General features: G+C 48.1%; 125 protein-coding genes (2 of these 125 cut by a window edge). 107 read left to right on the plus strand and 18 right to left on the minus strand.

From position 1 onward, the window contains the following. A protein-coding gene (locus ASG81_RS01125; RefSeq protein WP_056627848.1) for a rhodanese-like domain-containing protein crosses the window boundary here: on the plus strand, positions 1-280 show its 3' portion. It extends 47 nt beyond the left edge of the window; 280 of the gene's 327 nt are visible here — the last part of the coding sequence; its start codon lies beyond the left edge, outside the window; it ends in the stop codon at positions 278-280. A 21-nt stretch (positions 281-301) separates the two neighbouring features. Here the strand turns inward: ASG81_RS01125 and ASG81_RS01130 are convergent, their stop codons facing one another. Beyond that, positions 302-1,222 (minus strand): hypothetical protein, encoded by a 921-nt coding sequence (locus ASG81_RS01130; RefSeq protein ID WP_056627851.1) that lies wholly within the window; start codon positions 1,220-1,222, stop codon positions 302-304. 112 nt (positions 1,223-1,334) lie between these two features. On the opposite strand from ASG81_RS01130, the gene ASG81_RS01135 reads away from it, so the two are divergent. Further along, positions 1,335-1,928 carry a CPBP family intramembrane glutamic endopeptidase gene (locus ASG81_RS01135; protein WP_056627854.1) on the plus strand — a complete coding sequence of 198 codons (594 nt, stop codon included), beginning with the start codon at positions 1,335-1,337 and terminating at the stop codon, positions 1,926-1,928. Then, a complete protein-coding gene (locus tag ASG81_RS01140) occupies positions 1,925-2,158 on the plus strand; it encodes a hypothetical protein (protein WP_056627860.1) in 234 nt (77 codons plus the stop codon). The genes ASG81_RS01135 and ASG81_RS01140 overlap by 4 nt, the downstream gene beginning before the upstream one ends. On the opposite strand, the gene ASG81_RS01145 is transcribed toward ASG81_RS01140, so the two are convergent. Next, complete coding sequence (locus ASG81_RS01145; RefSeq protein WP_056627863.1) at positions 2,148-3,014, minus strand: polysaccharide deacetylase family protein; 867 nt, start codon at positions 3,012-3,014, stop codon at positions 2,148-2,150. The genes ASG81_RS01140 and ASG81_RS01145 overlap by 11 nt on opposite strands. A 177-nt stretch (positions 3,015-3,191) precedes the next feature. Here ASG81_RS01145 and ASG81_RS01150 point away from each other — a divergent pair, with 177 nt between their 5' ends. The 47 genes from ASG81_RS01150 to ASG81_RS01370 all read left to right on the plus strand — a co-directional run bounded on the left by ASG81_RS01150 (position 3,192) and on the right by ASG81_RS01370 (position 41,442). Beyond that, on the plus strand, positions 3,192-3,515 hold the full coding sequence (locus ASG81_RS01150; protein ID WP_056627865.1) for a hypothetical protein: 324 nt from the start codon (positions 3,192-3,194) through the stop codon (positions 3,513-3,515). Positions 3,516-3,719: 204 nt separating this feature from the next. Further along, the gene (locus ASG81_RS01155; protein WP_056627868.1) at positions 3,720-4,334 is read left to right on the plus strand and encodes a genetic competence negative regulator; all 615 of its coding nucleotides are present in this window, start codon (positions 3,720-3,722) and stop codon (positions 4,332-4,334) included. Between the two features lie 139 nt (positions 4,335-4,473). Further along, on the plus strand, positions 4,474-5,724 hold the full coding sequence (locus ASG81_RS01160; RefSeq protein WP_056627871.1) for a Glu/Leu/Phe/Val family dehydrogenase: 1,251 nt from the start codon (positions 4,474-4,476) through the stop codon (positions 5,722-5,724). 15 nt (positions 5,725-5,739) lie between these two features. Beyond that, a complete protein-coding gene (prsW, locus tag ASG81_RS01165) occupies positions 5,740-6,435 on the plus strand; it encodes a glutamic-type intramembrane protease PrsW (RefSeq protein WP_056627881.1) in 696 nt (231 codons plus the stop codon). 74 nt (positions 6,436-6,509) lie between these two features. Next, positions 6,510-6,671, plus strand: a complete 162-nt coding sequence (locus tag ASG81_RS31780) for a hypothetical protein (RefSeq protein WP_200961397.1) — start codon at positions 6,510-6,512, stop codon at positions 6,669-6,671. Positions 6,672-6,775: 104 nt separating this feature from the next. After that, a complete protein-coding gene (gene ypeB / locus ASG81_RS01170; RefSeq protein WP_056627886.1) occupies positions 6,776-8,131 on the plus strand; it encodes a germination protein YpeB in 1,356 nt (451 codons plus the stop codon). 58 nt (positions 8,132-8,189) lie between these two features. After that, positions 8,190-8,843 (plus strand): flagellar brake protein, encoded by a 654-nt coding sequence (locus ASG81_RS01175; protein WP_056627888.1) that lies wholly within the window; start codon positions 8,190-8,192, stop codon positions 8,841-8,843. A gap of 55 nt (positions 8,844-8,898) precedes the next feature. Next, complete coding sequence (locus ASG81_RS01180; RefSeq protein WP_056627890.1) at positions 8,899-9,096, plus strand: hypothetical protein; 198 nt, start codon at positions 8,899-8,901, stop codon at positions 9,094-9,096. Between the two features lie 141 nt (positions 9,097-9,237). Continuing rightward, entirely contained in the window at positions 9,238-9,936 is a 699-nt protein-coding gene (gene cmk, locus ASG81_RS01185) for a (d)CMP kinase (RefSeq protein WP_081417050.1), read from the plus strand. Between the two features lie 3 nt (positions 9,937-9,939). Next, the gene (locus ASG81_RS01190) at positions 9,940-10,518 is read left to right on the plus strand and encodes a lysophospholipid acyltransferase family protein (RefSeq protein ID WP_056627893.1); all 579 of its coding nucleotides are present in this window, start codon (positions 9,940-9,942) and stop codon (positions 10,516-10,518) included. Positions 10,519-10,599: 81 nt separating this feature from the next. Next, positions 10,600-11,835 carry a 30S ribosomal protein S1 gene (gene rpsA, locus ASG81_RS01195; protein WP_056627896.1) on the plus strand — a complete coding sequence of 412 codons (1,236 nt, stop codon included), beginning with the start codon at positions 10,600-10,602 and terminating at the stop codon, positions 11,833-11,835. A gap of 94 nt (positions 11,836-11,929) precedes the next feature. Continuing rightward, positions 11,930-12,574 carry a YphA family membrane protein gene (locus ASG81_RS01200; protein ID WP_056627900.1) on the plus strand — a complete coding sequence of 215 codons (645 nt, stop codon included), beginning with the start codon at positions 11,930-11,932 and terminating at the stop codon, positions 12,572-12,574. Beyond that, positions 12,574-13,491 (plus strand): YIEGIA family protein, encoded by a 918-nt coding sequence (locus ASG81_RS01205; RefSeq protein WP_056627903.1) that lies wholly within the window; start codon positions 12,574-12,576, stop codon positions 13,489-13,491. The genes ASG81_RS01200 and ASG81_RS01205 overlap by 1 nt, the downstream gene beginning before the upstream one ends. After that, the gene (locus ASG81_RS01210; RefSeq protein WP_056627907.1) at positions 13,484-13,669 is read left to right on the plus strand and encodes a capping complex subunit for YIEGIA; all 186 of its coding nucleotides are present in this window, start codon (positions 13,484-13,486) and stop codon (positions 13,667-13,669) included. The genes ASG81_RS01205 and ASG81_RS01210 overlap by 8 nt, the downstream gene beginning before the upstream one ends. A 73-nt stretch (positions 13,670-13,742) precedes the next feature. After that, positions 13,743-15,065: a ribosome biogenesis GTPase Der gene (gene der / locus ASG81_RS01215; RefSeq protein WP_056627912.1), complete on the plus strand. Its 1,323-nt coding sequence runs from the start codon at positions 13,743-13,745 to the stop codon at positions 15,063-15,065. Between the two features lie 12 nt (positions 15,066-15,077). Further along, positions 15,078-15,674 (plus strand): glycerol-3-phosphate 1-O-acyltransferase PlsY, encoded by a 597-nt coding sequence (gene plsY, locus ASG81_RS01220; RefSeq protein ID WP_056627915.1) that lies wholly within the window; start codon positions 15,078-15,080, stop codon positions 15,672-15,674. Positions 15,675-15,684: 10 nt separating this feature from the next. Continuing rightward, positions 15,685-16,719, plus strand: coding sequence for an NAD(P)H-dependent glycerol-3-phosphate dehydrogenase (locus ASG81_RS01225; RefSeq protein WP_155971057.1), 1,035 nt, complete (start codon positions 15,685-15,687; stop codon positions 16,717-16,719). Between the two features lie 81 nt (positions 16,720-16,800). Then, positions 16,801-17,076, plus strand: coding sequence for a stage VI sporulation protein F (locus ASG81_RS01230; RefSeq protein ID WP_056627917.1), 276 nt, complete (start codon positions 16,801-16,803; stop codon positions 17,074-17,076). A gap of 234 nt (positions 17,077-17,310) precedes the next feature. Beyond that, complete coding sequence (locus ASG81_RS01235) at positions 17,311-17,490, plus strand: DUF2768 family protein (RefSeq protein WP_056627920.1); 180 nt, start codon at positions 17,311-17,313, stop codon at positions 17,488-17,490. A 55-nt stretch (positions 17,491-17,545) separates the two neighbouring features. After that, complete coding sequence (locus tag ASG81_RS01240; RefSeq protein ID WP_056627923.1) at positions 17,546-17,842, plus strand: 2Fe-2S iron-sulfur cluster-binding protein; 297 nt, start codon at positions 17,546-17,548, stop codon at positions 17,840-17,842. Between the two features lie 109 nt (positions 17,843-17,951). After that, positions 17,952-18,554 carry a nucleotidyltransferase domain-containing protein gene (locus ASG81_RS01245; protein WP_162254982.1) on the plus strand — a complete coding sequence of 201 codons (603 nt, stop codon included), beginning with the start codon at positions 17,952-17,954 and terminating at the stop codon, positions 18,552-18,554. Beyond that, positions 18,554-18,901, plus strand: coding sequence for a 2Fe-2S iron-sulfur cluster-binding protein (locus ASG81_RS01250; RefSeq protein ID WP_056627929.1), 348 nt, complete (start codon positions 18,554-18,556; stop codon positions 18,899-18,901). Before ASG81_RS01245 ends, ASG81_RS01250 begins: the two co-directional genes overlap by 1 nt. An 88-nt stretch (positions 18,902-18,989) precedes the next feature. Then, complete coding sequence (locus tag ASG81_RS01255) at positions 18,990-19,742, plus strand: hypothetical protein (RefSeq protein WP_056627934.1); 753 nt, start codon at positions 18,990-18,992, stop codon at positions 19,740-19,742. A gap of 298 nt (positions 19,743-20,040) precedes the next feature. Beyond that, positions 20,041-21,519 (plus strand): stage IV sporulation protein A, encoded by a 1,479-nt coding sequence (gene spoIVA, locus ASG81_RS01260; protein ID WP_056627937.1) that lies wholly within the window; start codon positions 20,041-20,043, stop codon positions 21,517-21,519. Between the two features lie 229 nt (positions 21,520-21,748). Further along, positions 21,749-22,024 (plus strand): HU family DNA-binding protein, encoded by a 276-nt coding sequence (locus ASG81_RS01265; protein ID WP_056627940.1) that lies wholly within the window; start codon positions 21,749-21,751, stop codon positions 22,022-22,024. Positions 22,025-22,217: 193 nt separating this feature from the next. Then, complete coding sequence (mtrB, locus tag ASG81_RS01270; RefSeq protein WP_056627943.1) at positions 22,218-22,439, plus strand: trp RNA-binding attenuation protein MtrB; 222 nt, start codon at positions 22,218-22,220, stop codon at positions 22,437-22,439. Positions 22,440-22,569: 130 nt separating this feature from the next. After that, the gene (locus ASG81_RS01275) at positions 22,570-23,145 is read left to right on the plus strand and encodes a hypothetical protein (protein WP_056627946.1); all 576 of its coding nucleotides are present in this window, start codon (positions 22,570-22,572) and stop codon (positions 23,143-23,145) included. Positions 23,146-23,271: 126 nt separating this feature from the next. Beyond that, positions 23,272-24,141, plus strand: a complete 870-nt coding sequence (locus ASG81_RS01280) for a heptaprenyl diphosphate synthase component 1 (protein WP_056627949.1) — start codon at positions 23,272-23,274, stop codon at positions 24,139-24,141. A gap of 8 nt (positions 24,142-24,149) precedes the next feature. Further along, positions 24,150-24,866, plus strand: coding sequence for a demethylmenaquinone methyltransferase (locus tag ASG81_RS01285; RefSeq protein ID WP_056627952.1), 717 nt, complete (start codon positions 24,150-24,152; stop codon positions 24,864-24,866). Continuing rightward, on the plus strand, positions 24,863-25,738 hold the full coding sequence (locus tag ASG81_RS01290) for a UbiA-like polyprenyltransferase (RefSeq protein ID WP_056627955.1): 876 nt from the start codon (positions 24,863-24,865) through the stop codon (positions 25,736-25,738). The genes ASG81_RS01285 and ASG81_RS01290 overlap by 4 nt, the downstream gene beginning before the upstream one ends. Beyond that, the gene (locus ASG81_RS01295; protein ID WP_056627958.1) at positions 25,732-26,406 is read left to right on the plus strand and encodes a UbiX family flavin prenyltransferase; all 675 of its coding nucleotides are present in this window, start codon (positions 25,732-25,734) and stop codon (positions 26,404-26,406) included. Before ASG81_RS01290 ends, ASG81_RS01295 begins: the two co-directional genes overlap by 7 nt. Then, a complete protein-coding gene (locus ASG81_RS01300; protein ID WP_081417051.1) occupies positions 26,369-27,217 on the plus strand; it encodes a menaquinone biosynthetic enzyme MqnA/MqnD family protein in 849 nt (282 codons plus the stop codon). Before ASG81_RS01295 ends, ASG81_RS01300 begins: the two co-directional genes overlap by 38 nt. An 8-nt stretch (positions 27,218-27,225) precedes the next feature. Next, positions 27,226-28,200 (plus strand): polyprenyl synthetase family protein, encoded by a 975-nt coding sequence (locus ASG81_RS01305; RefSeq protein ID WP_056627960.1) that lies wholly within the window; start codon positions 27,226-27,228, stop codon positions 28,198-28,200. Between the two features lie 29 nt (positions 28,201-28,229). After that, on the plus strand, positions 28,230-28,673 hold the full coding sequence (gene ndk, locus ASG81_RS01310) for a nucleoside-diphosphate kinase (protein WP_056627963.1): 444 nt from the start codon (positions 28,230-28,232) through the stop codon (positions 28,671-28,673). Positions 28,674-28,704: 31 nt separating this feature from the next. Continuing rightward, complete coding sequence (locus ASG81_RS01315) at positions 28,705-29,484, plus strand: CheR family methyltransferase (protein ID WP_056627966.1); 780 nt, start codon at positions 28,705-28,707, stop codon at positions 29,482-29,484. Between the two features lie 73 nt (positions 29,485-29,557). After that, entirely contained in the window at positions 29,558-29,725 is a 168-nt protein-coding gene (locus tag ASG81_RS31785) for a hypothetical protein (protein ID WP_235548693.1), read from the plus strand. Between the two features lie 199 nt (positions 29,726-29,924). Beyond that, positions 29,925-31,094, plus strand: a complete 1,170-nt coding sequence (gene aroC, locus ASG81_RS01320) for a chorismate synthase (protein ID WP_056627968.1) — start codon at positions 29,925-29,927, stop codon at positions 31,092-31,094. A gap of 2 nt (positions 31,095-31,096) precedes the next feature. Next, on the plus strand, positions 31,097-32,197 hold the full coding sequence (gene aroB, locus ASG81_RS01325; RefSeq protein WP_056627971.1) for a 3-dehydroquinate synthase: 1,101 nt from the start codon (positions 31,097-31,099) through the stop codon (positions 32,195-32,197). After that, positions 32,197-32,565, plus strand: a complete 369-nt coding sequence (gene aroH / locus ASG81_RS01330; RefSeq protein ID WP_056627974.1) for a chorismate mutase — start codon at positions 32,197-32,199, stop codon at positions 32,563-32,565. Before aroB ends, aroH begins: the two co-directional genes overlap by 1 nt. Positions 32,566-33,028: 463 nt before the next feature. Continuing rightward, positions 33,029-34,600: an anthranilate synthase component I gene (gene trpE, locus ASG81_RS01335; RefSeq protein WP_056627975.1), complete on the plus strand. Its 1,572-nt coding sequence runs from the start codon at positions 33,029-33,031 to the stop codon at positions 34,598-34,600. Then, positions 34,600-35,652 (plus strand): anthranilate phosphoribosyltransferase, encoded by a 1,053-nt coding sequence (trpD, locus tag ASG81_RS01340; RefSeq protein WP_056627979.1) that lies wholly within the window; start codon positions 34,600-34,602, stop codon positions 35,650-35,652. Before trpE ends, trpD begins: the two co-directional genes overlap by 1 nt. Next, a complete protein-coding gene (trpC, locus tag ASG81_RS01345; RefSeq protein WP_056627983.1) occupies positions 35,639-36,439 on the plus strand; it encodes an indole-3-glycerol phosphate synthase TrpC in 801 nt (266 codons plus the stop codon). The genes trpD and trpC overlap by 14 nt, the downstream gene beginning before the upstream one ends. Next, the gene (locus tag ASG81_RS01350; RefSeq protein WP_056627987.1) at positions 36,436-37,113 is read left to right on the plus strand and encodes a phosphoribosylanthranilate isomerase; all 678 of its coding nucleotides are present in this window, start codon (positions 36,436-36,438) and stop codon (positions 37,111-37,113) included. The genes trpC and ASG81_RS01350 overlap by 4 nt, the downstream gene beginning before the upstream one ends. Then, positions 37,110-38,315, plus strand: a complete 1,206-nt coding sequence (trpB, locus tag ASG81_RS01355; RefSeq protein WP_056627990.1) for a tryptophan synthase subunit beta — start codon at positions 37,110-37,112, stop codon at positions 38,313-38,315. The genes ASG81_RS01350 and trpB overlap by 4 nt, the downstream gene beginning before the upstream one ends. Next, the gene (gene trpA, locus ASG81_RS01360; protein ID WP_056627993.1) at positions 38,302-39,111 is read left to right on the plus strand and encodes a tryptophan synthase subunit alpha; all 810 of its coding nucleotides are present in this window, start codon (positions 38,302-38,304) and stop codon (positions 39,109-39,111) included. The genes trpB and trpA overlap by 14 nt, the downstream gene beginning before the upstream one ends. A 137-nt stretch (positions 39,112-39,248) precedes the next feature. Further along, positions 39,249-40,346 carry a histidinol-phosphate transaminase gene (gene hisC / locus ASG81_RS01365; protein ID WP_056627995.1) on the plus strand — a complete coding sequence of 366 codons (1,098 nt, stop codon included), beginning with the start codon at positions 39,249-39,251 and terminating at the stop codon, positions 40,344-40,346. Between the two features lie 4 nt (positions 40,347-40,350). After that, positions 40,351-41,442 (plus strand): prephenate dehydrogenase, encoded by a 1,092-nt coding sequence (locus tag ASG81_RS01370; protein WP_056627998.1) that lies wholly within the window; start codon positions 40,351-40,353, stop codon positions 41,440-41,442. Positions 41,443-41,722: 280 nt separating this feature from the next. On the opposite strand, the gene ASG81_RS31790 is transcribed toward ASG81_RS01370, so the two are convergent. Both ASG81_RS31790 and ASG81_RS01375 read right to left on the minus strand, forming a co-directional pair. Beyond that, positions 41,723-41,893 (minus strand): hypothetical protein, encoded by a 171-nt coding sequence (locus ASG81_RS31790; protein WP_200961399.1) that lies wholly within the window; start codon positions 41,891-41,893, stop codon positions 41,723-41,725. A 119-nt stretch (positions 41,894-42,012) separates the two neighbouring features. After that, complete coding sequence (locus ASG81_RS01375) at positions 42,013-42,831, minus strand: SDR family oxidoreductase (RefSeq protein ID WP_056628001.1); 819 nt, start codon at positions 42,829-42,831, stop codon at positions 42,013-42,015. A 158-nt stretch (positions 42,832-42,989) separates the two neighbouring features. On the opposite strand from ASG81_RS01375, the gene ASG81_RS01380 reads away from it, so the two are divergent. Further along, positions 42,990-44,252 (plus strand): erythromycin esterase family protein, encoded by a 1,263-nt coding sequence (locus ASG81_RS01380; protein WP_056628005.1) that lies wholly within the window; start codon positions 42,990-42,992, stop codon positions 44,250-44,252. A 272-nt stretch (positions 44,253-44,524) separates the two neighbouring features. After that, positions 44,525-44,854, plus strand: a complete 330-nt coding sequence (locus ASG81_RS01385) for an ArsR/SmtB family transcription factor (protein WP_056628008.1) — start codon at positions 44,525-44,527, stop codon at positions 44,852-44,854. A gap of 79 nt (positions 44,855-44,933) precedes the next feature. On the opposite strand, the gene ASG81_RS01390 is transcribed toward ASG81_RS01385, so the two are convergent. Beyond that, positions 44,934-46,055: a Gfo/Idh/MocA family protein gene (locus ASG81_RS01390; RefSeq protein WP_056628012.1), complete on the minus strand. Its 1,122-nt coding sequence runs from the start codon at positions 46,053-46,055 to the stop codon at positions 44,934-44,936. 117 nt (positions 46,056-46,172) lie between these two features. Here ASG81_RS01390 and ASG81_RS01395 point away from each other — a divergent pair, with 117 nt between their 5' ends. After that, positions 46,173-46,499, plus strand: coding sequence for a winged helix-turn-helix transcriptional regulator (locus ASG81_RS01395; protein ID WP_056628015.1), 327 nt, complete (start codon positions 46,173-46,175; stop codon positions 46,497-46,499). Here the strand turns inward: ASG81_RS01395 and ASG81_RS33775 are convergent. Then, a complete protein-coding gene (locus ASG81_RS33775) occupies positions 46,459-46,695 on the minus strand; it encodes an aldo/keto reductase (protein ID WP_155971063.1) in 237 nt (78 codons plus the stop codon). The two genes, ASG81_RS01395 and ASG81_RS33775, sit on opposite strands and share 41 nt — an antisense overlap. 334 nt (positions 46,696-47,029) lie before the next feature. Here ASG81_RS33775 and ASG81_RS01400 point away from each other — a divergent pair, with 334 nt between their 5' ends. The 12 genes from ASG81_RS01400 (at position 47,030) to ASG81_RS01455 (ending at position 55,664) form a co-directional block, all read left to right on the plus strand. Next, complete coding sequence (locus ASG81_RS01400) at positions 47,030-47,626, plus strand: RNA polymerase sigma factor (protein WP_056628019.1); 597 nt, start codon at positions 47,030-47,032, stop codon at positions 47,624-47,626. Then, positions 47,623-48,225: a hypothetical protein gene (locus ASG81_RS01405; protein WP_056628021.1), complete on the plus strand. Its 603-nt coding sequence runs from the start codon at positions 47,623-47,625 to the stop codon at positions 48,223-48,225. Before ASG81_RS01400 ends, ASG81_RS01405 begins: the two co-directional genes overlap by 4 nt. A gap of 69 nt (positions 48,226-48,294) precedes the next feature. Beyond that, positions 48,295-48,873 (plus strand): histidine phosphatase family protein, encoded by a 579-nt coding sequence (locus ASG81_RS01410; protein WP_056628024.1) that lies wholly within the window; start codon positions 48,295-48,297, stop codon positions 48,871-48,873. 199 nt (positions 48,874-49,072) lie between these two features. Then, the gene (locus ASG81_RS01415; RefSeq protein WP_056628027.1) at positions 49,073-50,248 is read left to right on the plus strand and encodes a hypothetical protein; all 1,176 of its coding nucleotides are present in this window, start codon (positions 49,073-49,075) and stop codon (positions 50,246-50,248) included. Between the two features lie 103 nt (positions 50,249-50,351). Further along, positions 50,352-50,858, plus strand: coding sequence for a gamma carbonic anhydrase family protein (locus ASG81_RS01420; protein ID WP_056628030.1), 507 nt, complete (start codon positions 50,352-50,354; stop codon positions 50,856-50,858). A 22-nt stretch (positions 50,859-50,880) separates the two neighbouring features. Further along, a complete protein-coding gene (locus ASG81_RS01425) occupies positions 50,881-51,063 on the plus strand; it encodes an IDEAL domain-containing protein (RefSeq protein WP_056628033.1) in 183 nt (60 codons plus the stop codon). Between the two features lie 194 nt (positions 51,064-51,257). Then, positions 51,258-51,689 carry a DUF2487 family protein gene (locus ASG81_RS01430; protein ID WP_056628036.1) on the plus strand — a complete coding sequence of 144 codons (432 nt, stop codon included), beginning with the start codon at positions 51,258-51,260 and terminating at the stop codon, positions 51,687-51,689. A 232-nt stretch (positions 51,690-51,921) separates the two neighbouring features. Continuing rightward, positions 51,922-52,455, plus strand: a complete 534-nt coding sequence (locus tag ASG81_RS01435; RefSeq protein WP_056628038.1) for a QcrA and Rieske domain-containing protein — start codon at positions 51,922-51,924, stop codon at positions 52,453-52,455. A 16-nt stretch (positions 52,456-52,471) separates the two neighbouring features. Beyond that, positions 52,472-53,143: a menaquinol-cytochrome c reductase cytochrome b subunit gene (qcrB, locus tag ASG81_RS01440; protein ID WP_053376377.1), complete on the plus strand. Its 672-nt coding sequence runs from the start codon at positions 52,472-52,474 to the stop codon at positions 53,141-53,143. Positions 53,144-53,162: 19 nt separating this feature from the next. Beyond that, a complete protein-coding gene (locus ASG81_RS01445; protein ID WP_056628041.1) occupies positions 53,163-54,032 on the plus strand; it encodes a menaquinol-cytochrome c reductase cytochrome b/c subunit in 870 nt (289 codons plus the stop codon). A gap of 87 nt (positions 54,033-54,119) precedes the next feature. Beyond that, the gene (locus tag ASG81_RS01450) at positions 54,120-54,752 is read left to right on the plus strand and encodes a DUF1405 domain-containing protein (RefSeq protein WP_056628333.1); all 633 of its coding nucleotides are present in this window, start codon (positions 54,120-54,122) and stop codon (positions 54,750-54,752) included. A 42-nt stretch (positions 54,753-54,794) separates the two neighbouring features. Beyond that, complete coding sequence (locus ASG81_RS01455; RefSeq protein ID WP_056628044.1) at positions 54,795-55,664, plus strand: sporulation protein YpjB; 870 nt, start codon at positions 54,795-54,797, stop codon at positions 55,662-55,664. Positions 55,665-55,669: 5 nt separating this feature from the next. Here the strand turns inward: ASG81_RS01455 and ASG81_RS01460 are convergent, their stop codons facing one another. Beyond that, entirely contained in the window at positions 55,670-56,533 is an 864-nt protein-coding gene (locus tag ASG81_RS01460) for a YitT family protein (RefSeq protein WP_056628047.1), read from the minus strand. Positions 56,534-56,716: 183 nt separating this feature from the next. Here ASG81_RS01460 and ASG81_RS01465 point away from each other — a divergent pair, with 183 nt between their 5' ends. From ASG81_RS01465 to pckA, 26 genes are all read left to right on the plus strand, one after another. Beyond that, positions 56,717-57,052, plus strand: a complete 336-nt coding sequence (locus tag ASG81_RS01465) for a nucleotide pyrophosphohydrolase (RefSeq protein ID WP_056628050.1) — start codon at positions 56,717-56,719, stop codon at positions 57,050-57,052. 54 nt (positions 57,053-57,106) lie between these two features. After that, the gene (locus ASG81_RS01470; protein WP_056628068.1) at positions 57,107-57,652 is read left to right on the plus strand and encodes a tetratricopeptide repeat protein; all 546 of its coding nucleotides are present in this window, start codon (positions 57,107-57,109) and stop codon (positions 57,650-57,652) included. A 5-nt stretch (positions 57,653-57,657) separates the two neighbouring features. Continuing rightward, the gene (gene dapB, locus ASG81_RS01475; protein ID WP_056628070.1) at positions 57,658-58,464 is read left to right on the plus strand and encodes a 4-hydroxy-tetrahydrodipicolinate reductase; all 807 of its coding nucleotides are present in this window, start codon (positions 57,658-57,660) and stop codon (positions 58,462-58,464) included. Between the two features lie 30 nt (positions 58,465-58,494). Then, the gene (gene mgsA, locus ASG81_RS01480) at positions 58,495-58,917 is read left to right on the plus strand and encodes a methylglyoxal synthase (RefSeq protein ID WP_056628072.1); all 423 of its coding nucleotides are present in this window, start codon (positions 58,495-58,497) and stop codon (positions 58,915-58,917) included. Continuing rightward, entirely contained in the window at positions 58,914-59,612 is a 699-nt protein-coding gene (bshB1, locus tag ASG81_RS01485; RefSeq protein WP_056628074.1) for a bacillithiol biosynthesis deacetylase BshB1, read from the plus strand. The genes mgsA and bshB1 overlap by 4 nt, the downstream gene beginning before the upstream one ends. A 64-nt stretch (positions 59,613-59,676) precedes the next feature. After that, positions 59,677-60,840, plus strand: coding sequence for an N-acetyl-alpha-D-glucosaminyl L-malate synthase BshA (gene bshA / locus ASG81_RS01490; protein WP_056628076.1), 1,164 nt, complete (start codon positions 59,677-59,679; stop codon positions 60,838-60,840). Positions 60,841-60,874: 34 nt separating this feature from the next. Further along, complete coding sequence (locus ASG81_RS01495) at positions 60,875-62,152, plus strand: CCA tRNA nucleotidyltransferase (RefSeq protein ID WP_056628078.1); 1,278 nt, start codon at positions 60,875-60,877, stop codon at positions 62,150-62,152. An 88-nt stretch (positions 62,153-62,240) separates the two neighbouring features. Then, a complete protein-coding gene (locus ASG81_RS01500) occupies positions 62,241-63,215 on the plus strand; it encodes a biotin--[acetyl-CoA-carboxylase] ligase (RefSeq protein ID WP_056628080.1) in 975 nt (324 codons plus the stop codon). Between the two features lie 253 nt (positions 63,216-63,468). Beyond that, entirely contained in the window at positions 63,469-64,386 is a 918-nt protein-coding gene (gene panB, locus ASG81_RS01505) for a 3-methyl-2-oxobutanoate hydroxymethyltransferase (protein WP_056628083.1), read from the plus strand. Beyond that, complete coding sequence (gene panC / locus ASG81_RS01510; RefSeq protein WP_081417053.1) at positions 64,383-65,333, plus strand: pantoate--beta-alanine ligase; 951 nt, start codon at positions 64,383-64,385, stop codon at positions 65,331-65,333. Before panB ends, panC begins: the two co-directional genes overlap by 4 nt. Continuing rightward, positions 65,260-65,643: an aspartate 1-decarboxylase gene (gene panD / locus ASG81_RS01515; RefSeq protein ID WP_056628085.1), complete on the plus strand. Its 384-nt coding sequence runs from the start codon at positions 65,260-65,262 to the stop codon at positions 65,641-65,643. The genes panC and panD overlap by 74 nt, the downstream gene beginning before the upstream one ends. A gap of 122 nt (positions 65,644-65,765) precedes the next feature. Continuing rightward, positions 65,766-66,464 carry a hypothetical protein gene (locus ASG81_RS01520; protein ID WP_056628086.1) on the plus strand — a complete coding sequence of 233 codons (699 nt, stop codon included), beginning with the start codon at positions 65,766-65,768 and terminating at the stop codon, positions 66,462-66,464. Between the two features lie 16 nt (positions 66,465-66,480). Next, entirely contained in the window at positions 66,481-69,384 is a 2,904-nt protein-coding gene (gene dinG, locus ASG81_RS01525; RefSeq protein ID WP_056628088.1) for an ATP-dependent DNA helicase DinG, read from the plus strand. Then, positions 69,381-70,037: a redox-sensing transcriptional repressor Rex gene (locus ASG81_RS01530; protein WP_056628091.1), complete on the plus strand. Its 657-nt coding sequence runs from the start codon at positions 69,381-69,383 to the stop codon at positions 70,035-70,037. Before dinG ends, ASG81_RS01530 begins: the two co-directional genes overlap by 4 nt. Continuing rightward, positions 70,018-71,319, plus strand: a complete 1,302-nt coding sequence (locus ASG81_RS01535) for an amidohydrolase (protein ID WP_081417054.1) — start codon at positions 70,018-70,020, stop codon at positions 71,317-71,319. Before ASG81_RS01530 ends, ASG81_RS01535 begins: the two co-directional genes overlap by 20 nt. A 32-nt stretch (positions 71,320-71,351) precedes the next feature. Continuing rightward, positions 71,352-71,849: a cell wall elongation regulator TseB-like domain-containing protein gene (locus tag ASG81_RS01540; RefSeq protein ID WP_056628096.1), complete on the plus strand. Its 498-nt coding sequence runs from the start codon at positions 71,352-71,354 to the stop codon at positions 71,847-71,849. A 113-nt stretch (positions 71,850-71,962) separates the two neighbouring features. Next, entirely contained in the window at positions 71,963-72,493 is a 531-nt protein-coding gene (locus ASG81_RS01545) for a hypothetical protein (protein WP_056628099.1), read from the plus strand. Position 72,494: 1 nt separating this feature from the next. After that, complete coding sequence (locus ASG81_RS01550; protein ID WP_056628103.1) at positions 72,495-73,988, plus strand: AAA family ATPase; 1,494 nt, start codon at positions 72,495-72,497, stop codon at positions 73,986-73,988. 152 nt (positions 73,989-74,140) lie between these two features. Beyond that, a complete protein-coding gene (locus ASG81_RS01555) occupies positions 74,141-75,013 on the plus strand; it encodes a 3-hydroxyacyl-CoA dehydrogenase family protein (RefSeq protein ID WP_081417055.1) in 873 nt (290 codons plus the stop codon). Beyond that, complete coding sequence (locus tag ASG81_RS01560) at positions 75,013-76,224, plus strand: acetate/propionate family kinase (protein ID WP_056628109.1); 1,212 nt, start codon at positions 75,013-75,015, stop codon at positions 76,222-76,224. The genes ASG81_RS01555 and ASG81_RS01560 overlap by 1 nt, the downstream gene beginning before the upstream one ends. Positions 76,225-76,250: 26 nt before the next feature. Continuing rightward, positions 76,251-76,931, plus strand: coding sequence for a DnaD domain protein (locus ASG81_RS01565; protein WP_235548694.1), 681 nt, complete (start codon positions 76,251-76,253; stop codon positions 76,929-76,931). A 332-nt stretch (positions 76,932-77,263) separates the two neighbouring features. Beyond that, complete coding sequence (locus tag ASG81_RS01570; RefSeq protein ID WP_056628112.1) at positions 77,264-77,443, plus strand: hypothetical protein; 180 nt, start codon at positions 77,264-77,266, stop codon at positions 77,441-77,443. Positions 77,444-77,447: 4 nt separating this feature from the next. Beyond that, on the plus strand, positions 77,448-78,755 hold the full coding sequence (locus tag ASG81_RS01575) for a CitMHS family transporter (protein WP_056628114.1): 1,308 nt from the start codon (positions 77,448-77,450) through the stop codon (positions 78,753-78,755). Between the two features lie 135 nt (positions 78,756-78,890). Further along, positions 78,891-79,928 carry a type I glyceraldehyde-3-phosphate dehydrogenase gene (gap, locus tag ASG81_RS01580; protein ID WP_056628117.1) on the plus strand — a complete coding sequence of 346 codons (1,038 nt, stop codon included), beginning with the start codon at positions 78,891-78,893 and terminating at the stop codon, positions 79,926-79,928. Next, entirely contained in the window at positions 79,904-80,071 is a 168-nt protein-coding gene (locus ASG81_RS33780; RefSeq protein ID WP_155971072.1) for a GapA-binding peptide SR1P, read from the plus strand. Before gap ends, ASG81_RS33780 begins: the two co-directional genes overlap by 25 nt. Further along, positions 80,061-81,653 carry a phosphoenolpyruvate carboxykinase (ATP) gene (gene pckA, locus ASG81_RS01585; RefSeq protein WP_056628121.1) on the plus strand — a complete coding sequence of 531 codons (1,593 nt, stop codon included), beginning with the start codon at positions 80,061-80,063 and terminating at the stop codon, positions 81,651-81,653. The genes ASG81_RS33780 and pckA overlap by 11 nt, the downstream gene beginning before the upstream one ends. Before the next feature lie 109 nt (positions 81,654-81,762). On the opposite strand, the gene ASG81_RS01590 is transcribed toward pckA, so the two are convergent. The 10 genes from ASG81_RS01590 to ASG81_RS01635 all read right to left on the minus strand — a co-directional run bounded on the left by ASG81_RS01590 (position 81,763) and on the right by ASG81_RS01635 (position 92,141). Further along, positions 81,763-82,455, minus strand: a complete 693-nt coding sequence (locus ASG81_RS01590; protein ID WP_056628124.1) for a response regulator — start codon at positions 82,453-82,455, stop codon at positions 81,763-81,765. Continuing rightward, positions 82,452-84,068: an ATP-binding protein gene (locus ASG81_RS01595; RefSeq protein ID WP_056628127.1), complete on the minus strand. Its 1,617-nt coding sequence runs from the start codon at positions 84,066-84,068 to the stop codon at positions 82,452-82,454. Before ASG81_RS01595 ends, ASG81_RS01590 begins: the two co-directional genes overlap by 4 nt. A gap of 135 nt (positions 84,069-84,203) precedes the next feature. Beyond that, a complete protein-coding gene (gene mtnB / locus ASG81_RS01600) occupies positions 84,204-84,857 on the minus strand; it encodes a methylthioribulose 1-phosphate dehydratase (RefSeq protein ID WP_056628130.1) in 654 nt (217 codons plus the stop codon). Then, positions 84,854-85,540: a 2-hydroxy-3-keto-5-methylthiopentenyl-1-phosphate phosphatase gene (locus tag ASG81_RS01605; RefSeq protein ID WP_056628133.1), complete on the minus strand. Its 687-nt coding sequence runs from the start codon at positions 85,538-85,540 to the stop codon at positions 84,854-84,856. The genes mtnB and ASG81_RS01605 overlap by 4 nt, the downstream gene beginning before the upstream one ends. Beyond that, positions 85,540-86,769: a 2,3-diketo-5-methylthiopentyl-1-phosphate enolase gene (locus ASG81_RS01610; protein ID WP_056628136.1), complete on the minus strand. Its 1,230-nt coding sequence runs from the start codon at positions 86,767-86,769 to the stop codon at positions 85,540-85,542. The genes ASG81_RS01605 and ASG81_RS01610 overlap by 1 nt, the downstream gene beginning before the upstream one ends. Next, entirely contained in the window at positions 86,766-87,635 is an 870-nt protein-coding gene (gene proC / locus ASG81_RS01615; RefSeq protein ID WP_056628139.1) for a pyrroline-5-carboxylate reductase, read from the minus strand. The genes ASG81_RS01610 and proC overlap by 4 nt, the downstream gene beginning before the upstream one ends. 52 nt (positions 87,636-87,687) lie before the next feature. After that, positions 87,688-88,938, minus strand: a complete 1,251-nt coding sequence (locus ASG81_RS01620; RefSeq protein WP_081417056.1) for a glutamate-5-semialdehyde dehydrogenase — start codon at positions 88,936-88,938, stop codon at positions 87,688-87,690. Between the two features lie 17 nt (positions 88,939-88,955). Continuing rightward, positions 88,956-90,062 (minus strand): glutamate 5-kinase, encoded by a 1,107-nt coding sequence (gene proB, locus ASG81_RS01625; protein ID WP_056628145.1) that lies wholly within the window; start codon positions 90,060-90,062, stop codon positions 88,956-88,958. 338 nt (positions 90,063-90,400) lie between these two features. After that, entirely contained in the window at positions 90,401-91,591 is a 1,191-nt protein-coding gene (locus ASG81_RS01630; protein WP_056628148.1) for a pyridoxal phosphate-dependent aminotransferase, read from the minus strand. A gap of 88 nt (positions 91,592-91,679) precedes the next feature. After that, complete coding sequence (locus ASG81_RS01635) at positions 91,680-92,141, minus strand: hypothetical protein (protein ID WP_056628150.1); 462 nt, start codon at positions 92,139-92,141, stop codon at positions 91,680-91,682. Positions 92,142-92,263: 122 nt separating this feature from the next. On the opposite strand from ASG81_RS01635, the gene ASG81_RS01640 reads away from it, so the two are divergent. Then, on the plus strand, positions 92,264-93,064 hold the full coding sequence (locus ASG81_RS01640) for a carbon-nitrogen family hydrolase (RefSeq protein WP_056628153.1): 801 nt from the start codon (positions 92,264-92,266) through the stop codon (positions 93,062-93,064). Here ASG81_RS01640 and ASG81_RS01645 read toward each other — a convergent pair whose 3' ends face one another. Beyond that, the gene (locus ASG81_RS01645; protein WP_056628156.1) at positions 93,065-93,958 is read right to left on the minus strand and encodes a LysR family transcriptional regulator; all 894 of its coding nucleotides are present in this window, start codon (positions 93,956-93,958) and stop codon (positions 93,065-93,067) included. A 161-nt stretch (positions 93,959-94,119) separates the two neighbouring features. Here ASG81_RS01645 and leuC point away from each other — a divergent pair, with 161 nt between their 5' ends. The 15 genes from leuC to ASG81_RS01720 form a co-directional block, all read left to right on the plus strand. Next, entirely contained in the window at positions 94,120-95,535 is a 1,416-nt protein-coding gene (gene leuC / locus ASG81_RS01650) for a 3-isopropylmalate dehydratase large subunit (RefSeq protein ID WP_056628159.1), read from the plus strand. Between the two features lie 28 nt (positions 95,536-95,563). Continuing rightward, complete coding sequence (gene leuD / locus ASG81_RS01655; protein WP_056628162.1) at positions 95,564-96,163, plus strand: 3-isopropylmalate dehydratase small subunit; 600 nt, start codon at positions 95,564-95,566, stop codon at positions 96,161-96,163. A 156-nt stretch (positions 96,164-96,319) separates the two neighbouring features. Further along, positions 96,320-97,720 (plus strand): N-acetylmuramoyl-L-alanine amidase, encoded by a 1,401-nt coding sequence (locus tag ASG81_RS01660; RefSeq protein ID WP_056628164.1) that lies wholly within the window; start codon positions 96,320-96,322, stop codon positions 97,718-97,720. Between the two features lie 19 nt (positions 97,721-97,739). Further along, positions 97,740-98,285 (plus strand): GerMN domain-containing protein, encoded by a 546-nt coding sequence (locus ASG81_RS01665; protein WP_056628167.1) that lies wholly within the window; start codon positions 97,740-97,742, stop codon positions 98,283-98,285. A gap of 158 nt (positions 98,286-98,443) precedes the next feature. Beyond that, entirely contained in the window at positions 98,444-100,936 is a 2,493-nt protein-coding gene (locus ASG81_RS01670; protein WP_056628171.1) for an S-layer homology domain-containing protein, read from the plus strand. Positions 100,937-101,088: 152 nt separating this feature from the next. Next, entirely contained in the window at positions 101,089-101,784 is a 696-nt protein-coding gene (nth, locus tag ASG81_RS01675) for an endonuclease III (RefSeq protein ID WP_056628175.1), read from the plus strand. A gap of 5 nt (positions 101,785-101,789) precedes the next feature. Then, positions 101,790-102,062, plus strand: a complete 273-nt coding sequence (locus tag ASG81_RS01680) for a hypothetical protein (RefSeq protein ID WP_056628177.1) — start codon at positions 101,790-101,792, stop codon at positions 102,060-102,062. Between the two features lie 10 nt (positions 102,063-102,072). Continuing rightward, entirely contained in the window at positions 102,073-105,750 is a 3,678-nt protein-coding gene (locus ASG81_RS01685; protein ID WP_056628180.1) for a dynamin family protein, read from the plus strand. 295 nt (positions 105,751-106,045) lie between these two features. Next, positions 106,046-107,830: an ABC transporter ATP-binding protein gene (locus tag ASG81_RS01690; RefSeq protein ID WP_056628183.1), complete on the plus strand. Its 1,785-nt coding sequence runs from the start codon at positions 106,046-106,048 to the stop codon at positions 107,828-107,830. Continuing rightward, positions 107,830-109,653: an ABC transporter ATP-binding protein gene (locus ASG81_RS01695; protein ID WP_056628186.1), complete on the plus strand. Its 1,824-nt coding sequence runs from the start codon at positions 107,830-107,832 to the stop codon at positions 109,651-109,653. Before ASG81_RS01690 ends, ASG81_RS01695 begins: the two co-directional genes overlap by 1 nt. A gap of 135 nt (positions 109,654-109,788) precedes the next feature. Further along, positions 109,789-110,970 carry a formate-dependent phosphoribosylglycinamide formyltransferase gene (purT, locus tag ASG81_RS01700; RefSeq protein WP_056628189.1) on the plus strand — a complete coding sequence of 394 codons (1,182 nt, stop codon included), beginning with the start codon at positions 109,789-109,791 and terminating at the stop codon, positions 110,968-110,970. Positions 110,971-111,133: 163 nt separating this feature from the next. Beyond that, on the plus strand, positions 111,134-111,610 hold the full coding sequence (locus ASG81_RS30540) for a hypothetical protein (protein ID WP_155971077.1): 477 nt from the start codon (positions 111,134-111,136) through the stop codon (positions 111,608-111,610). 7 nt (positions 111,611-111,617) lie between these two features. Next, positions 111,618-111,812, plus strand: a complete 195-nt coding sequence (locus tag ASG81_RS01705; protein ID WP_056628192.1) for a hypothetical protein — start codon at positions 111,618-111,620, stop codon at positions 111,810-111,812. 56 nt (positions 111,813-111,868) lie between these two features. Then, positions 111,869-112,093 (plus strand): hypothetical protein, encoded by a 225-nt coding sequence (locus tag ASG81_RS01710; protein ID WP_056628195.1) that lies wholly within the window; start codon positions 111,869-111,871, stop codon positions 112,091-112,093. A 647-nt stretch (positions 112,094-112,740) separates the two neighbouring features. Then, a protein-coding gene (locus tag ASG81_RS01720; RefSeq protein WP_056628201.1) for a spore germination protein crosses the window boundary here: on the plus strand, positions 112,741-113,994 show its 5' portion. The gene runs 270 nt beyond the window's last position; only the first 1,254 of its 1,524 coding nucleotides appear in the window; the start codon lies at positions 112,741-112,743; its stop codon lies off the right edge, out of view.

Raw genomic sequence — 113,994 nt, forward strand, 5'->3', positions numbered from 1 at the left:
TGAAAACGGAAATGCTGACCGGACCCAAATTATAGATGTTAGGGAAGAGTTCGAATGGGACTTTTATCATATAGAAGCTTCTGTCTTAATCCCAATGAATACGATACCGGCCCGTCATAACGAATTGGACGATACTAAGCCGATTTATATCATATGCGCCCATGGCGTGCGCAGTGTTGCGGTTTGCCATTACTTAGAAGAACAAGGCTACAGCAACCTCCACAACGTTACCGGCGGAATGGCTGCTGTAGCCTCGTTAAAAGGATTTCAATATGACTGAAAGCAGCTGCAGGGCAGCCGATTAATTCGTTTCAGGGTAGAAGAACGGAAGCTGAGGCAGGAGAGCCTGCTGGTAAAGACGTGATTTGCTTTCCGTAAAATCGCCTGTGCGCACCGCCTCCGTATTGATAAGGAGATCAACAACCGCCGATACGGTGTGGAGCTTCATTTTGGTCGCTTGTCCCGAATCGACAAACTCGTCTACGCGGCTTGTCAAATCCTGCGGATAGTAGGCCGTAAGTTTTTTGCGGGTCAAGAGCTGATCGGCCATCAGCTTGTTTTTAATCGTAAGCTCTAAATCCGTCCATTTGCTCAGCTCCAGCAGGGCGGGTGCCTTATAGTTCTGCGGGATATCAAGATCGACTGTGGCTGCCCATTTCAGCATAGCAGAGTAATAAGCTTGTTGAGCGGAAAGCGCGAATTGAGATGCGGAAAGATAGGTTTTTTCCTGTACAACCGTCTTCAGCAATTCATGATAAGGGAGTGTCTTAACGCTCGCAGCCGCTTTGTCTGCTGCTTCTTCGAATAGTTTGAGACTGCGAATATAGCTGACCTGGGATTGTCCGAGCAATGGCGACTTTTGCATGTCGATCGAGCTTGCTTCCGTTGCCTTGGACTCGGCCAGATTGGCAAGATCCTTAAACATAGAGGTTGCTTCAATTGTTTTTCCTTGCGATAATTTGTTCATAGCTTCGAACCATTCGTTTTGAAATTCACGATAAGGCAAAAATACAGTATGATAGAAAGAGACCAGATCTTGCTGCTGGTAGGGACTTGCAGAGGCGTCTGTCCGCTTAGAACCTTCGTCACCGGTCGCGTATTTTGCTTCAGTCTTTTCAGTGCCGATTTGGATGCCGTAGAAAAAAGCGCCCACCGTGCAAACGAGCATAAACACAAATCCAACACTAAATAACATTGCGGTTGTCGTTAATCGTTTTTCCATCTCTATCTCTATCTCCTTCTATGTAATAAAAATTATGCCGTCGATTTGTTCTATCAGTATAGGTGAAATGGTCTAAAAAGAAAATACGAACGTTCCAGACAGGCGGGAAGCAATGAAGAAATTTGATATTCGAAATATTCGCGTGCGCAAGGTGTCCGTTGACGAGCTTGACGACCGCATGCTGCTTATCAATTTATACGTAACTCAAGCGTTTACTTTTATTATCGGTTTAATATGGATTTTATTTCAGCATCAAAATTTGATCCGATTATTTACGCCTCCGAAGGATTTTGCGTTCATTTATTGGGGAGTTGGCTTAGCTGCCGCTGTAATCGTCGTCGATCTGCTGATTTCGCGTTTTGTACCTGAGGAAGCGAATGATGACGGCGGGATAAATGATCGTATATTTCGAACGCGGAAGGTTTGGCATATTGCTGTTATTTCATTCGTGGTCGCGGTATGCGAGGAGCTTCTCTTTCGCGGGGCTCTGCAGCATGCGGTTGGCCCATACTGGACAAGCATTATTTTTGCAACGATACATGTCCGTTATTTAAAGCACTGGATTCCGACGGGCCTCGTATTCTCGATCAGCTATGCCTTAGGTTGGATCTACATTCAGTCAGGCACCATTGTAGCGCCGATTATCGCTCATTTTCTTATTGATTTAATTATGGGATTAATTATACGCTTCAGGAGGGAGTCATGAGCAGGAAAGACAAGTTTGGAAATTCGAGAGCGGCAAGACAACAGGAAAGGATGGCAGAACCGTCCGGCACCGGAACGGATTCCATTGGAGGAGCGACTCTGCCGCCTAGGCGAAAAATACATCCTTCCAGCATTTCTAAAGTAACAAAATGGTATTATAATCTTTTGTTCCTGCTGTTCGTTTGCTTAGTTGGCGGGTTATTCTGGTACGGCTTGAAATTCAGCGATTAATGTCGATGGCAGCAGGATCAATGTATCCGTAGCCTTTTTGCTCAAGCGACGTTAGCAATTTTTCGAGGGCTTCTGCTGTCCATGGCAGCTCATGCATAAGAATGTTGGCACCGGGATGAAGCTGCTCCAGAACGTTACGAATGACTTCTTCGGGCTTATCTCTAGTTGACTTATCCCAGTCTAGGGAACCATCTGACCACGTCATGTACAGCATGCCGTGGTTTTTTACGATTTCCTTTACCACGTCCCCGCCCGAACCGAATGGGGGCCGGAAAAATATAGGTTTTTTACCGATCAAAGCCTCGATATCGGTTTGGACATCTGCGATTTGCTTTTCAATGACATCCTTCGGTTCATTTTTTAAATTAATATGGTCCCATGAATGATTGCCGATCGTCTGGCCGCGTTCGTTTATCAGCTTTAACAGCTCGGGATTTTGCTTTACCCGATAGCCGTTGACAAAGAAGATCGCCTTGGCGCCATGCTTATCAAGCGTATCGAGCATGCTGGTAAGAATCGTTTCATCCTTCGGTCCATCATCGAAAGTTAATAGTACAACTTTGCTAGGCGTGCTTTCTTCGATGGGCACAAAGCGGTAGGCTTGATTCATCCGGTATAGCGGAGCCGCCTTTGCGTCATCCCCACTGCCTGGTGATGCAGCTGGCGAAGGCTGTTCCGACGGACTGGCAGCATCTTCCTCCGACCCTGAAGCCGGGGTAGCGGCAGGCTCCTGCGTTACTGCTGCCTCTGCGGCTTCTGTTGAAACAGGCTGATTCTCAATTTGCCGCTCAGCGGAACAGGCCGAAAGCTGTGCCCCTAAAAGAAGGACGGCGAATAGTGGAATGATTCGTTTCATTTTGCTGACCCTCCATCGCTAATTTTAAATCATGCTAAAACGACCTCATTGTATCATATTTATCCAATTGGAGAGCTAGAATGATTTCCTAATTTTATATAGAATGAGGGCACTGCCTGGCGGTCAAACTAATTTATGAATACGAAAGATGAACTAGGAAAGAGGTGTCCGTGAAACATGAAATTAAGTGGTTTTTTAGTTGGAGGACTGATTGGTGCGGCTGCCACCATGTATGTCTCACGCAGGCAGCCTGGGGCAGTGTCTTGGGCGGCTAACGCAATATCGGATGTTTGTTCGTCCGTTACCCGCAAATCCGTTTCGAAAATAATGAGCAAATCGTTTAAGGAAGAGGCGGTTAATCTTGCCCCAAAGCATTCAGACGATACCGCCGTAAAATCAGAAGCCGCTTGGGGGCAAATTGAAGCTATCGTGAATAGTGATCCTGCCGTGAAGCGGGAGGCGGACAAAATCAAGGCGGAATCGTCAGCGCAGATCCATTAAATAAAAGCAACTGGTAATGGGAATCGTAGGGTCGCTAAGCAGAGATGCGAAGTGCTCAAACGATTCTTTTTTTCGTTCAATATTAGTGCATTCGGCGAAAAGACATGATAAAGTAGTTACATAGCATGATTTGGTCAAATTGATCACATCTTTCTAAAAAATTCATAAGCTATTACAACAGATGCTGCAGAGGAGGATCCTGTCATGAAAATCGAACGACTGAGCCAGGACAAGATACGGATTTTCCTGACGTTCGACGACCTGCTGGAACGGGGGATCCAGAAGGACGACATGTGGCGCGAAATTCCAAAAGTACACGAACTATTCAGTGAAATGATGGATCAAGCATATAGTGAACTTGGATTCGATGCCAACGGCCCATTAGCGGTCGAAGTGTTTGCCCTCCCCGCTCAAGGTATGGTAGTTATTGTCACCCGTGGCAAAATGAACAGTCATGCAGGCGATCGGGCAACCGAAGATGACGACACGGAAGACGAAATATACGAGATGGAAGTTACGTTGGAGCAGAGCGATGTCGTGATGTACTCCTTCCGCGAATTCGAGGATGTCATTTCGGTGTGCAAGCAGTTGCAAAGCTCCACTCTCACGGAAGACGGACGGTTGTACTCCTATAACGGCAAGTATATATTAGCGTTGGAACCTGCTTTGATTGAGGCTTCGAGGCATAACGCTGTTATCGCATTGCTTGCAGAGTATGGTGAAGCAACGTCAGTTACTTACGCAATGTTGGAAGAGTATGGTAAAGTAATCATGCCCGAATCAGCGGTACGGGAAATATGTCATCATTTTAAATTTTAAGCAAACGTACATGCATAGAGCATCTGCAGGCTGATTCTTGTCTGCATGATGCTCTTCTTGTATGTAAACTACAATATCGAATGGAATACAGTAGCGGAAAGGCGTTCATATTATGATGTAGACAAAGGCGGTGTATAGAATGAGTGATAAAGAAGCAAATGATGTTTTGCTTTCTACTCAAATCGTAATTGAGCAAGCGCTGCGAAGACTTGGCTATGATCAGGATATGATTGACTTATTGAAGGAGCCGATGAGGCTGCTGACCGTACGTATTCCAGTGCGGATGGATGACGGGAAGACAAAAGTATTTACGGGGTACCGCTCGCAGCATAATGATGCGGTAGGTCCTACGAAGGGCGGCGTGCGGTTCCATCCGGCCGTCTCGGAAAACGAGGTTAAGGCGTTATCCATTTGGATGAGCTTGAAATGCGGGATCGCAGACTTGCCCTACGGCGGAGGAAAGGGAGGCGTCATATGCGACCCGCGCAAAATGTCATTTAGAGAGCTGGAGCGGTTAAGCCGGGGTTATGTTCGCGCGGTTAGTCAGATCGTCGGCCCGAGCAAAGACATCCCTGCACCTGATGTTATGACAAATTCGCAAATTATGGCTTGGATGATGGATGAGTACAGCCGGATACGTGAATTCGATTCCCCGGGATTTATTACCGGTAAGCCGCTTGTTCTTGGTGGCTCTAAAGGAAGGGAGACGGCTACGGCTCGCGGTGTCGTTATTATGATTCATGAGGCGCTGCGCCTCAAGGGGACCGAGCTGAAAAATGCTCGAATCGTCATCCAGGGCTTTGGAAACGCGGGAAGCTACCTTGCCAAATTCATGCATGAGGCCGGTGCCAGGGTGATAGGTATTTCCGATGTGAACGGGGCGTTGTATAATGAAGAAGGGCTCGATATCGAATACTTGCTGGATCGCCGGGATTCCTTCGGCAATGTGACGAACCTGTTTACTCAGACGATTACGAATTCACAGCTGCTTGAGCTCGATTGCGACGTTCTTGTGCCAGCAGCAATCGAGAATCAAATAACGGATCAAAATGCCTCTCAAATACGTGCATCCATCGTCGTAGAAGCCGCAAACGGACCGACAACGCTGGAAGCGACTCGTATTTTGACCGACAGAGGCGTGCTGATCATACCCGATGTGCTCGCAAGTGCTGGCGGCGTCATCGTATCCTACTTTGAGTGGGTACAAAATAATCAGGGGTACTACTGGGATGAACAAGAGGTGGATGATAAGCTGAAGCTTATGATGATTCGCGGCTTTAACCACGTGTACGAAATACACCGCACCCGAAAGGTCGATATGCGGCTTGCAGCTTATATGGCTGGTGTCCGCAAAATGGCCGAGGCCGTTCGCTATCGTGGCTGGGTGTAAGAAAGTAGGGACGAAATGCTGTTGTTTTCTGTTTTAACTGCGGCCGTTGCGCCAGGCGTTTCGCTGCTTACTTATTTATATTTACGTGATCGCTACGATGCAGAACCGATACACATGGTCGTTAGATTATTTGTGCTCGGCTTGCTTGTCGTTGTACCTATTATGGTCATTCAACGCGGTCTGCAGCTTTGGCTGGGCGAACATTCGGTTTTGTTTGCCTTTGGCGAATCCGCAGGCGTTGAGGAATTCGTCAAATGGTTCGTGCTGTATCACGTCATATACAACCATATGGAATTTGACGAGCCTTACGATGGAATCTTGTATGCGGCATCGATTTCGCTTGGCTTTGCCACGCTTGAGAATGTGTTGTATGCCATTTTCTCGCCGGCCACCTTCGGCACGCTTCTCGTTCGCGCGCTGCTTCCGGTATCCGGCCATGCCTTATTCGGCATAATGATGGGCTACTACTTAGGCAAAGCGAAGTTTGCTCCTAAGAACAAAAGCGTTTATTTTTTAATCATCTCCTTATTGCTTCCCGTCTTTTTGCACGGCACCTACGATTGGATCATGATTACAGTCCGCACCAACTGGATGTGGTTTATCGTGCCGTTCATGATCGGGCTCTGGATATGGGGCCTGCGCAAGATGAATCATGCCAATTCACGTTCTCCCTTCCGGTTTCTTGTCCGCGAGGACGAGATTAAACTGTAGCTGAACCGTCCATACTTACCTTATATAGGAATGCCTGAAATGACGGCATTTGAAAGATGGCTGAGGAGGGGCTTATGGAGGCTGCGAGAATAAAAGTAACGATCCGGTGCAACGTGTGCGGAGAGAAATTCGTGCTGCGCGGGCGAAGAGAGAAAGGCTGGATTGATACCGGCTTTAAGCAATGCATTTGCAATAACGCGAATGATCTCGAAATAGAAGAGCATAGCGTATTTTAAACAAATTGTTTGCTGCTATTACAATTAAATAGATGGATGCATAAAGCTCCCTTGGGCAAACCAAACTAAAACCAGGTTTTGCACAAGAAAGGAGCTTTTGTATTATGTACCGTCGACTCAGTTCAATTCTATTTCCGATTATGTCCCTGCTTTTTATCGGCGCAGTTTACTGGGGCTATCAAGAGCATCAAGAAAAAAACTCGATATTGATAAAGGCTGAAAATCAGTATCAACGGGCTTTTCATGATTTAACTTATCATGTCGAGCAGTTGCATCAACAGCTGGGCAATACGCTTGCGGTCAATTCGACCTCACAAAGTTATCACCGCAAGGGGCTTGTGAACGTTTGGCGTTTAACGAGCCAAGCGCAAAATGAGATTAACCAGCTCCCGTTAACGCTGCTCCCATTCAACGAAGCGGAAGACTTCTTGTCGCGTATCGCAAATTTTGCATACAAAACAGCTGTTCGGGATTTATCAAAGCAGCCGCTTACGCCGGATGAATTTAAGACGATGAAGACGCTCTACGCTAATTCGGAGCAAATTTCAAATGATCTGGTCGGTATGCAGCGTGAAGTGCTGGCTAACCATTTACGCTGGATGGACGTAGAGATCGCTCTTGCCTCCGAGAAGTCGAACAATGATAATAAAATCATTGACGGCTTCAAGACGGTTGACAAGAAGGTCAGCGAATATCCTGAGATCAACTGGGGACCTTCTGTAAGCAGCATGTATCAGAAGCGCACGATTCAGATGCTTGGCGGGAAAATGGTTACCGCGGAGGATATCAAGAAGCATGCCGCTAAGTTTTCACATGCACCGAATGCGGAAATCCGCGTTGTTGAAAATGCAAAGGGAACAGAATATGCTTCCTATTCGGCAACGGTAAACGAGGGGAAAAACAAAAAGCTGCAAATGGACTTCACGCAAAAGGGCGGACAGCTCATTTGGTTTATAAATCCGCGTGATATCGGAGAGAGAAAGGTTGACCTGGACAAAGCTAAAGCTTCTGCGGATACCTTCTTGGATAAACACGGATTTTCGGGAATGAAGGCCGTAAGCTACGATATGTTTAATAATACAGGCGCCTTCACTTATGTCAGCTTGCAAAGCGGTGTTCTCATTTACCCGGATAAGCTGACGGTTAAGGTCGCGCTCGATAATGGCGAAACGGTAGGCCTGCAAGCAAATGATTACGTCTACGAGCATCATAAGCGCAAGCTGCCTAGTCCAATCCTTTCGAAAGCCGGGGCACGCAAAGCGTTAAATCCAGAGATGAAAGTACAATCCGAGCAATTGGCGCTAATCGACAACGATTTGGGCGAGGAAGTGCTTTGTTACGAATACACGGGAAAAATTAACGGCTCTCTCTACCGCATCTATGTCAATTCAGAAACAGGCTTAGAAGAATCGATCGAGGAAATGTCTCCCTACGATTCCAAGGCAGCTTCTGACAAATAACGATATGGCTCCCCTCAAATCGACGTGTTATAATGGCATGTAAATGGGGGGAGCCAATTTGTTGCCTAAATTGAACCAGATGCTTCACTATCAGATCGCTTTTTCAGACGAAGAGGAAGCAACGTTTGAATACAAGTCCCGTATAGCCGATGAGCAAAAGGACGCCTTGCTAATTGAGGTTCCGATCAGCGAGAAATCCGGACGATATAAAAGACTGTTTCTAGGTGACGAGCTTTCTGTTTTTTTTATATCCGAAGACGGAATAAAAAATTATTTTGATTCGCATGTGCTCGGGTTCAAGGAAGACGGCGTTAAACTGATCAAAATCCAGAAACCTGAACCGGACCGCATTACAAAGGTGCAGCGCCGCAGCTTTCTTCGCGTGCAGGCGGAGCTTGAGATCGCTGTCAAAATGTCAAATCAAGTAAGGTTCGTATGTACGACCGATGATGTTGGTGGCGGAGGAATCTCGTTAATTTGCGATAGGAAATGGCCGCTGATGCCAGAGCAGGTACTTGAGTGCTGGCTGCTCGTTCCTTTTAAGAACGGATTGATTGAACATGCTTTTTTCCGCGGGGAAGTCGTGCGGGTAGTCGAGCTTAAGTCTGAAAAGAAGCAGGTTATGATCAAATATGTCAGCATCAACGACTCAGAACGGCAGAAGGTCATTCGTTTTTGCTTTGAGAAGCAGCTGGAATATCGCAATCGATGAATAAACATTTGTGAAACATGGAAAACTACCCGGAAAGAGGAAGGGGAGAATCCATGTGTCGTTAAGGCCTATTTTCAAAAAAAGAAGCCGCAAGCAGATGCTTAAACTAACGGAAGATGTTAGCAGCGTTTTGCGGAAAATCATTATTACGCTTGTTATTTTATTAGTTTGTTCACAGGCAGCTTTGCAAAATAATGCTGTTCGGCATTGGCTAACGGGCGTGGATCAGTGGGAGGGAACCCGCTTGAACTGACGCTCGACTTTTGCATCTGCGTTTATAGTGTGGTATAATTTTCACGTTCGCAGGCAAAGCCTGCTTTTTTCTTGAGAGGTTTGCGTCGCATTATTACATGCATTCGGCCAGCCGTCTCTACTAAAAGGGGGTTGACCTTAAGTGGTGCATCACGTAGGTGACAGCAACTGCATAAACATTGCAATTGACGGGCCGGCAGGCGCGGGCAAGAGCACGGTTGCGCGAAAAGTCGCCGAGCAGATAGGATATGTGTATATCGATACCGGCTCCATGTACCGCGCTGTAACACTGATCGCCCAGCGGGCAGGTGTGACGGCGGATCAGACTGCCAAACTAGCTGAACTAGTAAGATCCTTAGAGCTTGAGCTTGAGCCGGGTGAACAAGGTCAGTCTGTATTCGTGAATGGTGAAAATGTAACCGCATTGATTCGCACGCGCGAGGTGACGCTTCAGGTGTCCCATTTTGCGGCGAATGAAACGGTACGCGAAGTACTTGGAATCATGCAGCGCAAGCTTGCAGAGCGCAAGGGCGTTGTGATGGATGGCCGGGATATTGGTTCGCACGTGCTGCCTAATGCGGAATTGAAAATTTTTCTGACTGCATCCGTTAAAGAACGGGCGCTTCGCCGTTACCGTGAAGTAACGGACAGCCAAACCGTTTCGCTTGCTCAATTGGAAGCTGAGATTGCAGAGCGTGACCGATTGGACGAGCAACGCGACATTTCACCACTAATATGCGCTTCTGACGCAGTTGTACTCGACAGCACCGCCATGACAATTGACGAAGTAATTTACGCAATTGTGAAATTAAGCCGAACCAAAATGGCGGAGGCGAAGTAAACTATGTCATATCTTATTTTTCGGTTTCTGCTGCGTGTCATTTACACGCTGTTGTTCCGATTGGAAGCAAGAGGCACGGAAAACATTCCAGCCACTGGTCCAGTCGTCCTCGCTTCGAATCACATAAGCAACTTTGACCCGCCAACGGTTGGCGTTAAGGTGAAGCGAATGGTGTATTTTATGGCGAAAGAGGAATTGTTCAAGATTCCGGTCTTCGGGCCTCTCATTCGTTCCTTCGGTGCTTTTCCTGTCAAGCGCGGCGGCGTGAGCAAGGACGCGATCAAATCTGCGATCACTTTGCTGAAGGAAGGCAATGTGCTCGGCATATTCCCGGAGGGCTCGCGAAACAATCAATCCGGAGCAGCTAAGAAGGGCGCAGCCATGATTGCTGTGCGCAGCGGTGCTGCGGTAGTTCCCGTTGCGATTGTCGGCAAGTATAGACCGTTTAGCAAAATGATTGTTTATTATGGCAAGCCTGTTGATCTTACCGCAATTATTGAGGAATCATCGCCTAATATGCTTGAACAAGTAACAGATGCCATTATGGCTCGCATTCGCGAGCTAGCTACAAACAATCGTTAATTCATGTTTTAAATGCTGCTTTCGCTCTAGGCGCTTGCGGATTTAAATAAAGTTGGGGTATGAACTGAGGAGGTTATTTCAATGTCAGAAGAAACTAATGTGCAAGAATCCGTGGCGGAAGAAGTTAGCCAAGACGCTTTGGATAATTTCGTGTCTTTGAAAAAAGGCGATTCCGTTAAAGGTACGATCGTCAAAATCGAAGATAACCAAGCTTATGTAAGCCTTGGATATAAATATGACGGTGTCATTCCGATTCGCGAGCTTTCTGCGGTGCAGATTGAGAACGCTACGGACGCGGTTCAAATCGGTCAAGAGGTTGAGCTTAAAGTCGTAAGCATTGACGACGAGAAAGAAAAGCTTGTTCTTTCGAAACGTCTGGTTGACGGCGAGAAAGCATGGGAAGTGCTTGAGCAACGCTTTGAGAGCGGCGAAGTATTCGAAGTTGCCGTTGCTGACGTTGTGAAGGGCGGACTCGTGGCTGACGTAGGCGTGCGCGGATTTATTCCGGCATCTATGGTTGAGCGTCACTTTGTTGAAGATTTCTCCGATTACAAAGGCCGTACGCTTCGCGTAAAGGTTAAAGAAATCGATCGTGAGAACAACAAAGTAATCCTTTCCCAAAAAGAAGTGCTTGACGCTGAGTTCGAGCAAAGCAAAAAGCAAGTAATCGCTTCGCTTGAAGTTGGTCAAGAGCTTGAAGGAACTGTTCAACGCCTTACGCCATTCGGCGCCTTCGTTGATATCGGCGGCATCGACGGTCTCGTTCACGTATCCGAGCTTTCCTGGCAGCATGTTGCTCATCCAAAGGATGTCGTTGCTGAAGGTCAAGCGGTCCGTGTTAAAGTACTTAAAGTTGATCCGGCAGCTGGCAAAATCAGCCTTAGCTTGAAAGCCGCTCAACCAGGTCCTTGGGATACTGCAGGTGCTCAATTTGCAATTGGCGATATCGTAACAGGAACTGTCCGCCGTATCGTACCTTTCGGCGCTTTCGTTGAAATCGCTCCAGGTGTGGAAGGACTCGTTCACATTTCCCAAATCGCTCACCGCCACATTGCGACACCTAACGAGGTTCTTCAAGAAGGGCAAGAGGTACAAGCGAAAGTACTTGACTTCAACCCTGCTGATAAACGCGTTAGCCTAAGCATCAAAGAAACAGAAGAAGCGCCAGAGCAAGCTGCTCCCAGCGCTAGACCTGAAAGAGCGCCACGCGCTCAAAAAATTGAGAAAATCGATAACCCGAACGTAAGCTTGAGCAACGAGAGCATGAGCTACTCGCTAGCAGAGCGTTTCGGCGATAAGCTTAAAAACCTTAAATAAAATAATTTTCCTGTATAAGGAGCTGTTTCTGCGAGCCATCGCAGGAATAGCTCCTTTTTTTTGGTGCATAATAGGGGGTACAAGAGGTGATAACGTGAATCCTGGATATGTGTCGATTTGGATTCTAATTATATTATTCATTCTGATCGCGACGGGATGGAAGCCGTATTTGGCTCCAGATATCAGCCGTCGTACGATGGCTTTTCTTGGAATCATAACAGCCTTACTGCTTAACGTTTCACTATGGTGGTCGCCATTTCCTCAGCAAATTCAGGCCCAGCTTCATGTGAGCTCTTGTTTGTTTATACTGGCCGGCTTCATGACCTATATAGATTCCGAGGATTGGAGCTATAAAGGGTATTTGCTTTTGTGTGCGGTAATGATTGCCGTCATTTGGGGCTTTATCCGGAAAATGTACAGCTATGATCCCATATTTCATTGGGTTGATCCGAGATGGGACGCCCCGTTACTCTGCGGAATGTTTTGCGGCGCTTTTACGTCCCGGGTCAAGCATCAGTTTGGTATGATCGTTTGGGGAGCGGTGCTTGGGGAGATCCTGAATGCAGTGCTGCAGGCCGGTATTTATACGGCCTATATCGGTTCTTTATCCTGGTGGGATAGTTTTTGGATTGCCATGGCAGCGGCTAGATTGTTCAGTTTATTGCTAAAATCGATTCGGCTTGGCGTATCAAAGCTTAGCGGGATGCTATGGCAGATCAAGGGGGGACGGTCTTCATAATGCAGCATTTTCTCGTCCAAAATAAATTTTTGGCAGGCGTACTATTGGGCATTGTCTTCGGCATTATTTCGAGGTTGCTCATGCTCAGGACGGACTATCGACAGTATCCGACATACCCGCACGGCCGCATTATCCATATTTCGTTAGGTGTCATTGCAGCGGCGCTTGGGGCTGTGGCCGTACCTGCATTATTCAATAAAGACTATACGGCTATCACCTTTCTAACGCTGGCTGCACAGCAATTTAGAGATGTCCGGAAGATGGAACGGGACACTTTGACGAAAATCGACAGTATGGAGCTGGTTGGGCGAGGATCGACTTATATCGAAGGGATTGCGATGGTGTTCGAGGGACGAAATTACTTGGTTATTATGACAGCTTTGCTAACAAGTTTGTTTAGTATTTTAGTTAATATATGGATAGGCATTCTAGCAGGGGCATTGTCGCTTTTGATCGTCGAGAAGCTTAAATCAGGAAAAGCCGTTTCTCATATTGCTGCGGTGCAGGCAGCCAAGGTGAAGGTTGATGGACCCGATTTGTTCGTTGAAGACATCTATATTATGAATGTCGGCTTAAAATCAAATCAGGAAATTATTGCGGAACGGGGGATGGGTTATATTTTGACCCCCTACAATTCGAATGGGAAGGTTACGTTAAGCAATCTCGGTCAGCGTCAAGCGATCCTCTATGATATGGCTACGATTCTTGGCGTTTATCGCGACGATGGCGAGCCCGCTCTCATACCGATGGCCAAGCTGGATATGAAAGACGGGCGATTAGCCGTGTTTATATTGCCGCAGGAGCTTAATTCGGATAAAGGGAAGGAAGTCATTTTGCGCGTTCCTATACTGGAATCCGCCGTCAGGATGCCGACGGAGGCGGCCGTGAACAAGAAGGAGGCAGGCGAGCATGGCTAATATCGTCGCTGTTGTGTCTATGTACGCCGAATCGGTAGGTGGAGGGGCCCCTACATTTATCGTGGAAAATGAGGATAAACTGGAGGAAACCTCGTTTCTGCTTGAGAAGATTTTGGATGCGAGCGCACATGATTTGAAGAATGGTACTTTTATACTGGTCAATCACAAGGTAATATGAAAAGTTAGCCAAGAACGTACTTTTTTGCTATGATGGTTATCGTGAGTATTTTTGAAGGAGTGGAAAACAAACTATGGCAAGACCCGTTATAGCTATTGTCGGTCGTCCGAATGTGGGTAAATCCACCATTTTTAATCGGGTCATCGGCGACCGTCTAGCAATTGTTGAGGATAAACCGGGTATCACGCGTGACAGACTTTATGGAACCGGAGAGTGGAATGGAAAACCGTTCAGCATCATTGATACTGGCGGTATTGAAATCGATGGTGAAGATGAAATTATGAAATCTGTTCGTATGCAGGCTGAACTTGCAATTGAAGAGGCGGATGTCATTATCTTTATGGCCGATGCGAAAACCGGTTTGACGCATGCGGATGATGAAGTTGCTCAAATGCTGTTCCGTTCTGGCAAGCCTGTCGTACTTGCAGTTAATAAAGTTGATAATGAAGGCCGGATGGACGAAGTCTACGAGTTTTACGGATTGGGTTTTGGCCAACCGATCGCCATATCCGGTTCGCACGGGCTTGGCATTGGAGATTTGCTTGATGCGGCTGTCGAGCTTCTGCCTGAACAAACGGATGACGAGTACGATGAAGATATCATTCGCGTTGCGTTAATCGGACGTCCGAATGTCGGAAAATCATCTCTCGTTAATGCGCTGCTAGGCGAAGATCGCGTTATTGTAAGCAATGTGGCAGGTACGACGCGCGATGCGATCGATACGCCTTTCGAACGCGACGGTCAACGTTATGTGTTGATCGATACGGCCGGGATGCGTAAACGGGGCAAAGTGTACGAATCTACGGAGAAGTACAGCGTCATGCGGGCGATGAAAGCAATCGAGCGCGCGGATGTCGTCCTGGTCCTGATTAATGGGGAAGAGGGTATCATCGAACAGGACAAGCATATTGCCGGTTATGCTCATGAAGCTGGCAAGGCATCGATATTTGTAGTAAACAAATGGGATGTCGTTGAGAAGGACGAGAAAACGATGCAAAGTTTCTCGCAAAACATCCGCGACCATTTCTTGTTTATGTCGTATGCACCAATCGTTTATCTATCTGCCCTGACTAAACAGCGTTTACATAAGCTGCTCCCTGTCGTCAAACATGTATCTGAGCAGCATGCGATGCGTATTCAGACGCATCTGCTTAATGACGTCATTTCGGATGCTGTGGCTATCAATCCTCCACCGTCCGATAAAGGCAAGCGTCTGCGCATTAACTATGTAACGCAGGTAGCTACCAAGCCGCCGACGATCGTTGTATTTGTCAATGATCCGGAAATCATGCATTTCTCGTATGAGCGCTATTTAGAAAATAAAATTCGTGCAGCATTTAATTTTGAAGGGACGCCAATCCGAATATTTTCGCGTCGCAAGTCCGAAGAAGATTAGGGGAGAAGTAGCTTGTTATATGGAGTAATCGCGGTTGCTTTAAGCTATTTATTAGGTTCAGTTTCATTCAGTATCGTAATAGCGAAATGGGTCAAAGGAATCGATATTCGTCAGCACGGCAGCGGTAACGCTGGAGCTACGAATACGTTACGGGTGCTCGGCAAAGGGCCGGGCATACTCGTATTTTTACTTGATATCGCTAAAGGTGTCGCAGCTGTCTGGATCGGTCACGGCCTAGGCGAAAATGATTGGATTCCCGTACTATGCGGTCTTGCCGCCATCGTCGGACATAACTGGCCGATTTGGTTTCGCTTCAAGGGCGGCAAGGGTATTGCGACGACTGTTGGCGTTATTGCGACGCTTGCGTTTGTTCCAGCGCTTTGCGCCGGTGCCGTTGCGATCCTGACGATTGCATTAACCAGATACGTTTCGCTCGGCTCGTTATTGTTTGCGGCTTTAACGCCATTATTTATTTCTGTCTTTTATTTTTCCGTGCCTTTACTTTGTGCAAGTCTTCTGATCTGTATTTTTGCTTTCGTACGCCATCGGACGAACATCGTAAAGCTGCTTCAAGGAACGGAAAACAAGCTAGGTGCAAAGAAAGGATAGTGATCGTCGCATGACAAAGCCTATTCCATCAACGACGAAAATGGCAGCAGTGCTGGTGGCGGGAAGCTGGGGTACTGCGCTTGCTTCCGTTCTAGCGAATAATGGCTATCACGTTAACCTTTGGACACGCAGCGAGGAGCAGGCGGAAGGAATTAACCGGGATCGTGAAAACAGAAAATTTTTGCCTGGCGTTCAGCTGCCGGAACTCATTCATGCAACAACGGATATGAAATCGGCGCTGCAGGATGCGGAGCTCGCCTTATTCGTTGCGCCTTCCGGCGCAATGCGTGAGGTGGCCAAGCAAGCAGCGCTGCACTTGTCTTCTGAGACGCTCGTCGTTCATGCGACGAAAGGCTTTGAAACAGGCACGCTGAAGAGAATGACGACTGTACTTTCTGAAGAGCTCGGCCGCCCGCTGGAGCAGCTTGTCGTGCTGTCTGGACCAAGCCATGCGGAAGAAGTCATTCTTAAGCAGCCTACTACAGTAGTTGTCGCATCAGCAAACCTGCAAGCGGCTGAACAAGCTCAGGATGCGCTTATGAATACGCATTTCCGCGTTTATACGAACCCGGATGTGGTGGGTGTGGAGGTTGCCGGCGCGATCAAAAACATCATTGCGTTAGGAGCAGGATTGACGGACGGGCTTCATTTTGGCGATAATGCTAAAGCTGCATTATTGACTCGCGGTCTGGCTGAGATCAGCAGGCTTGGCACGGCTATGGGGGCGAATCCGCTCACCTTCGCCGGTCTAGCCGGTGTTGGCGACCTTGTTGTTACGTGCACAAGCAAGCACAGCCGCAATTGGCGCGCCGGTTATATGCTGGCAGACGGGACTCCTCTAGAGGAGGTGCTCAGCCGAATGGGCATGGTCGTAGAAGGGGTGCGTACTACGCGAGCCGCCTATGATTTGGCGAAGCAGCATGATGTCGAGATGCCGATTACGTTTCAGCTTTACGAGGTTTTGTTCGCAAATAAAGCGCCCCGAACAGCCGTCGAGCATCTTATGGGACGACTTCGTACGCATGAGATCGAGGAACTGGGCTAAGGACCAGCGCCTACACCAAACCTATCTCCTTCTCATATGATGCATGGAGCAAGACACTAGCGCATCCTGGAGGTGTAGGGTATGGCGAAGGACTTTTCCAAAGACATTCTCAATTCGATCAATAAAAAAACCGGCAAAAATATTTCCGAAAGCACAGTCAAAAAACTTGCCAGCGGTGTTACTGATGAAACGATGAAAGACGAAGCCGAGCTGCGCAAGCTGATCAAGCAAGTGTCGGAAATGGCTAAGGTAAAGGTTGCGGAATCCACGGTCAATGATATCGTTAAGGCTGTTAAGGCTAGCGGCATGAGCACGAGCAATATGGAAGCTCTCATGAAAATGATGATGAAAAAATAAAGGTTAGCGGCAAAAGCGAGGGCGTTCCGGATGTTCACATCCGGTGCTATGCCCTGTCAGCTTTTGTCCTTTTTTTTAAAATATAAGAATGTATTAGTTTCACCCTTATATCTGCTTATATTTCATCGCGAAACGAGCTTTTGCCGCCAGAGGACGGCGATAGCCGTTTACGCTTGTGCGATGTTATAATGGGTGAGAATTCATATTGATATAGATTAGGAGAATGGAATTATTATGGATGCAATGACAAAAATGTGGGTTTCGCTATTCGGCATTGGAATGATGGCGATCGCGGCCCTTTTAATTACGTTCGCCCGTTTAAAAACGAAAGGCGTAGTGAAATTTGTCCTTACGCTGCTTGCCTTCTTCGTTCTAATAATCGGATTTATTTGCGGACTTATATCCATTATTTAGCATTTCTACATACGAGAGTGGAAACCGCTAACAGAAAGGGAGATATTGACATACAATGATTGAATTAAAGGGTAGAACTAAAACAGTTGTAATAGAGGCGGAAGAAGGCTTGTCACTGCTTGATCTTGCACTCAAGCATGATGTCGATTGGAGCTTTTCTTGTGCACGGGGCACCTGCGCCCGCTGCCGCTGCTTGATAACCGAAGGTGCGGACCAGCTGGAAGGCATAACGGACGAGGAATGGGACCGCCTTGAGCCTGAGGAGTTTGAGGAAGGATACCGGCTGGGCTGTCAGGCGATTGTCAAAACGGGAGCCGGAAAAATAGCTGCTGCTAACAAACCATATTTTTAATGCTGTAGAAGCTTTAGCTTCTATGCGGATTTATCGTAACCGCGAAACGGATTTACCGCCAGAGGATGAAGGAAGCCGTTTACGCCCCGAAAAAAAGGAAGTGCCGGCGATGACAGAACATGAACGCATTCATAAAGCGCTGGCTGCCGTGACCAAAGCCACACAATCAAGTCCAGCGAGATGGGTTATTGGCGGGAGCGCAAGCTTAATGCTTCGGGGACTTCCGTTATCCGCCGAACCGCGCGATTTGGATCTTTATTGCGATGATGAGGATGTTCATTCCATTTATCAGGCGCTCAAGTCTTTTGCGCTTGATGAACCTACAATTAGCGTAACCGAAATGTATCGCTCGAAGCTCAGCCATTTCCGCATACATGACGTACAGGTTGAGCTGGTTGGAGGATTTCATGTGAAAGCTTGCGGCAGTCATTATGAGACAATGGTTCGCAAGCTGCTTATGCTTTTTGCAGAACGGGTTCATTTGAATGAAGCCGCATTGACGGTATCGATTGTACCGCTCGCGCATGAGCTTTGGTTTAACTATCTCCGCGACCGTATGGACCGCGTTGATCAGATCATTCAAGCTTTTGCTAAAGCTCCGGCTCTGCATGTGGATGCGCTTCTTGCAATCGAAGCAAACAATACGTTCTCCATGGAAGCGAAGCGAAGCCTTCATCATTTGATAGCAGCTAGAGAGGGAGGTGGCTTGTAATGGACGGTGAGGTTACGTTTTGGCCATCGGGCCGTACGATTAAGGTTAAGCCGGGCACGACGCTGTTAGACGCTGCCAGACGTGCCAATATACCGATACGAACGCGCTGCGGGGGCAAAGCCGCTTGCTTCATGTGCAAAGTCACTGTGAGGCCGGGCAGCGAGCTGCAGCCGATAGCGGATAATGAGAGGCGAAAGCTCTCAGGCTTAGAAGGTGACAACATTAGGCTTTCCTGCCAAGCAAAGGTGGCGGGAAAGGTAAATGTGGAAATTCCGTTAGATCCGCTTCGTTCGGCGGTGGCGCGCCAGCTTGCGCGGCAAGCGGAGGAAACCGACGAATTATGGTAGCAGCGCTTGCGAGGCAGTTTGTTTTACAATGCTAAGCTTATGCTTACGAAGTAGGTTTGCTCCACAAACCTTGTAGGAGGAAAATGTGATGAATCGATTTAGAATGGGGGGGCAGCGCCGTCTTACACAACATTCAGCGGCGTTTGCTGCTTTATTATTCATGCTGTTATCTTTGTCAGGATGCATGTATCCGAAGGATCAGTTTATGCAAAATCAGGTCGCTCCCAAAGAGGCCGTACGGAACGTGCAGGCGGCGATTGATCAATATAAAGCTGAAACAGGCATGCTGCCAATCAAAAACAGCACGGCCGAAACGCCGAAGTATGAAAAGTTTTATGTCGATTTCGCAAAGCTCGGGCGGACAGGCTATTTAACCGACATTCCCTCCTCTGCCTTTGAAAACGGCGGCAGCTATAGTTTCCTCGTCCTTGACGAAGAGACGAAGCCTCGGGTTAAGCTGCTCGACATATTAGCCTTTCAAAGGATAAATGACATTCAAAGCTGGGTAACAGCTTATATTCAGACAAACAGCGAGCTCCCGAAAGGGGAACAGATGTATCCGGGTTTTTATCAGATTGATTACAAAAGCATGAATAAGACCGTCCCGGCTATCCGAAGTGTTTTCTCAGGCCAAACGATTCAAGCGCTTGTGGATGACAACGGTGTTGTATACTCCGATTACGGAATCGATATTATGCAATTTGTGCAAAAAAGCGGTAAAACCGATTTCGATGCCGCGTTTGATTTGCGTACTCTGCTGGTTGACGGTACCGATTTTGTCCCCGTTAAATCTCCAGCCTACCGCCTTGTGAACAATGAGCCGCAGGCCGTCCGGCCGTAGGAAAAGTCTGGTTTTATCTATACGATAGCTTTATTCCTTTCCCTGACTATTAGTCTCGGAGAGGATTTTTTTTGGCCGTTTCGGTCATAGATATGCTCTTTTTCTCATATAACTCAATCTTGGAAGGGAAGCCCTAAGACGAGGAAAAAAAGATTTCGTAGAAGGAATCGTCATAATCGGAAAGCCTGCACATAAGATGTTACTAGTCCAAAAAGCATGTACGAGTTGCGTCGCTGGCCTGCCCTATTGACCGGTGGATGGCGGCGAACCGGAAAAATCAATTGGGAGGGGATATTCAGTGGAGAAAGTGGACATTTTCAAGGACATAGCCGAAAGAACCGGCGGGGATATTTACCTCGGTGTTGTCGGGGCGGTCCGGACGGGCAAATCAACGTTTATTAAACGGTTTATGGAGACGGTTGTACTTCCGAACATAGCTAACGAATCAGACCGTGTGAGAGCCGTGGACGAACTTCCTCAAAGCGCCGCAGGTAAGACGATCATGACTACAGAGCCTAAATTTGTTCCGAATCAAGCGGTGAAGCTCAGGGTTACCGATGGACTTGAGGTAAACATGAGACTGGTCGATTGCGTTGGATATGCCGTTGAGGGCGCGAAAGGCTATGAGGACGAAAATGGTCCGCGTATGATCACGACCCCTTGGTTCGATGAGCCGATACCGTTTCAGGAAGCGGCTGAGATTGGAACGCGTAAAGTAATCCAAGAGCATTCAACACTAGGTGTGGTTGTCACGACAGACGGCACAATCGCAGAAATTCCGCGCAGCTCCTATGTCGTAGCTGAAGAGCGCGTCATTAACGAGCTGAAGGAAGTCGGCAAACCATTTGTGCTCGTCATTAACTCCACCCGCCCTAAGAGTGAAGAAGCGCTGCAATTGCGGAATGAGCTTCAAGCGAAATACGATATACCGGTTATGACGCTTAGCGTAGCGACCATGGGCGAGGAGGAAGTCATCTCCGTTTTGCGGGAAGTACTGTACGAGTTCCCTGTTCATGAGGTGAATGTTAACTTACCGAGCTGGGTTATGGTGCTGAACGACAATCACTGGCTGCGCAGCAACTACGAGAGCTCAGTGCGCGATACCGTCAAAGATATTCGAAGACTGCGGGACGTCGACCGGGTGGTCACCCAGTTCATGGAATATGATTTCATTGCCCGAGCCGGCTTGAGCGGCATGAACATGGGGCAGGGTGTCGCCGAAATCGACCTGTACGCTCCGGATGAGCTGTACGACCGTATTCTGATGGAGGTTGTCGGAGTTGAGATAAGGGGTAAAGATCATCTGCTGCAGCTGATGCAGGAGTTCTCACATGCCAAACGGGAATATGACCGCTTCGCAGAATCGCTGGAAATGGTCAAAACGACCGGTTACGGCATTGCGGCGCCGACACTTGCGGAAATGGCACTCGACGAGCCGGAACTGATTCGCCAAGGCTCTCGCTTCGGGGTTAGACTGAAGGCTACAGCACCGTCCATTCATATGATCCGCGTCGATGTGGAATCGGAATTCGCTCCAATTATCGGCACGGAGAAACAAAGCGAAGAGCTGGTCAGATACTTAATGCAAGACTTTGAGAACGATCCGATCAAAATTTGGGAGTCTGATATTTTCGGCCGTTCCCTGCACTCGATTGTGCGAGAGGGCATTCAAGGCAAAATCGCCATGATGCCGGACAACGCGCGCTATAAGTTGCAGGAAACGCTAGGCCGCATTATCAATGAGGGCTCCGGGGGTTTAATTGCGATCATCCTGTAGCTGAATGAATCTAGTATACGAATAGGCCGCTACCAAACAGGGAGCGGCTTTATTTGTTTTGGAGGAATTGATCGTTAGCACTTGAAATTGGCAAACGGCTGTATTACTATAGGTTTGTTCAGGCAAAAGGTATATTTTTGAAGATTTCCGTTAATAAGAGGGATAAGATGAGAGTTTATATGCTTACAATGAAAACGTTGCCGTAAGTGACTTTGGAGGAGGTGAAACAATGAACAAAACAGACTTGATTTCAAAAGTAGCTGAGTTGACTGATCTTTCGAAAAAAGATGCGACAAAAGCAGTTGATGCTGTTTTTGATGCTATTTCCGATGCGTTGCAAAGCGGAGATAAAGTGCAATTAGTTGGATTTGGTAACTTCGAAGTTCGCGAGCGCCAAGCACGTAAAGGCCGCAACCCGCAAACGGGAGATCCAATCGAGATCGCGGCAAGCAAAACGCCTGCTTTCAAACCGGGAAAATCTCTCAAGGACCTCGTATCCAATTAAGTATAAGCAAGCGCAAACGGCTTACGCCGCCAACCATTGGCGGCATTGGCGCGTTTTGCGGCTAGTGACGTCCGGACGGACTGCCGTTCGGGCGTCTTTTGTTTATATACGAGCGGGAATAGATTGCACAAACGTCATACTTCCACTATAATTCACATGGATAGTTTGGAATTTCGGATGCGGAGGGATAACGATGGAGCCTGTACATGGCGAGTATATTGTTGTAAAAGCAAAGGATCAGGGCGTTCAAGTCATCGGTTTAACACGCGGACTGGACACAAAATTTCATCATACGGAAAAGCTGGACAAAAATGAAATTTTAATTTGCCAATTTACCGATCATACTTCGGCAATTAAAATTCGCGGTAAAGCGGTCGTAATGACGAAATACGGAACAATGGAAACCGATCAGTAGCAAGCACGTGAAAGGCAGGCGAAGCCTGCTTTTTTTTTGCCTGCTTACTGTCCGAATATTCATCAGGCACCGCTCGTACAATGAAGTATGAACTCATTTTGGACGATGGGCAAATAGTTGGAGGTGCAGGGTGAACATCGGAAAACCACTCCTAACCGCATGTATGACCGCTGTAGCGGTAACGTTATTATTCACTTGGCTTCCTCATGCAGCATGGCAGCACGAGGCTAATCCAGGTGATGTGGCTGTCTTTCACGCAACACCGGCCGTTCGGCTTACCAACAGCAATTTAGTGGACGTTCTTATCGCTATTCAGCTAAATGAACGCTTGAGTAAGGCAGAGTGGAGCAATGGGATTTTGTCCGTTGACATGAGAGTCAGCACGACCGAGGGAAGGCCCTCGGTATGGTTTGCGGATGTAGAGAAGCTGGTGCGCGTCTCCTTCCTGCAATTAGAAAATGTAAAGCGTGTGCTTATCCGGATCGTTGAGGAGAAGCCGGACGGCGCAGCATTGCTTGCCGCAGTCGATGTGAGGAAAACAGACGACTGGCTCATTCAAGAGATGGACCGGCTTTCTCAAGCTGATCCGGTGCATGACGAGCTGTGGCGAAAAAGACTACGGGTAAGCTTTACCTCAGCGTGGGAAGAGCGGTTTGGACCGGTATCAGGATTTACGGTAAAGCCTGCCTCCATTTCGCAGCTTTAAAAGGGATGTATGTTGCAATTTGTTGAACAAGCGGGCTGAATCGTATGCTCTTTAGAAAAAGTTGTGCTATAATAGTTTAGATTATTGAGCGGCGATTTGCGCTTCTCTGTTCGGAGGCTTCCCCAAATGAAAACATACCGTATACCTGAAATAGCTCAAAAGTATGTGGAACACGACATCATACAAGCACATACGGCGCTTCCTGACTTTCCCGACGCACGGCTTCGCTCGCTCTATGCGTTTCTGAACGAGCAGGAGTCCCTCAAGACGCGCAGCGAACTCTATACGCTTGTCATATCACTCGTACAGCTGGGGATGGACACGCATGATTTAATCGATACGGACCTCGAGCGGCGAACTGAGCCGGAAATGCGCTCAAGACAGCTAAAGGTGCTTGCGGGGGATTACTTTAGTGCGACATTTTATCAATTGCTTTCGCAAGCCGGCCAAATTGACATGATTTCCAAAATCAGCGGCGCGGTCTCCGAAGTGAACAGGCTGAAAGTCAATCTTTACGTTCGGATGAGACAGCTCAAAATGTCCGCGGAGGAATATTTGAGCCTCACGGTGCAGCTTAAAGCCACCTTGTTTCACATTTTCTCAGGCGTCATGGAGGGTTCGCTGTCTCACGGCTGGTCAAAGATTCTTGACGGCGTTAGCCGTTGCGAGGCCGTGGTTGATGAACTCGTCCGCATGGAATATCCGGCTCGATTCGATAAGAGTTGGGCCTACTGGCATCTGCTGCAAGAGGGTACCGATGAGGAGCGTCAGCAGCTTAATCAGCGCATGCATGAGCCTGCATTCATTAACAGTTTGGCGGAAAAATATAATGTGCGCAGCCAGCTCAAGGCAAAGCTGAAACATTCAGCGGATGCCGTGAAGTCATTAGCTGGCAAGCTGGAATCGGACAAGTTGCTCCGTGAATTGACTGCGATCGTCGATGCGCTGTTGAACGAACATACCGGTTTCACGCCTGCACTCAACGAGACGAGGTGACTTTAAGGATGGATACGAACTCCAAAAGCCATGTACATGGCGTATTTGAACGGATTGCACCGAAATACGATTTAATGAATGATCTCATCAGCTTCCGCCGCCATAAGGCTTGGCGTAAATTTACGATGAAGAAAATGAACGTAGCGCCTGGACAAACCGCGCTGGATCTTTGCTGCGGCACCTGCGATTGGACGATTGCACTTGCTGACGCAAGCGTAACCGGGAAGGTCGTTGGGCTGGATTTTAGTCAAAACATGCTTGACGTCGGAGCCGCTAAAGTAGAAAAGCTGGGATTAAACAAGCAAATTACGTTAGTTCAAGGCAATGCAATGAGCCTGCCCTTCGAGGATGATACCTTTGATTTCGTGACGATTGGCTTCGGACTACGCAATGTGCCTGACTATTTACAGGTTTTAAATGAAATGCGGCGCGTCGTGAGACCGGGCGGTATGGTGGTATGCTTAGAAGTTTCCAAGCCTACCTGGCAGCCCTTCAAAGCCATGTATAACTTGTATTTCGAGCGTTTATTGCCATTAATGGGCAAGTTTGTCGCAAAGAGCTTTCAAGAATACAAATGGCTTCCTGAATCGCTCAAAATGTTCCCCGGTCGACAGCAGCTTGCAGAGCTGTTTGAAGAAGCGGGTCTTCAGCAGGTGAAGGCATATCCTCTGACCGGCGGAGTAGCTGCGCTGCATATGGGGACAAAGGAGAAGAAGCAGCAATGATTCGCAAACTACGCATTATTTTAGAAATGATTAAGTTTGAGCATACGGTTTTTGCATTGCCGTTCGCCTTTATGGGAGCGATTTTGGGCGCAGTGATGATGGAGCAGCGTCTTCCTTCATGGGGAGAGATCGGCTGGATTACGCTTGCGATGTTCGGTGCCCGCAGCGCAGCGATGAGCTTGAATCGTCTCATCGATAAAGCGATTGATCTGCGCAACCAGCGTACGGAGAAACGGGCGATTCCCGCCGGTTTGATTAAGACGGCGGAGGTATTGCTGTTTATTATCGTTTCATTCATTTTGCTGTTCGTAGCATGTGCGAATTTGGCGCCGATCGCGCTCAAGTTGATGCCAATCGCGGTTGTCATGCTGGTGCTTTATTCTTATACGAAGCGCTTCACATGGTTATGTCACATTTTCCTAGGCTTTACGATCGCACTGTCGCCGCTTGGCGGTTGGGTTGCGATTACAGGCGGATTTGATCCGGCTGCATGGCTTCTGTTTATAACGGTTGCTTTGTGGATTGCAGGTTTTGATATCATTTATGCGACTCAAGATTTTGAATATGACCGCAATGCAGGCTTATATTCGATTCCGGCTCGATTCGGCATTGCTGAAGCGCTTTGGATCGCCCGTGCGCTGCATGTCGTTACGGCAATCGGCTTTGTTGCGTTGTTTTGGCTAACGGACCTGAGCTGGATGTATTTGCTGGGAACGTTAATCTCCATTTCGTTATTGTTCTACCAGCACTGGCTAGTTCGTCCAAACGATTTATCACGCGTTCAAACTGCGTTTTTTGGAATGAACGGTACATTAAGCGTCTTGCTGTTTTTATTTACAATCGTTGATTTGTTGGTGATTCACCAATGGTAGCCGGCAGCAAGGACGTATATGTACCTGGCTGGACGAATCGATGGGTGGTCGGCATAACAGGAGCCAGCGGTTCCATTTATGGCATCCGGCTCATCGAAGTGCTTCTTGAGATGAATTATGAGGTTCATTTGGTCGTTACGGAAGCAGGCTGGCGGGTGCTGAAGGAAGAGCTCGGCTGGGAGACGACGCGTCGCTCAGCGGCGATAGAACAGCGCTTCGGCGATGCAATTGTCGACAAAAGGCTTGTGTTCCATCCGAATGCGGATATAGGCGCAAGTATAGCAAGCGGCTCTTACCGCGTTCAAGGAATGGTTATTGTGCCGTGCTCGATGGGGACGCTTGCGTCAATCTCGCACGGCATTTCCGATGACTTGATGACTAGAGCTGCGGATGTCATGCTTAAAGAGAATCGGCAGCTGCTTATCATACCAAGAGAAACGCCGCTTCATGCTATTCATCTCGAAAATATGCTGAAGTTAGCACGTCTTGGTGTTAGAATCATTCCGGCAATGCCGGCTTTTTATTACAAACCGCAATCAATGGATGAAATGATTAATTTTATGGTTGGAAAATTACTTGACAATATGTTAATCGAACATGATTTGTACAGAAGATGGGGAGATGAACAGAATGGGCATGAATCGCCCGATCACCATCGGAAGAATTGATTACGCGAATGCTTGGCCGTTATTCCATCAGTTCGAGGAGCGGGCAGATCGGAATAACTTTAATGTGATAAAGCGCGTACCTTCTGAATTAAACCGGATGCTGAAAATCGGTGAATTAGATGTATCGGCCATTTCGTCCTTCTCCTATGGACAAAACGCGTCTGAATATGTACTGCTTCCGGAATTGTCGGTCGGCTCAGTCGGCATTGTAAACTCAATCCTTTTGTTTATGAAGGAGCCGATTGAGCGTATGAGGCCTGATCGGATTGCGGTAACGGCAACATCGGCGACTTCCGTCAATTTGCTGAAAATTTTGATGACTCTGCACTTTGACTGCAATCCAGAATATGTAACAGAAGCGCCCGATCTTGATCGAATGCTGGAGACTTCCGATGCAGCGCTTATAATAGGCGACCCTGCTATCCAAGCTTCATGGCGAGATCATGGGCTGCATGTCATTGACTTAGGACAATTATGGTATCAGTGGACGGGACTTGGCATGACGTATGCCGTAGTTGCGGCACGCAAAGAAGTAGCTGTAACAGCACCAGAAGCCCTTTATACAGTGTATAAAGCGCTAAATGTGAGCAAACAGTATAACAAGGCTCATCTTGGTCCGCTAATTGAACAAGCCTGCTCGCAGCTTGGAGGAGTATCGACGTATTGGGAGATGTACTTTCATTCGCTTCAATATGATTTTGGGAGCAAGCTGCAAGAAGGACTTAAGTTATATTTCGATTATTCCAAGCGGCTTGGGCTGCTAGCGAATGACGTGGAGCTTACTTTTTTTGAAGACCAATCTGCCCAATAGGTGAAAGAATGAAACTACTAGACTTGTATGCAAAGATGAAAGGCGACCTAAATCAGATCGAACAAGAGCTGGAGCGTTGCGTGTCGGATGACCATGTGCTGCTCGGCGAGGCTTCTTTACACTTGCTCAAAGCCGGAGGAAAGCGGATCAGACCCATCTTCGTGCTGCTTGCCGGAAAGTTTGGCGATTACCGGCTTGATGTGATGAAACGGGTCGCAGTACCTCTTGAACTTATACATATGGCTTCACTTGTCCATGACGACGTCATTGACGATGCTGATACCCGTCGCGGTCAGCTTACCGTCAAATCCAAGTGGGACAATCGCATCGCGATGTACACGGGGGATTTTATTCATGGAAAAGCATTATCAATTGCAGCTCAGCTTCCTGATCCGCAAATTCATCAAATTTTATCAAACGCGCTTGTACAGATGTGTATCGGTGAGATGGAGCAAATTCGCGATTTCTTTAATACGGAGCAATCCATTCGTAATTATTTGCTTCGGATAAGGCGAAAAACGGCGTTATTGATTGCAATAAGCTGTCAGCTTGGCGCCGTTGCGGCAAATACCGATCGTTTGACGGCTAATCGCTTGTACCGTTATGGCTATAATGTCGGTATGGCATTTCAAATTCGCGACGATTTGCTTGATCTTTATGGAACGGAGAAGCAAATCGGCAAGCCGCCAGGCTCCGATATGCGTCAAGGCAACATAACACTGCCTGTTCTTCTCGCTTTGCAGGATTTGAAAACGCGCGATCCGCTGTTAAGCGAAATCTCTGCGCTTCGGGAGCATGGAGGGCAAAAGGATGCAGGACGTGCTATCGAAATGATTAGGCAGAGCGATGGCGGAGAGCTTGCGGATCAGCTCGCGAACCGGTATATAAAAAAAGCTCTCAGCGCATTAGAGGGATTACCTAATGTGACAGCGAAAAAGAACTTGATAGACATCGCGCATTTTGTCGGTAAACGTAATTATTAATCATGCGAATTTGAAAGGAATGGTTGAAGATGGAGAGAACTTTTCTGATGATTAAACCGGATGGCGTTCAGCGTGGCTTGATTGGCGAAATCGTTTCGAGATTTGAAAGAAAGGGACTGCAGCTGTCGGCAGCCAAATTCATGGTCATTAGCCGTGAGCTTGCAGAGCGGCACTATGAAGAGCATAAGGGCAAAGGATTTTACGAGCCGCTTCTCGATTTCATTGCATCAGGTCCTGTATTTGCAATGGTGTGGCAGGGTGATAACGTTATTGCTTTATCTCGTGCGTTAATTGGCAAGACCGATGCTCTGGATGCTCTTCCGGGCACAATCCGTTCGGACTTTGCTGTACATACGAATTTTAATCTTATTCACGGCTCCGATTCGGCAGCCAATGCGGAAAGAGAGATCGGTATTTTCTTCTCCCAGGCTGAGCTGGTTGATTACGAGCATGCTATTCAGCGGTGGATTTGATTTTCTAGGGCAACTAGTGATGGGGGAAGCAATGCTTGAAGATCGTGATTTCTCACAATTTATAGTTCGGATAAAGCAAAAGACCGACATCGATTTGTCGCAGTACAAGGAAGCCCAAATGAAGCGCAGGCTGACCACATTGCGAATGAAGTATGGATTTCATAATTTCGAGGATTACTGGAAAGCCATTGAACAAAACCGCAGCATGCTGAACGAATTTTTGGATCGCATGACGATTAACGTTTCCGAGTTTTGGAGAAATCCTTCCCGTTGGGAGGTTTTGCAAAAACGCTTTTTACCGGAGATGCTTAGTTCCGCAAACCGCCTAAAGGTGTGGAGTGCGGCTTGCTCTACGGGAGAGGAGCCTTACACGCTTGCTATGATTTTATCGGAGCTCGGAGTGCTGCAGCGTTCCTCATTGCTGGCGACGGATTTAGATTTGAATGTGCTGCAGAAGGCGATGGAAGGCAGTTATTTGGAGCGCTCGCTGCGCGACGTTCCGCCGGCGTACCGGCAAAAATATTTTAAGCAAGCGGATGGCGCTTATCTTATCTCGGACTCATTGAAGCAATTTATACAATTCAAGCAGCAAAACCTTCTGCATGATCTTTTCGACAGCTCGTTTGATTTAATCGTATGCCGAAACGTGATGATCTACTTCACGGAAGAAGCAAAGCATTTGCTGTATCATAAGTTTTCTAAGGCGCTTAAGCCTGGCGGACTGCTTTTTGTTGGAAGCACGGAGCAGATTTTCTCGCCGTCCCAATACGGATTTGAAACCGCAGATACCTTCTTTTACCGCCGTGTTTAAGAGACATGTATACCGATTTCTAACTTCTCCTATACTAGTTATAACGTAAATGACTTGGAGGATGAAGCAACCGATGGATAAGCGTAAGGTTATTGCCGCCTATAGGCGTGGTTTTATATCAATTCAGGAATGCGCGCAAATTATCGGTGTAGACAGCGGACAAATGACGAGACTTATTAATGATCCGATGCTGACGAAAGATGGGAAAGCGCAGCTTGTGAAAAGATCGGTCAACAGCTAATAAGCGGCAAGCGGCACAGGCTGGCGGAATTGTCTTTCAACAGGACGATTCTGCCGGCCTCTTTTATTGTCCGGAATGCGGTTTTGGCAGGGTTCAAATTCTTGTCAAACCGGATGCGCTGTACTATAATGAGCAAAGATGTTTAGTGCAGTAAAGCATAGCAGGCGCTTATAGGCTTGCTTTGAAGGAGGAGCTTTGGTTGAGTTTAAGGTATTTGACAGCTGGAGAAACGCATGGTCCCCAATTAACAGCTATAATTGAAGGACTGCCAAGTAATTTGACTATTGATTTCGAGGAATTGAACTTTCAGCTGCACCGCCGCCAGAAAGGTCATGGTCGCGGCCGTCGGATGCAGATCGAGAAAGACACCGCAAACATTGTAGGAGGCGTGCGTCATGGCAAAACGACTGGTGCTCCTGTAGCGCTTGTCGTGGCAAACAATGACTGGAAGCACTGGACCTCTGTTATGAATATCGAACCAATCGAAGGCAGTGACGAAGAGAAACGCCGCGTTCATCGCCCGCGTCCGGGTCATGCGGATTTGAACGGCGGTCTGAAATATGATCTGAAGGATTTGCGCAACGTATTGGAGCGTTCAAGCGCCCGCGAAACGGCTGCTCGTGTAGCTGTGGGTGCTGTAGCACGCCAATTGCTTGCTGAATTCGGCATTAAAGTAGCCGGACAAGTGATTAGCATCGGCGAAATTGAAGCGCCCGCCAATCAGCTGTCTGTTGATGAATTGATCCGGTTGACCGAGGAATCCTCCGTTCGGGTCGTGGACAAGGAAACCGAGCAGAAGATGACGGATTATATCGATCAAATTAAAGCGGAGGGCGACTCCATCGGCGGCATCGTGGAATGCATTATCGAAGGCGTACCTATCGGTCTCGGCAGCCACGTGCAGTGGGACCGCAAGCTTGATGGACGCATTGCGCAAGCGGTCGTATCCATCAATGCGTTCAAAGGCTGCGAGATCGGCATCGGCTTTGAAGCAGCTAAGCTTCGCGGCTCGCAGGTTCATGATGAGATTATGTACAATGCGGAACGCGGCTATCACCGAGCAACGAATCGTCTTGGCGGCTTCGAGGGCGGTATGACAAACGGGGAACAAATCGTCGTACGCGGCGTAATGAAGCCGATTCCAACGCTCTACAAGCCGCTTCGCAGCGTAGATATCGATACGAAAGAGCCATTCACCGCGCAAGTAGAGCGTTCCGACAGCTGCGCAGTGCCTGCAGCCAGCGTTGTCATGGAGCATGTCGTCGCTTGGGAAGTTGCCAAAGCGTTTCTTGAAAAGTTCGGTGGCGATTCCATCGAGGAAATTCGCGCTAACTTGAACAATTACCTCGAACAGCTGGGCCGGTACTAAGGATGCGTGAGCTTACAGTTGAATTAGGCGACCGTTCTTATCCCATATACATTGGGGAGGGCCTCCTGCAGGAGGCTTCCTCCTATTTTATAAAGCATGGAATTAGCAAGAAATCTCCGCTGCTGATCATTACAGACAGCCATGTAGCTGATTACCATTTGCAAGCTCTTGAAACAGAGCTGGCGGGCGCAGGCTTCAAGACGTCAAGCGTAATCGTTCCCTCAGGGGAGAGCTCAAAGTCACTGACGATGCTTGAATCTCTTGTCACTAAAGCGCTAGAGGCAGGGCTGGACAGGAAATCTGCTATCGTGGCGCTTGGCGGCGGTGTCGTAGGAGACCTTGCAGGCTTTGTGGCTGCCTCTTATATGCGCGGCATTAAATTCGTTCAGGTTCCAACTACGATATTGGCGCATGACAGCAGCGTAGGCGGTAAAGTAGCAGTCAATCATCCGCTTGCCAAAAATATTATCGGAGCTTTCCATCAGCCGGAGCTGGTCTTATACGATTTGCATACGCTTCAGACACTTCCTCCTAGAGACGTAAGCGGCGGCTTGTCAGAAGTGGTCAAGCATGGACTCATTTGGGATGATGCATTCGTTGCTTGGTGCGAAGAGCATGCAGAGAAGCTGTTAGCGCTTGATCCTGAAGCGCTGGGTTATGCTTTGTATAAAGGCTGCAGTGTGAAGGCGGCCGTCGTTTCGAAGGATGAGCGGGAAAACGATCTCAGAGCTATTTTGAATTTAGGTCATACGATTGGCCATGCCATAGAAGCGGTTGCCGGTTACGGCGAGTTCATGCATGGCGAAGCGATTTCGATCGGCATGATTGGATCGGCGAAGCTCGGCCTGCGTTATGGTGCGCCTGAAGAGGTATACACGGTAACGAAGCGGGTTCTTGCGAAATGCGGTCTGCCTGTACGGTTACCTGAGCATATTGACGTAGACAAGATTATGGATGCGATGATGCACGATAAGAAGTTTGCAGAGGGTACGATGGTATTTGTTGTACCAACTGCTATTGGCGAAGTTGAAATAAAACCCAATGTGCCCGTGCAATGGGTACGTGAAATTGTGGAGCAATTAAAACAGGAGGTGGAGCAGTAATGAGTGTTAGAGGAATTCGTGGTGCGATTACCGTTGATGTCAATGAAGAGCAGCCGATTTTGAATGCAACGATCGAGATGCTGAATGTTATCGTCGCTGACAATGAAATTGTGCCAGATGACATTTGCAGCGTTTTCGTGACCGTAACGAACGATCTTGATGAGACGTTCCCGGCTCGTGCGATTCGTCAAATGAACGGCTGGGAGCTTGTTCCGCTTATGTGTGCATTGGAAGTTCCGGTAAAGGGCAGTCTAGAACGATGCATTAGGCTGATGGTGTTAATTAACACGGACAAAACGCAAGCGGAAATTCGTCATGTTTATTTAAGCGGCGCGAAAGCGCTTCGTCCAGATTTATCCAAAGCTTAAAGCTATCATTCAAATATAAGTATTTATACATTTGAATCTTGTGCGCTGCTTTTATTTCAAAGCGAAACGGGCTACTGCCGTCATAGTATTGCACTAGCCGTTCACTCTTGTTAAGCTCATCATCATAACAATCCCTTTGTTGACGCACGGGTGTTCGTTGTTGTATATTTAGTAACGTAAGTGAGAGAGCAGAGCAGGTTTATGAGCTGAGTTGAGATGAGTCGAGACTAGTTGAGAGAAGCAGAGTAAGGCAGTAATTTGTACGGGTTTTACAGAAGGAGCTGAACTTTTCTTACGCGCATAGGTGCGGAGGATGGTAAAAGCGCTGTTTCTCCGTACCTACAATTATGTCTTTTTCCGCTAACACACTTCCGTCATCATCTAAACCAACGCTCCTGCTTTTGCAGGAGCTTTTTTTGTTCATATGGATAGAAATGATTATTACACAGGGAGGTTGTTCGGGATGTCAAATGAGCTGCAGCATGTTACACGTCTTGCCAGTCAATACAATTTAATTCCGATCGTTCGCTACATGATGGCGGATACTGAAACACCAATACGGTTATTCCAGCATTTTGCAAAGGAGAATCACGCCTTTCTGCTGGAGAGCGTCGAGGGTGGAGCGAAATGGGCGCGTTATTCGTTTATCGGAACAGATCCGTTCATGATGCTTTACGGTAAAAACGGCGAGATGGTGCTTGAACGTAGCGGAGAGAAGCATGTGCTTAAAGATAAGCCGATCGAGCTTCTAAAGGCTCATTTGCGTTCCTTCCGCAGCCCGTCGCTTCCAGAGCTGCCTCCCTTCACAGGCGGCGCTATCGGATTTTTCGGTTATGATTTGCTGCAATATTACGAGAAGCTTCCCGCGCACAGAATTGACGATTTGAACATGAACGACATGCAATTTATGTTCTGCGATCAAGTTATCGTGTTCGACCATTTCAAGCAGCAGCTGCAAATTGTCGGTAACGTTCATATTGCCGAGGGTGCTACGGATAAGGAAATCGCTAAAAGCTACGAAGCGGCGGTTGCCAAAATCGAAGCGACGATTGAACGGTTACAGCAGCCTGTGACAATTCCCGTAACGGCCGGCGGATCCATTCAGGTGGATTACGAGCTGGGAGATATCCAATCGAATGTAACGAAGGAGCAGTTCATTTCTAATATTGAGCAGGCGAAGCAGTACATTCGCGCAGGAGACATATTCCAGGTGGTGCTGTCACAGCGCTTCAACATCGATACGGATATCGATCCGCTGCATGTGTACCGGGTGCTCCGGACGATGAATCCATCCCCGTATATGTATTATTTGAAAATGGGCGAAGAGGTCATTGTCGGGACGTCGCCGGAAGCGCTTGTGAAAGTAAACGGCGATCGCGTCGAGACAAGGCCAATTGCAGGCACAAGGCCGCGCGGCAAAACGGCTGAAGAGGATAAAGCGCTTGAGCTTGAGCTGCTTGCCGATGAGAAGGAACGTGCTGAGCATTTGATGCTTGTTGACCTTGGACGCAATGATATCGGACGCGTGTCCGAGTTCGGAACGGTAAAATGCGATTCATTTATGGAAATCGAGCGATATTCCCATGTCATGCATATCGTATCTAACGTTTCCGGTAAGCTTCATAAGGACAAGGATTTCTTCGATGCTTTCGTATCTTGTCTGCCGGCGGGCACTGTCTCGGGCGCACCTAAGCTGAGAGCGATGGAAATTATCGCGGAGCTGGAAAATGAAGCGCGCGGCGCTTACGCAGGCGCCATCGGATACTTAGGTTTCGGCGGCTCCATGGATACATGCATTACGATCCGGACCATTATTTTCAAGCACGGCAAAGCCTATGTACAAGCCGGTGCGGGTATCGTATGGGATTCCGTGCCGGAGAGCGAATATTTAGAGACGGTAAATAAGGCCAAGGGCATGCTTAAGGCGATTCGAGCAGCGGAAGCGATCTTCGCGCAGCCGAAGAGTCCGCAAGACAGCTTCAACTCCATTAATATGGATTATTACGTCAAGGCTGGAGAGGGGCTTGGTCAATAATGCAGGGAACTGAAGCGATTACTATGCAGCAAGCGCTAAGCCAGCTTATTGGCGGCTCTGATCTCACGAGAGCGCAGGCAAATGCGGTCATGAACATCATCATGAGCGGCGAAGCTACGGCGGCACAAATCGCTGGAGTTGTAACCGCCATGCGGATGAAAGGCGAGACTAAGGATGAAATTACCGGGTTCGCCGAGGCGATGCGCGCGCATTCGAGCCACCTCCATACGGAACAGGAGGGCTTGCTGGATACGTGCGGAACCGGCGGATCGGGCATTCATAAATTCAACATCTCTACGGCTTCCTCCATCATCGCTGCGGCTGCCGGCATTCGGGTTGCCAAGCATGGCAACCGTGCGATGTCAGGGAAGACAGGCAGTGCCGACGTGCTGGAGGAGCTTGGCGTGCAAATTACAATTACGCCGGAGCAAGCAGCGCAATGCTTGGAGGAAATTGGTATTTGCTTCATGTTCGCGCAGCTTTATCATCCATCGCTGCGGCATGCGGCCGTTCCGCGCCGCGAGCTTGGCATTCGGACTATTTTTAACATGCTTGGACCGCTTACGAATCCGGCAGGGGCAGATAGACAGCTGCTAGGCTTGTATGACCGGGCCCGGACCTCGACCGTAGCTGAGGTGCTGGGGGAGCTCGGCTTAAAGCGGGCACTCGTTGTGAGCAGCCACGACGGGCTGGATGAAATTAGTATTTCTGCTCCAACCCAAATTTCGGAGCTGCTTGACGGGAAAGTTACAACCTACAATATAACGCCCGAGGAGCTTGGGCTTACACGCTGGCCGATCTCAGAGGTGATGGGCGGTGAGCCGGAAGTGAACGCAGCGCTTATTCGCGGGATCTTCTCAGGAGAGCAGCGCGGAGCTTATCGCGATATCGTGCTTGCGAATGCCGGCGCATGCATCTACGTAGGCGGTCTGGCAGAATCGCTTAGCGAGGGCGTGCAGATAGCGGCCAAGGTTATCGATTCCGGCGAGGCGCAGCGGAAGCTCGTCAGCCTTATTCAAACGACAGGAGAGTTGGCACATGTTTCTGGATAAAATTGTAGCAACGAAACAGGCGGAGGTTGAAGAGCTTGCTGCCCGCTTTGATCTTGCGGAAGCAGAGAAACAGATCGGAGCTCTTGAGGCGTGCAGAGGCTTTGAGCATGCGTTAACAGCTGCTGGCCGCAACCGCAGTATGGGACTTATTGCGGAGGTGAAAAAAGCATCTCCTTCCAAAGGGCTTATTCGGCCCGATTTTGAACCGACGATACTTGCCGCTGCTTATGAAGCAGCAGGAGCGGATTGCATATCCGTACTGACAGACCGTGATTACTTTCAAGGCTCTAATTCGTTTCTTAGCGCGGTAAGAGAGACGGTTAAGGTGCCTCTTTTAAGAAAAGATTTTACGATCGATCATCGTCAAATTTATGAGGCGCGCTTAATCGGGGCTGATGCGATTTTGCTCATTGCGGCTATTTTGACTCCGTCGCAGCTGGGACAATTTCATGATCTTGCAAAGTCTATCGGTATGGATGTGCTTGTCGAGGTGCATAACCAAGAAGAGCTTGAAGGCGTGCTAGAGCTTAACAAAGCAACACTGATCGGCATTAATAATCGTGATTTGAAATCATTCGTTACGGATTTGAAAACAACCGAAGCTCTGATCGGACTTATACCGAAAAACGTAACCATTATTAGCGAAAGCGGCATTGCGGGTAAGTCGGACATGGACTACTTGCAATCGATTGGCGCACACGGCGTGCTGATCGGCGAGCATTTTATGCGTCATGAGCATGTAGGCCAAGCGGTTAACGATCTAATGGGCCCGGCGGGGATTCGATGAAGCAGCTGCTGCGTATTAAAATTTGCGGGCTGAAGGATGTACAAACGATTGAAGCCATGAACGGCTTGCCGATTCATGAAATCGGCTTCGTTTTTGCTCCGAGCAAGCGGCAGGTCGATAAAACGACTGCGGCGCATCTTATAAAGGCTGTCGCTCATTTAAAGACAGCTGGCGAAATACGTCCTAAGACAGTAGGCGTTTTCGTCAACGAAACGTTTGCGAACCTGCAGGCGATATTAGCCGAAGCTCCGCTTGACGTTGTTCAGCTGCACGGCAATGAAACAGCTGGGTTTTGTTTGGAAGTCCGCGTGAAGCTGAATGTACAAGTATGGAAAGTATTTTCCGTTAAGCGGGATGCCGGAAAGACTTATTCAAGCTCAGCTTTAGAGCTGCTGTCTCCCTACCAATCTGCCGTTGATGCGGTGCTCATTGATGCGCCCGGCGGGGGCACGGGCCAGACCTTCGACTGGCAAGTGATTGAAGATTATAAAAAAGCGGCTGAGGAGCTTGGCATAACGCTTTATGTAGCAGGCGGACTGCATGCGGGGAACGTTCAGGAGCTGCTGAGAACGTATGCCCCGGGAGGAATCGACGTATCTAGCGGTGTCGAGACGGATGGACGGAAGGATATTGATAAAATCCGATTATTTGTAAGAAGGGTGATGGAAGCATGACACAAGTACCAGATAAGAATGGACGCTTTGGAAAATTCGGCGGCAGATATGTGCCGGAAACGTTAATGAACGCATTGATAGAGCTGGAGGAGGCTTACCTTCATTATTCGAAGGATCAGGCGTTTCAAGACGAGGTTCGTTATTTATTGCATAAATATTCGGGCCGGCCGACATCATTGTACTATGCAGAACGTCTAAGCAAGCATCTTGGCGGAGCGAAAATATACTTAAAACGTGAAGACCTGAACCATACAGGCGCACATAAAATTAACAATACGATTGGTCAGGGCGTGCTTGCCAAGCGTATGGGAAAATCAAAAATCATTGCGGAAACCGGCGCTGGACAGCATGGCGTAGCATCCGCTACGATCGCTGCTTTGCTTGGGCTTGAATGTAAGGTATTTATGGGTGAGGAGGATATGAAGCGTCAGCAGCTTAACGTATTCCGTATGCAGCTGCTCGGCTCCGAAGTGGTGCCCGTTCTGTCCGGCACAAGAACGCTTAAGGATGCCTGCAACGAAACGCTTCGTTACTGGGTTAGCCATGTTGAGGATACGTATTATATTTTGGGATCGGTTACCGGTCCGCATCCATATCCGATGATGGTCCGTGATTTCCAGCGTATTATTGGGGACGAGGCACGTCAGCAAATTTTGACGGAAGAAGGCAGGCTGCCGGATTACGTAGTGGCAGCTGTAGGCGGAGGCAGCAACGCGATGGGCATATTTTACCCGTTCATCAATGATGACGGCGTGAAGCTGCTTGGTGTTGAGGCAGCAGGCCGCGGCGTGGATACGATCGAACACGCAGCAACGATGACCAAAGGACGTCATGGCGTTTTCCAAGGCTCAATGAGCTATGTGCTGCAGGATGAGCATGGACAAGTTCAACCGGCGCATTCGATTTCCGCAGGGCTAGATTATCCGGGTATCGGACCGGAGCATGCTTACCTGAAGGATTCCGGCCGTGCTGATTATGTGCCTGTAACCGATGCTGAGGCGCTCGAAGCGCTGCAGCTGCTGTCCCGCACGGAAGGCATTATTCCAGCGCTTGAATCTGCGCATGCGATTGCTCAGACGATCAAGCTTGCGCCGACGCTTGATAAAGACAAAGTAGTCGTTGTCAGCTTATCCGGTCGTGGAGACAAAGACGTTGAGGCGATAATGGGATATTTGGGGGTAGACAAGCATGAATCACATTGATACGACGTTTGCACGTCTTAAAGCCGAAAATAAGACGGCTCTCATTCCTTTTCTTACGATGGGGGATCCTAACCTGGAAACTTCTGTCGCGATCATCCAAGCTCTAGAAAAAGCCGGCGCTGACATGATCGAGCTAGGTGTACCTTATTCCGATCCGCTTGCGGACGGACCTGTCATTCAACGCGCCTCCGAGCGAGCATTGCTTCATAACAACATTACTTTAAAGGATTGTATTCAAGTAGCAGAGCAGGCGCGTGAAGCAGGAGTTACCATGCCGTTTATTTTGTTTACTTACTACAATCCGGTATATCAGTATGGCTTGAACGCTTTCTTCGAGCTTGTACAGAGCAAAGGCATCAGCGGTCTCATTATTCCTGATCTGCCGATTGAAGAGGATGAAGAGGTCAGGCAGCTTGCGGAAGCGGCCAACGTCCATCTTATTCCGCTGGTTGCTCCTACCTCAAAGGATCGTGTTATTCGCATATCACGCAAGGCAAAAGGCTTCGTTTATTGCGTCTCATCGCTTGGCGTAACGGGCGTCAGAGCTGACTTTCATACCGGAATTGACGAGTTTCTTTCCACGGTCCGTGAAGCGACTGATTTGCCGATTGCCGTCGGCTTCGGTATTTCAAGCCGTGAGCAGGTGGCTCGCTTTGAAAAGCAGTGTGACGGTGTAATCGTAGGCAGCGCCATCGTGCGTTTGATAGAAGAAGTTATTCCGCTGCTGCAGGATCCAAGCGGGCGCGAAGCAGGCCTTAAGCAAATCGGTGATTTTGTCACTCAGCTAAAGGGATAATGATATGGTTATTGAAAGAAGAGCCTCTTGCAACGAGCAAGGGGCTCTTCTCTTGTAAAAAAACTTTAAAACCTTAAACAGATATGAGACAATGGTTCAAGTAATTAGACTAGTCAATTAAAAGAGGTGAACGGCTCATGCAGCCCAAAAGTAATATCATCCACCTTCCCGTTTATCAACCTGGAAAGCCGGTTGAAGATGTCAAGAGGGAGCTGGGATTAAAGGAAGTCATCAAGCTGGCATCTAATGAAAATCCGTTCGGCTGTTCCGAACAGGTTAAAGCTGCAATAATCGAGGAATTAAGTAATTTAAATATTTATCCCGACGGCGCGAGCGTCGAGCTGACAGCAGCGCTGGCGAAAGAGCTTGGCGTAGACACGAATCAAGTTATATTCGGCACAGGCTCAAGCGAAATTATTTTAATGATTAATAGAGCGTTTATCGTTCCCGGGGACGAGACGATTATGGCGGACGAAACATTTCCCCAATACAAGCATAATGCAGAGATTGAGAATGCCCGCATCGTAGAGGTTCCTCTAAAAGAGGGCAAGCATGATTTGCCGGCCATGCTGGCTAAGGTGAACAGCCGTACGAAAATTATCTGGATTTGCAATCCGAACAATCCGACAGGGACGATCGTGACGCTGCCGGAATTGTCCGCTTTTCTAAAGCAGGTGCCTACCGATGTGCTGGTCGTGCTCGATGAGGCTTATGGCGAATATATTGATGATCCGGAATTTCCGGACGGCATTCAATTGCTGCGTGAGCACCGAAATTTAATCGTGCTGCGCACCTTTTCAAAAATTTATGGCTTAGCTGCACTGCGGATCGGCTATGGCGTCGGCCATCCTGACGTTATTCACTTTACGAACCAGGTGCGTGAGCCTTTCAATACGTCGCGTGCAGCACAAGCAGCAGCGACAGCGGCATTAGCTGACAAAGCTTTTATTGAATCCTGCCGTGAACAAAACAAACAAGGCCTTATCTATTTGTCCGAGCAATTTGATCGCCTGGGCTTATCCTACTTCCCTGCATATGGAAATTTCATCATGGTTGATATGAAGCGTTCATCACCCGAGGTGTTTGACGGATTGCTGCGCAGAGGCATCATCTCGAGACCACGCTGGACGTATTACCCAAATCATATTCGGATTACGATCGGGACGCGGGAGCAAAACGAAAAGTTTATCGCGGCGTTAGAACAGGTTTTGCAGGAATCGGCGGTGCAAGGATAAAGTTATGACTACTGTAGCGATTTTTGGGGTGGGGCTGATCGGAGGTTCGATCGCCCTTTGCTTTAAAGGAAAACCGGGTATTACCGTAATCGGGCACTCGAATCGTCTTTCTCAGATTGAGAAATACGTGCAGCGTGGCGTTGTCGATTATGCGACAACGTCGATGCAAGAGGCGGCTGAACAGGCCGATTTTATTTTCGTATGCGTACCGGTCGGAAATATCGAGGAATATATCGAGAAACTGAGCCAATTTCAATTAAAGCCCGGCTGTATTGTAACCGATGCGGGCAGTACGAAGGCTTCAGTTATGGCTTGCGCAAAATCACTTGATTTTGGCCAAGCTACGTTTATTGGAGGACATCCGATGGCCGGCTCTGAGCGATCGGGGGTTGAAGCCGCATCCTCACATTTATACGAGAACGCATTTTATGTATTGACGCCGGACGAGCATACGCCCGAAGAAGACGTTGAACGTTTAGTTGAGCTTCTAAGCCACACGAAGGCGAATATCGTAAGGGTAGACGCGAAGGAGCATGATGAGATAGCGGGAGCGATCAGTCATTTGCCGCATATCATTGCCGTTTCGCTTGTCAATCAGGTACGGGGATATAATGAAAATAACGAGCTGTATGAATCGCTTGCTGCGGGGGGCTTTCGCGATATTACGCGCATTGCCTCAGGCGATCCGATTTTATGGCGTGATATATTAATCAATAATCGTAAGGTTCTGCTTGAACTGCTTCGCGATTGGCGCAAGGAAACGGATAAATTCGTCACCATGCTCGAAAGCTCTGATGGTGATGCGATTGCAGAGGCGTTCGAAACGGCGGGACAATTCCGCAGCAAAATGCCAGAGCGCCGCAAGGGAATGATTCATTCTGCCTTTGATTGCTACGTCGATGTACCGGATCATCCGGGTATTATCGGTAATATTACGAGCGAACTCGGGAATAGCCTGATTAACCTGAGCAATATTCACATTATCGAGAGCAGGGAGGACGTGCCGGGCGTTCTAAGGCTTTCATTCCGGAGCCAGGAATATTTGGATCAGGCGGTTGTCTTGCTTTTGGCCAAAGGCTACGACGTGCACCTTTAATCGGGTGTACGTTTTTTTGCTATTAAGCGCTTTCAGATTATTATAAATAAAAATGAAAACGCTTATTGACAATTTGGAAGCGTATACATATAATAAAGGTACAGTATGGTTTCTCTCCACTCCTATCCAAATCCTATAGTGCTCATCATGAGCACGAGCCACCCTTCGGGGTGGTTTTTTTTTAGAAAAAAATCCATCGTCATGGAAAAGAATTGGAACATATCGATTGGTATCCTCGATTGATGGAAAAAACTAAGAGCGCCATTTAGGCGCTCAATGCTTATTTGATAATTTCATCTATTTCCGACGAATGCTCGTGAGCTGCAGCCTTGATTTTCTCATCGAGCTTGTTCTCGCCTTGTATCTTTGTTGCGGCTTTAATTTGCTGCTCTAGTTGCTCTTCTATCTGCCCAATCCCATGCGCTTCCTGATGTTGTCTGCTTGTTGTCATTTGTATTCCTCCGCAATCGTTGTTAGCCCATAGGCTACCTTTTATCATTCGTAATAGGTCGAGATCTTATGTGTGTATACCATACCGTCAAGTCATAACCGAGAATGCTTGATCATTTTCTACAAAAGCGATTCCACGCCGTCAATAAATATTTCTGTACCTGAAATATGACTCGATTCTTGGGAGGCTAGAAATAAAACCAAATCAGCAACCTGCTCAGGCTGTCCCGGTCCATGCTCCAGCGGCTGACTGCCTTCAGGATATTTAACCGGTATTTTGATTTTATCAAGCTGGGGGGTCTCTTTCGTGCTTTCGCCGATGTTGGTTTGAATGGCTCCCGGACAAATGACGTTAACCCGAATTTTATAAATTGCCAATTCAAGAGCTGCCATTTTGGCGAATGCAATCTGGCCTGCTTTAGACGTGCTGTATGCAGTCATGCCGAACCCGGAGAAAGAACGGCTGCCATTAATAGAACTGGTTATAATGATGCTTCCACCGTTTTTTTTCATATGTGGAATGGCATATTTAACGGTTAGAAACGTCCCCTTTAAATTGGTTGTCATCGTGTGATCCCATGCTTCCGGCGTTAAGTCCTCAATAGGAGATACGATGCCGTTGATGCCGGCATTGGCAAACACGATGTCCACACGTCCCCATTGATCAACAGCAGACTGAATCGCGTGCTTTAAACGATGTGGGTCTGAGACATCCGTATCTATAAATAACGATTCTCCGCCCATTTGATTGATTTGTTTCTCCACAGACTCACTACGGTTGTTATTTAAATCAATGAGACATACTTTGGCTCCGTTCTGAGCCAAAAGCAATGCGGCTGCGCGTCCAATACCAGAGCCAGCCCCGGTGATGACAGCAACTTTATCTTTTACACGAAGCTTGCTCGAGTGCTCTTGCCGTTTTTCTTCAGTAATGTTCATTATTTAATCCCTCCTGAAGTACACAAATTTCCCGAGTTAGTGTGCCAATGAAAAGCTTAATTATTCAGCTTGATCACATAATAAAGGATAGTCTAGGCAAGGATATAGCGGAATGAAAGGCGAACTTTGAAAATAAAAGATAGGGAGAATGAACGCAAGTGTATGACGAGAAACTAGTGGATGAAATAAAGAAGCGCGCTTTTAAGCTCGAAAACACAGACGATCTTGACATGATCGTTCAAGCGGTCGGAGATGCTGATTTTGTTCTGCTTGGGGAAGCATCGCACGGTACCTCCGAGTTTTATACGTTGCGGGCGGAATTATCAAAGCGCTTGATACTTGAAAAAAGCTTCTCCTTCATCGCCGTGGAAGGGGATTGGCCGTCCTGCTACACATTGAACCATTACATCAAGCAATACCCTGGTTCTGCTGCAAACGTCAGAGATGCTCTCCGAGATTTTAATCGCTGGCCAACGTGGATGTGGGCAAATAACGATGTGATGAATTACGCGGAATGGCTTTATGATTTCAACAAAAATAATACTGCTGGAAGAAAGACCGGTTTTTATGGAATCGACGTATACAGCCTGTGGGAGTCCATGGATGAAATCCTTAGTCATTTGAAGAAAACGGGATCACCGGAATTGAAGGTTGCACAAAAGGCTTTTGACTGTTTTGATCCCTACAAGCGCGATCCTCAAACTTATGGAGTTTCGGCGGCTTTCTTATCTGAAAGCTGCGAGGAAGAGGTAGTCAAGCTGTTGACCGATCTTCAAGCTAAACGACAGCTTAGCAAGGGAGAAGATGAATCAGCTCTAAATGATGAATTGAATGCGCTGGTTGCGGTGAACGCCGAACGATATTACCGGTCGATGGTTCAAGGCGGCCCGGATTCCTGGAACGTCCGGGACAGGCATATGGTCGAAGCGCTAAATCGGATTAAAGCATTTCACGGACCGGATGCCAAGGCAATTGTATGGGAGCATAATACGCATATCGGCGATGCGAGAGCGACGGACATGGAAGCAGATGGGATGGTGAACGTTGGACAGCTGCTTCGCGAGCAATACGGCAATAATCGAGTATATGTTGTAGGTTTCGGAACACATCGAGGCACTGTGATTGCAGCTGATCAGTGGGGCGGTGAAATGCAATCCATGGAGGTACAGGAAGCTCAATCAGGCAGCTGGGAAGATTTGATGCATAAGGCAGGAGCATACGACCAAATCCTGTTGTTTGACCAAGACCCAGAGCCTTTCCTAGAACCGGTAGGGCACCGGGCTATCGGTGTCGTGTACAATCCCCGCCGCGAACGCGGAAATTATGTTCCATCTGTTATGGCCCTGCGATACGACGCTTTTGTGTATGTAGATGAATCAAATGCACTCACCCCACTTAGGCAAGAAATATTGCACTACTAGAAAACGATAAGTCTGCATATCAAGACAGCCAGACCGCCGAGGTTTCTCGTCAGTATAGGCCATCCTTCCTTGGGATGGCCTATTTTCAACTTGCTAATACATACGTATTCAAATATTCATTTACAGGAATATTTCCTAAATGGTATATTTTAAATAGGAGTACGGTAACAATAAAATGGAACGAGGTGGCCGGATATGAATGGAACAGGAAAAACAGCCCGCTCTGTACACTGTATAAAAGCTGATTCATTCATTAATGAAGCATACGAATTATGGATATAACGACATTTAGCGCACTGGCTGAACCGAGCCGCTTACGCATAGTAGAGCTCTTGCATGGCGGTCCATTGACTGTGGGGGAAATCGCCGATCGGCTTGGGCTGCGCCAGCCTCAAGCCTCGAAGCATCTACGTGTCCTGTTAGAGGCCGGGCTGGTCGAGGTGCAGGCCGTCGCCAATCGCCGGAACTACTATCTCCGTTCGGAGCCGTTCCAAGCACTGGACGCTTGGCTTGAGACCTACCGCAATATTTGGGATGAACGGCTCGACAATCTAGAGAATTACCTGCAGAAGCTGCAATTCAAATCAAATAATGAAAACTAAAAACTATATTTCAGGAGGTATGATCTATTCGTCGATTTCCGGTCCGGCGGCATTATTTCGGCTCGCATGCCACTGTATTCTAGCCTCTGCGATCAGCTAGCATTTCTTTAATGACGGTATCTTCATATGCGTGACTAACTCCATTCATCACATCCTCGACCTTAACCGGAAGGCCGATCAATGCCGATTCAAGAGCTGTAAAAACAATACTTAAGGCTTCAAGTCCGCGCTCTCCGCTGGAAATCGGGGCTTTCTGCTCCGCGATTGCTTCCCACAGTTCTACATAGGAGTGGGCAAACGGATGTGCCGCTACTTCCGGCGCATATTGCGCAATTAAATCCTTGGCCGGTATGATCTGACCATTCTCGAGCGCAGCATGTTTCCCGGGACGAAAACAGCCTTTGCTGCCATAAATCCAAACTCCGCTCATTTTTTCCCCATGTGCAGCCGTGCTGCACATCCAATGCCCGAGCCCCCCATTATCGAAGCGGAACACGGTGACGCTAGTATCTTCCCCTGTCGGTTGAATCGTCGTAGTTCCGTCGCTCAGTTCTTTTTCAAATATTTCTGCATAAGCAAACACTTCATGAATAGGCCCGTTCACTTCCGTAAACATATGCGTGCGGTGTACGCCGTGATCGTTAATCCAGCCTGCGCCAGCCCTTCCTTTGAAATGCCGCCAAGCGGTACCTGCAAAAAAAGTCCGGTTCAAAGTGACCGTCGCATAGTCCATTACCATATTTACGGAACCAATAATTCCGTCTTTAATCGCTCTGGCCATGGCCACATTTTCCGCACCCAACACGCTCGGTTCAGAAACGGTCAGCACTCTGTTGTATTTTTTGGCATCCGCCAATATTTTACGTCCATAAAACGGCGATATGGCGAGCGGCTTTTGCATTTGGACATGAATGCCGGACGCGAAACAGTGCTCCGCCACAATGTGATGCAAATCGTGATCCAATAAGACGGATACTGCATCCAATTTTTCTTCTTTAATCATTTTTTGGTAGTCCGTATACACTGCCGGATGTTTGCCCAGCCGTTCTTCAGCATGTGCAGCAAAGGTATTTGCTCTATCCTCATTTAAATCGCAAACGGCCGTCAATTCAAATGTTTGCTGGTTCGCTTTCTTTAACTCCTCCAGTCCTTCCAAATGTGCAATCGAAATGACGCCGCAACCGATAAATCCAATATTCATAGTGTTTGCCTCCTTGAAATAGTTGACATGCTGCCTGATAGGTAGCGTATAATAAAACTTTAAAATTAAAGGATGATGAATAAATAAAATAAACAGCAAATCAAAGGAGAGATCGGAATGGAAGAAGCGGACGATCAAGTAAACGATGTATATTGTTCGATCGAAAAGTCACTTGATATTGTTGGCGGCAAATGGTCCTTTCTCGTTATCCGGGAAATGATGTTTCATGAGAAAAAAAGATTTGGCGAATTAAAGCAGGCTGTATGCGGGATCAGTTCCAAATCATTGACCGATACGCTTCGCCATCTTGAAAATAACGGAGTAATTACCCGAACGGCCTATCCAACCGTGCCAATGACGGTCGAGTATGCTCTTACCAAGAAGGGACATGCCCTTCACGGAGTCATCCACGAAATGAAGAAATGGGGAAACGAATGGGGCTAGAAGCGGTCAATACGCTTACCGGCCATTTTTTTTGTTTATGTATTATCGTGCCGTCACGCGGAATTTCCTGCAAAAATTGACTGATCATTCTTTCTGAATGCCCATCGCTATACACATCGGCAGTGTCCAAATGGTTGATTCCGAGCTTCAAGTGCATCGCTAATTCACCTTTACACCATAAATCAAAGTAGAACATTTGAAAAGTAGGTACTTTTTGTTTACCAGATTACCTCAAGGTTACTGTTGTGCTCTTAAAGGCTTGGCAGTCTAAGTCAGCCGGGCCTGTTTCATTGAAGGCAGATTCATAGCTGCATCCAATTTAGCTTTATAGCCATGTTCTCATTTGTAAAAATATTGTATTTTATCCTTTTGTCGAATGAAGAAGGAATTTGCCCTCGAAACACGAATTATAAGTATACTCGTATTTTTTGAATTTTTTATGATAAAGACCGCAACTTTTCGTCCCCGGGCCGGTACAATGTAGTATGGCGATCCGGGAATAATCCGCAGGTGGAGGGGGTTCGCCTGTCATGACTGATTCCCAATTGATACGTGAGATTAAGGATGGCAACGTCGAGCTGTACTCCGAGCTTATGCGGCGCTATCAACGTAAAATATTAGCTTTCATCTATCATATGCTGAAGAGCGCGAAGCTGGAGCTGTTAGCTGAAGATTTATGCTCCGAAACCTTTTATAAAGCCTATCGCAGCCTCCATTCGTTCCGCGAGCTGGATGCGTCTTTTTCGACGTGGCTATATACGATTGCGCGCAATACAGTGCTAAGCGAGCTTCGCAAGCAAAAGTCGGCGCATGTATCACTCGATGAATCTGGATTCGAGCCGATTGCAGCGCTTGATGCATTGCCAGAGCAGCATATACTCCGGAACGAGAGAATGGCAATGGTGCGCGAAGCGATTAACAACCTGCCAGAGAAACAACGCTCAGCTCTTATTCTTCGGGAATATGACCAGCTGGACTATCAAGAAATCGCTAATATTTTAGGACAAACGGTCAGTTCTGTTAAATCACTGCTTTTCCGAGCAAGAGCAAGCGTAAAGACGCAGCTGGAGCCGTATTTCGGACAATCGCCGCTGATTGAAGAATTTGAAGGGATGAATACGAGATGAACTGCAACGATGCACAAGACAAATTCTGTGAATATTGGGATTTATCTGAGCATGATGAGGATCGGATAGCGATAGATGCTCATCTGTATGAGTGTACAGCGTGTGCTGAAGAGTTCCGGCTATGGGAAGAGAGCGACGATATGATTCGTTTTCTTTCGGAGGAAGACGATAGCTTTGGACCGACCGAGCATGTGAATCGCAGCGTAATGGACCGGATTTATGCCGAGCAATCCTGGTTAATGCCCGTTCCGCATAAGAGCTATCAGTTTTCCAAATCGTTTCGCCGTAATATTGCGTTAATCATTGCAGCCTGTATGGCAATGTTCGCAAGTGCATTTTTTGTATTCATTTTTGATAATCAGGACGGTGCCTCGCAAGCGGAAATTGCTGAACTGAGCGGCCTGATGGATACGGCAAATGCATCCGGTGAAGGATTGATAACAGCAGGCTTTTATGCAGAAGTTCCAGTAGCCAGCATTAGTGATCCATTCGTTCTGAAGGTGATGCCGGCCTTCCCTCAATATTACGTGGCATTGTCGCTGCTTGGCATTATTATGACGCTGCTTATTTTGAATTGGCTGTCAAGGACGCGAAGCTGACGCAGCTGCCCTATAAAGCTCCCTCGGGAGCTTTTGTTGTATCTATCATGAAAAGGAGCTTGATGAGTTTTGCTTATCGGATTAGTACGCCATGGGAAGACGGATTGGAATGCGGAAGGAAAAATTCAGGGACAGACCGATATTCCTCTGAATAAAGAGGGCAAAGCTCAGGCGATTGCATTAGCAAACCGGTTGAGCGGCGAAGAGCGTATCTGGGATGCCGTCGTATCCAGTGACCTTATGAGAGCCTTTGCGACCGCACAGATTATTGCCGGGAAGCTGGGCATACCGCTGCTCGAAAGCGATTCGCGGCTTAGAGAAAGATACTTTGGCGAGGTTGAGGGAACAATGGAGGAGGAGAGGCATGCGCGCTGGGGAAAAGAGTGGCGTGACGTTGCCGAAGGAGTCGAGTCGAATGAAGACGTTCGAGCTCGCGGCTTAAGTGCCCTTAAAGAATGGCAGCATGTGCACGCTGGCCGGAATTTGCTCGTCATTTCACATGGAAGCTTTCTCGCGCAGTTATTGGCAGAACTTTGTTCGGAGCTTGAGGACCAGCATTTATCAAACTTATCTTACTCGATTTTGGAGCGTCGTAACGATAAATGGCAACCCCAGCTGTATAATTGCACGGTACATTTAAACCAATAAATACAACCATAATAGAGTCTCTCCATGATTATGTTGCTGGAGGGGCTCTTTTTTTTAATTAAACTCCTTGTAATCTAGGTTATAAAAAAATAGATATTTTCCCATAATGATATCAACTGACGCTTATCCATTGCACAATACACTTACGAAGCGGGCCGTTTAGCAGCAAAAAACGGCTTCCGTAAAAAGGGGGAGAGCTATGAATTTATCGGATATGCTAGGTTATGCGGACATTCAACAGCTTAGCAGAATTGCAGACGTTTACCGGTGCGAGTGCAACGGACATTCCAAAAACGATTTGATTCAATCCATTCTCTCTACCGTAAGTCGAAACGATGTTTTTGAAGCGCAAATAAGCAGCATGAAGCTGGAGGACTTACGATTCCTGAATTCTTTACTCTTCGAAGCGCGCAGCTCCTTTAGCCTGGAGGATTTGCTCGCACGCGTGCAGCAAAGCAGATTCGGTGAAGAGGCAGTCAAGACGGAGCCGGATCCGCCAAAAAAAACAAAAAAAACGAAAAAAAATGCTGCAGCTGCCGAAACGCCGCTAAGTCCGCGAGAAATGATTGCAAAATTCAAGCATCATGGCTGGTTGTTTAACGGATTTAGCGGTCCAAGCAGATATTTGTTCCAGGTGCCAAATGATTTGAAAATCCGTTTTCGGGATACGCTTGCCAAGAGGTTTGCAGCTGACCTGCAGTATACGGACGAGCCGCCGGTTTATCGTGATGAGCAAATGTTAGTTCATGACGACATTACTCATTTGCTGCATTACACCTATCACAATGAAGTGCAGCTGACAGCTGACGGCTCTATGTACAAAAGGTTCATCTTACAGCTGCTTGACCAGTTTGGCGTTCAGGAGGAGCTTCCGGCCAAAGGGGCTTGGCGCTTTGGATACGGCAGACATTTCAACCAATACCCAAACCGGTTATCGCTTGTATACGACTATTGTTATTTCAATAAGTATATTAGCGAGAATCAAGCGGTGCTTTCGGTTACGGGGACAGGCGAGGAGCGTTTACATAGCAGGCCGCCCGGTGAAGCGGAGCACATCTACCGATTCTGGCTCAAAATTTATAAGGGCCCCATTACTCATTTATTATCGCTTGTGCATTGGATCAATGCGCTGGCGGGAGAATGGGTTACGGTAGAATCGTTGAGAAAGGTGCTCGTGCCGTTCATTAAGCCTTACTATTATGATGACGCAAATACGATATTAGAGCAGCGTATTATGACGATGATGGTTCATTTAGGGCTGCTTAGGCTTGGCGAGCACCCGTTATACGGGACCGTCGTCAGAATGACGAAGGCGGGACGGGCAGTCGTATCGGGTATAAGCTTAGAAGAGACTGGTCCTCTAGCATTACGTTAATTTAATTTATTCCGCTCTTGGTGTAAGATCAAATATAAGCTAGAGTATGGGTAAGGTGCAGCATTCCTAGTATTATTGGTCGATCATAAGGAGCGGATAAAAGTTGTTGATCCCTTACAAGGGCGTAATGCCAAAAATTCATGAAGATGTATACATAGCGGATGGCGCAAAAATTATTGGTGATGTATCCATCGCTGAGAAAAGCACCGTATGGTTTAATGCGGTGCTGCGCGGAGATCTCGCGCCCATAAAAATTGGACATAGCTGCAACATACAAGATGGTGTCGTCGGTCACTTGAATTTGAACCAACCATTACTATTAGAGGATGAGGTGTCTATCGGTCACGCCGCAATTATACACGGCTGTACCATAGGCAGAGGCACATTAATTGGAATGGGGGCAATCGTACTTAACGGCGCAGACATTGGTGAATATGCTTTAATAGGAGCCGGTTCGATTGTTACAGAGAATAAAAAAATACCACCCTATACTCTATCTATCGGTTCACCCGCCAAAGTCGTAAGAGAATTAACAGAGGACGATCTACTGCGTATGAGAAAGACGATGGAGAGCTACGTGACAAAGGGAATAGAATATAGGATCTCTTAACGCCGGTTTGGAGGTGTATCCTATGGACAAAATGAAAGTAACGTATGAAGCGATGCTCGGTTTGGCCGCAGAATTCGTGCTTGACGATGCGGTATTGAAATTTCAAACCAATCAAATCTATACGGCAATAGACAAAGCGCTGGCCGCAGGCGATGAGGATACGTTTTACCGTCTCGCGAAACAGTTAAACGAATTGAAAAAATAGCGTTCGTCGTTCAAACTGTCGTTTGACGATGCTGCGCAATAGGCTTTCCTGACTGGTACGGACGCAGCTGTCCGTTTCAGGCGCAGGGAGGCTTTTTTTGATTCTAGCAATTGGCAATGAGCCGAATTGGAGTTAACATAGAAGCAGCGATGCCCGCTATGCTTGCGATTATGTTAAGGAGTGAGAATAATAGGATGAAATTCAGTGAAATAACGAGAGAGCAGTGGGATGAATTAAGTCCTTATTTGGATACCTGCCTGCTGCCGGTAACCGGAATATCTTCAGCGGTAAAGCCCTACGAGGCGACGGAATGGCTTGAGCAGTTAAGAGACATTATGGATTTTATCGAAATCCCGTTTAAGGGCCGAGTGGTCACCTATCCTGCTTGGCATTACATCTATAACAGCGTTGAGCTTGCAGGCCATATAAATGAATGGTGTGCCTCAATAAAACGATTAGGCTTTCGTTATGTAATCGTCGTATCGGCAAATAAGGATTTGAGCGTCCAGTGTCCGGCTGTTGATTTATGGTTTCAACCAGGGGCAGAGGGTGTTTTGCCGCTTCAGTCGGAAGTATCGGATGCTATCCGTGCATTATGGAGCGGACAAGCTTCTTCAACTTCATGATTTTGTCGTATAATATAATCGGATTTTGGGGAAAACATATGCCAGACAAGGTCAAATGTGACAAAATGATAACAAATTATTGAACGGAATTTTGTTAAGCATGCAAATATCAAGCCATATTCTTGACGCTCCCAAGCACCTAGGCTATTATAAGTTATGTCCTAGTTCGTCATGTGTTTTTGCCCTGCGGCAAGACGCGAGATATGGTTGGCAAAGGGGGTTAGAACAGAAGATGAGTAACCATGAACAACACAAGACCGCGCATCGACCGGTTCAGCGAAAAGAAATGTCCCGACGTCAGTTTTTGTCATATACGCTCGGCGGCACGACTGCATTTATGATGGGTGGAGCGGTATTGCCAATGGTTCGTTTCGCAGTGGACCCACTCCTAGTGAAGAAGGGTGAGGGCACTTACGTAAAAGTTGTGGAAGAGAGCAAAATTACGGGCGAGCCGCAAGAATTTAAATTTAAAATTCATCAGATCGATGGTTGGTACGTGAGTGATCCGGAGCTTGCAGCTTGGATTTCGAAGGATGCTAACGGCAAGATTTTTGCGCTTTCTCCGGTTTGCAAGCACTTAGGCTGCACGATCGGCTGGAACACGAAAGGGCAAAACGAATACGATTGTCCTTGTCACGACGCGCGCTACACGAAAGACGGGAAAAACATTACAGTTGCCCCGAATCCATTGGATGAATACGAAGTGAAGATTGAGAACGGATTCGTATACTTGGGTCCGGTAATGCCGAATACAAGAACGAGTTAAGGAGGGCGTATTTCAGATGTTTAAAAGTGTATACAACTGGATTGACGAACGTCTTGACATTACGCCGCTATGGAGAGATGTAGCTGACCACGAAGTGCCTGAGCACGTTAACCCGGCGCATCATTTCTCCGCATTCGTTTACTGTTTCGGCGGCTTGACGTTTTTCATCACAGTCATCCAAATTTTATCCGGTATGTTCTTGACGATGTATTATGTTCCGGACATCATTAACGCTTATGCGAGCGTTGATTACCTGCAGCATAAGGTTGCATTCGGACAAATCGTTCGGGGCATGCACCATTTTGGGGCAAGCTTAGTTATCGTAATGATGTTCCTACATACCCTTCGAGTGTTTTTTACCGGTTCTTACAAAGCGCCGCGCGAAATGAACTGGGTTGTCGGAATGCTGATTTTCTTCATCATGTTAGGCCTTGGGTTCACAGGCTACCTGCTTCCATGGGATAACAAAGCTTACTACGCAACTAAAGTTGGTGTCCAAATTGCTGAATCCGTACCGGTAATCGGACCTTATCTCGCTTCTTTCCTATACGGGGGCGATATCGTAGGCGCGCAAACGCTGACTCGTTTCTTTGCGATCCATGTGTTCTTCTTGCCTGGCGCTTTGATTGCGATGCTGGCTGCGCACTTTATCATGATTCGGAAACAAGGTATTTCGGGACCACTTTAAGCGAAGGGAGGGCTTACTTATGGCGCATGGTCATAATTCGAACGAGAAGGTTGTCTATGTAGGCGACTCGCGTGTTAAGAAAAGCAACGTTTCTAGCATTCCGCCGGACTATACGTCCTTCCCGGGTAAATCGGAAGCGTTTATTCCGAACTTCCTGCTTAAGGAATGGATGGTCGGCTGTGTCGTGCTGGTCGGTTTTCTAGTATGGTGTATTGCGGAGCCGGCACCGCTTGGCTATCCCGCAGATCCAACGAATGCGGCTTTTATACCGATGCCTGACTGGTACTTCTTGTTCTTGTATCAATTTTTGAAATATCCGTACGTATCGCAAGATTATATCTTGCTCGGAACAGTTGGTGTTCCGGGAGTATTGTTCGGCGCATTGCTGCTTGCTCCATTCCTTGACACGGGTAAGGAGCGCCGCTTCTACCGCCGTCCAATTGCATCTTCCTTAATGGGACTAACGCTTATTGCATGCGTGTATTTGACAGTTGTTTCTTGGGATCACTACACACATCAATTGGAAATCAACGGTCAAGTGCCAGAGCATCACGAACGTGAGGAAAAGGCTCGTGAAGCTGCTTTAGCAGGCCAAGAGCGTCCGAACTATACGAAGCCGGCAGTTGAAGCTGCGCTTGTAGATGCGAATGATCCGGCAATGGATATTGCTAAGCAAGCACAATGCGTTAGCTGTCATGCTGCTGACCTGAAAGGCCAAGGCTCTGTTCCTGGCTTGGTCGGTGTTGGCGACAGAATGACGAAGGAACAGCTTGTAGAGGTAGTTACGAACGGTCGTAACGGTATGCCTTCATTCGCTGATAAATTATCTGCCGAAGAAATTGACCAGCTAACAACATGGCTGTCCAAACAGAAAGCGGCGACAGAATAAATTAACAAAACCTGATCGTATTACACGGTCAGGTTTTTCTTCGAATATAGAGCTGTATAATTAGAGATGCCGAAGGAGAAGTGGTTCATTATGCTCGCTGCTTTCTGGAGCCGCGAATTTTTGCTTAACCGTTCATTTTTATGGCTGCTGTTTCTTGTTAATTTGGCAGGGACCATTTATGGGTACATATGGTATGAAGGACAACTAATAGATACGCTAAATCATCACCCGATATGGCAAATCGTCTTTGTTCCGGATTCCCCGACGGCAAGCTTGTTTTTCACTATCGCTCTCCTTTATTTATTGTTTCCGCCGAATATGCCATATCGCTTGGTATCCATTGGACGCGTTATTATAGAAGCATTGGCTGTTGTGTGCTCGGTCAAATACGGCATTTGGGCGGTTTCCATGATTGTAGCAGGTGCGTGGCAGGGCGCTGACTTGCATTGGCAGCATTACATGCTGATTGCCTCTCATCTGGGAATGGCCTTTGAGGCGCTTCTTTTTTTTCGTTTTATGAAGGCTGGCGCTGTCTCTCTCTTGGCGGCAACATGCTGGCTTCTTCTTAATGATACGGTGGATTATACGTTTAGCGTCTTTCCGTATTTGGCCGATGAGTTAGATGATGATTTAACGGCAGTACGCGCTTTTACATATGGTTTATCCTTCTTTAGCTTAGGTGCGTCTTTGCTCGTATGGCGCTTTAGAAAGAAGGTATAACGCTGGACATCCCCTCATAGAGTGATCTATGGGGGGATGTCCATGAAGGTACGATTTATAGTTCCATTCGTCATTTGTATCGTCATGACGATCTGCTATGCTGGGTCAGTATGGGGCAATGGCGCGTCGATTAACCAGTATGCGAACCTGTTATCGTCAGATCCATATATTCAACTACAGCGATTGGATGATATTGCAAGCTCATTATATGAAGCAGCTTATACGAGCAATCGTCAGGCAGGCTTTCAGCATGTCCAGCAGCTGCAGCGTGCCGTTGAAAGCGGACTTGTGCATTCATCGGGAAAGAGCGAGGGCTGGTCGGCTATCGAACAGGATGCCAATTATATCGAACAGAACCTTTTAAGCGGATCAACTGCTCCAGGCTGGTTAATGGAGGCTGCGCGCATTAGATTAGCTGCAGATGCGCTCGTTAGACCTGATCATGCGTTATGGCTGCAATACGAAAGTGTGATGCTGGACGATATATCGCGTGTAGAGAAAGCTTGGAAACGTCAAACTAATGATGGGGCGATCGCGGCTAGAGGCGCAATGACGAGCCTGCAGGAGCATGCGGAGCTTATAGAAACAACGATAAGCATGCTCTACGGCAGCATGCGTGAAGCAGAGCTGACGGAACGGATTGTTTATACAAATCGTCTGCTGGAAGCTCATGCAAATAATATTACGAATGAGGCGATGATTGATCGGTCTCTAGAGGCGTTAAAGGAGTCGCTTGATCGTTTATTTGACCAGAGCGGCAGCGCGGAGGTGCTGCCGGCCGCGGCGGCCATTCCAAACGCTAATCCATTAAGCTGGACGTTCTTTTTAGGAGCCCTTATTTCAGCTATTCTTACTTATTCAGGCTGGAGAAAATATAAGGCGAATCCGTTTGGCGTAAAGCCGCTGCCTTAGCGCAGCTATTCTTCCTTAAAGCCTTCCCCTAGAACGTCATGCACTTCATTAATAACGATAAAGGCGCGGGGGTCGATATTGCGGACGATCGTTTTCAGGCGGCGAATTTCTTGCCGCTGGACGACGCAATAGACGACTTCTTTTTGTTGTCCGGAGAAAGCGCCTTTTGCGGGTATAAGGGTGACGCCGCGATCAAGCTCTATTGTAATTTTTTTGGATATCGCCTCACCGTACTCGGTAATGATGGAAAAGGCTTTGGCCGCATAAGCACCGTCTTGAATGAAATCAATTAATTTCGATGCGATAAATACCGTTACGAGCGTGTAAAGCACCTTTTCGATTGAAATATACAGCAACGAAATACCGATAATAAGGGCGTCTAATGTCAAAATAATTTGCCCCATGCTTATTCCCCTTGATCGAGCTACGATACGGGCGACAATATCTACACCTCCCGTAGTGCCTCCAAAGCGGAATACAATTCCAAGTCCGGTCCCTAAGGTAACTCCTGCGTATAGAGCAGCCAGCATATAATCATTTGTACTCTTGAAGGGGACAAGCAGCTTGCTGTCGATCAAATGCTCCATCAGAGCAAGGAAGCCGGATAACGATACGATCCCAATAAGCGTATACATCATCTGACTGCGGCCAAGCGTCTTCCATCCGAGAAAAAACAAGGGAATGTTCAACACCAATGTAGAGATGGAGAGCGGGAAATCAGCCGCATAGTTGAGCAGTACGGCAATACCCGTCACACCTCCCTCCATTAACTGATTAGGAATAACGAAATAATGAAGCCCGAACGCATATATAGCGGTGCCGATCAGAATAGGAATAATCAAACGCATTTGCAGCAAAATTTTTGCCATTTCGTTACACTCCCTATTATGTTTAGAAATGATGAACTTGGATCAACAAATGCAGCAGGCTGGTTGAAACCAATTACATATATGTAGTATGTCTAATTTCCATCAATCGAAAAACATTGATTTTAAATGGGCCTTTACGTTAACATAAGGAGGTATAGCTATCGACAGAAAGGAAATGTTTCGATGTCGGAAAAAACATTGTCGGATATTCAGCGGGAAGTGGATGATTACATTTCTCAATTTAAAGAAGGCTACTTCAGCCCGCTTGCCCTAATGGCCAGAATGTCGGAGGAAGTAGGAGAGCTTGCCCGCGAAGTGAATCATTTCTATGGCGAGAAGCCTAAAAAGGCCGATGAAGCAGATAATTCCGTTGAAATGGAGCTTGGTGATATTTTATTTATTCTCTCTTGCTTCGCTAATTCGCTCAATATTGATTTGACGGAAGCGCATAATAAGGTTATGCATAAGTTTCAGACTCGCGATGCGAATCGGTGGACAAAGAAAATAACCGAACTGTAAACAAGCTCCCAACATATGCTGTACCATCAACCTGTGTACAAGGAGGATGGGCGGATGGATGGAGAGAGCTGCATCAAGAAGGCTTATGAATTCATCTTTAACAGCGATTTCGAGCAAGCGATATATTGGTTCGAGCAAGCGATAGAGGCCGAACCAGAAAATGCATTTTATTATCATATATGCGCCGTTTCATGCGCACGCAGCGGCAAATGGGCGAAAGCAAAGCAACATGCCGAGACAGCTCTTAGTCTTGATCCGGAAGATGCGGAATACAAGTATCATTTGCAAACCGTTGAAGCAAAGCTGCTGCTTGCAGAAGCTGACCTTCTGCTTGCGAAGATACCGCCAAAGCTGGCTGAAGCGGCGGAGCTGCTCGACCGGGCAACCGCACTTGATCCGTTAAGCTTTGACGCATTTTATACGCTCGGCGTTTTGTATGCTGCCCTTCATCAATACGATAAGGCGGCAATAAACGCACGTGAAGCGATGCGGCTCGATCCAGGCCATTCGGCGGCGAGAAGGCTATTTGCCGACGTTAACCGGAAGCGGCGCATGCAGCACAACCGCATCTATGCTAGAAAAAGAAAAAGGAACAGGTGATAGGCATGACGACACAAAAAATACGAGTGGCAGTAGCAGGTGCAAGCGGAAGAATGGGACGCGAGGTTGTGAAAATGGTGCTGGAGGACGACGCTCTTCAATTGGTAGCAGCCGTCGCTCCTTCGGCTGGCTCTGTCGATGCAGGTTTGCTTGCCGGCAAGGCCGATACAGGAATAACAGTAAGCGCAACGCTTGAAGAAGCGCTAAGCAGCGCGAAGGCGGATGTGCTTGTCGATTTTACCGTTCCGCAGGCGGCATACGGCAACACCAAAACTTCGATTGCATTTGGCGTACGTCCCATTATCGGGACAACCGGATTTACGCCTGAACAAATAGAGGAGCTGGACGAGCTCTGCCTTGAAAAGGGAATCGGCGGCTTAATCGCGCCTAACTTCTCGATCGGTGCTATTTTGATGATGAAATTCGCTGCCGAGGCTTCTAAATATTTGCCGCATGTTGAAATTATTGAATATCATGGCGATCAGAAGCTGGATGCCCCGTCAGGCACTTCCATCAAAACGGCTGAATTGATCTCGAAGGCGCGCAAAGAGCTGCGTCAAGGCAATCCGCAAGAGGAAGAAGTAATTGAAGGCGCGCGCGGCGGCTACTATAACGGATTCCGTATACATAGCGTAAGACTTCCGGGCGTATTTGCCCAACAGGAGGTAGTGTTTGGAGGTTACGGACAAACGCTTAAGATCCGTCACGATTCCTACGACCGTGCAGGGTATATGCCGGGCGTTAACGTGGCAGTGAAGAAGGTAATGACATATAGCGGCTTAATTTACGGCTTCGAACATATGATGGATTAGTTTTATTCGGCAGCAGGAGAGGAGAGAATTATGTTAAACATAGCATTTATCGCACATGATCGAAAAAAAGAGGAAATCGTAAATTTTGTAATTGCATACGAGAAAGTATTTGTACCGCATAAGCTGTATTCGACAGGTACGACAGGTACGCGCATTATGGAGCAAACGGGCTTGTCCATTCACCGGTTTATGTCGGGTCCGCTCGGCGGCGACCAACAAATCGGTGCATTAGTGGCGCAAAATGAGATGGACTTAATTATATTTTTGCGCGATCCGCTAATGGCGCAGCCGCATGAGCCTGATATTATCGCATTGCTTCGTTTATGCGATGTACAAGGCATTCCGGTTGCGACGAACGTGGCGACAGCGGAACTGCTCGTTAAGGCGCTGGAGCGCGGTGATTTCGCATGGCGCGAGCTTGTGCATAAATATAAACCGGGTATCGTAGAATGACAGAAACGCTTGATATTCTCGTTTTTGGCGCTCATGCGGATGATGCTGAAATCGGAATGGGCGGTACGATCGCGAAGCATGTACAAGCCGGTTATAAGGTCGGCGTATGCGATTTGACGGAAGCTGAAATGTCTTCCAACGGCACCGTCCTGCTGCGCAAGCAGGAAGCAGCCTACGCATCCAAGGTGCTTGGACTGCATGCGCGTACAAATCTCGGACTGCCTGATCGAGGATTAGAGCCTGCCCGTGATCAAATCGAGCGTATCGCAGCTGAAATCCGTACGTTCAAACCGCGGATTGTATTTGCTCCTTATTGGGTGGACCGGCATCCCGATCATGTGGCATGCAGCCGTTTGATCGAGGAGGCTGTGTTCAATGCCAAGCTGCGCCGGTATATGCCGGAGCTGCCTCCCGTGCAAGTCTCACAAATTATTTATTATTATATAAATGATGTGGATCAAGTATCTTTGATCGTGGATATTAGCGATTTTTACGAAACGAAACGCAATGCGCTGATGTCCTACCGTTCGCAATTCGATGCGGCAGCAGCCGGTTCCGATCGTGTAGCTACGCCGCTTACGAATCGGTATGTTGAACGGGTGGAAGCGCGCGATTTTTTGCTTGGACAAGCAAGAGGCTGGGCGTACGCCGAGGGCTTTGCTTTAAAGCGTCCTCACGACGTACAATTTTTTTGACAAATCGTACAGCTCTTGTGTAATACAATAGTTATATGTGACGAACACAGGAGGCGCGACAATCATGGCGAGAAAATTAAAGATTGGCATAACCTGTTACCCTACCTTGGGCGGATCGGGCGTCGTAGCTACCGAGCTTGGAAAGCTTTTGGCGGAACGCGGCCATGAAATTCATTTTATAACGCACAGCATTCCTTTTCGATTAGGTCATTTTAATAAAAACATATTTTTCCATGAGGTTGAGGTTAACGACTATTATGTGTTCCGTTATCCCCCTTACGATTTAGCTTTAGCGAGCAAAATGGCGCAGGTAGCAAAAATGCAGCAGCTTGATCTGCTGCATGTCCATTATGCAATCCCCCATGCCGTTTGCGCTTATCTGGCGAAGCAAATGACCGGCAACGGCCTTAAAACGGTTACTACGCTGCACGGAACCGACATTACTGTACTTGCTCAGGATGAATCCTTAAAAGATTTAATCCGTCTCGCCATTCATCAGAGCGATGCCGTGACGGCGGTTTCTAAAGATCTTATCAATGAAACGAGACAAGTGCTCGATATATCGACGCCAATTGATTTAACCTACAATTTTGTCGATAAGCGTGTTTATTACCCGCGTGATGTTGTTTCGTTGCGTTCGGATTACGCTGCTCCGCATGAGAAAATATTGATGCACATTTCTAATTTTCGTCCCGTTAAGCGGGTTGGAGATGTCGTCGAAATATTTTCCCGCGTTTCGAAGAAGGTTCCTTCAAAGCTGCTCCTCGTCGGAGAAGGTCCGGAGCTGTCGAAAATCCAATGCCGGATCCGTCAGCTTGGTCTTGAGGAGCGCGTTCACTTCTTAGGCAAGCAGGAGGATGTCTCACAGGTTATTTCCATGGCAGACGTGCTGCTGCTCCCTTCAGAGAAAGAGAGCTTCGGCTTAGTAGCGCTAGAAGCTATGGCCTGCGGCGTTCCGACTATCGGCTCGAATGCAGGGGGCATTCCCGAGCTTATTACACACGGGGAAACAGGTTTCTTGTCACCGATCGGCGATGTTGAAGATATGGCTAAAAATGCTGAGCGTCTTCTGCTCGATAAGAAGCTTCACGAGCAATTCAGGCAAGCCTGCATGTTTAGATCGAGAAATGAATTTTGTAACGATGTGATCACGACGCAATATGAACACATTTATTATCGGGTGCTTGGCATCGAGGCAGACCTGCCGATTGCTGTGTGCGGCGATTAGCAGATAAAGTCTGCTGTCAAGGAAGGTGTATGACATGCGGCTTTCATTTACAGAACCGCTTAAATCCGCATTGCCTATCGTTAAGCGGCTTCGAGAGCATCATTTCGAAGCAGTCTTTGTAGGTGGAGCAGTCCGTGATTCCCTATTAGGCTTGTCGATCAAAGACGTCGATATTGCTACTTCAGCCCGTCCGGAGCAGGTGCTTGAACTATTTGAGCGCTGCATACCGACGGGCTTGCAGCATGGCACCATTACCGTCATAATCGATGGGCTTACTTATGAAGTGACGACCTTCAGGCAGGAGTCAGCATATGAGGCGCATCGCAAACCAGAGAGCGTGCGTTATATTACGGAGCTTGACGGAGATCTTTTGCGACGGGATTTTACGATGAACGCCATGGCGCTTGCCGAGGACGGCGAGCTGTACGATCCCTATGGAGGAGTACAGGATTTGCAGAGCAAGACGCTCCGCTCGGTAGGCGATCCGGATGCTCGTTTTCAAGAAGATGCGCTTCGCATGCTTAGAGCAATACGTTTCATTGGCGTATATCAGCTTACTCCGGCTTATCGAACATGGCGGGCGATTTCACGCCATCGTGCTTTGCTAAAATTTATTGCGATGGAGCGCGTGCAGGTCGAGCTTGATAAAATGCTGGCAGGAGCCGCGCCGCAGAGAGCGCTTCAGTATACAGCAGCCAGCGGACTTTTGTATCATTTGAAGGAGCCCTTTCTTGAGGAAACCGAGTTTTCTTTAAAGGAAGCAGGCCGATCAGCCAATACCGCGCGGCAGTATTCATGTCTGCATATGCTGGGGGCGGTCGATTTGCGTTGGGCAGCGCTGGCTATAGGCTTGCAGCTGTCAGTAGAGGCGACACAGCAAGCGCTGCAGGTGCTTCGATTCCCGAATTCCCGCAGCAAGACGATTTCATCGCTTGTCGTCATCCACAAAGAAATGCTGAATCATCTCGAACAAGAGGATGAACATAAGCTCAAAGCAGCTTGGCTTTACATCGTTATTCGGTTTGGAAAACGTCCGGCCAGCGACTGGCTTGCAGTTATGCGAACACTCCATGAATCGCCGCAGAGCTTTTCTAGCGGCCTTCTAAACCGTTTGGATAGCTGGCTTTCTGATATGACCATTTCGACGCTCAAGCAGCTTGAAATAAGCGGCAGAGACCTGTCGAACCATCTGCAAAGGAAAGCAGGCCCTTGGGTGAGCGAGCGCTTGAATCGTTTGCTGTTATCGGTTGCTCTTGGCGAGCTCGAAAATGACAAGCATGCATTGCTTCATCAAGCATCAAAGTGGGACTAAGTAAATGCTGACGGAGTGTTATGCTTCGCAAAACTAAGATTATGCTTACGAAGTGTTTTGCTTCGCAAAACTTTAGGAGGAAATGTACATGAATAATGAGCCCTTGCTTCGATTGTTTGAAGCGCGGCCGGGAGAATACGTCTCGGGAGAAAGCATAAGCCAAGAGCTCGGCGTAAGCAGAACCGCGATTTGGAAGCAAATTCGTAAGCTTGAAGCAGCAGGGTATCATTTCGAAGCATCTAGACGGCTCGGCTATCGGCTGCTAAGTGTACCGGACAACCTTACTGGAGATACGGTGACCCGTCGTCTGGAATCAAACGTATTCGGTCAGATTATACATATGTTTGATACGGTGGAGTCAACGCAAAACCTTGCGCGCGCAGCAGCCGAAGAAGGGGCTGCAGAAGGAACGATATTCCTTGCTGAGCAGCAGCTCAGCGGTCGCGGCCGAATGGGACGCGGATGGGTGTCGCCGCGCGGGAAAGGAATTTGGATGAGCATGGTGCTGCGCCCATCTGTCCCGATTCATTTTGCGCCGCAGCTTACGCTGTTGACCGCTGTTGCGCTTTGCAGAAGCTTAAAGCGAATAACAGCATTGCCGATCGGAATCAAATGGCCTAATGATCTGCTTATTGCAGGCAAAAAAATTAGCGGTATATTGCTCGAATCGGCTGCAGAGGATGAACGGCTGCGCTATGTCATTGCAGGTATCGGCATTAGCGTTAATTTAGAGGAAGCCGACTATCCGGCGGAATTGCTGGAGAAGGCGACGTCGCTTCGCATTAGCAGCGGGCAGAAGTGGGCAAGGGAAGAGATCATAGCCGATTTTCTAAAGGAATGGGAGCAGCTTTATTTCCTTTATCATGACCAAGGCTTCGGTCCGATTGTTACACTTTGGGAGGCATTGTCAGTATCTTTGGGCAAGCCTGCGCGGCTTATTACTCCTCAGGGCGATATCGTCGGCATTCCTATCGGCCTTGATGAGAGCGGTGCAATTCGCATTGAACTGGGGAATGGCTCTGTAAGATCCGTTTTCTCTGCGGAAATGGGCGAGCCTCTATAAGGAACTGCAGCCGTTTACGGAATGAGGAAAGTTTGGTAAACTAAATTCATCAGGCGGTATTCTTAGGAAGCTGCACTGGTATTGAACGATAATATGTAAATGGTTGGGAATGCACACTCTGCTCTGAGCCGTAGGGACCGAGACAGAAGGAAGCACAACAAGCAAACGTTTCCTTTTCAGTTTGGGGACCTTTTTAGCAGCGGCTAAAAGGTTTTTTTGTGTTTATCCTATCATTGAACGGGGGATGAAGCTGATGAGGAAACGACTGACGATTACAAACCTAAAGAGGATGAAGCAGGACCGCAATGCGATTTCCGTTTTAACAGCTTATGACTATCCTTCAGCTAAACTTGCTGAAGAAGCAGGAATTGACGTAATACTTGTTGGCGATTCACTCGGGAATGTCGTGCTTGGCTATGATACGACTATTCCTGTAACGATCGACGATATCGTTTATCATACAAGAGCGGTTGCGAGGGGTGCCCAGCAAACGTTCATCGTAGCCGACATGCCTTTTATGACGTATGGCATCGGCCGCGAATCCACACTGCGAAATGCAGCTAAGATTATGCAGGAAGGCGGAGCACAAGCTGTTAAGCTTGAGGGCGGCGCCGATATCGCTTCGGATGTTGCCGCACTTGTCAAAGCTGGAATACCTGTTATGGGACATATCGGACTTACTCCGCAATCCGTGCATCAGCTTGGCGGCTATAAGGTACAAGGAAAGCTTGATTCGGAAGCCGAACGGCTTATAAATGATGCGAAGGCGCTGCAGGAAGCCGGAGCTTTCAGTGTCGTGCTTGAACTTGTCACGGAGCCTCTAGCAACCATGATCAGCGATGTGCTCAAAATACCGGTCATCGGGATTGGCGCTGGACGCGGCTGCGATGGTCAAGTACTGGTATATCATGATATTTTACAATATTCCTCGCCTTATTTTGAGAAAAAATTCGTGAAAACCTATGCTGATATCGGTACGACCATCAGAAACGCAATCCAATCGTACGTGGAGGACGTGAAGTCAGGCGCTTTCCCAGATGAGGAGCATGTATTCTCGGCGGCGGCACAGCCCGCGCCAGTACAGTCGCTTTATGGCGGCGCGGACGCAAGTGAGAAAAACAATCCGGATCAGGATAGCAGCCTGTCTAAAAAGGGGGTTCGGCTTACATGATCATTTGCCGGACGAAAGAAGAGCTTAAGCAGCAATTGACTGGCTTTCGCGAAGAGAAAAAAAGGATTGGCTTCGTCCCAACGATGGGCTTTTTGCATGAAGGCCATGCCTCATTACTGCGTCAAGCTCATTCTGAAAATGACGTAACCGTTCTTAGTATTTTCGTTAATCCGCTGCAATTCGGACCTAATGAGGATTTGGACCGCTATCCGCGAGATGAGAAACGCGATCTGGCTATTGCGGAAGAATGCGGAACCCATGTTGTGTTTATTCCTTCCGTTCAAGAAATGTATCCGGAAAAGCCGCTCACGATGGTCATTGTCAATCAGGTTACTGACCGTTTATGCGGCGCATCAAGACCAGGCCATTTTGATGGCGTAGGTACGGTGGTAAGTAAGCTATTTCATCTTGTAGCGCCGGATCGCGCTTATTTTGGCATGAAGGATGCTCAACAGGTTGCGGTTATCGATCAAATGGTCAACGATTTGAACTTTCCGGTTCAGATCGTGCCATGCCCAATCGTGCGCGAGCCGGACGGTCTTGCCCTTAGCTCCCGGAACGTATATTTAAATGCGGAGCAGCGTGAGCAGGCCGTCGTTTTGTCACGGACCTTGCAGCAGGCCTCTGATTGGCTGAAGCAGCCTGAAATGACTGTAGAGCGTCTGCAAGCGAAGGTGAAGGTGGAGCTCGGCAAAGCCAGTGCGGCGGTCATCGATTATGTTGAGCTGCTGCACTATCCTTCCTTGCAGGTACCGGAGGCTGCGGCTTCCATCGCGTCGATTAAACAACCGTTGATTTTAGCATTAGCCGTTAAATTTGGCACAACACGTCTTATAGATAACCGAATTTTAGAGGCATCGGAGGTGAATGAGCATGTTCAGAACGATGATGAAGTCCAAGCTGCACCGGGCAACGGTAACGGAAGCGAACTTGAACTATGTCGGTAGCATAACTATCGATGAGGATTTAATGGATGCGGCTAATATATGGGAAAACGAAAAGGTTCAAATCGTTAACAATAATAACGGGGCGCGCTTTGAGACCTATGTCATTACCGGCAAACGCGGCTCAGGCGTCATTTGCTTGAATGGTGCAGCTGCAAGACAGGTGCAGCCTGGCGATCAGGTCATTATCATATCTTATGCCATGATGACGGATGAAGAAGCCAAGGAACACAGACCGTTTGTTACCATTCTCGATGCCAATAATCGTCCTCTGCAAATTATTAATGAGGAGCTGCACGCGACTATTCTGTAGCTTGCTGATTGGTGACGATAATCCCTGCGTTATGTAACGATTGGGATGCCGTATGAAAAGCAGCGTTAAAACAAAAAATGAACATAACACTCCTTAATTCTTTGGCGAAGGCGGGATGCGGTATGTTCCAGCATATGTTTTCATCCATGAACGAAATGTTTGATCAAATTATTGAACAGTATGAAGGCGCAGGCGCAAAGGAAAAGCAGCTGTACGATGAACAATTGAACGAACTGAAGAAAGTAAGCGATATGTTCATCGAGCAATGGCTGGAGTTTGAGGAGAAATTTGCCGTGTTCAAGGAACAGCAGAGCGAGGATGCAGCAACGCAATCATCTGCTGCACAAGCTCAGCAGAGCTTACCTATAAGTACTGCTGTAACCTGCAATGCGGCCGATTTAGAAATACCGGACGAACTCGCTTCAATTATTTCCAAGGGACAAGGTTATTATAAGTTATTTATGTTTTCACAAGCGGCGGCACAGTTTCAAATCGTTATTATACAATCACCGGAATGTAATTTGGCTAGACTGTTTCTAGGCATGACTCAGATGCATCTACAAAATTGGAGTGAAGCTCAGCGGCATTTTCAGCTGTTAATTGTATTAACGGACTTTCCCAAATGGCTGTCCATGGGCTATAATGCGCTAGGGTGCATTCAAGCGGTGCACATGAATTTGGCGCTAGCGGAGCAATTGTTTAAAAAAGCTCATGATGTATGCCCAAGCTTTAAGGATCCGCTTAACAATTTGAAGTCATGTCAAGAAACGCCCAAGCAATTATCGTTATATTTCGGAAGCACGGAGCTGTGCTGTTTGTGAGAGGATCGGGGAATGAATGAAATTTGCAGTATTGGACTTAGAAACGACGGGACATAGCACGGAGGATGACATTTTGCAAGTTGGGCTTGTCATCGTTTCCGATGAGCTTGAAATTATCGATACGTTTAACTCCTTTGTTCGGCCTAATATCCCAATACCGACTTTCATTACACAATTAACAGGCATAGATGAATCGGTTGTTGCGGATGCTCCAACGCTCAAAGAAGTAATCGACAAGGTCGTTCCGTTATTGGTTGACACCGTGCTAGTCGCTCATAATGTCGGCTTCGACGCCGGTTTTTTGAACCAAGCGTTAAACCGCTGCGGATTCCGCTCTTTCGCGGGACGCAGGCTGGATACGATTGAACTGCTTCGCATTTTATATCCATCGATTAATACGTATCAGCTCGGAGCTGTTACCGAGCTCTTCGGTATACCTCATGATCAGCATCACCGGGCTGATAGCGATGCAAGGGCAACCGCGCTATTGCTTATCGAATCGATCAATAAGCTTCGCAAAATGCCGCTGCTCACTTTGCAGCGGCTATCCGCGCTTATAGACGACGGCAGCGATTTAAGCTGGTTTATTAAGCATACTCAGCAGCAGATGGAGTTTCATACCGTATTTGAGTCGAATGAATACGACTATTTCAATCAATTTGCTTTGAAGGTGCGTGAATGGAGCGATGAGCAGCCTCCACGTACAGGCGGCGCCAGCACTTTGCCGCTCACGGATGTGTCGTTCGAAAATTATTTGGTTGATGTTAGGCAGCGGTTTGAACAAAAATTCGACAACTATGAAGAGCGTGAAGCGCAAGTAGCTATGTTTCATGAGGTATACAGCGCCCTTAATCAGAATCAGCATTTGCTCATCGAAGCTGGAACAGGTACGGGAAAGTCGCTCGGTTATTTGATTCCTGCCCTTTATTACGGCATTCAAAACAGCAAAAAAGTTGTTGTCAGCACGCATACGATTAATTTGCAGGAGCAGCTTCGGCAGCGCGATTTACCGCTGCTTGAGGATATTTTGCCGTTCGAATTTAAAGCCTCCATATTCAAAGGCAGAGGGAATTATTTATGTCTGCGTAAATTCGAGGGGAAAGTGAATACGAAGGACTTAGTATCGCCAATCGAGGATACCGTTACGGCTGCGCAGATGGTCGTATGGCTTGGCGAGACAGAAACCGGCGATCAGGAAGAGCTTAATTTCGGCAACAAAGGCGCTGAGTTTTGGTCGACGGTAGCAAGCGATACGGACTCGTGCTTAAATCGGGCGTGTCCTTGGTTCAAGAGATGCTTCTATCACCGGGCAAAGCATGAAGCTAATATTGCCGACGTTACGATTACGAACCATTCCATGCTGTTTACCGACGTTCAAGCGGATCATCGTTTGCTTCCTACATACAGTCATCTTATTATTGATGAAGCGCATCATGTTGAAGAGGTGGCCGGAAAGCATCTTGGCATGCAAATTAATTATTTTTCACTGACGCAGGCCGTGCTCCGTTTGTTCAAGGATAACCGTACAGGACTGTTGCCTGCGCTGCGCCAAAAGCTCATGTATGAGGATGACGCCCATCAGGCTTCCTGGCTGGAGACGATTGATACGGTCATACCGATTTTTGGGGAGGTAAAGGAACATTGGGATAAGCTGTTCGAAATGTTCTACAGCTTCACGTCCACCTCATCCGATAGTCCAACCGAGAATGGGCAATCGGTATGCCGGCTTAAGAAAAACGAGCTCCCTGCAAGCTGGGAGGACAGCGAAACGGTGGAAGCAAACCTGCATACGGAGCTTAACCGCGTTATTCGAACCGTCGATAAAATGGTCACAGACATCAAAGACCGGGTTGATGATTCCGGCGTGCAAGCGATAATTACCGATCTAAACGGTGCCGTTCGCGATTTATCGCGTCTCAAGGATGAGCTGAGGACGTTTATTAAATTAGAGCTGGCGGATTCGGTATTCTGGATCGAAGCAAGCAGCGTGTACCGCTACCGGTCTGTGCAATTGTACGGCGTTCCGGTAGATGTAAGCGCGCAGCTGCAAAAATATTTCTTCGATGTAAAAGAAAGCATCGTGCTTACTTCAGCCACCCTATCCGTGCAAAAATCATTTCAATATGCTGCTGAGCAGCTGGGCTTGTCCGGATATGAAGAGCAAGGTAGGCTTAAGACGGTACAACTGCCGTCGCCGTTCAATTATAGGGAGCAGGCGCTTGTGGTTATACCGCGCAATTTCCCTGTTTTAAAAGGAGCCGCCGTAGATGGTTCCTACTTGGAGATGCTTGTAAAATCACTCGCTGACGCTGCAATAGAAACAAACGGCAGGATGCTCGTGCTGTTTACTTCTTACCGTATGCTTAAGCAGGTCTATGAGCCGCTCAAGGAGCTGCTGAGTTCAGCTGGTATTCAGGTGCTCGGACAAGGGATCGACAGCGGTAACCGCACGAAGCTCACTAGACGATTCCGTCAAACGCCCGAGTCCGTTTTGCTCGGAACGAGCAGCTTCTGGGAAGGTGTAGACATTCCAGGCGAAGCTTTGATTTGTTTAGCCATTGTTCGTTTGCCCTTCCAGCCGCCGAATCATCCGTTAGCGGAGGCCAAGGCAGAAATGCTGCAGCGGCAAAAGCAGAACCCGTTTATGAAGCTCTCGATACCTCAAGCGGTTATCCGCTTTAAGCAGGGCTTCGGCAGGCTTGTAAGAACGTCGCAGGACAAAGGAATCGTGATCATTTACGATACAAGGGTAATCGACACTTATTATGGGAAGCATTTCTTATATTCGCTACCTGGTCCAAAAATCGAAACGATGCATACGGATCAATTAGTCGTCCGGATGCGGGAATGGCTGTCCGATGAAAAGCAGGAGCCGCTGGTTAGTCAGGCTGCGTCAAGTGCAGAGGAGGAGAAGCGATGAAGCAAACGAAAATATCGGAGGCTGTCGTCAGGCGGCTTCCTATTTATCTTCAAGTGTTAAACGAAATGCTTAATCGTGAAGTTCAAACCATTTCATCACAAGATTTAGGTCTGAAGCTAGATCTAAACCCTGCCCAAATCCGCAAGGATCTTGCTTATTTTGGTGAATTTGGACGCAAGGGAGTCGGCTATGACGTTGTATATTTAATTGAAAAGATACGGCAAATTTTGAAGGTTGATCAGACTATAAAGGTTGCATTGGTCGGAGCTGGAAATTTGGGGCACGCCTTATGCAATTACAATAAATATTCCAAGGACAATATGCAAATCACGGCCGTATTCGATATACATCCGAACAAAATCGGAACGAGCATAAATAATTTGAAAGTGCTGCCTATGAGCAAGCTCACGCAAACCGTTGCGGAACAAAAAATTAGAATTGGCATCATTACAGTACCAGCCTTCGAAGCGCAAAATGTCGCAAATCAATTTGTGGATGCTGGCGTAGAGGGGATATTGAACTTCGCGCCTGCCATTTTACGGGTACCGGACGAGGTTCGAATACAAAACGCAGATTTTACGAAAGAATTGCTTAGCTTAGCTTATTATTTGGTTAGAGAAGGAGAAGCGCAAAATGAGTCGGATTTGGATTGAAAATGGTTTGTTTATTACAATGGATGATGCAAATCCATCCTTTAAGGGGCATATGGTCGTTACGAATGATCGGATCACCTACATAGGCACAGAGGCACCAGAGCAGCTTTCCGGGGATGTTCAAAAAATCGACGGCAGTAAATTGGCATTTATGCCGGGTCTCATTAATACGCACGGTCACGCAGCGATGAGTTTGCTTCGGGGATACTCGGACGATCAAAATCTGCAAGTATGGCTGGAGCAAAAGATGTGGCCAATGGAAGGCAAATACGTCGATCAAGATACGCGCGCAGGCAGCGCTCTAGCTATTGTAGAGATGCTGCGATCGGGTACGACTGCTTTCGTCGACATGTATGATCGGATGGATCAGGTCGCAGAGATGGTAGAGCAGAGCGGCATCCGTGGCGTCTTGACTAGAGGCGTTATCGGTCTTTGTCCACCTGAAGTGCAAGAGGCCAAGCTTGCCGAAGCGATCGCCTTCGCCCGTGATTGGAACGGCAAAGCGGACGGCCGCATCACGACCATGATTTCTCCTCATGCTCCATATACTTGTCCTCCAGATTATATCGAACGGTTCGTTCAGGCGGCTCATGATTTTAATTTGCCGCTTCATACGCATATGTCCGAAACGGCCGCTGAGGTTGATCAAAACGTTCGTGATTATGGTCTGCGTCCAGTAGAGCATTTGGATCGTCTTGGCTTTTTCTCGCGTCCTGCTTTAGTTGCGCATGCTGTTCATCTGAATGATGCTGAGATTGAGCTGCTTGCGGCGAAAGGGGTAGCGGTGTCACATAATCCTGTCAGCAACCTTAAGCTGGCGAGCGGTATCGCGCGCGTTCCGGAGCTGCTTCGCGCCGGTGTAACGGTATCGCTTGGAACGGATAGTGTCGCCAGCAACAATAATTTAGATTTGTTCGAGGAAATTCGTTTTGCAGCTTTGCTGCATAAGGGTGTTTCAGGAGATCCTACCGCTGTTCCGGCACTCGAGGCATTAAAGATGGGTACGGTCTATGGCGCAAAGTCCATCTGGCAGCAAGATCAAATCGGCATACTGAAGGCAGGGATGAAGGCCGATTTCATCGCTATAGACATTGAGCAGCCGCATTTCTATCCGAAGACGGATATGATCTCTCATTTGGTCTATTCCGGCTCTGGCCGTGATGTGCTGCATGTGTGGATTGACGGCCGTCAAGTATTGAAAAACGGTGAATGCACATTGCTTGATGAGGAGAAAATTCGTTACGAGGCACAAGCGAGCTTCGAACGGTTGTTGAAAGCCTAATGCGTGCGATAGTCAGGAAACGTCCGCCGTTCATGACACTGCAAAGATGGATGCTTGTTATCGCCGCTTGCCTCTTGCTGTTCATTACCGTTTTTTTTATTTACTTTCGCGATATACAAAACCCGCAATGGTCAGCTATAAGAGATGTCAAAAAACAAGCGATAAAAGTGGCTGATCTAGTTTCGATCAAGAACGTTTATAATCATATATGGAATAAGGAAAGCTGGGTCGTTGAAGGCAAAAATCAGGAGGACGAAAAGGTATTCGTATGGCTGGCCGAAGATAAGCTGCCGGAGATAATAAAAGCCTCTGAAGGCATTAGCGAGCGGCAGCTTACCAATATGTTTAAAAACGAGAAGCCTGATTCCGAATTGAAACGAATTCAGCCTGGAATGCTTGATGATAAGCCGGTTTGGGAGCTCTATTATAGTGACGGCCAGAAGCCGCAGCATTTTTTCTATGATTTCTACAGCTTCGATAACGGAGATTTAATCAATTCTTATAAATTACCTGCCAAAACGGAGCCTTAAGGCTCCGTTTCCTTATATTGCAGGACGATTCCTGAAGCTTTTCGTGATATACTTTCGTATAGCAGAGTTGATATACGGAAAGATCATTATAAGCTGCAGGAGGGATTTTGATTATGATGAGACCACGCGTGATGCCTGTTATCATTACAGCTGCAATTACTGCTTCTGTATTATTTGGAGGCTGGGCTATCTACAATCAAGTAGCCGTAGCAGCGCCATTAGAGCAAGTCGTTCAGGAAGTTCAGGGTGTTGTGTCGTCTGATAAGCCGGTTATGAATCAAGACCAAGTAACGATTCAACTCGAGCTAGCAGCTGATGCTAATATTCGAGACATATATGAGAGCATTGCGGCAAACGGCAAGGATGTATTTGGTGACCGCAAACTTAAGCTTGAAATCAAGGGCAAGCCAAACAAACAGTTAGATGATTTATGGTATGCGTCGTTATTTAAAGTTGCGGAAGCAATGGAAACAAAAACGTACTCCAGCATCCCAAATGCAATGAACGATGCTGCCAAGTCCATGAAGGATGTAAAGGTTACGACTGAAATGGACGAAAAGAATGTCTATATCACGATAAAAAATACGGAAGCTGTTAAATATGTGGTGCTTCCACGTACGCCAAACCAACTGGAGGCGTGGTAATATGAGAAAATACGGGGTGGAAATCGCAGTAGGCTTCGTGCCTGTTCTCATTGCTTTTCTTATCTATATCGGGCAAAATGTCGTGCCGATGCTTATGCTTGGCTTGCTTGGTTTTGCTGTTGTTTACGCAGCGCGCGGCAGAGGCAAGCTAACCGCAATAACCGGCCAGAAGCGACGCATGGATGAAAAATCGACACCATTAACCTTCGAGCAAATCGGGGGCCAGGAGCGGGCAAAGCGGGAGCTTGTCGAGGCGCTTGACTTTCTCGTTCATCAAGATAAAATTGCTAAGCTGGGCATTCGTCCGCTGAAAGGTATTTTATTAGCAGGACCGCCGGGAACCGGCAAAACTTTGCTCGCAAAGGCGGCAGCGCAATATACGGATTCCATTTATTTGGCAGCTTCCGGCAGTGAGTTCGTTGAGATGTATGTAGGTGTAGGTGCTGGACGTGTGCGCGACCTGTTTAAAGAGGCGCGTACGAAGGCGAACAAGGCGAAAAAAAACAGCGCTGTTATCTTCATCGATGAGATTGAAGTCATCGGCGGCAAAAGGGACGGCGGGCAGCAGCGCGAATATGATCAAACCTTGAATCAGCTGCTGACTGAAATGGACGGTATTTACGCGAATGAATCGCCGCGTATTTTGTTGATCGCGGCTACCAACCGCAAGGAAATGCTCGACAGCGCACTTTTGCGTCCGGGTCGCTTCGACCGTCACATTGGTGTCGAACTGCCGGACAAGAAGGGCAGACTGCATATTTTGAATATTCATGCAGACAACAAGCCGATAGATGATGATGTTGACTTAGACCGAATTGCAAGAGAATCATATGGTTTCTCGGGCGCACAGCTGGAGAGCGTCATGAATGAAGCGGCGATCTATGCGATGCGGGAGAATAGTGATAAAATAGCGGAAAGCCATTTATCGATGGCAATCGATAAGGTGATGATGGGCGAGAAGACCGATCGCGAGGCATCGAAGGAAGAACGTAAGCGCATTGCGCTCCATGAGCTCGGTCATGCGATCATGGCTGAGCTGGTTCGGCCAGGCAGCGTATCACAAGTTGCATTATCGCCGCGCGGACAAGCGCTGGGCTATGTTCGCCACAATCCGCAGCAGGATCAATACCTTTATACGAAGCAGTTTCTTAACGGGCAAATTATGATTGCGCTCGGGGGAGCCGCGGCAGAGGAAATGTTCTACGGTGATCGAAGCACAGGCTCGCGGGGCGATTTCGAACAATCGATGAGCATCGTTAAAACATTAGTGGAATCCGGATTAACCGGGCTCGGCATTATCGATTCTTCCATGATGACGAAGGAAGCTTGGACTAACATCAATCGTGAGATTTTAAATGAGCTTATGCTGCAAACAAAGGCGATGCTCGATACGAAACGCGATATATTTACGCAATCGCTGCAAACGCTTCTGCGTGAAGAAACACTTAGCGGCGATGAATTTAGAAGGCTCTTTACCCCGGATACAGCTGCATAAAACGTTTACAATATTACAATTTGAAGGCGGAATGTCTGTCCGCCTTCTCTTTTTTATGAAATTAGTTATAATAAGATTGAACGATATTTGCAGAGAATGCTTCTCAATTAGTTATAAGAAGCAAACTCGCCATACTAAAGGAGCTACATACATTGCACATAAAAACAGTTGGCGTGGTTGGAGTAGGAACGATGGGGCAGGGAATTGCTGAAATGCTCGCCTCCAAAGGATTGGATGTAATTATTATCGAGCGTTCGGACGAACGCCTTGCATACGGTAAACAAATGATTGAGGTTAGTTTGGATAAACAAATCGAGAAGTGGGCGCTCACGAAATCGGAGAAGAAGCTGATTATGAATAGAATCGAGCCGACAACCAGCTATGAGAAGCTGGCTGGCTGCGAGCTTGTCATTGAAACCATTACAGAGGACTTGGAGCATAAAAAGGCTGTTTTCGAAGAAATCGATAACATTTGCGGACCGGAAGCCATTCTCGCAAGCAACACGTCAACACTGAGCTTAACGGAGCTTGCCAGCGTAACGAAGCACCCTGAGCGCGTTATTGGCATGCATTTTATTTACCCGGTGTTCAAAATCGATTTGGTTGAAATTGTTCGCGGGCTGAAGACGTCCGAGGAAACATTCGTGCATACAAAACATTTTGTAGAAGAGATCATTAACAAAAAAGGTGTCATGGTTTTTGAATCCCCCGGATTCGTAACGACGCGGCTTATTTGTTTGTTCATTAATGAAGCGCTGCATGTGCTGGAGGAAGGCGTAGCCTCTGCCGAGGACATCGATAACGCAATGCGCATCGGCTATTCATTCCAGCACGGACCATTCGAAATGTGCGACCGCTTCGGTCTTGATTCTGTTTTGGCAGCCCTTGACCGGATGTTCCGCGAATATGGCGAGCTTAAGTATCGTCCTTCCATCGTGCTGAAAAAAATGGTGCGTGCCGGGCATCTGGGCGCCAAGTCAGGCATCGGCTTCTTCAAATACGATAAGGATGGGGATCGGATCTAATGAAAGTACTAGTTATCAACGCAGGAAGTTCTTCCTTAAAATATCAGCTTTACGACATGAGGGACGAATCGGTGCTTGCCAGCGGCCGTGTGGAGCGCATCGGGATGGATTCCTCTATTGTCACGCATGAACCGGTCGATAAGCCCGAGGTTCGCAACGTTAGTGAAATATTGGATCATGTTACCGCAGTAAAGCGGGTAGTGGAAATGCTTACTCATCCTGAATACGGCGCAATCAGCCATTTGAATGAAATTGAAGCGGTCGGCCATCGCGTCGTTCACGGCGGGGAAGTGTTCAGCAGCTCCGTGCTCGTAACCCAGGAGGTTAAGCTCGAAATTCGCAGGCTGTTCGACCTGGCTCCTCTGCATAATCCTGCTCATATGATGGGGATTACCGCGGTAGAGTCTAATTTGCCCGATGTTCCGCAAGCTGTCGTATTCGATACAGCGTTTCATCAGACGATGCCTAATACTTCTTATCTATATCCAATCCCGACGGTTTTGTACCGCCGTCACAAAATTCGCAGATACGGCTTTCATGGAACCTCACATTCCTATGTAAGCGCGCAAGCTGCGGAATATTTGAAAAAGCCGCTGGAATCGATCAAAATGATTACCTGCCATATTGGTAACGGCGCAAGCTGCGCAGCGATATTAAACGGAAAATCTTTTGATACAAGCATGGGAATGACACCTTTAGAAGGGCTGATGATGGGTACGAGAAGCGGCGATATCGATCCGGCCATCGTGCCGTTTGTCATGAATAAAGAGGAATTGACATTAAACGAAGTAAACTCTATGCTTAACAAACATAGCGGGATGTTGGCTATTTCTGGGATCAGCAGCGACATGCGCGAAGTTACCGAGGCGATGCTCGATGGCGACAAAAACGCAAAGCTAGCTTTTGACATGTACACCTACCGGGTGAAAAAATATATCGGCGCTTACACAGCAGCAATGAATGGCGTAGATACGATAGTGTTTACGGCAGGGGTCGGCGAAAATTCAGTCGCTTTGCGCAAAGCGATTTGCGAGGGAATTTCATTCCTTGGAATTGAGCTGGATGAAGAGCGCAACGCTGAGCGCCGCAAAGATGCACGCGAAATTACAACGGATAGCTCTCGCGTAAAAGTACTCGTTGTTCCAACAAATGAGGAGCTGCTGATAGCTAGAGATACGTATAACCTGGTTAAGCAAGCAAAAATGGTTTAAAGGCTTAGTATGGGAGGCAGCTTGCTGTGAACAACGAGATTTGGAAGGCGTATTCGCATGGAATGGCCGCTGCATTGCAGGAGGGCGGCGTTTACGTATCGGCAATGCTGCTGCGCACTTACCGCGAGCTAGGTTTGTCTGATACAGAAGCGATGCTGCTGCTGCAAATCATGGTCTATATGGAAGCGGATAAAAACGATTTTCCGACGCCGGAGGAGCTTGCTGAGCGGATGGGATTGACGGTTCGAGAGATTGGCCATATTTTGGGGCGGATGATGAAGGATGATTTCTTAACGATAGATGAGTATGTGGACAGAGATACAGGCATGCAGGCTGAGCGGTACAATTGGACCGGTTGGCTTCTCAAGGCTGCTGCGCTCTCCTCAGACCAGAAGCGGGAGACGAGGAGAGCTGAGCGTCAGCCTGCTAAACTGCAGGCGGCGTCATCGTCGGATTTGTTCAGCGTATTCGAGCAAGAGTTTGGACGCTTGCTCTCTCCAATAGAATGCGAGACTATTTCGGGCTGGCTGGACCATGATCGGTATACGGAAGAAATCATTCGTTTCGCGCTTAAGGAAGCTGTATTCGCGGGTAAGCTAAGCTTGCGGTATATCGACCGGATACTCATTGAATGGAGCCGCAATCGGGTAACAAATGCTGAAGAGGCACGCGCCCATGCACAAAAGTTTCGTGGAGGAAGAGGCTAAGCCAAACGGCTTAGCCTTTTTTTAAAACTGCGACGGCACAATCAACAGACAATCACTTGATATTTATTAGCAACGAAGAGAGATCGTTAGGAACAACAAAATATAATTTCTTCGTATTTCAATGCCTTGTCAAGTAAGGCTTTTTTTTGTTGTGACCGACCTCAGCAATGTCAGCATAGTCCTTTTTCTTCATTCCATTTATCTGTTGCGTTTATTGTGGAAAAGAATTTAAAGGTATTTATAAAGCTTAAGCTCATAATATTTCCGTCATGATGATGATCACATATAATCATTTTAAAATTGAAATCGCTTTCAAAGGAGAGGTAGTAATTATGAATCATCTACGTACATGCGGTGTGTGCGAAAACGTGATGAACGAAACCAATGTAGATGCGCCAGTATGCAATGAATGTATGGACGTACTTGAATTTGGATATCCTTCGTTCCCGGCTTATAGGCTGGCTGAATCAGACGGGTTAAACGAATACATTAAGAAGAAATTGGAGGTTTGACGTCATGTTATCGATTCTTGGTTTTCTTATGATTGCTGTTTTTATGTTTCTGATTATGTCAAAGCGGCTGTCTGCTATGGTTGCACTTATTTTAATTCCTGTCTTATTCGCTCTGATTGCCGGATTTGGTAAGGATGTCGGACCTATGATGATGGATGGTGTTAAAACGATCGCCCCAACAGGCGTTATGCTCATATTCGGTATTTTATATTTCGGAATTATGATTGATGCCGGCTTGTTTGATCCGCTTGTAAATCGAACATTAAAGGCGGTAAAAGGAGACCCCGTCAAAATCGTTGTTGGCACTGCTGTGCTGGCACTGCTTGTATCGCTTGACGGTGACGGTTCAACAACGTATATGATTGTCGTTGCAGCCTTGCTGCCCCTTTATAAGAGGCTGGATATGAATCCGCTTATTTTAACAGCTGTAACCATGCTTGCCGGCGGCGTAATGAATATTACACCTTGGGGAGGACCGACAGCGAGAGCCATGAGTGCGCTGCATTTGGATGCCTCCCAGTTGTTCACTCCTATTATTCCAGGGATGATTGTTGCAGCTTGTTGGGTGCTTGCAGTGGCATATATATTGGGCAGAAGGGAACGTAAACGACTCGGATTGAGCTATTCCACTTTGAATGAAATTGAACCCGAAGTTATAGCCGGGATAGCGACTGCACTTGAGGAGACAAGCTATAAAAGGCCGCGCCTCATTTGGATAAACTTAGCATTGACGGTTGCGCTTATGGCAGGGCTCATTACTCATTTTCTCCCGCTCACGATCCTCTTTATGGTCGCTTTCGCATTGGCTTTAATGATCAACTACCCGAGCCTGGAAGAGCAAAAAGAACGGGTTTCGGCTCATGCGGGAAATGCATTAAGCGTAGCGGCAATGGTTTTTGCAGCAGGGATTTTTACAGGTATTTTAACAGGTACGAAGATGGTGGATGCCATGGCTCTTACTCTTGTGGATATGATACCGGGCGCACTTGGTCCGCATTTGCCGGTCATTGCGGCTATTACCAGTATGCCCCTTACATTCTTTATGTCAAATGATGCCTATTACTTTGGGATTTTACCTCTTATTACAGAAGCAGCGAGTATATACGGGATTGATCCTGTAGAAATGGGAAGAGCATCGCTGCTTGGTCAACCGGTTCACTTATTAAGCCCGTTGGTGCCGTCAACTTATTTGCTTGTCGGATTGGCTGGAGTAAATTTTGGAGATCATCAGCGGTTTACGCTCAAATGGGCGATCGGCTCTACGCTTGTTATGCTGGTAACGGCACTGATCATAGGAGTTGTGAACTTTTAGAGAACAATTAGTGCATCATTTAAGAACAATATGAACAAAATAGTACAACATATAAATTATATATTGTGTATTAAATAATGATATGTTATACACTAATTAAGGAAAAAATATCTTTTACTTTGAAAGGAGAACACAATGACTGCAGGACTAGGAATTAGTGGCATGGGGAGAATTGGAAGATTACTCGTAAGAAAGATGTTGTCTGGCGGTACGAGTCAAATCGAATTGAAAGCGATTAATTCCGTCTATCCTGCTGAAACGGTAGCTCATTTACTAAAGTATGATACGGTGCATGGAACATGGGACGCTGCTATCACTGTAAAAGAGGGGATGCTCGTTATTAATGGTCATCCTGTGAAGGTAACTTATCAACGTGAACCTGAAAACATTGGATGGAGTCAGATGGATGTAGACGTTGTGATTGATGCTACGGGCAAATTTAATCATCGGCAAGGTGCACTGAAACATTTGAAAACCGGGGCATCCACCGTAATCGTCACAGCGCCTGGAACGCAAATGGATCTTACTGTGGTCATGGGAGTTAATGACCATTTGCTTGATCTATCGCAGCATTCTATCTTGTCAGCGGCTTCTTGTACAACAAACTGCGTCGCACCTGTGCTAAGAATTTTGGATGATTCTTTTCAAGTTAGGAATGGTTGGATGACAACCGTTCACTCCTTTACTTCCGACCAAAATCATTTGGATAATCCGCATAAAGATTTGCGGAGAGCCCGTGCTTGCACACAATCCATTATTCCCACTACAACAGGTGTAGGGAAGGCGCTTGCGGATGTCCTTCCTCATCTTGCTTCCAATATTGAAGGCATTTCTATCCGAGTCCCGGTCCAAGACGTTTCATTAGTTGATCTCACCGTTCAAGTTAAACGTGAAGTTTCTTTGGAAGAGGTTAAATCGGCATTTATAACGGCGGCAAACGGGTCATTATCCCATTATGTCGGGTATTCAGAAGAGCCTTTAGTATCATCGGATTTTATAGGGTGCGATAAATCGGCTGTTATTGATTCACTTTCTATCATGGTCATAGGAAATCAAATCAAAGTACTTGCCTGGTATGATAACGAATGGGCATACGCTAGCAGAGTTATTGAATTGGCTCAAACCGTAAGCGAAAGGATGGGGCAAAAATGGCAAACTTCGTTGGCTCTATAGATCTGGGTTCGGTTCTGTGTAAGCATTGTGGAAATCTTATCGATACTGTAGATACAGAAAAAGTCATGATCTATTACTCCGATTGCTTGCAATGTAATAAGGAAGGCTCGAAGAAAGTGGAGGAGAAACAATATGAATACTAGACAAGCATACAGATTGGAATTAGCGGAAATCATGCAGCAGGACAAGGTTCATTATAATCTAGCTGTTCCGAATTTAGTTGAAGCGGCATTGTTGCGTAAGGAAGGTACAATTACTTCAACAGGAGCGTTTCAAGTGACTACGGGGAAATTTACAGGACGTTCACCAAAAGATAAGTTTGTTGTCAAAGAATCCCGTGTCGATCAACATATTGCCTGGGGGAGTGTAAACCAACCCCTGTCTCCAGCTCAATTTGAGAAGATTTATGATAAAGTGTTGAATTACTTGCAAGATCGTGAACTGTATGTATTTGACGGATTTGCAGGAGCAGACGAAAATTACCGGCTTCCTATCCGAATCATAAACGAATATGCCTGGCATAATCTGTTCGTCCACCAATTATTTATCCGCCCGACGCAAGAAGAACTTATTTCTCATCATCCGGAGTTTACCGTCATTACGGTACCTGGTTTAAAGGCGGATCCGCTCGAAGACGGGACCAATTCTGAAACGTTTGTTATTGTCTCATTCGAAAGAAAACTAATCTTGATCGGCGGCACAGAATACGCAGGAGAAATGAAAAAATCGATATTCACTGTACTTAATTTTCTATTGCCGTTTAAAAATGTTTTTCCGATGCATTGCTCAGCGAACGTTGGGGATAAAGGTGATGTGGCGCTCTTTTTTGGTCTTTCCGGCACAGGAAAAACAACACTCTCAGCCGATGATAACCGGCATTTGATCGGGGACGACGAACATGGCTGGTCGGATCAGGGAGTGTTTAATTTTGAAGGCGGCTGCTATGCAAAATGTATAGACCTTTCCCTAGACAAAGAGCCGCAAATTTGGAATGCTATTCAATTCGGCGCTGTCTTGGAAAATGTTGTCCTGGATCCTGTAACCCATCTTGCCGATTATAAAAATAAGTCTCTGACTGAAAACACGCGCGCAGCGTATCCGATTAGCAGTATACCGAATGCGGTCATTCCGGGAGTGGCCGGACATCCGCAAGTAGTAATTTTTTTGACAGCAGATGCTTTCGGCGTGCTGCCTCCCATTTCTAAATTAACAAAAGAACAGGCCATGTATCACTTCTTGTCTGGGTATACCTCGAAGCTTGCGGGCACGGAACGCGGGGTAACAGAACCTGAGGCGACCTTCTCCGCATGCTTCGGAGCGCCGTTTCTTCCGCTTCAACCAACGTTTTACGCCCGGATGTTAGGCGAAAAGATTGAGGAACATGAAGTAAAGGTCTATTTAGTGAATACCGGCTGGACCGGCGGTCCATTCGGAGTGGGGAAACGAATGAATTTATCCTATACTCGGGCTATGGTTACGGCCGCCTTAAATGGAACGATAGAGCAGGCGGATTTTACGGCCGATCCGATTTTTGGACTCCAAATCCCCGATTTTGTGAAGGATGTGCCAAGTGAAATGCTGCATCCAAGAAATACATGGCAGGATAAAGCGGCCTATGAAAAAGCAGCAGGTGAACTTTCGGACCGTTTCATTCGAAATTTTGCACAATTTTCAGGTGTGAACGATGATATCCTGAAAGCCGGGCCGCAAAACAAAGACAGATAAAATCAAAGAGAATTTGTGAATCACGGCATAAAATTGCTTTAAAACAACAACAGGCTGCTAAGCAGCCTGTTGTTGTTTTGTTTACAATTAATTTTTACTATTGGAATTGCTACTGTTTTTTCATACGATATCGTTTTTGGGGGCGGCCAATCGTACCATATTGAAGAAATTCATCGATCATATTTTCTCTTAAGAGGTATTTTAAATAATTACGCACAGTCGATAAGCTGACCCCGGCCAACCGGGTAATGTCCTCGGTTGTAAGCAGGTCAGTAGCATGTTGAAAACAGGATTGAATGAGTTTGAGCGTTTTCTCATCGATCCCCTTATGGAATTGGTGAGAAGATGATTCTTTTGGGGCGCGAAGCTTCATCAAATCGTTTAGCAGATCTTGATTTAATTCGGCAGATGACGTTAGACGACTTCTGAACTTGGCATATTTCATCAGTGTATTCTGCAAATGATCTAAATCAAACGGTTTGATCAAGTAATCGAATACACCAAGACGTAAACCTTCCTCTACGATATCGCTTTCCTTGGAGGCAGTTATTAATATGGTGTCCGAGGGAATGCCCAGACTGCGAAGTGTCCGCAATAACTCAATCCCTGAACGGTCGGGTAAGTAAACGTCCAGTAAGAGCAGATCCGGGGCTTGTCCGTTGATAAGGGCAAACGCCTCTGCATAATTATGAGCAATTCCAGTCAAAACAAAGTCCATATTCATTTCAATATATTTACCATGCATTCTTGCAATTCGAAAGTCATCCTCTACAATGAGCACACGAAGGGGAGAGCTGGTCAATTTTTAATCATCTCCTTTGGCAATATGGCCCGTAATGTTGCGCCTGAAGGTGAACTGTCCATCTGCAGTTGTCCTCCAACACTTGTAACCATTCGGGATACTAAGGCTAAACCGAAGCCTCGGCCGGCCCCTTTAGTGGAGACCCCGTCCATAAAAATATAGTCACGGATATCGGAATTCACTCCCGATCCATTGTCTTGAACCGTAATACATATCAGGCCAGGTTCCTCTCGAAACTGAATAACGATGACGCCGGTATGAGTCTCAGGCGGAGAAGTCATCAAAGCTTCTATTGCGTTGTCGATAGCGTTGCCAATCAGAGAAATGACGATATCACGATGCGGAACAGGGTCGGGTAGGGACGAATCAGAATCTACTACGAATTGAATTCCCTTTTCCTTAGCCTGATGAAGTTTTCCGATCAGTACGCCGACTACAGCAGGATCGAGAATTTTTGAAAGAAAGAAGTCCATAAGGTTTTGCTGCTCTTCATTGACTTCCTCGATCAATTCACCTACCATTTCATATTCCTTCATCTTAATTAAACCGGATATGAGATGAAGTTTATTCATAAATTCATGTCTCTGGCTGCGCATCGCGTCAATATAGTGCCCGATATCTGCGAGTTTTTGAGCAACTTGATCAAGCTGAAGCTTATCACGGAAGGTGGCAACCGCGCCAATGATATGTCCCTTTGCATAAACGGGGACACGATTCATAATGATTAAATGATTGCCTATAATCATTGGTTCATCCCGTTGAATCGTTCCTTCTCTTATTACTTCCAATAAACGTGACTGTGGAAGTACGTCCTGAATGGTCTGTCCAGTCATATCTTTTTTATCCATTCCCAGTAATTTTTTGGCTTCCTTGTTGCATGTAGTAATCGTTCCTTCACTGTTAACTGCAACGATTCCCTCCCGGGTTGAGTCCAGAATCGCAGCTTGTTGCTGTGTAAGGAACGCGATCTCGGCAGGCTCCATATTGTAGATCTGTCTTTTAATATGTCCGGATAAAAGGTAAGCGCCTCCAAGACCGAACATGAGGGCAACTACGCCAAGCAAGAACATTTTGACAAGAAGAGAAAGCGTTTCTTTCCAAATATCCTTTACCAAAAAACCAACCGAGACTAAACCAATTAGCTTGCCATTGCCATCCCATACAGGCGTTTTCCCTCGAACGGACAAACCCAGACTGCCCGTAGACGTTGTTTGAATTTCCTGACCTTGCAATACGAGTTGGTCTAAATGAAGATCATCGGCTTTCAACGGTTTGCCAATTAACTCGGTTACAGGATGGCTGTATCGAATCAAATTTGTATCCGCTACGACAATAAATTCGGCGCCCGATTGCAGACTAAGCCGTTCAGCCAACGATTGGATATTTGTCCCCTGTCTCTTTTTCAGGCCTTCCTTGACTTGTGGCAACGCCGCCATGGTCCGGGCAATAAAAAGCGCATGATCACTGCTTTCCTTAAATCGTTTTTCAATGATTATATAAGAAAGTGCTGACAGCAGCAAAAGAAGGACTATAACCATATTTAAAACGACTAATAAATTGATTTTGGTTCGAAGCTGTAGAGGTTTCTGTCTGAGCAAAGAAAAGCTGGTCACTGCGTATCAGCCTCCGTTGTGTTTATTGTTCCTCTAATGACACTAAGGATCGTCTTACAAAATAAACAGGTGACTCCGCAGCAAAATTTGCTTCTGAGGCACCTGTGACGTAAACGTTTATTGTGAAAAAAAAGCTTATCGGTTGCCGCGCTGCAGCAGCTCCAGACGGTAAACGTATTCGAAAATAAACTCGAACGCTTCAAGATGGCGCTTTGCTTCAAAGGCGTTGGCGCCCCATGCATAAATACCATGCTTGCGCAGCAATATGCCGGGAATGTTCTTAACAATCCGCTCCGTAACCTCAGGTACGATAGATGGAATGTGAGCGAAGTTGGAGACGATCGGAATCTCGATATGCGCTTCTTCATCCCAAATGTTAAAGCCTTTGATCAGTTCGACTCCGTCTACCGGTACGGATTTGCGATCCCAGAAATATTCCGAAATGACGCTGTTGAAAACGGTATGAACGTGGAAAATCGCACCTGCGCCTGTAAGCTTGTAGATCTCGCAGTGAATAAGCGTTTCAGCCGATGGCTTGAGGCGGGTAGCCTCACAGGGCTTGCCGTCCTGATCGACGAATAAATAATCTTCCGGCGTATGAACGGTTTTATCTTTGCCGCTGGCGGTAACTGCGAATTGAAAATCATCCGGCTTGAACTCGCCAACGCGAATGGACAGGTTGCCGCTTGTGCCGGGGAACCAGCCGCGCCTGGCAAAAAGCTCCTTAACGTCGCGAAGCTCGGATAGAGCCCGTTGTTTGTCTTCTAATGCGATTTGATGAAAGCTCATAGCGAATTCGTCGTCCTTTCGGCATTCATATAGTTGATAATATCGTGGAAGGTTTCATATTCATGATGCGGGAGTCCAAGCTCATTGCATTTGACCGTCAAATGGGAACGAGAGAACACGGTATCTGCGAGTTTCGCTCCTTCAAAATCGGTTACGCTGTCACCGATAATAATCCGTTCGTATTGATTAGCGGGGAATCGGCGCATAATGGTCGTTTTGCACATGCCGCAATCATTGCTGCAATGCTCATCGCAAGGATTCGGCCACAAAATTTCAATGCGTTCACCGGTAAAGTCGCTGCCATTGCAATAAATATGATCGCTTGGAATACCAAACTGTTCAAGAATCGGATAAACGAAAAAGTCGATACCGCCGCTCGTTACGTAAAATTCGATCTGATTTTCTCGGCAATAGGCGAGGAAATTAGAGAAGCCCTCCCGAATGCGGGCGTTGGATATGCCAAATGCAATGACTTCCTTTTGCTTGGAAGCAGGGAGAAGACGGAACAATTGCCCGACGCCATCCTTGATGGACAGCTCCTGCGAAATCGTCTGTTCCGCAATTTTCTCCCAGCCCTCCGGATTGAAGTGCTTTATAATTGCAATAATGTTGTCATTAACCGTTATCGTTCCGTCGAAATCACAAAATACGATGCGTTTCTTTGCCGTATTGTTGACCGTCATTATTCTTTGATCCCCCACGCGTTAATTGCGGCTTGCAGCGCTTCATTGCCGGCTTGCTCAGCAGCTGCGCGCAGCGGAACTCCGTTAATTGTCGCTGTAATCGCTTGGCGGAATGCTTGTCCGCCAGCGGCCGTGCCCATTGGATGTCCGTGTATGCCGCCGCCCGCGTTAACGACAACATCCGTGCCGAAATCCTTCAGGATAAGCGGAACAAGTCCCGGATGAATACCCGCAGACGGAACCGGGAAGCTCTTCCGCAAGTCATAGAGCGGCTCCAGCAGCGCATCCTTAACCGCTAAATTCTCTTCTTTCGGCATAACGACTGAGCCATAAGGCGATGGGAAAAGGACCAGATCGGCACCAGCGAGACGCATCAGCTTGCCAAGCAGCAGCGAGGCCCCGATTCCATAGTGAGGCGATGGATAAATCGCGCCAGCCATGGCGGGATGAGCAGCAATCGGTACATGGATTGATTTATCGCTGCTTAGCTCGTGCAGCACATCATAGCCATAAGCAAGCACGTTAAACAGCAGCGCGTTGGCGCCTGCGTCAATTGCTTTGCGCGCATTCGCGGCAAGCGAAGACGTAGGCCCAGTCAAGTTAACGGCGTACAGCAGCTTCTGGCCGGTTTCCGCTTCTGCACGGCGGGCGGCATCCATACAGGCTTCCACGCGCTTCTCCAGCGGTGTCAGCGGATTTTCAAACAATATTTCATCATCCTTGATCAGATCTACGCCGCCAAGCGCTTGTTTATAGAACTGATCCTGCAGGTTAGACAGATCATAGCCGACGACCGATTTGAAAATACTCATCAGCAATGGGCGGTCATGAACGTTCAGCAGCTCCCGAACGCCGCTAAGCCCGAACTTTGGACCGGGAAAAGCAGCTGCGAAATCCTCGGATACATCAAGGTCAAGCAGCTTGATTTTACCGTCCATCGAAAGCTTGCCGAACACGGTAACGAGCAGGGCGGGCAGGTCGCGGCTGAAGTTAATATCAGGATATGCAATTCGTATGTCGGCATAACGCCCGCCTGGTAAAGCGTTAGCTGGCTCATGCACATGAACGGACAGCACTTTGCCGAGATGCTTTTCCATATTTGCCTTTTGCGCTTCAGGAAGCTCCGTCCAGCTGCCAACCGTTAAGCCAACCGCGATCGAAAGCGCCTTTTTGTTAAAATCCGCTTTATCGTCATAGGACCGATAGGTTGCGATACATACTCCGTTCATTCCGTAATACTCCTCTCGATCGCTGCTCCCAGCTCGCCTGCGCGTTCAGCTGAGCGCTTTACGGCTTTTATAATCGTTTCCGAGAAGCTGTTTTCAGCCATCACCTCAAGTGCAGCCTGTGTCGTCCCGTTAGGGGATGTCACCTTGCGGCGCAGCTCTGCTGGCTCTTCGCCAGTGTAACGTACCATTTCCGCTGCGCCGAGAACCGTTTGAGTGACAAGCTCTTTAGCCGCTTCTTCAGACAGGCCAAGCTGGATCGCTGACGCAATCATCGATTCCATGAAGTAGTAGACATAAGCAGGGCCGCTGCCAGAGACGCCGGTTACGGCCTGCTGGAGCGATTCATCGACGACGGCGTTAATGCCGACGGAGCTGAAAATCGCTTCCGTAAGCAGCCTTTGCTGCGGAGTTACGTTCTCGGAATAGCTGATTCCGGTAGCTCCGAGACCTATGGTGCTTGAAGTGTTCGGCATTGCGCGGACGACGGAGGCTTTGCCTCCAAGCAGCTGCTCAATCGCGCTAATGGACAAGCCGGCGATAACTGAAATAAAAAGCTGCTTTGGCGAGGTCAACGGTTTTATGGAAGCGATCGCTTCGGCAGCATCCTTTGGCTTCATCGCCAAAAATATGATGTCCGCATCGCGCAAATAGACTTCATTATTTAAGCCTTGAACGATGGTTTGCACGCCATAACGCTCATTAAGCTCTGTGAGACGTTCCGCGTTTTGCCGGTTAAGCATCGAAATCCGCTTTGGTTCAACAAGCTTTTCATTGATTAAGCCTCTAACGATGGCCTCGGCCATCGATCCGGCACCATAGAAGCAAAGCTGCAGGCTGGCAATGCCGGTTTGCGTTAAAAGGGACATTGTAGCATTCCTCCGTTTTATCATTTATGTTTTGTGAGATATGGGGCAGCTATTAGCCCCTAATTTGACCGTTTCCGTAGATCCGGTATTTTGTTGAAGTCAGGGCAGGCAGACCCATTGGCCCGCGTGCATGTAGCTTCTGCGTGCTGATGCCGATTTCCGCGCCGAAGCCAAACTCGAAGCCATCGGTGAAGCGGGTGGAGGCATTATGGTATACAGCTGCCGCATCAACTTCCTGAATGAAGCGTTCAGCGTTCAACGCGTTTTCGGTAACGATACATTCCGAATGCTTCGTCCCGAAGCGGCGGATATGCTCAAGCGCCGCATCAACATGCGGAACAATGCGGATATTTAATATATAGTCACTATACTCTGTACTAAAGTCCTCATCCGCAGCAAGCTTAACCCCTGCAAGCAGAGCAGTTGTCCGATTGCAGCCGCGAAGCTCAACGCCAGCTTGAATGAAGCGATCCGCCAGCTGGACAAGATGCTGCTCGGCAAAGGCTTCATGAACAAGCAGCGTTTCCATCGAATTGCAGACGGATGGACGTTGAACCTTTGCGTTAAGCGCAATTTCAAGCGCCATGTTGTAATCGGCGCCTGCGTCCACGAATGTATGGCAAATGCCGGCTCCCGTTTCGATAACAGGTACGGTTGCATTTTCCACTACGTTGCGAATAAGCGATGCGCCGCCGCGCGGAATGACAACGTCCAGCAGGCCGTTCAGCTTGAGCATTTCATTAACAGAAGCGCGATCCGAATCCTCAATAAGCTGAATCGCATCCGCAGGCATTGCGGTAGCGCTAAGCGCTTTTTTCAAAACCTCTACGATTTTACGATTCGATTCGATCGCTGCGGAGCCGCCGCGCAGGACGACGCTGTTGCCGGTTTTTAAGCACAGGCCTGCCGCATCGACGGTTACGTTCGGACGCGCTTCATAAATCATGCCGATAACGCCGAGCGGAACTCTTACTTTATCAATCTTTAGTCCGTTTGGACGGTCAAAATGCTCAAGCAGCTCGCCGACAGGGTCCGGAAGCTCGACGATTTGTCGCAGACCTTCCGCGATGGCAGCGACCCGATCACCGTTCAGCGCAAGGCGGTCAAGCAGGGAAGGGCTCGTTCCCTGCTCGCGTCCACGCTGCAAATCAAGCTCATTTGCGGAGATGATGGCAGCCTGCTCGGCTAGCAGGGCCTCTGACATATGAATAAGGGCTATATTTTTTTGCTCTGTCGTTAACCGATTCATGATTGCTGCTGCATTTTGCGCTAATGCTGCTTTTTGTCTCACTTCGCTGGTCATAGCAGGAAGCCTCCTTATTATTTCAATGTAATCCATTCGTCGCGGTGAATAAACTCGATTCGGGCAACGTCGACTCTACGCTTTACTTCCTCGGTGGTAAGACCGGCTACCGCTTGAATTTGCCAAGCGGCATAATTAACGACGCCTCGGCCGAGCGTCTCGCCTTGGCGATTCGTTACCTCGACGACATCGCCGGGAAGAAATTCGCCATGGATTTCGGTGACACCGGCGGGCAGCAGGCTCTTGCCGCCTTCGAGCAGGGCGGTCACGGCGCCGTCATCGACAGCTACGCGGCCTTGCGGCATGGAGTGAAAGCCTAGCCATTGCTTCTTCATCGGCAGGCTGTTCAGCTTCGTGTCGAAGTAGGTGCCCCGGCCGATGCCATCTACGGCAAGCGCCAGATCGCCTTCCTGCTGCACCCTGCCGATAAAGGCGTGCACGCCGCCGCGCATCGCGATGCGCGCCGCCTCGATTTTGGAGCGCATGCCGCCTGTACCGACGGAGGAGCCGGCATCGCCTGCCACCTTCATAATATCCTCGGAGATTTGGTCTACGCGTTCGATTTTGACGGCTTGCGGATTTTTACGAGGATCTTCCGTGTATAGACCGTCCATATCCGTAATGATCACAAGCTTTGCAGCCTTCGTCATGGCTGCGACAAGCGCCGATAAGCTGTCATTATCCCCGAATTTAGGAACAAGCTCATCGGTAGCTACCGTATCATTTTCGTTAATGACCGGGATAATTCCGAGCCTCAGCAGCTCTTCGATCGTCATAAGAGCGTTTTGGATACGGCGGCGGTTGGAGAAGTCCGCGCGCGTAAGCAAAATCTGTGCGGCAACGATTCCGTATCCGCTGAAGGCTTCTTGATAAGCCTGCATGAGCAGCGCTTGACCGACAGCAGCGGCAGCTTGCTTCTCATGCACGATTTTTGGTTTCGCTGCATAACCGATTTGACGAAAGCCGGCTGCAACCGCACCGGAAGTCACGAGCATCACGCCGTTACCGCTTTGGTGCAGGGAGGCTAGCTCCGAAACGAAATACTGTATGCGTTCGCGGTTTAAGCCGCCTTCTTCCGATGTGAGCGAGCTGCTGCCAATTTTTACGACTATACGTTCCGTCATCATTAATCCCATCCTATGTTCGTTTCGTGACAACAAAAAAGACTTTCGTCCATAAAGGACGAAAGTCTTAGCTTCCGCGGTACCACCTTTGTTGATGATCGCTACAACAAGATCATCCAGCTTAAGCCCATAACAGAAGGCGCTGTCCGGCTCATCGCCGGCCGCTCGGAGGTAGGTTCAGCAAGCGGCCTTCGGTAAATTCTTGCAGCCCATGGAATTTACTCTCTGATCGCGACCCCTTCTTGCTTAATAGTCCCGTCATCACGTTTCATGTTCAATTCCTACAAGCATATCATGAACAGATGCCGCTGTAAAGCGAGGCAAATGGAGGGATTTTCTTAAAATAAATTCAGTTTTCCAATCCGTTCAACCGCTTCCTGCAAGCGCGCTTCATTCGTCAGCAGCCCGAGGCGTACAAAGCCCTCGCCATGCGTGCCGAATCCTATGCCCGGAGCGACGACGACGTCTGCTTCCTGCAGAAGCAGATCGGCAAACGATTCGGACGTATAACCTTTAGCAACAGGCAGCCAGCAGAAAAACGAGCCTCCCGGACGTGCAGCCTTCCAGCCAATGCGATCGAGAGCGGTGAACAAAGCTTCGCGACGGCTTTCATACATTGTTCTCAAATCGCTCACGCATTGCTGCGGACCGGTCAAAGCGAGAGCAGCAGCTTCTTGAATGCCGCCAAACAGGCTGCAATAGTAATGATCCTGAATCAAATTAATAAGCTTGACGATCTGAGCATTGCCGATCGCAAAGCCTACGCGCCAGCCGGCCATATTATAGGTTTTGGACAACGTGTAAAACTCAACGCCGACTTCCTTCGCTCCCGGCGTTTGAAGGAAGCTGATTGGCTTATTGCCGTCGAAGCCGATTGCACCATATGCGAAATCGCTTGCGACAACAATTCCGTGCTTCTTAGCGTATTCCACCGTTTGCGCATAAAATGCAGCATTCGCAACTGCGCCTGTCGGGTTGTTCGGATAGTTCATGAACATAAGCTTAGCTCGCAGAGCGAGTTCAGGGCTGATTGCGTTATAATCCGGCAAATAGTTATTTTGCTCCGTTAAAGGCATGAATGCCATTTCGGCTCCCGCAAGCGCTACGCCCGACCAATAGTCCGGATAGCCGGGATCCGGCACGAGGCATACATCGCCGGGATTAAGCAAGCATTGGCTAATTTCGACGAGGCCGGTTTTACCTCCGAAGAGAATAGCGACTTCCGCCGTTGGGTCAACATCGACGTTGTAATCCTCTTTGTACCGCTTGGCTACGGCTTCCTTTAGAAAAGAATAGCCGCTAAACGGCGGGTACTTATGATACAACGGATTCGCTGCCGCTTCCTGCAGCTTCGCAACAATATGGGGAGGGGTCGGCTGATCCGGATTGCCTTGTCCCAAATTGATTACATCGCGTCCTTTGGCCGTTTGCGCATTCGCTTTGGCGACCAGCTTGGCAAAAAATTGCGTTGGAAGTCCATTCATCCGATCCGCGGGTTGAATAAGATGTTTACCTATTTGTGTTTCCATACCCTCACACTCCACATGACAAAATCGCTATCTATATTAGGCAATAGCTTAAATGTAGCATGAATGTGGGGAGAAGAGAAGCGGCACGCTAAAGGGCGGGAACGCCTACCTTTTGAATAAACGGTTTAATGTCAGCTTTGAACAGGAACAAATACGGTCTGCGCTTCTCGTCAAACACAAGCAGGAGCGGTGGCTTATCCTTGCAGTAAAATAGAAACAGATCGTCGGATGCGACCGTAATCTCGTTCACCTTAATGCTTACAGCTTTCTCAAGCGGTACCCGGTACACATAGCTGCAGCTTTCATCACTCGTCAGCTGCGGCGCCAGTCCCGTAATGGATTTGACCCATGATGCGGCAAAAGCTTGATAATCGGCATCATTAGGGATTGTTTTAATTACTTTGCCGGCTGCCACATCGAATACCTGAACCGGCTTAAGGCCGGCCTCGGAGCTGGGCGTGCTTAGGGCAGGATGGGCGGCAGCGACTTGCGCATACAAAAAAAGCGAGCAGCAAGCCAGGAGCATTGCGGCTATTTGTTTATGAAGCATAACGGACATTCTCCTTTTCTATCGTAAAGTGGTAAAGACCTCGTTGTTACGGTTCCCATCTTGACACAGTTCCATGACACGGTATCATTAGGGAAAAAAAGCAAAATAGGGAGGAATGGCGGATGAGTCATCAATTGCGGCTTGCGCTGCTGCAAATGCATATAGATGCTGGAAATCCGGAAGCAAACTTTGCTAAACTGGCAGGCATGCTTGAAGAAGCGGTCAGTCAGACGGACAAGCCGGATGTGATCATGTTCCCGGAAATGTGGAATACAGGCTACGCGTTAACGGATATTCAATCGATAGCGGATAGAAACGGGGAGCGTACGAAAGCTTTTTTGTCTGAATTCAGTAAAAAGCATCAGGTTCATATCATCGGAGGATCGATTGCGGAGCTGAAGGAGGACAAGGTGCTCAATACGGTTTACGTGTTTGACCGCGACGGAAATGTCGCAGCGGACTATTCAAAAATCCATCTGTTCCGACTAATGGAGGAAGAGAAATATTTGGCCGCGGGCGATAAGCTCGGCAAGCTTGAAATCGAAGGGGCCGGTGCGGGGATGATGATTTGCTACGATATCCGCTTTCCGGAGCTTGCCCGGAAGCTGGCACTGGAGGGGGCCAAGCTGCTGTTCGTTCCTGCAGAATGGCCGCATCCGCGCCTTCATCATTGGCGTACGCTGCTCACGGCGCGCGCGATCGAAAATCAAATGTTTGTTATTGCCTGCAACCGCATGGGCTCGAGCGGCGATACTCATTTCTTCGGGCACTCGCTTGTGCTTGATCCTTGGGGAGAGATAATTGCGGAAGCCGGTGAAGAGGAAACGATTCTTTATGCGGATATCGATTTGGCATTAGTTGATGCTGTTCGTTCGAAAATTCCGGTGTTTGAGGACCGTCGGCCTTCTATATATGAAGCTTGATTACCGGTAGCTGCTGACCGTCTTGTTCAACGTTCGGATAAAGGCGTCAGCGGCTTTGGACAGGTAACGTCCTTTGCGGCTTGCCACCACCAGCGTTCTGGTCGGTCTTTGTAATAATGGGATATAGGCTGGAGCAAATTCAGAGCCTTTAACCCGAGTAAGCATTTGCGGGACAAAGGCGATTCCCATTCCGCCGGCAACGAGCGATTGTATGGTTTCCATATTGCTGCTCTCGAACACGATTTGCGGAGAGAAGCCGGATTGCTCGCATAATTCGACCGTTATTTGGCGGAAGCCTTGACCTCGCTTTAGACCGATAAACGGCTCCTCCTGCAAATCCGAAATATCGATTGGGCCTTCGTGGCGGGCAAGCGGATGCTGGGGAGGGACTGCCAAGCAAATTTCTTCCTCCAAGAATGGCTCCCAGGATAGCGAGCTGTCGATAAGCGGAAGGGACAGCAGGCTTAAATCCGTTCCGCCGCTTGCTGTCAACTGTTCGAGCTTGGCTGTCGTATCCTCGACCAATACGATCTCGATTTGCGGATATTGCGCGCCGAAGGCAGGAAGGACAAGCGGCAGTATATGCGAGCCTGTAATAGGCAGCGTTCCAACGACAAGGCGGCCGCGGCGCATTTGCGCCATATCGTCCATCTCTTGCTTTAACTGCTCGACAGCATCGAGAATGTTTTGGGATTTATTTACAAATACCTGACCGGCCTGGGTCAATTCGACGGAATTGGTCGTACGGCGAAACAATAGCACGCCAATTTCCTGTTCCAGCTTAGACAGCTGCTGGCTAAGAGAGGGCTGCGCGATATGCAGCTTCTCCGCAGCGCGGGAAAAATTTTTTTCCATAGCGATTTGAATAACGTAATTCAATTGTCTTAATTCCATTTAGATTCCCCTTCTATTTTTTATTATAACGCGAAACTTCCATTATAGTTATTACCTATAGTCGTTATAGATATTATATCTTGGATCAATGAAGAAAGAAATGATATAGTAGGTTCAGTTAAGAAAAGCAGAAGATTTTATGAAACGATGGGGTGAATATAATGACGAAAAAGACAATGTTTGAGAAGATCTGGGATAATCACGTCATTCATCAAGAAGAAGGCAAGCCAAGCGTCATTTATATCGATTTGCAGCTTGTTCACGAAGTAACGTCGCCGCAAGCGTTTGAAGGCTTACGTCTTTCGGGCCGCAAAGTGCGTCGTCCGGACCTTACTTTCGCAACAATGGATCATAACGTACCGACGAAGGACCGCTTCAACATTACGGATCCGATCTCTAAGCAGCAAATCGACACACTTACGCAAAACTGTAAAGATTTCGGCGTAACGCTGTTTGATCTTGACAGCATCGATCAAGGTGTCGTACACGTTATGGGACCTGAGCTTGGACTTACACATCCAGGTAAAACGATCGTTTGCGGCGACAGCCACACTTCTACTCACGGTGCTTTCGGCGCATTGGCGTTTGGTATCGGTACGAGCGAAGTTGAGCACGTTATGGCTACGCAATGCTTGCAGCAATCGAAAGCGAAGACGCTTGAGGTTCGTTTTAACGGCAAACGTAAGCCGGGCGTAACAGCAAAGGACTTGATTCTTGGCGTTATCGCGCAATACGGAACGGATTTCGCAACAGGCTATGTTATTGAATTTACCGGCGAAGCGATCACCAGCTTGACGATGGAAGAGCGTATGACCGTTTGCAACATGTCGATCGAAGCGGGCGCACGCGCAGGCCTAATCGCTCCGGATGAAACGACATTTGAATATTTGCGCGGCCGTCAATACGCGCCGGCAAACTTCGATGAAGCGGTTGAAGCATGGAAACAGCTTACGACAGACGAAGGTGCAGCGTATGATACGGTTCTCCACTTCGACGTAGACGCTCTAATCCCGCAAGTTACTTGGGGAACTAGCCCGGGTATGGGTACGAACATTACGGCAAAGGTTCCGTTCCCGGCTGATCTTCCAACTGAGAATGAGCGTAAAGCAGCTGAAGCAGCACTTGAATATATGGATCTTAAGTCAGGTACGCCAATGAACGAAATCGAAATCGATTATGTGTTTATCGGATCCTGCACGAACGGACGTATTGAAGATTTGCGCGCTGCCGCTGAAATTGCTAGAGGCTACAAGGTTAGCGACCGCGTAACGGCTATCGTCGTTCCGGGCTCGGGCCGCGTAAAAATTCAAGCTGAGAACGAAGGCTTGGACAAAATCTTCACAGAAGCAGGATTTGAATGGCGTGACGCAGGCTGCTCGATGTGTCTGGCGATGAATCCGGACGTATTGAAGCCGGGCGAGCGTTGTGCATCGACATCCAACCGTAACTTCGAAGGCCGTCAAGGACGCGGCGGACGCACGCATCTTGTATCTCCTGCAATGGCTGCAGCTGCAGCTGTTATGGGCCGCTTTACAGATGTGCGTGATTGGGAAATTAAAACCGAAGTGTTGAACTAATTGAACGCAAGAGAGGGGTATATCCGATATGGAACCGTTTAAACAACTTACAGGCATCGTCGCCCCGGTCGACCGGGTCAATGTCGACACTGATGCAATCATACCTAAACAATTTTTGAAGCGCATTGAGCGCAGCGGCTTCGGTCAATTCCTATTCTTCGAATGGCGTTTTCACGAGAATGGCGATGTGAACGTTGAATTCGAGCCGAACAAACCACGCTACGAGGGTGCTTCCGTACTCATTTCCCGTGCAAACTTTGGTTGCGGCTCTTCCCGTGAGCACGCGCCTTGGGCGATTCTTGATTATGGTTACAAAGTAATCATCGCTCCATCTTATGCAGACATTTTCTACAACAACTGCTTCAAAAACGGTATTTTGCCAATTAAGCTAAGCGAAGAGCAGGTTGAAGATCTGTTCCAGCGCACGGCGAAATATGACGGCTACAAACTGAATGTTGATTTGGAAAACAAACAGCTTACGGATGAGCATGGTCTAACGATCGCATTTGAACTTGATGAGCACCGTCGTCAATTTTTGCTGCAAGGCCTTGATGATATCGGTTTGACTCTTCAGCATGCAGACAAAATTACAGCTTACGAGCAAAAACACGCCGCTCGTCTTGGCTAATAAAATAAAACAAAGAGGACGGCTTCGCCCTATGGGCGAATCGTCCTCTTTTTTCCTATAAACGCAACTTTTTCTGACAAGCTGCGTCTATATTTTCGTCTGTAAAAGTCGAATGCACTCATTCGATGCGGGCAATTTCAGTCATCGAGGTGGGAAATGAAAAGATTTGTATCCATGTTGTTGTTCATGTCTGTTTTTTTCACGTTGTTTGCCACTGTGGGACATGCTGCAGAGGTCATCCCGAAGCTTTATTTGAATGGTAAGCTGCTGCAATCTGAAGTCAATCCGCAAATTATTGATAATGCAACGGTTGTTCCGGTGCGGACCGTTTCAGAAGGCTTAGGCTATCAAATTACTTGGGATAATGCGGCCAAGACAGCGACTGTCAATCATGGCAATGATGTCATCAAGCTTAAATTAAATGACAATATTGCATTGGTAAATGACCAAATGGTACAAATGGATACCACAGCATCCATCATTAAAGGCACGACATTAGTTCCGCTTCGCTTCATAGGCGAGCAATTCGGCCTCGGCTTCGAGTGGAAGGCCACGGAAAAGGAAGTACATATGTATGAGCAGCCGACGGTACCTGCGGAAACGACCGGCTGGATCACGCAAATTTCTTATGATGGCGGCAGCAGCTTGACGATCAATTATGATGGCGTTGTCAAAGCAAACAAACCGTTATTGCTCGAAAACCCGAAGCGCGTCGTATTTGATTTTCCGGCAACTGCGTATTCTTCGGATTTGAACGCACAGTTTTTGAACGGCCAGGTACAATTTGAAGTGACGGACAGCACTTATTTGGATGGTTTTCGTTATTCATTATTTTCAAATTCGCCTGCAACAGCCCGTCTCGTCATCCTTATCGGCGATAATACGGGATATGTGATGACAGAGGATTTGGGCAAGATTCACTTGAGCTTCATGTCGCTCACGGATGTTCCCGTTGATCCGAATGCTTCTATTGACCCGCCGGTCGTTATTGAACCGGAAAATCCTCCGGCAGCGAGTGATGTGTTCGACGTCGTTATTGATCCCGGACATGGCGGCTCCGACCCAGGCGCGAAAAGCGTATTGAACATGTGGGAGAAGGAGTTTAACCTAGCCGTATCGCTTAAGATGAAAACGCTGCTTGAGAAAGAAAGCAAAATCAAGGTTCATCTTACGAGAACAGGCGATACCTATCCATCTTTAGCAGAACGCGTCAAATTTGCCGAGAGCTTAAAGGCTGATTTATTTTTATCCATACATTCCAACAGTGCGGCAAGCGCATCCATTATGGGTGCGGAAACCTACTATTACCGCGATAATAGCAAGTCGTTGGCTGCCATCATTCATAAGCATCTGATCGCCGGAACCGGAACTAAAGATCGCGGAGTCAAGAAAGAAGCATATAAAGTAATCAAAGAAACAACCATGCCAGCCGTATTAGTCGAAGCGGGCTTCTTGTCCAGCGCATCCGATGCGAAAATGCTTTTCGACGATGCCTCGCAAAACCGTATTGCCTCAGAGCTGGTAGCAGGCATCAAGGAATACTTAAACGTAAAATAGAAAGCAGGTGTTCAGTGTTATGAAAATACTCAAAGCACGCGGGCTTCTTGCTGTCATCATTTTATCTGCTGCGATCGTAGGCTGCGGTGTGCAGGACAAGCCGCAGAACCCGGGCAGTGAAATTGGGGAGACGGCTCCAACCGCTTCGCCAACACCTGCGCCTACAGCCACAATCAATGAGCGCGAAGCTATTATTTATTTAACCGATGCTGAACTGGTTGAAACCGTGGAGAATCCGGTAAAGCTTTCTTATGAAACGGATCTGGATTTGGTAAAGGCGGCACTCGCTGAATTGCAGAAGGATGCCGGAGAGAATGCTTTGGCGTTATGGAAGCCGATTGAGATTAAATCCGTAGAACTTGCAGACGGCCAAGTTACTATCGATATCCATCTGCCGGATGAAGCCCGTCTCGGTGCGCCAGGGGAGCTGCTCGTTATTGAGACATTGAAAAAGACGTTGTTTCAATTCGAATTCATTCAAGCCATAGAGCTGTTGAATGATGGTGAAAAGGTCGAGACGCTAATGGGCCACGTTGAGCTGGAACATCCGATGAACAGGGAGTAGGACAAGCAAACCGGACGCTGTACAATAAACTTAACAAATCATATCAAATTGAAATGTTTGATCCTTATATTTCATCGCGAAACGGCTCCGTCCTTGTTTAGGAATGCGAAGCCGTTTCTGCTTGAGTCATTATAAACTTTTAGGGGGAATATCAACCTATGACATTGCAATTTGCAGGCAAAAAGATTTTGATTGGAGCGCTGGCTTTCTCATTAGTCGCTGGGAGCGGTATCATCATACCTTCCGCTATTAGCGCTGCGGCCAGCGGTCTTACGACTCCGTTTAAAGACGTTAGCAGCGGTCATTGGGCCGAGAAGCATATCGCTAAGCTCGCCTTGCAGGGAATTATTGAAGGGAATACAACGACCAGCGGCGCTTTCGTATTTCGCCCTGGCGAAAATGTAAGCCAGCAGGAAGCTGTACTTATGGCGCTGCGTTTTGCGGGCTTAGACAAGAAAGCGGATCAGGATGCGATCATTGGCTTCCCGTCCTCCTTTGCCGTAAGTAAATATTTTAAAGCATATGTTACGCTTGCCTTTCAGGAAGGCCTGCTCGATCAAGCGGAGGAGTTCGAGCTCGCCGCCAAGGATACCAAGTTGGCTTGGGGCACGAAGCCTGCTGCCCGTGAATGGGTAACAAAGCTGTTGGTGCGCGCGATAGATAAAGAAGCGGAAGCAGTACGTTTGCAAAATACGGCCTCAGCCTTCTCGGACGCGGCTCAAATCAATTCGCTGTACAAGGGTTATGTGAACGCGGCATCTAAGCTTGAGCTCGTGAAGGGCGTTACGACTGTCAAATTCGAACCAAAAGCGAATGTGACCCGGGCGAGTCTAGCAACGATGTTCAGCCGCGCGGAGAAGCTGTTCCCGGTAGCGTACGAGGGTCAAGTTAACGGTATCGTATCGGGGATAACCGACACATCGCTGACAGTATTCAGCAGCAAAAAGGAAACAACCTATTCGCTTGATTCAGGTACGTTATTTTATCACTACAATACGGAAAAGCCGATTACGAAAGAGCAACTGCTGGAGTATGGAGACGTAACGGTCATTGCAAAAGACGGCAAGGCGCTATACGTCGAGGTGCAGGGCGATAAGCAGTATACGAAGACGATTACAGGAACGCTCGATCGCGTCATTGCGAATGAAAAGAAGATATACGTCTGGATCAACGATAAGCCTGTTGAAATTTTTTATAACGATTCAGTCGCAGTTGTGGACATTGAGGGCAAAGCACTTGCGCTAAGCGCAATTAAGAGAGACAGTCAAATTAGCATCGTGCAGGACAATTTCCGCGATACGCCGTTAGCGCTTAAAATTATTGCGTCGCCGCAATCATCGGCTGCGAACGTAAAAGGAACATTTTATGGAACGGATGGCGAGCTCCTAACCGTTATGGACGGTTCAGCGCTCGTATCTAAATTTATGGCCGATACGGTAACCGTTGAAATTGACGGAATGAGCGGCGCGATGGTAGGCGACCTGATTAAAGAAGCGGATCAAGTGGAGCTTACGCTTAACGAGGATGATCAGGTGACGAAAATTAAAGTCGTGAACCGTAATGTGAAAGTGATCGCCGGTGCGCAAATCGCCAGCTACGTTTACGATAAAAAGCTGTTGACTGTCGTCGATGCTGAAGGCGGAAATGCCCAGGCGCTTTATTTTACAGATAAAACAAAAATCGAATACAGCGGCAACGTTATTTCACTTTCATCAGCAAACAACCTTCTGACTGCAAACCGTAAAATCATGATTAGCTATACCGGGAATTCAATCGTGTCTCTTCAATTCGTAACGAAGTATACGGGCACATTAGTTTCAATGAACTCGGCAGCCAATCTGATGACTGTCCGTTTAGAAAGCGGGGCTGCGGTTTCACTGCCTTATAATACGGCTTATGTTGAACATCCGGCGATTGCGAATGCGGGGCTAAGCGATTTAAAAACAGGCGATCTGCTAACGCTGGAATTAAACAGCAATCAAGACCGGGCAGCAACGATCAAAGTGCATGTGAATGCTCAATATGAAATTATTTCCGTTGATTCGATTAATAAAATGCTTCGCGTCAAAAATGCTGCGACAGCCGCTTTCGATCTGCCGGTGCTCAGCTCGGAACTGCTAAGCGAAGCAGGGGCTAAGCTTACGATTGAACAAATTGCTGCAGGCGCTATCGTTAATGTGAGCTATATCGGCAAGCAAGCAGCTGTAGTAAAAACCGTTACGGCTACGTACGGCAAGGTGCAATCCGTTTCGGCTAACAGCGTAACGATTGTGGATCTTGCGGGTAAAACCGTTGTTTACAATAGCAGCACAGGCTTTGTCATCATTGAAGGAGCTTCTCAGGGAACGGCAACGAGCCTGTTGACAGCAGGCGATTATGTTGAGGTTCTGAAGGATGGAATCAAAACGCAATTTACTGTAGCGGTCGGCGAGAGCCGCGTATTCACAAGCTACAATGCGGCATCGGGTCAAATTTGGACGGAGAAGGTAACGGATGCGGATAACCGCAATTATTTTAATGTAACCAGCAGTACAAAATATTTTTCGAACGGAAATGCAGCTCTGATAACCGCTTTCAAAGCAGGCGACGCGATTACGATTTTCGGGTTCAGAAACCATGCGATCGCAATCGTCAAGCAGCCAAATCAGTAAATTTTGAAAGATTTCAGCTAGAGATATTTATTTTTTGTGAAAAAACTGCCTTTAGGGGCAGTTTTTTTTATAGAATGTGCTTGATTAAGGTTGCGAAGCGTGACAAATTTCGCTACACTTTGAACGATAGTGTTTGATTAGGAGAGAGGACGATGAGTGCGAAACAGAAAATGCGTCAAGTACTGGACATTGTTGCGGACATGTTTCCAGATGCGCACTGTGAGCTTAACCACAGCAATCCGTTCGAGCTTACGATTGCCGTGCTGCTGTCGGCGCAATGCACGGATGAAACGGTCAATAAAGTGACGGTGTCTTTATTTCAAAAATATAAGCGTCCCGAAGATTATTTGAGCGTACCGCTTGAAGAGCTTGAGCAGGACATTCGCCGCATCGGCTTGTTTCGCAGTAAAGCCTCCAATATACAAAAGCTATGCCGTATTGTCATCGATAAATATGACGGGGAAGTGCCGGAAAGCCATGAGGGATTGACTGAGCTGCCGGGAGTAGGGCGCAAGACGGCTAACGTCGTCATGTCTAATGCATTTGGCGTACCCGCTATTGCCGTCGATACGCATGTGGATCGTGTATCGAAACGGCTTGGATTTGCAAAGCCGGATGATACGGTGCTTGAAGTTGAGAAGAAGCTGATGAAGCTCGTACCGCGCGAGGAATGGACTTTAACCCACCATAGGCTAATCTTTTTCGGCCGCTATCATTGCAAAGCGCAAAGTCCGCAGTGTCCGATTTGTCCGCTGCTAGATTTTTGCAAAGAAGGAAAACAACGTATGAAGCCAGGCTTTAAAACAAAAAATAAGACGATAAAACCTAAAATAGCCAATGAAGGATGATGAAGATGAACTGTATTTCCGTATACACGAACAATTTTGAGCTTTTTTCCGATATTTACGAGCAGGTGCTCGAGTCTCCGCCAGAAGAGAACGAGGATCTCGTCGTGGAAGGCGTTACAGTCAGCGGCTCCGGCGACGTGCCTGAGCAATACATCGAGCGTATGCGCGCTAAACCTGAGGTTGTCGTTATGAGAGACAAAGAACGCAACATTATGATTTTGCAGCATGGCAACGTATTTGAAATTTGTCTGCCGTCTGAAGAAGAGCAAGCCGTTTAAGGAGAAGCAAATGACAGAAATAACAGTGCAAAGCATAGCGGGAGCATTATCCGAGGCAGCCGGCTTGATGGCGGCAGCGGGAGATACAATACATGCAAAGCAAGCACAGGAGCTAAACAGTAAGCTGACCGAGGGTCGGCTTACTGTCGCTTTTTGCGGGCATTTTTCGGCAGGCAAATCAACCTTAATCAATCGTTTATGCGGCGCGAAGCTGCTTCCCTCAAGTCCGATCCCAACCAGCGCGAACGTCGTATCGATTCGCGGCGGCGATCGGGCCTATGCGGCAGTGGAAACGCTGCGAAGCGGCGTGGCGGCGAAAGCGGAGGTTCCAATCGACGAGCTTGACCGCTATTGCATAGACGGGGAGCAGTTTACATCCGTGTCCATCGTTTATCCAAGCGCGCTGCTGGGCGACCATACGGTGCTGCTTGATACGCCTGGTATTGATTCAACCGACGACGCGCATCGGATGGCAACGGAGTCTGCACTCCACCTTGCCGACGTCGTGTTTTATGTGATGGATTATAATCATGTGCAATCCGAAATCAATTTTACTTTTGCCAAGCAGCTGAAGGATTGGGGGAAGCCCCTATACTTTATCGTTAATCAGATCGATAAGCACCGCGACCGCGAGTTGTCCTTCGCAAGCTATCGTCAAAGTGTTGAGGATGCGTTTCACGCTTGGCATTTGGAGCCGGCGGGGATCGTCTATTTGTCGTTGCGGGAGCCGGATCATCCGCAGCAGCAATGGGAGCAATTAATCGAGCTGCTGGAGCAGCTACAAACGCTCCGCAAGCCGCTTTGCGTATACAGCGTAGACGCCTCACTGCGTCATTTGGCGGATGGCCATTTGAAGTGGGGCGAGCTTCAAGCGGAACCTGAGCGCGAACGGCTTCTCGAGGAAGCTGGCGGCGAAGAGGCGGCAGCCCGCGTATCGGGTGAAATGGAGCGGTTGAAGGCGCTGATCACTAAAATTGCGGGAGAAAAAGAGGTTTATCGGGCACAGCTGCGCAAAGAGCTGCAGACGCTGCTCGATAATGCAAATATTACGCCTGCGGGACTGCGTGATTTGGCTCAGACGTTTCTGGAGAGCCGTAAGCCCGGCTTTAAGGCGGGTCTGCTGTTTGCGGCGGCCAAGACGGCTGCGGAGCAGGAAAGGCGCTTGCAGGCTTTCAGCGGGGAATTGAACGGCTTAATCAGCGCATCCATTGATTGGCATGTGAAGCATTTGCTGCGCATGGAAGCGGAGCGTACCGGTTTTGATGGCGAGCGGCTGGAAACGGAGCTCGCGCGGAAGCTTGCGTGGCTGCCGGATTCGGAATGGCTCCTTGCACGGGTGAAGGCTGGCGCCGTAATCGGCAATGAATATACGATGACGTATAGTCGCGACCTTGCCGCGGATGTGAAGTTGGTTTACCGCCAGCGGGCGCTTGAGCTGATCGATGCGCTGGCGGATCATGCTGCGGCGGCAGGCGAAGCTGCAGCCGCTGAGGCGAATGCACAGCTGGCGGCGCTTCGCGCACAGGCTGGCGCGCTTGGGGCGATGGCAGCGATGGAGCAGCGCGCTGCAGAGCATAAAGCGCGGCTCGCTGAGGCGATGGCTGAGGCGCCGGCGAGGCCGGTATTGCCCGCGCCGCGCGCTGCAGATGCGGGAGCGCAATCGCAAGCGGCTGGCAAGGCTGCCCGCGAAGCTGCCCGTGAAGCAGCTGCTGCGCGCGATTCGCTGGCGAGCGACAGCGGCGTTGCAGCGGCGCAGCGGCACGCGGCAGCGGGGCGGAGCGCCCTTGCCGGCGGAGCTGCCCTCGCGCAGCAGCACAGCGCTGCTGCGCGCTTAGCGGGCGCCGCTGAGCTGCTTGCTCCGCACGCGGCGCTTGCTCCCGCTGCGCACGCGATGCGCGATAAGGCGAAGCGCCTGCAGGACAGCCGCTTCACCATCGCATTGTTCGGCGCCTTCAGCGCCGGCAAATCATCGCTTGCGAACGCGCTGATCGGCGAGCCGGTGCTCCCGGTTTCGCCGAATCCGACGACAGCCGCGATCAACCGGCTCGTGCCCCCTACGGCGGAGCACGGCCATGGCATGGCGCGCATCGTGATGAAGTCGCGCGCCGCCATCGAGGACGACGTGCGCTATTCCTTGGCGCTGCTCGGCGAGAAGGCGGGCTCCGAGCATTTGCCGGATGCCGCAGCGCTAATGCGGGCGATTGACCGCCTTTCACCGGATTCCATCGGGGCTGGCGGCCGCCCGCATTACAGCTTCCTGCGCGCCGCTCGCGCGGGCTGGGCAGAGCATGAAGCGCAGCTCGGAGAGCAGCTTTCGGTTGATCAAGCGGAGTACGAGCGCTACGTGGCGGAGGAATCGCGTTCCTGCTTCGTCAGTGAAATCGAGCTCCACTACGACTGCGCCTTAACCGCGCAGGGCATCGTGCTCGTTGACACGCCAGGAGCCGATTCCGTCAATGCGAGACATACGGGCGTTGCATTTAACTACATCAAGAACGCCGATGCCATACTGTTCGTAACGTACTACAACCATGCCTTCTCGCAAGCGGACCGTCAGTTTCTGATGCAGCTGGGCAGGGTGAAGGATCAGTTCGAGCTCGACAAAATGTTTTTCCTCGTTAACGCGGCTGATTTGGCAGCTGATCAAGAGGAGCTTACAGGCGTATTAAAGCATGTGGAGGCGAATCTGCTTCAACATGCCATTCGTTCGCCGCGTCTGTTCCCTGTATCAAGCCTGCAGGCGCTTGACGGAAAAATGGATGGAAATTCAGAGCTGCTGAGGCGCTCCGGCATCGAAGCATTCGAGCAATCATTTATTTCGTTTATTCAAAACGACCTCGGACGTTTGGCCATTGATGCGGCGGAGCAGGATTTAAAACGTGCGGCAGCTACGGTTGCAGGCTGGCTGCAAAGCGCTGAGGGCGATGCCGCGGCGCGGGAAGCGGAGCTTAACGCATTAGCGCATGCTGTTAACGAAGGGAAACGCGAGATCGCAGCCCTGCAGACAGGAGCTATGCCCGAGCAGCTTAAACAGGAGCTTAGCGAGCTGTTGTATTATGTTGTGCAGCGTTTGCAATACCGTTTCGGAGAGTTTTATAACCTGACCTTTAATCCGGCATCGCTGCAGGACGATGGACGTGATCTCCGCAAAGCGATCTGGACGTCGTGGCTTGAGCTGCAGCGGCTTGTCCAGCTGGAGCTCTCCCAGGAGATGCTGGCAACGTCGCTGCGGATGGAACGGGGCGTTCATTCGTTATTGCAAAAGCAATATGTCAGCTCGGCGCAGCGTTTGGAAGCGTCAATTGCGTCGTATAGCGCTATCCCATATGCAGCTGCAGCTTTGCCAACGCCGGAGGAGCCGGCTCCATGGGAAGCAGCCGCAGTCGATGCGAAGCTGCTGTGGAGCCGATTTAAATCGCCGCGTCAATTTTTTGAAGGAGAGGGCAAATCCTTGCTTCGCAAAGAGCTGGAAACGCTGCTTGCGCCTTCCTTGAACGGATGGATGTCTGAACAAACGGCGCGTTGGGCTTCGTTCTATGAGCAGATATGGCAGAAGGCTGCCGATCAAGCCGGCAGCCAGCTGCAAGAGGATATGCTTGCCTATGAGAGCGGGAAGCGCAGCCTGCTAATTGGAAGCGCGGATACGTCGGAGCTAAAGCAGCTATACAATCGGTTAATTCATATCTAATTTTCAATGAATGTAGATAGTTCCATCTTATTAACAGCTGAATGCTTTTGCGGGCGCGTATTGCGCCTGCAAAAGCTTTTTTTATATTTGTGTGTTTCTGTGCAAAAAGTGAGTAATTGGCACATATATGCAATGATTTAAGACCATTTAGGAGCATTGACCGTTTCCAATTTCCATATCGCCAATATAAGCGGTATCAATCACATATACGCATATTTATACTGTTTGCTCGCATTTCCCGATGCTGATAATATTCATTCATACTTACAAAATAGCAACGGGGAGATGGATTTACTTGGACGTATTAAGGCAGTTGAAAGCATTTTATTGGGCGGAACGGAAGTTTTTGTTCTCCTCCATCCTATGCTTAATGAGCGCTACAGCGCTCGGACTTGTCTATCCGAATTTGCTGCGATACTTGATTGATGATGTGATCACGCCACAGAAATTCGAGCTTGTACCAGCGCTTGCTTTTACGGTAGTTGGAGTCGTCACATTTAAAGGCTTTATGCAGTTTTTACACGGATTTTTTGGCGGACGCCTCGGAAACCGGGTTGCCTTCCGCATGCGGAACGCTTTGTACGACAAGCTGCAAACGCTGTCCTTTCAGTATTACGACAAAGCCAAGACGGGCGATCTGATGTCGCGTCTGACAGCGGATCTGGAAGCGATCCGCAACTTTATCGGCTTCGGCTTTGCGCAGATTTTAAACATGGTGCTCATGATCGTGTTCGGAGGCGTCATGATGCTGTCGATTCATTGGCAGCTGACGCTCATCACGCTAGTAACGATACCGCTGCTCGGCTTTGCCGCGATTCGCTTCGAACGCAGCATCCATCCCGCATTTCGAGAAATGCGCCAAGCGATGAGTAACTTAACGACAGCGGTGCAGGAGAACATTACAGGAGTCCGTACTGTCAAATCATTTGCGCGCGAGTCGCATGAAGTATCGAAATTTTCGGTACGGAGTGAAGCGTATCAAACGAATCAAGTCGGCGCCGCTAAGATTTGGGCAAAATTTTTCCCGGTCATGGAGCTTGTAGCTAACTTAAGCGCTGTCATCCTGCTTGTCACCGGCGGTATTCTCGTCATTAATCAGTCGCTTAAGCTTGGCGAGTTCGTCGCGTTTTTCAGCTTGATATGGTACATTATCGGTCCGATGTGGGGACTTGGGTTCCATATTAACAACTATACGCAGTTCAAAGCATCAGGCGAGCGGGTGCTGGGATTGCTGAACGAGCATGTACATGTCAAAAATATTGAGCACGCGATTGAAGTCAACAATGATTCGGTAAAAGGCCATGTACGCTTTGACCATGTTACCTTCAGTTATCCCGACAAATCGCCAGCTGTAACCGACGTTGTGATCGACGCGCCAGCTGGCTCTGTCATCGGATTTCTTGGAGCGACGGGCTCGGGGAAATCGACGATTATTCAATTGCTGATGAGAGCCTATAACGTGAAAAATGGCACAATAACGCTTGATGGCATCGATATCCGTAACCTGGACGTTGCAAGCCTTCGCCGCCTGATAGCGCCTGTGTTTCAAGAAACGTTTTTATTCTCGGCCTCGATCCGCGACAATATTGCATACGGAATTAAAGATGTAACTCCGGAACAAATCGAGAACGCAGCTAAGCTGGCCAAAGCGCATGATTTCATTATGGAGCTGCCGCTAGGCTATGATACGATCGTTGGCGAAAGAGGGATGGGTCTATCCGGCGGACAGAAGCAGCGGATCGCGATTGCGAGAGCGCTGATCAAAAATCCGCGCATTCTTATTTTGGATGACGCAACCAGCGCGGTAGATATGGAAACCGAGCATGATATTCAAGCGGGCTTCAAGGAGCTGATGGCGGGTCGCACGACCTTCATTATCGCTCACCGGATTTCTTCGCTCAGACATGCGGATGAAATTATCGTACTCGACAAAGGCCATATCGTTCAGCGCGGATCGCATGCGCAATTAATCGCGCAGCAGGGGCCTTACCGCGATACCTACAACATTCAATATGCTGATTACCCGCTGGATAATGCACCACTGGCGGCGGCGGAAGATCGGAAAGGGAGTACCGTATAATGAGCACGAGTGTCAAAGCAAAGGCCAGCAACAAAAATGAACGCTTCATCTATCAGGACGACGAGCTAATCGAAAAACCTTTTAACTGGGGACAATTGCGCCGATTGTTTATGTACATGAAGCCTTATTCGAAACAATTGATGCCTGTTATATTCATGATGATTCTCGGGACGATGACCCGGCTCGGCGTGCCGGCGCTCGTCATCCTCGCGATCGATGAAGCGATCGCCCCGGGGAGCGGGGAGACGAGCGTACAGAAGCTGCTTATCTTCGCCGCTATTATGCTGTTGTTGTATATTATACAATGGGCATCCAATACGTACCGGATCAAATATACGAATATTATCGGACAAAAGGTCATTTATGACCTAAGAAACCATTTGTTCCAGCATATTCAAAAGTTGAGCTTCCGTTTCTACGATAAACGTCCGGCCGGCTCGGTGCTCGTTCGCGTAACGAACGACGTAAATGCGCTGCAGGATCTGTTCACGAACGGGGTCGTCAACCTGCTGATGGACTGTGTACAGCTGTTCGGTATCGTTATTATTTTGCTCATATGGAACTTTAAACTTGGACTTGCGGTAATGATTACCGTGCCGCTCATGTTTCTCGTATCGACGACGTTGCGCAAAAGAATCCGTTTCGCCTGGCAGGATGTCAGGATGAAGCAATCCCGTATCAACTCCCACTTGAATGAAAGCATTCAAGGGATGAAAGTAACGCAAGCATATGTGCAGGAAAAAGACAACATGAGCTTTTTCGAACATATGAATACGGACAATATTAAGTCGTGGAACAAAGCATCCGCGCTCAACCAAGCCTTTGGACCCATTATCGAGGTCACATCGGCAATCGGAACGTTTATCCTGTTCTGGTACGGCGCTCATCTCATTCAAGCCGGAGCGATCACGGTCGGCTTGCTGGTCGGATATGCCAATTATATCGGTAATTTTTGGGACCCGATCAACCGGCTCGGTCAAATGTATTCCCAGCTGCTCATTGCGATGGCATCCTCGGAGCGCATCTTCGAATTTATCGATGAGGAGCCGACAGTCGCCGAGTTAACCGAAGCCAAACCGCTGCTAAAAATTAAAGGCGACGTGAAGTTCGACCGCATCGTGTTCGAGTACGAGAAGGGTAGGCCGGCTCTGAAGGGCGTTACAATTGATGTGAAGGCCGGTCAATCTATTGCGCTTGTCGGGCATACCGGCTCGGGCAAAAGCACGATCATTAACCTGCTCTGCCGCTTTTATGATCCGGTGGAGGGACGCGTACTCATCGATGGCGTCGATATCCGTGACGTCACGATTGAGAGTCTGCGCTCGCAGGTCGGCATCGTGCTCCAGGATACGTTTATTTTCGCAGGCACGATCCGCGACAATATCCGCTACGGTCGACTGAATGCAACGGATGCGGAAGTCGTGAAGGCGGCTCAGGCCGTCAATGCCCATGATTTCATTATAGGGCTGCCTGACGGGTACGACACGCAGGTAGAGGAGAGAGGAAATGTGCTCTCCATGGGTCAACGCCAGCTGTTGTCATTCGCGCGGGCGCTGCTTGCTGATCCGCAAATTTTAATTTTGGACGAAGCAATGGCGAGCATCGATACCGAAACCGAGCTGAAAATTCAAGAGGCGCTTAAAGCGCTGCTCGCGGGACGCACATCCTTCATGATCGCTCACCGTTTGTCGACGATTCGCCATGCGGATGAAATTATCGTGCTTGACCATGGTAAGATCGTAGAGCAGGGCAACCATGAATCGCTCATTGCAAGACGCGGCGTTTATAACGGCTTGATTGAGGCGCAATACCGTTTTCTATAACAGCTGTTCATAAAATGGTTGATTTTTACCCTTGGAACCTCCACAATGGAAGAAAAAACGAACCGAAGCGCATGTCCGCAACCTTTAGGGCAGTGGACAACGTTTCGATTTGCTTCCAGGAGGTTCTTTTTGTTTATGTATGGATCACCGCTAACATCGAACGCCCGTAAACTGCTGCTGCTTGGCTCCGGCGAGCTTGGAAAAGAGGTTGTGCTGGAGGCTCAGCGTCTAGGCGTTGAAACGATCGCCGTAGACCGGTATGCGAACGCGCCGGCCATGCAGGTCGCGCATCGCAGCTATACGGTCGATATGCTGGATGGAACGGAGCTGCGCCGCATTATCGAAGAAGAGCGTCCGGATTTTATCGTTCCAGAAATCGAAGCGATTGCAACGGAAACGCTGCTTGAGCTTGAGAAGGAGGGACACCGCGTCATTCCTACTGCACGCGCCGCATGGCTAACGATGGACCGCGAAGGTATTCGCCGCCTCGCTGCCGAGACATTGGAGCTTCCGACGGCACCTTACCGTTTCGCCGATACGCTGGACGAGCTTCGCCTTGCGGCATCAGTGCTTGGCTTTCCTTGTGTCATTAAGCCGATCATGAGCTCTTCGGGCAAAGGGCAGAGCGTATGCCGCTCCGAATTAGAGCTTGAAGCATGCTGGAATTATGCGATGGAGGGCGGCCGCGCGAAGAAGCAGCGGATTATCGTGGAGGGCTTCATAACATTTGAATCCGAAATTACGCTGCTGACCGTTCGCTCCGTTTCGGGTACGAGCTATTGCCCGCCGATCGGACATGTTCAGAAGGATGGCGATTACATTGAATCCTGGCAGCCGCATGAAATGACCGAGCAGCAAATCGCTCAAGCGGAAGAGATAGCCCTCCGTATTACGGATGAGCTTGGCGGGTATGGCATTTACGGCGTCGAGCTTTTCCTCACGAAGGATGGCGTTTTATTCAGTGAAGTGTCGCCGCGTCCGCATGATACAGGCATGGTGACAATGGCTACTCAGGATTTATCCGAATTTGCCCTTCATGTTCGAGCAATTCTTGGGTTTCCGATACCGGCGGTTCGTTTGCTGACGCCAGGCGCATCGCATACGCTGAAAGCAGATCGCGAAGCTGCCTCATTCCGGATCGGCGGTATCGAGGAAGCTCTTGCGGTACCAAACACGCAGGTTCGCGTGTTCGGCAAACCGGAGACGAAAGTAGGCCGCCGTATGGCTGTTGCGCTTAGCAGCGCTCCCGATGTGGAGCAGGCACGGGAAACAGCGCGTTTAGCCGCAGAAGCTCTCTATATCGAATACAATAACTAATTAACAATAAACAAAGAAACCTCCAGAATTCCAAACATGCGGATCTGGAGGTTTTTTTTGCCTTTTTTATGTAGAACTGACGGACATGTAAATCCAACATCATAAATACAATAAGATAACGTTTTAGCAGGTATCCATTTGCACGGAGGCGGTGAAATCATTGGTGAGTTCCTGGAGACATGAGGGCATACGCGATCCTCATACCCAGGCGACATTTCAGGCGCTTGTCGATGCCATAATTCCGCCTTATTGCCTATGTACTGGGACCCCGGTGACGGTTCAAGCACCGGGGGCGTTACATCTTCGTATTCAAGATTACGTCATTTGGGATCTGGATCATTCTGTAGAGTTACAACCATCGGGGGATACAGACAGCATTCCTTTATCTAAGTCAACCGCGCTATTGCTTGATATCCCCCTTGAAAATCTTCCCCGGCCCTATCAAAATAACCCTGTACACATTCAGGTCAAGATGTCTTCCATTCATCAATTAACTTTATTCGGCTATTACTCGGAATGGTTCGGATATGGAACGACACGGCTTTTACCGTCAAACCTTAGAAGAATCGAATGCTGCCCGCCTGGCTGGAGTTTGACCCGGTACACAAGTAGCTCGAAAGTATGGCAATCGCGTCATTAAGATGTTTATGCAAAGCGGTAGAACGTGGGATAGCGAGGAAAGCTGGGAAAGCAACATTGAAGGTTTGGAGGGTGCTACTGAACTTAGTGATAGCTTCCACAAGGAAATGAAATCCGCGTGGGATTGGAAGGAAGCTATGCCTGATCTCGTTGCCCGTTCCAATATGATCGAAGTCATTACTGACGAGCGCTTTTGTAAATAATCGGTACCGCGCCGAAAGGCGCGAAGCTTTTTTATCAAATATTGGAGGGGTTGGATATGAAATATTGCCCAAACTGTTGTACATTGCTGGAACGAGCGGATTACATGGAAGACGAGAATAGTTTTGAGGAAGAATTGGTTTGCATGGAATGTGAAGATGACAAGTATTATCCGATCGACGTGGAACCGCCTTGCTGCATTTGCGATACAGACGATGATATTGATCAAGACAGCGGTTTTATTTGCACCGCCAGTAAGTATTATCTGCGTGATGAAAATTGAATTTAATAATAGGTTTAACTCAATTGAAAATGGATGTTTTGGAAATGTAATTAATAGTTACAGTCGCAAACGTGATGTTTTAGATGATTTTACTCCATGGCGAATAATACACAAGTCAGTTTTGTATCATACGGGAAAATATTCTCAACCCGCGTGGTTATTGGGTTTTTACGTTAGTTGACCGAAACAAAGAGCAGGCTGCCTCCGAGGCAGCTGCTCTTTGTTGAGCGACATAACACCTTTCTGTGGTTCGCAACAGCAGATCACGGCACTAATAAAATACCTAGATAATCAGTATAGTTTAAGCAGTGGTGGGTTACGGGGCGATACTCGGGTGACATCAAAACTGTGACTACACCCGTAGAAGCCTGTGTGGCGTGATCTTCGGACAGGGGTTCAAATCCCCTCGCCTCCACCATGCAAATCCACAACCGCACGAGGTTGTGGATTTTCGCTTTCATCGCCTTTATCTCGGAAAAAGACAGAGCCAAGCCATTTGTAACGATGGCCTGGCTCTTTTTTGATCTACACCACATGCAGGTTCATCCCGAAAGCGCGTTCGTCTTCAACGGGAGTTCTTTAGTTTAAAAAGGTCTTGACAAGACGATACTTGATTTAATAATACGAGTGAAACACGAGGGTTAACGATGGAAGCTCTGAAAACAAGTCTGGAAGAAAATATTCAGCAGGTAAAAGCAGCTCTTGGAAACAGCGGAGATATCATCATCCGAGAAATTCCGCTTGGATCAGAAGGGAAAATCAAAGCTGCGATTCTCTACACCAAAGGATTGGTAAATACCAATTCTGTTCATAATTTTATCATCGAATCTCTCATGTTGGATACCCGGGGAACGGAGTTTGAGCAAAAGGTTTCTTCCGGTCAGAATGCTTTACAGCTCATCAAGGATTTTGCCCTTACGGTAGGCGAAATTAAAGATGTAACGGATTTTGAGACGCTGTTTACCACCCTTTTATCAGGGAAAACCATTTTCTTACTGGATGGATATACGCAAGGTTTTGCCATCGGATTGGCCGGATGGGAAAATCGCGGGGTGACGGAGCCTACCTCCGAATCGGTGATACGCGGACCAAAGGAAGGTTTCTCGGAAACTTTATTTACCAATACCGCATTGATTCGTCGAAAAATCAAAGACCCTAACCTGTGGTTAGAGAGCCGGAAAATAGGGAGAGTCACCAAAACGGATGTCGCGATCATGTTTATCAAAGGGATTGTAAATGACAAGGTGGTCGAAGAATTACGCTCTCGTCTGGATCGAATTGATATCGACGGGATATTGGAAAGCGCCTATATCGAGGAATTGATTCAGGACGAAACCTACACTCCTTTTCCTACGGTGTACAATACTGAACGTCCTGATGTGATTGCAGCCGGATTATTGGAAGGGCGTGTTGCAATTATAATCGATGGAACTCCCTTTGTTCTCTTAGTCCCTGCTTTGTTCGGCCAATTCAATCAGGCAGCCGAAGACTATTATCAACGTGCGGATATCGGAACACTTATTCGTTTGCTTCGATATTTAAGTTTTTTTATCGCCTTGTTGGCACCTTCTCTCTACATTGCCATTACCACTTTTCATCAAGAAATGATCCCGACCCCACTGCTGATCAGTTTGGCAGCCCAACGGGAAGGGGTACCCTTTCCTGCTTTTATTGAAGCTCTCGTGATGGAAATGACCTTTGAAATTCTGCGGGAAGCTGGAGTGAGACTGCCGAGAGCCGTAGGTCAAGCGGTATCCATAGTAGGGGCGTTAGTCATTGGACAAGCTGCTGTAGAGGCTGGCATTATATCTGCGGCGATGGTTATTGTGGTATCCATCACTGCAATCGCGAGTTTTGTATTTCCATCTTATAATATGGCGATTTCCGTAAGAATTTTACGG

The organism is Paenibacillus sp. Soil522 (assembly GCF_001428245.1).
Taxonomy (GTDB): Bacteria; Bacillota; Bacilli; order Paenibacillales; family Paenibacillaceae; genus Pristimantibacillus.

What these genes read in the sequence shown, in the direction of transcription:
- ASG81_RS01130 (WP_056627851.1), bottom strand. Translation starts at nt 1,222, where the DNA reads ATGGAAAAACGATTAACGACAACCGCAATGTTATTTAGTGTTGGATTT.
- ASG81_RS01135 (WP_056627854.1), top strand. Translation starts at nt 1,335, where the DNA reads ATGAAGAAATTTGATATTCGAAATATTCGCGTGCGCAAGGTGTCCGTT.
- ASG81_RS01140 (WP_056627860.1), top strand. Translation starts at nt 1,925, where the DNA reads ATGAGCAGGAAAGACAAGTTTGGAAATTCGAGAGCGGCAAGACAACAG.
- ASG81_RS01145 (WP_056627863.1), bottom strand. Translation starts at nt 3,014, where the DNA reads ATGAAACGAATCATTCCACTATTCGCCGTCCTTCTTTTAGGGGCACAG.
- ASG81_RS01150 (WP_056627865.1), top strand. Translation starts at nt 3,192, where the DNA reads ATGAAATTAAGTGGTTTTTTAGTTGGAGGACTGATTGGTGCGGCTGCC.
- ASG81_RS01155 (WP_056627868.1), top strand. Translation starts at nt 3,720, where the DNA reads ATGAAAATCGAACGACTGAGCCAGGACAAGATACGGATTTTCCTGACG.
- ASG81_RS01160 (WP_056627871.1), top strand. Translation starts at nt 4,474, where the DNA reads ATGAGTGATAAAGAAGCAAATGATGTTTTGCTTTCTACTCAAATCGTA.
- prsW (WP_056627881.1), top strand. Translation starts at nt 5,740, where the DNA reads ATGCTGTTGTTTTCTGTTTTAACTGCGGCCGTTGCGCCAGGCGTTTCG.
- ASG81_RS31780 (WP_200961397.1), top strand. Translation starts at nt 6,510, where the DNA reads ATGGAGGCTGCGAGAATAAAAGTAACGATCCGGTGCAACGTGTGCGGA.
- ypeB (WP_056627886.1), top strand. Translation starts at nt 6,776, where the DNA reads ATGTACCGTCGACTCAGTTCAATTCTATTTCCGATTATGTCCCTGCTT.
- ASG81_RS01190 (WP_056627893.1), top strand. Translation starts at nt 9,940, where the DNA reads ATGTCATATCTTATTTTTCGGTTTCTGCTGCGTGTCATTTACACGCTG.
- rpsA (WP_056627896.1), top strand. Translation starts at nt 10,600, where the DNA reads ATGTCAGAAGAAACTAATGTGCAAGAATCCGTGGCGGAAGAAGTTAGC.
- ASG81_RS01205 (WP_056627903.1), top strand. Translation starts at nt 12,574, where the DNA reads ATGCAGCATTTTCTCGTCCAAAATAAATTTTTGGCAGGCGTACTATTG.
- ASG81_RS01210 (WP_056627907.1), top strand. Translation starts at nt 13,484, where the DNA reads ATGGCTAATATCGTCGCTGTTGTGTCTATGTACGCCGAATCGGTAGGT.
- der (WP_056627912.1), top strand. Translation starts at nt 13,743, where the DNA reads ATGGCAAGACCCGTTATAGCTATTGTCGGTCGTCCGAATGTGGGTAAA.
- ASG81_RS01225 (WP_155971057.1), top strand. Translation starts at nt 15,685, where the DNA reads ATGACAAAGCCTATTCCATCAACGACGAAAATGGCAGCAGTGCTGGTG.
- ASG81_RS01230 (WP_056627917.1), top strand. Translation starts at nt 16,801, where the DNA reads ATGGCGAAGGACTTTTCCAAAGACATTCTCAATTCGATCAATAAAAAA.
- ASG81_RS01235 (WP_056627920.1), top strand. Translation starts at nt 17,311, where the DNA reads ATGGATGCAATGACAAAAATGTGGGTTTCGCTATTCGGCATTGGAATG.
- ASG81_RS01240 (WP_056627923.1), top strand. Translation starts at nt 17,546, where the DNA reads ATGATTGAATTAAAGGGTAGAACTAAAACAGTTGTAATAGAGGCGGAA.
- ASG81_RS01245 (WP_162254982.1), top strand. Translation starts at nt 17,952, where the DNA reads ATGACAGAACATGAACGCATTCATAAAGCGCTGGCTGCCGTGACCAAA.
- ASG81_RS01250 (WP_056627929.1), top strand. Translation starts at nt 18,554, where the DNA reads ATGGACGGTGAGGTTACGTTTTGGCCATCGGGCCGTACGATTAAGGTT.
- ASG81_RS01255 (WP_056627934.1), top strand. Translation starts at nt 18,990, where the DNA reads ATGAATCGATTTAGAATGGGGGGGCAGCGCCGTCTTACACAACATTCA.
- ASG81_RS01265 (WP_056627940.1), top strand. Translation starts at nt 21,749, where the DNA reads ATGAACAAAACAGACTTGATTTCAAAAGTAGCTGAGTTGACTGATCTT.
- mtrB (WP_056627943.1), top strand. Translation starts at nt 22,218, where the DNA reads ATGGAGCCTGTACATGGCGAGTATATTGTTGTAAAAGCAAAGGATCAG.
- ASG81_RS01280 (WP_056627949.1), top strand. Translation starts at nt 23,272, where the DNA reads ATGAAAACATACCGTATACCTGAAATAGCTCAAAAGTATGTGGAACAC.
- ASG81_RS01285 (WP_056627952.1), top strand. Translation starts at nt 24,150, where the DNA reads ATGGATACGAACTCCAAAAGCCATGTACATGGCGTATTTGAACGGATT.
- ASG81_RS01290 (WP_056627955.1), top strand. Translation starts at nt 24,863, where the DNA reads ATGATTCGCAAACTACGCATTATTTTAGAAATGATTAAGTTTGAGCAT.
- ASG81_RS01295 (WP_056627958.1), top strand. Translation starts at nt 25,732, where the DNA reads ATGGTAGCCGGCAGCAAGGACGTATATGTACCTGGCTGGACGAATCGA.
- ASG81_RS01300 (WP_081417051.1), top strand. Translation starts at nt 26,369, where the DNA reads ATGGGCATGAATCGCCCGATCACCATCGGAAGAATTGATTACGCGAAT.
- ASG81_RS01305 (WP_056627960.1), top strand. Translation starts at nt 27,226, where the DNA reads ATGAAACTACTAGACTTGTATGCAAAGATGAAAGGCGACCTAAATCAG.
- ndk (WP_056627963.1), top strand. Translation starts at nt 28,230, where the DNA reads ATGGAGAGAACTTTTCTGATGATTAAACCGGATGGCGTTCAGCGTGGC.
- ASG81_RS01315 (WP_056627966.1), top strand. Translation starts at nt 28,705, where the DNA reads ATGCTTGAAGATCGTGATTTCTCACAATTTATAGTTCGGATAAAGCAA.
- ASG81_RS31785 (WP_235548693.1), top strand. Translation starts at nt 29,558, where the DNA reads ATGGATAAGCGTAAGGTTATTGCCGCCTATAGGCGTGGTTTTATATCA.
- aroB (WP_056627971.1), top strand. Translation starts at nt 31,097, where the DNA reads ATGCGTGAGCTTACAGTTGAATTAGGCGACCGTTCTTATCCCATATAC.
- aroH (WP_056627974.1), top strand. Translation starts at nt 32,197, where the DNA reads ATGAGTGTTAGAGGAATTCGTGGTGCGATTACCGTTGATGTCAATGAA.
- trpE (WP_056627975.1), top strand. Translation starts at nt 33,029, where the DNA reads ATGTCAAATGAGCTGCAGCATGTTACACGTCTTGCCAGTCAATACAAT.
- trpD (WP_056627979.1), top strand. Translation starts at nt 34,600, where the DNA reads ATGCAGGGAACTGAAGCGATTACTATGCAGCAAGCGCTAAGCCAGCTT.
- trpC (WP_056627983.1), top strand. Translation starts at nt 35,639, where the DNA reads ATGTTTCTGGATAAAATTGTAGCAACGAAACAGGCGGAGGTTGAAGAG.
- ASG81_RS01350 (WP_056627987.1), top strand. Translation starts at nt 36,436, where the DNA reads ATGAAGCAGCTGCTGCGTATTAAAATTTGCGGGCTGAAGGATGTACAA.
- trpB (WP_056627990.1), top strand. Translation starts at nt 37,110, where the DNA reads ATGACACAAGTACCAGATAAGAATGGACGCTTTGGAAAATTCGGCGGC.
- trpA (WP_056627993.1), top strand. Translation starts at nt 38,302, where the DNA reads ATGAATCACATTGATACGACGTTTGCACGTCTTAAAGCCGAAAATAAG.
- hisC (WP_056627995.1), top strand. Translation starts at nt 39,249, where the DNA reads ATGCAGCCCAAAAGTAATATCATCCACCTTCCCGTTTATCAACCTGGA.
- ASG81_RS01370 (WP_056627998.1), top strand. Translation starts at nt 40,351, where the DNA reads ATGACTACTGTAGCGATTTTTGGGGTGGGGCTGATCGGAGGTTCGATC.
- ASG81_RS31790 (WP_200961399.1), bottom strand. Translation starts at nt 41,893, where the DNA reads ATGACAACAAGCAGACAACATCAGGAAGCGCATGGGATTGGGCAGATA.
- ASG81_RS01375 (WP_056628001.1), bottom strand. Translation starts at nt 42,831, where the DNA reads ATGAACATTACTGAAGAAAAACGGCAAGAGCACTCGAGCAAGCTTCGT.
- ASG81_RS01385 (WP_056628008.1), top strand. Translation starts at nt 44,525, where the DNA reads ATGGATATAACGACATTTAGCGCACTGGCTGAACCGAGCCGCTTACGC.
- ASG81_RS01390 (WP_056628012.1), bottom strand. Translation starts at nt 46,055, where the DNA reads ATGAATATTGGATTTATCGGTTGCGGCGTCATTTCGATTGCACATTTG.
- ASG81_RS01395 (WP_056628015.1), top strand. Translation starts at nt 46,173, where the DNA reads ATGGAAGAAGCGGACGATCAAGTAAACGATGTATATTGTTCGATCGAA.
- ASG81_RS33775 (WP_155971063.1), bottom strand. Translation starts at nt 46,695, where the DNA reads ATGTTCTACTTTGATTTATGGTGTAAAGGTGAATTAGCGATGCACTTG.
- ASG81_RS01400 (WP_056628019.1), top strand. Translation starts at nt 47,030, where the DNA reads ATGACTGATTCCCAATTGATACGTGAGATTAAGGATGGCAACGTCGAG.
- ASG81_RS01405 (WP_056628021.1), top strand. Translation starts at nt 47,623, where the DNA reads ATGAACTGCAACGATGCACAAGACAAATTCTGTGAATATTGGGATTTA.
- ASG81_RS01415 (WP_056628027.1), top strand. Translation starts at nt 49,073, where the DNA reads ATGAATTTATCGGATATGCTAGGTTATGCGGACATTCAACAGCTTAGC.
- ASG81_RS01425 (WP_056628033.1), top strand. Translation starts at nt 50,881, where the DNA reads ATGGACAAAATGAAAGTAACGTATGAAGCGATGCTCGGTTTGGCCGCA.
- ASG81_RS01430 (WP_056628036.1), top strand. Translation starts at nt 51,258, where the DNA reads ATGAAATTCAGTGAAATAACGAGAGAGCAGTGGGATGAATTAAGTCCT.
- ASG81_RS01435 (WP_056628038.1), top strand. Translation starts at nt 51,922, where the DNA reads ATGAGTAACCATGAACAACACAAGACCGCGCATCGACCGGTTCAGCGA.
- qcrB (WP_053376377.1), top strand. Translation starts at nt 52,472, where the DNA reads ATGTTTAAAAGTGTATACAACTGGATTGACGAACGTCTTGACATTACG.
- ASG81_RS01445 (WP_056628041.1), top strand. Translation starts at nt 53,163, where the DNA reads ATGGCGCATGGTCATAATTCGAACGAGAAGGTTGTCTATGTAGGCGAC.
- ASG81_RS01455 (WP_056628044.1), top strand. Translation starts at nt 54,795, where the DNA reads ATGAAGGTACGATTTATAGTTCCATTCGTCATTTGTATCGTCATGACG.
- ASG81_RS01460 (WP_056628047.1), bottom strand. Translation starts at nt 56,533, where the DNA reads ATGGCAAAAATTTTGCTGCAAATGCGTTTGATTATTCCTATTCTGATC.
- ASG81_RS01465 (WP_056628050.1), top strand. Translation starts at nt 56,717, where the DNA reads ATGTCGGAAAAAACATTGTCGGATATTCAGCGGGAAGTGGATGATTAC.
- ASG81_RS01470 (WP_056628068.1), top strand. Translation starts at nt 57,107, where the DNA reads ATGGATGGAGAGAGCTGCATCAAGAAGGCTTATGAATTCATCTTTAAC.
- dapB (WP_056628070.1), top strand. Translation starts at nt 57,658, where the DNA reads ATGACGACACAAAAAATACGAGTGGCAGTAGCAGGTGCAAGCGGAAGA.
- mgsA (WP_056628072.1), top strand. Translation starts at nt 58,495, where the DNA reads ATGTTAAACATAGCATTTATCGCACATGATCGAAAAAAAGAGGAAATC.
- bshB1 (WP_056628074.1), top strand. Translation starts at nt 58,914, where the DNA reads ATGACAGAAACGCTTGATATTCTCGTTTTTGGCGCTCATGCGGATGAT.
- bshA (WP_056628076.1), top strand. Translation starts at nt 59,677, where the DNA reads ATGGCGAGAAAATTAAAGATTGGCATAACCTGTTACCCTACCTTGGGC.
- ASG81_RS01495 (WP_056628078.1), top strand. Translation starts at nt 60,875, where the DNA reads ATGCGGCTTTCATTTACAGAACCGCTTAAATCCGCATTGCCTATCGTT.
- ASG81_RS01500 (WP_056628080.1), top strand. Translation starts at nt 62,241, where the DNA reads ATGAATAATGAGCCCTTGCTTCGATTGTTTGAAGCGCGGCCGGGAGAA.
- panB (WP_056628083.1), top strand. Translation starts at nt 63,469, where the DNA reads ATGAGGAAACGACTGACGATTACAAACCTAAAGAGGATGAAGCAGGAC.
- panC (WP_081417053.1), top strand. Translation starts at nt 64,383, where the DNA reads ATGATCATTTGCCGGACGAAAGAAGAGCTTAAGCAGCAATTGACTGGC.
- panD (WP_056628085.1), top strand. Translation starts at nt 65,260, where the DNA reads ATGTTCAGAACGATGATGAAGTCCAAGCTGCACCGGGCAACGGTAACG.
- ASG81_RS01520 (WP_056628086.1), top strand. Translation starts at nt 65,766, where the DNA reads ATGTTCCAGCATATGTTTTCATCCATGAACGAAATGTTTGATCAAATT.
- dinG (WP_056628088.1), top strand. Translation starts at nt 66,481, where the DNA reads ATGAAATTTGCAGTATTGGACTTAGAAACGACGGGACATAGCACGGAG.
- ASG81_RS01530 (WP_056628091.1), top strand. Translation starts at nt 69,381, where the DNA reads ATGAAGCAAACGAAAATATCGGAGGCTGTCGTCAGGCGGCTTCCTATT.
- ASG81_RS01535 (WP_081417054.1), top strand. Translation starts at nt 70,018, where the DNA reads ATGAGTCGGATTTGGATTGAAAATGGTTTGTTTATTACAATGGATGAT.
- ASG81_RS01540 (WP_056628096.1), top strand. Translation starts at nt 71,352, where the DNA reads ATGACACTGCAAAGATGGATGCTTGTTATCGCCGCTTGCCTCTTGCTG.
- ASG81_RS01545 (WP_056628099.1), top strand. Translation starts at nt 71,963, where the DNA reads ATGATGAGACCACGCGTGATGCCTGTTATCATTACAGCTGCAATTACT.
- ASG81_RS01550 (WP_056628103.1), top strand. Translation starts at nt 72,495, where the DNA reads ATGAGAAAATACGGGGTGGAAATCGCAGTAGGCTTCGTGCCTGTTCTC.
- ASG81_RS01560 (WP_056628109.1), top strand. Translation starts at nt 75,013, where the DNA reads ATGAAAGTACTAGTTATCAACGCAGGAAGTTCTTCCTTAAAATATCAG.
- ASG81_RS01570 (WP_056628112.1), top strand. Translation starts at nt 77,264, where the DNA reads ATGAATCATCTACGTACATGCGGTGTGTGCGAAAACGTGATGAACGAA.
- ASG81_RS01575 (WP_056628114.1), top strand. Translation starts at nt 77,448, where the DNA reads ATGTTATCGATTCTTGGTTTTCTTATGATTGCTGTTTTTATGTTTCTG.
- gap (WP_056628117.1), top strand. Translation starts at nt 78,891, where the DNA reads ATGACTGCAGGACTAGGAATTAGTGGCATGGGGAGAATTGGAAGATTA.
- ASG81_RS33780 (WP_155971072.1), top strand. Translation starts at nt 79,904, where the DNA reads ATGGCAAACTTCGTTGGCTCTATAGATCTGGGTTCGGTTCTGTGTAAG.
- pckA (WP_056628121.1), top strand. Translation starts at nt 80,061, where the DNA reads ATGAATACTAGACAAGCATACAGATTGGAATTAGCGGAAATCATGCAG.
- mtnB (WP_056628130.1), bottom strand. Translation starts at nt 84,857, where the DNA reads ATGAGCTTTCATCAAATCGCATTAGAAGACAAACAACGGGCTCTATCC.
- ASG81_RS01605 (WP_056628133.1), bottom strand. Translation starts at nt 85,540, where the DNA reads ATGACGGTCAACAATACGGCAAAGAAACGCATCGTATTTTGTGATTTC.
- ASG81_RS01610 (WP_056628136.1), bottom strand. Translation starts at nt 86,769, where the DNA reads ATGAACGGAGTATGTATCGCAACCTATCGGTCCTATGACGATAAAGCG.
- proC (WP_056628139.1), bottom strand. Translation starts at nt 87,635, where the DNA reads ATGTCCCTTTTAACGCAAACCGGCATTGCCAGCCTGCAGCTTTGCTTC.
- ASG81_RS01620 (WP_081417056.1), bottom strand. Translation starts at nt 88,938, where the DNA reads ATGACCAGCGAAGTGAGACAAAAAGCAGCATTAGCGCAAAATGCAGCA.
- proB (WP_056628145.1), bottom strand. Translation starts at nt 90,062, where the DNA reads ATGACGGAACGTATAGTCGTAAAAATTGGCAGCAGCTCGCTCACATCG.
- ASG81_RS01630 (WP_056628148.1), bottom strand. Translation starts at nt 91,591, where the DNA reads ATGGAAACACAAATAGGTAAACATCTTATTCAACCCGCGGATCGGATG.
- ASG81_RS01635 (WP_056628150.1), bottom strand. Translation starts at nt 92,141, where the DNA reads ATGCTTCATAAACAAATAGCCGCAATGCTCCTGGCTTGCTGCTCGCTT.
- ASG81_RS01640 (WP_056628153.1), top strand. Translation starts at nt 92,264, where the DNA reads ATGAGTCATCAATTGCGGCTTGCGCTGCTGCAAATGCATATAGATGCT.
- ASG81_RS01645 (WP_056628156.1), bottom strand. Translation starts at nt 93,958, where the DNA reads ATGGAATTAAGACAATTGAATTACGTTATTCAAATCGCTATGGAAAAA.
- leuC (WP_056628159.1), top strand. Translation starts at nt 94,120, where the DNA reads ATGACGAAAAAGACAATGTTTGAGAAGATCTGGGATAATCACGTCATT.
- leuD (WP_056628162.1), top strand. Translation starts at nt 95,564, where the DNA reads ATGGAACCGTTTAAACAACTTACAGGCATCGTCGCCCCGGTCGACCGG.
- ASG81_RS01660 (WP_056628164.1), top strand. Translation starts at nt 96,320, where the DNA reads ATGAAAAGATTTGTATCCATGTTGTTGTTCATGTCTGTTTTTTTCACG.
- ASG81_RS01665 (WP_056628167.1), top strand. Translation starts at nt 97,740, where the DNA reads ATGAAAATACTCAAAGCACGCGGGCTTCTTGCTGTCATCATTTTATCT.
- ASG81_RS01670 (WP_056628171.1), top strand. Translation starts at nt 98,444, where the DNA reads ATGACATTGCAATTTGCAGGCAAAAAGATTTTGATTGGAGCGCTGGCT.
- nth (WP_056628175.1), top strand. Translation starts at nt 101,089, where the DNA reads ATGAGTGCGAAACAGAAAATGCGTCAAGTACTGGACATTGTTGCGGAC.
- ASG81_RS01680 (WP_056628177.1), top strand. Translation starts at nt 101,790, where the DNA reads ATGAACTGTATTTCCGTATACACGAACAATTTTGAGCTTTTTTCCGAT.
- ASG81_RS01685 (WP_056628180.1), top strand. Translation starts at nt 102,073, where the DNA reads ATGACAGAAATAACAGTGCAAAGCATAGCGGGAGCATTATCCGAGGCA.
- ASG81_RS01695 (WP_056628186.1), top strand. Translation starts at nt 107,830, where the DNA reads ATGAGCACGAGTGTCAAAGCAAAGGCCAGCAACAAAAATGAACGCTTC.
- purT (WP_056628189.1), top strand. Translation starts at nt 109,789, where the DNA reads ATGTATGGATCACCGCTAACATCGAACGCCCGTAAACTGCTGCTGCTT.
- ASG81_RS01705 (WP_056628192.1), top strand. Translation starts at nt 111,618, where the DNA reads ATGCAAAGCGGTAGAACGTGGGATAGCGAGGAAAGCTGGGAAAGCAAC.
- ASG81_RS01710 (WP_056628195.1), top strand. Translation starts at nt 111,869, where the DNA reads ATGAAATATTGCCCAAACTGTTGTACATTGCTGGAACGAGCGGATTAC.